Origin of the sequence: Streptomyces sp. NBC_00536 (assembly GCF_036346295.1) — a bacterium.
GTDB lineage: Bacteria > Actinomycetota > Actinomycetes > Streptomycetales > Streptomycetaceae > Streptomyces.
The window spans coordinates 4969001-5081186 of the sequence record NZ_CP107819.1 but is presented as its reverse complement, the minus strand read 5'-3'; the positions used below and the strand labels follow the sequence as shown (position 1 = coordinate 5081186).

Annotated in this window: 113 protein-coding genes, 1 pseudogene and 1 riboswitch (2 of these 115 cut by a window edge); of the genes and pseudogenes, 30 read left to right on the top strand and 84 right to left on the bottom strand. The window is 71.9% G+C overall.

Annotated elements, in window-relative coordinates; translation table 11 throughout:
• The 9 genes from OHS33_RS22585 to OHS33_RS22545 form a co-directional block, all read right to left on the bottom strand.
• Positions 1–480, bottom strand: partial view of a flavin reductase family protein gene (locus OHS33_RS22585; RefSeq protein ID WP_330332215.1) — the 5' portion only. The gene continues 42 nt to the left of window position 1, outside the view; only the first 480 of its 522 coding nucleotides appear in the window; the start codon lies at positions 478–480; its stop codon lies off the left edge, out of view.
• Between the two features lie 52 nt (positions 481–532).
• Positions 533–1204: a phenazine biosynthesis FMN-dependent oxidase PhzG gene (phzG, locus tag OHS33_RS22580; protein WP_330332214.1), complete on the bottom strand. Its 672-nt coding sequence runs from the start codon at positions 1202–1204 to the stop codon at positions 533–535.
• A 15-nt stretch (positions 1205–1219) separates the two neighbouring features.
• Positions 1220–2083, bottom strand: coding sequence for a PhzF family phenazine biosynthesis protein (locus OHS33_RS22575; RefSeq protein WP_330332213.1), 864 nt, complete (start codon positions 2081–2083; stop codon positions 1220–1222).
• Positions 2076–2444, bottom strand: coding sequence for a hypothetical protein (locus OHS33_RS22570; protein WP_330332212.1), 369 nt, complete (start codon positions 2442–2444; stop codon positions 2076–2078). The genes OHS33_RS22575 and OHS33_RS22570 overlap by 8 nt, the downstream gene beginning before the upstream one ends.
• Positions 2441–4330 (bottom strand): anthranilate synthase family protein, encoded by a 1890-nt coding sequence (locus OHS33_RS22565; RefSeq protein ID WP_330332211.1) that lies wholly within the window; start codon positions 4328–4330, stop codon positions 2441–2443. Before OHS33_RS22565 ends, OHS33_RS22570 begins: the two co-directional genes overlap by 4 nt.
• The gene (locus OHS33_RS22560; RefSeq protein ID WP_330332210.1) at positions 4327–4950 is read right to left on the bottom strand and encodes an isochorismatase family protein; all 624 of its coding nucleotides are present in this window, start codon (positions 4948–4950) and stop codon (positions 4327–4329) included. Before OHS33_RS22560 ends, OHS33_RS22565 begins: the two co-directional genes overlap by 4 nt.
• A gap of 14 nt (positions 4951–4964) precedes the next feature.
• Positions 4965–5441, bottom strand: coding sequence for a PhzA/PhzB family protein (locus OHS33_RS22555; protein ID WP_330332209.1), 477 nt, complete (start codon positions 5439–5441; stop codon positions 4965–4967).
• 105 nt (positions 5442–5546) lie between these two features.
• Positions 5547–6749 carry an acyl-CoA dehydrogenase family protein gene (locus tag OHS33_RS22550; protein WP_330332208.1) on the bottom strand — a complete coding sequence of 401 codons (1203 nt, stop codon included), beginning with the start codon at positions 6747–6749 and terminating at the stop codon, positions 5547–5549.
• Between the two features lie 58 nt (positions 6750–6807).
• Positions 6808–7620 carry an SDR family NAD(P)-dependent oxidoreductase gene (locus OHS33_RS22545; protein WP_330332207.1) on the bottom strand — a complete coding sequence of 271 codons (813 nt, stop codon included), beginning with the start codon at positions 7618–7620 and terminating at the stop codon, positions 6808–6810.
• Between the two features lie 246 nt (positions 7621–7866).
• Between OHS33_RS22545 and OHS33_RS22540 the strand changes: the two genes are divergently transcribed.
• Together OHS33_RS22540 and OHS33_RS22535 are read left to right on the top strand one after the other, a co-directional pair.
• A complete protein-coding gene (locus OHS33_RS22540) occupies positions 7867–8592 on the top strand; it encodes a class I SAM-dependent methyltransferase (RefSeq protein WP_330332206.1) in 726 nt (241 codons plus the stop codon).
• Entirely contained in the window at positions 8589–9008 is a 420-nt protein-coding gene (locus OHS33_RS22535; RefSeq protein ID WP_330332205.1) for a VOC family protein, read from the top strand. Before OHS33_RS22540 ends, OHS33_RS22535 begins: the two co-directional genes overlap by 4 nt.
• 81 nt (positions 9009–9089) lie before the next feature.
• On the opposite strand, the gene OHS33_RS22530 is transcribed toward OHS33_RS22535, so the two are convergent.
• The 8 genes from OHS33_RS22530 to OHS33_RS22495 all read right to left on the bottom strand — a co-directional run bounded on the left by OHS33_RS22530 (position 9090) and on the right by OHS33_RS22495 (position 17538).
• The gene (locus OHS33_RS22530) at positions 9090–10472 is read right to left on the bottom strand and encodes an FAD-binding oxidoreductase (RefSeq protein WP_330332204.1); all 1383 of its coding nucleotides are present in this window, start codon (positions 10470–10472) and stop codon (positions 9090–9092) included.
• 61 nt (positions 10473–10533) lie between these two features.
• Complete coding sequence (locus tag OHS33_RS22525) at positions 10534–12090, bottom strand: MFS transporter (protein WP_330332203.1); 1557 nt, start codon at positions 12088–12090, stop codon at positions 10534–10536.
• 30 nt (positions 12091–12120) lie between these two features.
• Positions 12121–13299 carry a ParB/RepB/Spo0J family partition protein gene (locus OHS33_RS22520; protein ID WP_330332202.1) on the bottom strand — a complete coding sequence of 393 codons (1179 nt, stop codon included), beginning with the start codon at positions 13297–13299 and terminating at the stop codon, positions 12121–12123.
• A 45-nt stretch (positions 13300–13344) separates the two neighbouring features.
• Positions 13345–14526, bottom strand: coding sequence for an IS701 family transposase (locus OHS33_RS22515; protein WP_330332201.1), 1182 nt, complete (start codon positions 14524–14526; stop codon positions 13345–13347).
• A 132-nt stretch (positions 14527–14658) separates the two neighbouring features.
• Positions 14659–15168, bottom strand: a complete 510-nt coding sequence (locus tag OHS33_RS22510; protein WP_330332200.1) for a GNAT family N-acetyltransferase — start codon at positions 15166–15168, stop codon at positions 14659–14661.
• Between the two features lie 113 nt (positions 15169–15281).
• Positions 15282–15920 carry an HAD family hydrolase gene (locus OHS33_RS22505; RefSeq protein WP_330335151.1) on the bottom strand — a complete coding sequence of 213 codons (639 nt, stop codon included), beginning with the start codon at positions 15918–15920 and terminating at the stop codon, positions 15282–15284.
• Between the two features lie 57 nt (positions 15921–15977).
• Positions 15978–16292, bottom strand: a complete 315-nt coding sequence (locus OHS33_RS22500) for a 4a-hydroxytetrahydrobiopterin dehydratase (protein ID WP_330332199.1) — start codon at positions 16290–16292, stop codon at positions 15978–15980.
• A gap of 1 nt (position 16293) precedes the next feature.
• A complete protein-coding gene (locus OHS33_RS22495) occupies positions 16294–17538 on the bottom strand; it encodes a Twin-arginine translocation pathway signal (RefSeq protein ID WP_330332198.1) in 1245 nt (414 codons plus the stop codon).
• Between the two features lie 112 nt (positions 17539–17650).
• On the opposite strand from OHS33_RS22495, the gene OHS33_RS22490 reads away from it, so the two are divergent.
• The 3 genes from OHS33_RS22490 (at position 17651) to OHS33_RS22480 (ending at position 19186) form a co-directional block, all read left to right on the top strand.
• A complete protein-coding gene (locus tag OHS33_RS22490; protein WP_330332197.1) occupies positions 17651–17923 on the top strand; it encodes a hypothetical protein in 273 nt (90 codons plus the stop codon).
• 163 nt (positions 17924–18086) lie between these two features.
• A complete protein-coding gene (locus OHS33_RS22485; RefSeq protein WP_330332196.1) occupies positions 18087–18422 on the top strand; it encodes a hypothetical protein in 336 nt (111 codons plus the stop codon).
• A 593-nt stretch (positions 18423–19015) separates the two neighbouring features.
• Positions 19016–19186 (top strand): hypothetical protein, encoded by a 171-nt coding sequence (locus tag OHS33_RS22480; protein WP_330332195.1) that lies wholly within the window; start codon positions 19016–19018, stop codon positions 19184–19186.
• 82 nt (positions 19187–19268) lie between these two features.
• Here OHS33_RS22480 and OHS33_RS22475 read toward each other — a convergent pair whose 3' ends face one another.
• The 18 genes from OHS33_RS22475 to OHS33_RS22390 form a co-directional block, all read right to left on the bottom strand.
• The gene (locus OHS33_RS22475; RefSeq protein ID WP_330332194.1) at positions 19269–20039 is read right to left on the bottom strand and encodes a 4'-phosphopantetheinyl transferase family protein; all 771 of its coding nucleotides are present in this window, start codon (positions 20037–20039) and stop codon (positions 19269–19271) included.
• Entirely contained in the window at positions 20036–20437 is a 402-nt protein-coding gene (locus OHS33_RS22470; protein WP_330332193.1) for an acyl carrier protein, read from the bottom strand. The genes OHS33_RS22475 and OHS33_RS22470 overlap by 4 nt, the downstream gene beginning before the upstream one ends.
• On the bottom strand, positions 20434–22791 hold the full coding sequence (locus OHS33_RS22465) for a xanthine dehydrogenase family protein molybdopterin-binding subunit (RefSeq protein ID WP_330332192.1): 2358 nt from the start codon (positions 22789–22791) through the stop codon (positions 20434–20436). Before OHS33_RS22465 ends, OHS33_RS22470 begins: the two co-directional genes overlap by 4 nt.
• Positions 22788–23297 carry a (2Fe-2S)-binding protein gene (locus tag OHS33_RS22460; protein ID WP_330332191.1) on the bottom strand — a complete coding sequence of 170 codons (510 nt, stop codon included), beginning with the start codon at positions 23295–23297 and terminating at the stop codon, positions 22788–22790. The genes OHS33_RS22465 and OHS33_RS22460 overlap by 4 nt, the downstream gene beginning before the upstream one ends.
• A 32-nt stretch (positions 23298–23329) precedes the next feature.
• Positions 23330–24229, bottom strand: a complete 900-nt coding sequence (locus OHS33_RS22455) for an FAD binding domain-containing protein (RefSeq protein ID WP_330332190.1) — start codon at positions 24227–24229, stop codon at positions 23330–23332.
• On the bottom strand, positions 24226–24672 hold the full coding sequence (locus OHS33_RS22450) for an ester cyclase (RefSeq protein WP_330332189.1): 447 nt from the start codon (positions 24670–24672) through the stop codon (positions 24226–24228). The genes OHS33_RS22455 and OHS33_RS22450 overlap by 4 nt, the downstream gene beginning before the upstream one ends.
• A gap of 1 nt (position 24673) precedes the next feature.
• Positions 24674–26167, bottom strand: a complete 1494-nt coding sequence (locus OHS33_RS22445; protein ID WP_330332188.1) for an MFS transporter — start codon at positions 26165–26167, stop codon at positions 24674–24676.
• Positions 26164–26907, bottom strand: a complete 744-nt coding sequence (locus tag OHS33_RS22440; RefSeq protein ID WP_330332187.1) for an AAA family ATPase — start codon at positions 26905–26907, stop codon at positions 26164–26166. The genes OHS33_RS22445 and OHS33_RS22440 overlap by 4 nt, the downstream gene beginning before the upstream one ends.
• Before the next feature lie 340 nt (positions 26908–27247).
• Positions 27248–28351, bottom strand: a complete 1104-nt coding sequence (locus tag OHS33_RS22435; protein ID WP_330332186.1) for an AvrD family protein — start codon at positions 28349–28351, stop codon at positions 27248–27250.
• A gap of 1 nt (position 28352) precedes the next feature.
• Positions 28353–28637, bottom strand: a complete 285-nt coding sequence (locus tag OHS33_RS22430; protein ID WP_330332185.1) for an acyl carrier protein — start codon at positions 28635–28637, stop codon at positions 28353–28355.
• On the bottom strand, positions 28631–29443 hold the full coding sequence (locus OHS33_RS22425; protein ID WP_330332184.1) for an SDR family NAD(P)-dependent oxidoreductase: 813 nt from the start codon (positions 29441–29443) through the stop codon (positions 28631–28633). The genes OHS33_RS22430 and OHS33_RS22425 overlap by 7 nt, the downstream gene beginning before the upstream one ends.
• A complete protein-coding gene (locus OHS33_RS22420) occupies positions 29440–30789 on the bottom strand; it encodes a class I adenylate-forming enzyme family protein (RefSeq protein ID WP_330332183.1) in 1350 nt (449 codons plus the stop codon). Before OHS33_RS22420 ends, OHS33_RS22425 begins: the two co-directional genes overlap by 4 nt.
• A complete protein-coding gene (locus OHS33_RS22415) occupies positions 30786–31538 on the bottom strand; it encodes an HAD family hydrolase (protein WP_330332182.1) in 753 nt (250 codons plus the stop codon). The genes OHS33_RS22420 and OHS33_RS22415 overlap by 4 nt, the downstream gene beginning before the upstream one ends.
• Positions 31539–31715: 177 nt before the next feature.
• Positions 31716–33203 carry an MFS transporter gene (locus tag OHS33_RS22410; protein WP_330332181.1) on the bottom strand — a complete coding sequence of 496 codons (1488 nt, stop codon included), beginning with the start codon at positions 33201–33203 and terminating at the stop codon, positions 31716–31718.
• A 37-nt stretch (positions 33204–33240) separates the two neighbouring features.
• A complete protein-coding gene (locus OHS33_RS22405) occupies positions 33241–34035 on the bottom strand; it encodes an ATP/GTP-binding protein (protein WP_330332180.1) in 795 nt (264 codons plus the stop codon).
• A gap of 69 nt (positions 34036–34104) precedes the next feature.
• Entirely contained in the window at positions 34105–34749 is a 645-nt protein-coding gene (locus tag OHS33_RS22400; protein ID WP_330332179.1) for an AAA family ATPase, read from the bottom strand.
• A 179-nt stretch (positions 34750–34928) separates the two neighbouring features.
• Positions 34929–35786: an MBL fold metallo-hydrolase gene (locus tag OHS33_RS22395; RefSeq protein ID WP_330332178.1), complete on the bottom strand. Its 858-nt coding sequence runs from the start codon at positions 35784–35786 to the stop codon at positions 34929–34931.
• Between the two features lie 26 nt (positions 35787–35812).
• The gene (locus OHS33_RS22390; protein ID WP_330332177.1) at positions 35813–36694 is read right to left on the bottom strand and encodes a helix-turn-helix domain-containing protein; all 882 of its coding nucleotides are present in this window, start codon (positions 36692–36694) and stop codon (positions 35813–35815) included.
• 163 nt (positions 36695–36857) lie between these two features.
• Between OHS33_RS22390 and OHS33_RS22385 the strand changes: the two genes are divergently transcribed.
• Positions 36858–37556 (top strand): TetR/AcrR family transcriptional regulator, encoded by a 699-nt coding sequence (locus tag OHS33_RS22385; protein ID WP_330332176.1) that lies wholly within the window; start codon positions 36858–36860, stop codon positions 37554–37556.
• A 76-nt stretch (positions 37557–37632) separates the two neighbouring features.
• Here the strand turns inward: OHS33_RS22385 and OHS33_RS22380 are convergent, their stop codons facing one another.
• Complete coding sequence (locus OHS33_RS22380; protein WP_330332175.1) at positions 37633–38274, bottom strand: ScbR family autoregulator-binding transcription factor; 642 nt, start codon at positions 38272–38274, stop codon at positions 37633–37635.
• Positions 38275–38632: 358 nt separating this feature from the next.
• Here OHS33_RS22380 and OHS33_RS22375 point away from each other — a divergent pair, with 358 nt between their 5' ends.
• The gene (locus tag OHS33_RS22375) at positions 38633–39676 is read left to right on the top strand and encodes a ScbA/BarX family gamma-butyrolactone biosynthesis protein (protein ID WP_330332174.1); all 1044 of its coding nucleotides are present in this window, start codon (positions 38633–38635) and stop codon (positions 39674–39676) included.
• 96 nt (positions 39677–39772) lie between these two features.
• Positions 39773–40750: a sigma-70 family RNA polymerase sigma factor gene (locus OHS33_RS22370; RefSeq protein ID WP_330332173.1), complete on the top strand. Its 978-nt coding sequence runs from the start codon at positions 39773–39775 to the stop codon at positions 40748–40750.
• Here the strand turns inward: OHS33_RS22370 and OHS33_RS22365 are convergent.
• The 12 genes and pseudogenes from OHS33_RS22365 to OHS33_RS22310 form a co-directional block, all read right to left on the bottom strand.
• Entirely contained in the window at positions 40664–41038 is a 375-nt protein-coding gene (locus OHS33_RS22365) for a hypothetical protein (protein ID WP_330332172.1), read from the bottom strand. The two genes, OHS33_RS22370 and OHS33_RS22365, sit on opposite strands and share 87 nt — an antisense overlap.
• Positions 41039–41100: 62 nt before the next feature.
• The gene (locus OHS33_RS22360) at positions 41101–42378 is read right to left on the bottom strand and encodes a thymidine phosphorylase (protein WP_330332171.1); all 1278 of its coding nucleotides are present in this window, start codon (positions 42376–42378) and stop codon (positions 41101–41103) included.
• Positions 42379–42472: 94 nt separating this feature from the next.
• Complete coding sequence (locus OHS33_RS22355) at positions 42473–42871, bottom strand: cytidine deaminase (protein WP_330332170.1); 399 nt, start codon at positions 42869–42871, stop codon at positions 42473–42475.
• Positions 42868–44133 (bottom strand): ABC transporter permease, encoded by a 1266-nt coding sequence (locus tag OHS33_RS22350; protein WP_330332169.1) that lies wholly within the window; start codon positions 44131–44133, stop codon positions 42868–42870. Before OHS33_RS22350 ends, OHS33_RS22355 begins: the two co-directional genes overlap by 4 nt.
• Positions 44130–45245: an ABC transporter permease gene (locus OHS33_RS22345; RefSeq protein WP_330332168.1), complete on the bottom strand. Its 1116-nt coding sequence runs from the start codon at positions 45243–45245 to the stop codon at positions 44130–44132. The genes OHS33_RS22350 and OHS33_RS22345 overlap by 4 nt, the downstream gene beginning before the upstream one ends.
• Positions 45242–46906 carry an ABC transporter ATP-binding protein gene (locus tag OHS33_RS22340; RefSeq protein WP_443065337.1) on the bottom strand — a complete coding sequence of 555 codons (1665 nt, stop codon included), beginning with the start codon at positions 46904–46906 and terminating at the stop codon, positions 45242–45244. The genes OHS33_RS22345 and OHS33_RS22340 overlap by 4 nt, the downstream gene beginning before the upstream one ends.
• Positions 46907–47128: 222 nt before the next feature.
• A complete protein-coding gene (locus OHS33_RS22335) occupies positions 47129–48184 on the bottom strand; it encodes a BMP family lipoprotein (protein WP_330332167.1) in 1056 nt (351 codons plus the stop codon).
• Positions 48185–48402: 218 nt separating this feature from the next.
• Complete coding sequence (locus OHS33_RS22330; RefSeq protein WP_330335149.1) at positions 48403–49647, bottom strand: amidohydrolase; 1245 nt, start codon at positions 49645–49647, stop codon at positions 48403–48405.
• 137 nt (positions 49648–49784) lie between these two features.
• On the bottom strand, positions 49785–50930 hold the full coding sequence (locus tag OHS33_RS22325; RefSeq protein WP_330332166.1) for a hypothetical protein: 1146 nt from the start codon (positions 50928–50930) through the stop codon (positions 49785–49787).
• Positions 50931–50988: 58 nt separating this feature from the next.
• Positions 50989–51900, bottom strand: coding sequence for an N-acetylneuraminate synthase family protein (locus OHS33_RS22320; RefSeq protein ID WP_330332165.1), 912 nt, complete (start codon positions 51898–51900; stop codon positions 50989–50991).
• 116 nt (positions 51901–52016) lie between these two features.
• Positions 52017–52706 (bottom strand): annotated as a pseudogene (locus tag OHS33_RS22315) (acylneuraminate cytidylyltransferase family protein); the annotation flags it as partial.
• 5 nt (positions 52707–52711) lie between these two features.
• Complete coding sequence (locus tag OHS33_RS22310) at positions 52712–54073, bottom strand: DUF6716 putative glycosyltransferase (protein WP_330332164.1); 1362 nt, start codon at positions 54071–54073, stop codon at positions 52712–52714.
• Between the two features lie 176 nt (positions 54074–54249).
• On the opposite strand from OHS33_RS22310, the gene OHS33_RS22305 reads away from it, so the two are divergent.
• Positions 54250–55224 (top strand): glycosyltransferase family 2 protein, encoded by a 975-nt coding sequence (locus tag OHS33_RS22305; protein WP_330332163.1) that lies wholly within the window; start codon positions 54250–54252, stop codon positions 55222–55224.
• On the top strand, positions 55221–56591 hold the full coding sequence (locus tag OHS33_RS22300) for a polysialyltransferase family glycosyltransferase (RefSeq protein WP_330332162.1): 1371 nt from the start codon (positions 55221–55223) through the stop codon (positions 56589–56591). The genes OHS33_RS22305 and OHS33_RS22300 overlap by 4 nt, the downstream gene beginning before the upstream one ends.
• On the opposite strand, the gene OHS33_RS22295 is transcribed toward OHS33_RS22300, so the two are convergent.
• The 4 genes from OHS33_RS22295 to OHS33_RS22280 all read right to left on the bottom strand — a co-directional run bounded on the left by OHS33_RS22295 (position 56524) and on the right by OHS33_RS22280 (position 59582).
• A complete protein-coding gene (locus OHS33_RS22295) occupies positions 56524–57132 on the bottom strand; it encodes an HAD domain-containing protein (RefSeq protein ID WP_330332161.1) in 609 nt (202 codons plus the stop codon). The two genes, OHS33_RS22300 and OHS33_RS22295, sit on opposite strands and share 68 nt — an antisense overlap.
• A gap of 14 nt (positions 57133–57146) precedes the next feature.
• Entirely contained in the window at positions 57147–57839 is a 693-nt protein-coding gene (locus OHS33_RS22290) for a class I SAM-dependent methyltransferase (protein ID WP_330332160.1), read from the bottom strand.
• A complete protein-coding gene (locus OHS33_RS22285) occupies positions 57840–58751 on the bottom strand; it encodes an aminoglycoside phosphotransferase family protein (RefSeq protein ID WP_330332159.1) in 912 nt (303 codons plus the stop codon). It lies immediately after the preceding gene.
• Positions 58752–58832: 81 nt separating this feature from the next.
• Entirely contained in the window at positions 58833–59582 is a 750-nt protein-coding gene (locus OHS33_RS22280; RefSeq protein ID WP_330332158.1) for a hypothetical protein, read from the bottom strand.
• Between the two features lie 192 nt (positions 59583–59774).
• On the opposite strand from OHS33_RS22280, the gene OHS33_RS22275 reads away from it, so the two are divergent.
• Both OHS33_RS22275 and OHS33_RS22270 read left to right on the top strand, forming a co-directional pair.
• Positions 59775–61130, top strand: coding sequence for a tetratricopeptide repeat protein (locus tag OHS33_RS22275; RefSeq protein ID WP_330332157.1), 1356 nt, complete (start codon positions 59775–59777; stop codon positions 61128–61130).
• The gene (locus OHS33_RS22270) at positions 61096–61656 is read left to right on the top strand and encodes an NUDIX domain-containing protein (RefSeq protein WP_443065460.1); all 561 of its coding nucleotides are present in this window, start codon (positions 61096–61098) and stop codon (positions 61654–61656) included. Before OHS33_RS22275 ends, OHS33_RS22270 begins: the two co-directional genes overlap by 35 nt.
• A gap of 81 nt (positions 61657–61737) precedes the next feature.
• On the opposite strand, the gene OHS33_RS22265 is transcribed toward OHS33_RS22270, so the two are convergent.
• The 4 genes from OHS33_RS22265 to OHS33_RS39850 form a co-directional block, all read right to left on the bottom strand.
• Entirely contained in the window at positions 61738–62676 is a 939-nt protein-coding gene (locus OHS33_RS22265; RefSeq protein ID WP_330332156.1) for a helix-turn-helix domain-containing protein, read from the bottom strand.
• A gap of 76 nt (positions 62677–62752) precedes the next feature.
• Entirely contained in the window at positions 62753–63406 is a 654-nt protein-coding gene (leuE, locus tag OHS33_RS22260) for a leucine efflux protein LeuE (RefSeq protein WP_330332155.1), read from the bottom strand.
• A 42-nt stretch (positions 63407–63448) separates the two neighbouring features.
• Entirely contained in the window at positions 63449–65071 is a 1623-nt protein-coding gene (locus OHS33_RS22255; RefSeq protein ID WP_330332154.1) for an acyl-CoA mutase large subunit family protein, read from the bottom strand.
• Positions 65072–65254: 183 nt separating this feature from the next.
• Positions 65255–65512, bottom strand: a complete 258-nt coding sequence (locus tag OHS33_RS39850; RefSeq protein WP_443065336.1) for a hypothetical protein — start codon at positions 65510–65512, stop codon at positions 65255–65257.
• Between OHS33_RS39850 and OHS33_RS22250 the strand changes: the two genes are divergently transcribed.
• The gene (locus OHS33_RS22250) at positions 65499–66116 is read left to right on the top strand and encodes a L,D-transpeptidase family protein (RefSeq protein WP_443065335.1); all 618 of its coding nucleotides are present in this window, start codon (positions 65499–65501) and stop codon (positions 66114–66116) included. The genes OHS33_RS39850 and OHS33_RS22250 overlap by 14 nt on opposite strands.
• Before the next feature lie 252 nt (positions 66117–66368).
• Here the strand turns inward: OHS33_RS22250 and OHS33_RS22245 are convergent, their stop codons facing one another.
• A complete protein-coding gene (locus tag OHS33_RS22245) occupies positions 66369–67403 on the bottom strand; it encodes a hypothetical protein (protein WP_330332152.1) in 1035 nt (344 codons plus the stop codon).
• Positions 67403–68251, bottom strand: a complete 849-nt coding sequence (locus OHS33_RS22240) for an RNA polymerase sigma factor (RefSeq protein ID WP_330335148.1) — start codon at positions 68249–68251, stop codon at positions 67403–67405. Before OHS33_RS22240 ends, OHS33_RS22245 begins: the two co-directional genes overlap by 1 nt.
• A gap of 358 nt (positions 68252–68609) precedes the next feature.
• Between OHS33_RS22240 and OHS33_RS22235 the strand changes: the two genes are divergently transcribed.
• The 6 genes from OHS33_RS22235 to OHS33_RS22210 all read left to right on the top strand — a co-directional run bounded on the left by OHS33_RS22235 (position 68610) and on the right by OHS33_RS22210 (position 73498).
• Positions 68610–69182, top strand: coding sequence for a 2-oxo-4-hydroxy-4-carboxy-5-ureidoimidazoline decarboxylase (locus OHS33_RS22235; protein WP_443065459.1), 573 nt, complete (start codon positions 68610–68612; stop codon positions 69180–69182).
• Positions 69183–69334: 152 nt separating this feature from the next.
• Positions 69335–69715, top strand: coding sequence for a succinate dehydrogenase, cytochrome b556 subunit (gene sdhC / locus OHS33_RS22230; protein ID WP_330332151.1), 381 nt, complete (start codon positions 69335–69337; stop codon positions 69713–69715).
• 5 nt (positions 69716–69720) lie between these two features.
• Positions 69721–70212, top strand: a complete 492-nt coding sequence (locus tag OHS33_RS22225; RefSeq protein ID WP_330332150.1) for a succinate dehydrogenase hydrophobic membrane anchor subunit — start codon at positions 69721–69723, stop codon at positions 70210–70212.
• Between the two features lie 11 nt (positions 70213–70223).
• On the top strand, positions 70224–71978 hold the full coding sequence (sdhA, locus tag OHS33_RS22220; RefSeq protein ID WP_330332149.1) for a succinate dehydrogenase flavoprotein subunit: 1755 nt from the start codon (positions 70224–70226) through the stop codon (positions 71976–71978).
• Positions 71978–72745, top strand: coding sequence for a succinate dehydrogenase iron-sulfur subunit (locus OHS33_RS22215; protein WP_330332148.1), 768 nt, complete (start codon positions 71978–71980; stop codon positions 72743–72745). The genes sdhA and OHS33_RS22215 overlap by 1 nt, the downstream gene beginning before the upstream one ends.
• A gap of 189 nt (positions 72746–72934) precedes the next feature.
• Positions 72935–73498 carry a hypothetical protein gene (locus OHS33_RS22210; RefSeq protein WP_330332147.1) on the top strand — a complete coding sequence of 188 codons (564 nt, stop codon included), beginning with the start codon at positions 72935–72937 and terminating at the stop codon, positions 73496–73498.
• Between the two features lie 27 nt (positions 73499–73525).
• Here OHS33_RS22210 and OHS33_RS22205 read toward each other — a convergent pair whose 3' ends face one another.
• Positions 73526–74803 (bottom strand): serine/threonine-protein kinase, encoded by a 1278-nt coding sequence (locus OHS33_RS22205; protein ID WP_330332146.1) that lies wholly within the window; start codon positions 74801–74803, stop codon positions 73526–73528.
• 144 nt (positions 74804–74947) lie between these two features.
• Between OHS33_RS22205 and OHS33_RS22200 the strand changes: the two genes are divergently transcribed.
• The 3 genes from OHS33_RS22200 to OHS33_RS22190 are packed head-to-tail and all read left to right on the top strand — an operon-like array spanning position 74948 to position 76565.
• Positions 74948–75352, top strand: a complete 405-nt coding sequence (locus OHS33_RS22200; protein ID WP_330332145.1) for a hypothetical protein — start codon at positions 74948–74950, stop codon at positions 75350–75352.
• 2 nt (positions 75353–75354) lie between these two features.
• Positions 75355–75786, top strand: a complete 432-nt coding sequence (locus OHS33_RS22195; protein ID WP_330332144.1) for a thiol-disulfide oxidoreductase DCC family protein — start codon at positions 75355–75357, stop codon at positions 75784–75786.
• Positions 75768–76565, top strand: a complete 798-nt coding sequence (locus OHS33_RS22190; RefSeq protein ID WP_443065334.1) for a TetR family transcriptional regulator — start codon at positions 75768–75770, stop codon at positions 76563–76565. The genes OHS33_RS22195 and OHS33_RS22190 overlap by 19 nt, the downstream gene beginning before the upstream one ends.
• Positions 76566–76608: 43 nt before the next feature.
• On the opposite strand, the gene OHS33_RS22185 is transcribed toward OHS33_RS22190, so the two are convergent.
• The 3 genes from OHS33_RS22185 to OHS33_RS22175 all read right to left on the bottom strand — a co-directional run bounded on the left by OHS33_RS22185 (position 76609) and on the right by OHS33_RS22175 (position 80179).
• Positions 76609–78165, bottom strand: a complete 1557-nt coding sequence (locus tag OHS33_RS22185; RefSeq protein ID WP_330335146.1) for an ABC transporter substrate-binding protein — start codon at positions 78163–78165, stop codon at positions 76609–76611.
• 134 nt (positions 78166–78299) lie between these two features.
• On the bottom strand, positions 78300–79907 hold the full coding sequence (locus OHS33_RS22180) for a metallophosphoesterase (protein ID WP_443065458.1): 1608 nt from the start codon (positions 79905–79907) through the stop codon (positions 78300–78302).
• A gap of 5 nt (positions 79908–79912) precedes the next feature.
• On the bottom strand, positions 79913–80179 hold the full coding sequence (locus OHS33_RS22175) for an SCO4848 family membrane protein (RefSeq protein WP_330332142.1): 267 nt from the start codon (positions 80177–80179) through the stop codon (positions 79913–79915).
• 121 nt (positions 80180–80300) lie between these two features.
• Here OHS33_RS22175 and OHS33_RS22170 point away from each other — a divergent pair, with 121 nt between their 5' ends.
• Entirely contained in the window at positions 80301–81581 is a 1281-nt protein-coding gene (locus OHS33_RS22170) for a D-alanyl-D-alanine carboxypeptidase family protein (RefSeq protein ID WP_330332141.1), read from the top strand.
• Here OHS33_RS22170 and OHS33_RS22165 read toward each other — a convergent pair.
• The 4 genes from OHS33_RS22165 to glyA form a co-directional block, all read right to left on the bottom strand.
• Positions 81520–82461 carry a YihY/virulence factor BrkB family protein gene (locus tag OHS33_RS22165; RefSeq protein WP_330332140.1) on the bottom strand — a complete coding sequence of 314 codons (942 nt, stop codon included), beginning with the start codon at positions 82459–82461 and terminating at the stop codon, positions 81520–81522. The two genes, OHS33_RS22170 and OHS33_RS22165, sit on opposite strands and share 62 nt — an antisense overlap.
• A gap of 217 nt (positions 82462–82678) precedes the next feature.
• Positions 82679–83266 carry a 2'-5' RNA ligase family protein gene (locus OHS33_RS22160; RefSeq protein WP_330332139.1) on the bottom strand — a complete coding sequence of 196 codons (588 nt, stop codon included), beginning with the start codon at positions 83264–83266 and terminating at the stop codon, positions 82679–82681.
• A 160-nt stretch (positions 83267–83426) separates the two neighbouring features.
• Positions 83427–84440, bottom strand: a complete 1014-nt coding sequence (gene trpS, locus OHS33_RS22155; protein ID WP_330332138.1) for a tryptophan--tRNA ligase — start codon at positions 84438–84440, stop codon at positions 83427–83429.
• Positions 84441–84815: 375 nt separating this feature from the next.
• Entirely contained in the window at positions 84816–86084 is a 1269-nt protein-coding gene (glyA, locus tag OHS33_RS22150) for a serine hydroxymethyltransferase (protein ID WP_330332137.1), read from the bottom strand.
• A 35-nt stretch (positions 86085–86119) separates the two neighbouring features.
• Positions 86120–86210, bottom strand: a riboswitch (ZMP/ZTP riboswitch).
• A 110-nt stretch (positions 86211–86320) separates the two neighbouring features.
• Here glyA and rocD point away from each other — a divergent pair.
• A complete protein-coding gene (rocD, locus tag OHS33_RS22145) occupies positions 86321–87565 on the top strand; it encodes an ornithine--oxo-acid transaminase (protein ID WP_330332136.1) in 1245 nt (414 codons plus the stop codon).
• A 6-nt stretch (positions 87566–87571) separates the two neighbouring features.
• Here rocD and OHS33_RS22140 read toward each other — a convergent pair whose 3' ends face one another.
• Positions 87572–88777, bottom strand: a complete 1206-nt coding sequence (locus OHS33_RS22140) for a glutathionylspermidine synthase family protein (protein WP_330332135.1) — start codon at positions 88775–88777, stop codon at positions 87572–87574.
• Between the two features lie 5 nt (positions 88778–88782).
• Positions 88783–89112, bottom strand: coding sequence for a hypothetical protein (locus OHS33_RS22135; protein WP_330332134.1), 330 nt, complete (start codon positions 89110–89112; stop codon positions 88783–88785).
• A gap of 139 nt (positions 89113–89251) precedes the next feature.
• On the opposite strand from OHS33_RS22135, the gene OHS33_RS22130 reads away from it, so the two are divergent.
• A complete protein-coding gene (locus OHS33_RS22130) occupies positions 89252–90094 on the top strand; it encodes a hypothetical protein (protein WP_330335144.1) in 843 nt (280 codons plus the stop codon).
• A gap of 362 nt (positions 90095–90456) precedes the next feature.
• Here OHS33_RS22130 and pdxR read toward each other — a convergent pair whose 3' ends face one another.
• A complete protein-coding gene (gene pdxR / locus OHS33_RS22125) occupies positions 90457–91854 on the bottom strand; it encodes a MocR-like pyridoxine biosynthesis transcription factor PdxR (protein ID WP_330332133.1) in 1398 nt (465 codons plus the stop codon).
• A gap of 47 nt (positions 91855–91901) precedes the next feature.
• On the opposite strand from pdxR, the gene OHS33_RS22120 reads away from it, so the two are divergent.
• Positions 91902–92414 (top strand): carboxymuconolactone decarboxylase family protein, encoded by a 513-nt coding sequence (locus tag OHS33_RS22120; RefSeq protein WP_330332132.1) that lies wholly within the window; start codon positions 91902–91904, stop codon positions 92412–92414.
• 7 nt (positions 92415–92421) lie between these two features.
• Here the strand turns inward: OHS33_RS22120 and OHS33_RS22115 are convergent, their stop codons facing one another.
• The 10 genes from OHS33_RS22115 to OHS33_RS22070 all read right to left on the bottom strand — a co-directional run bounded on the left by OHS33_RS22115 (position 92422) and on the right by OHS33_RS22070 (position 102169).
• Positions 92422–93459 carry a hypothetical protein gene (locus tag OHS33_RS22115; RefSeq protein WP_330332131.1) on the bottom strand — a complete coding sequence of 346 codons (1038 nt, stop codon included), beginning with the start codon at positions 93457–93459 and terminating at the stop codon, positions 92422–92424.
• Positions 93460–93462: 3 nt separating this feature from the next.
• A complete protein-coding gene (locus OHS33_RS22110; RefSeq protein WP_330332130.1) occupies positions 93463–93864 on the bottom strand; it encodes a hypothetical protein in 402 nt (133 codons plus the stop codon).
• Positions 93848–95662, bottom strand: a complete 1815-nt coding sequence (locus OHS33_RS22105) for a hypothetical protein (protein WP_330332129.1) — start codon at positions 95660–95662, stop codon at positions 93848–93850. The genes OHS33_RS22110 and OHS33_RS22105 overlap by 17 nt, the downstream gene beginning before the upstream one ends.
• 120 nt (positions 95663–95782) lie before the next feature.
• A complete protein-coding gene (locus OHS33_RS22100) occupies positions 95783–96772 on the bottom strand; it encodes a malate dehydrogenase (protein WP_330332128.1) in 990 nt (329 codons plus the stop codon).
• Positions 96773–96987: 215 nt separating this feature from the next.
• Entirely contained in the window at positions 96988–97443 is a 456-nt protein-coding gene (locus tag OHS33_RS22095; RefSeq protein WP_330332127.1) for a hypothetical protein, read from the bottom strand.
• A complete protein-coding gene (locus tag OHS33_RS22090) occupies positions 97440–98510 on the bottom strand; it encodes a fatty acid desaturase family protein (RefSeq protein WP_330332126.1) in 1071 nt (356 codons plus the stop codon). Before OHS33_RS22090 ends, OHS33_RS22095 begins: the two co-directional genes overlap by 4 nt.
• Before the next feature lie 63 nt (positions 98511–98573).
• The gene (locus tag OHS33_RS22085) at positions 98574–99431 is read right to left on the bottom strand and encodes an iron-containing redox enzyme family protein (protein WP_330332125.1); all 858 of its coding nucleotides are present in this window, start codon (positions 99429–99431) and stop codon (positions 98574–98576) included.
• Between the two features lie 211 nt (positions 99432–99642).
• Positions 99643–100632 (bottom strand): DMT family transporter, encoded by a 990-nt coding sequence (locus OHS33_RS22080; protein WP_330332124.1) that lies wholly within the window; start codon positions 100630–100632, stop codon positions 99643–99645.
• The gene (locus OHS33_RS22075; protein ID WP_330332123.1) at positions 100632–101384 is read right to left on the bottom strand and encodes an aspartate/glutamate racemase family protein; all 753 of its coding nucleotides are present in this window, start codon (positions 101382–101384) and stop codon (positions 100632–100634) included. Before OHS33_RS22075 ends, OHS33_RS22080 begins: the two co-directional genes overlap by 1 nt.
• Before the next feature lie 164 nt (positions 101385–101548).
• Positions 101549–102169: a short chain dehydrogenase gene (locus tag OHS33_RS22070; protein ID WP_330332122.1), complete on the bottom strand. Its 621-nt coding sequence runs from the start codon at positions 102167–102169 to the stop codon at positions 101549–101551.
• Positions 102170–102240: 71 nt separating this feature from the next.
• On the opposite strand from OHS33_RS22070, the gene OHS33_RS22065 reads away from it, so the two are divergent.
• Complete coding sequence (locus OHS33_RS22065) at positions 102241–103161, top strand: LysR family transcriptional regulator (protein WP_330332121.1); 921 nt, start codon at positions 102241–102243, stop codon at positions 103159–103161.
• On the opposite strand, the gene OHS33_RS22060 is transcribed toward OHS33_RS22065, so the two are convergent.
• Complete coding sequence (locus OHS33_RS22060) at positions 103148–103591, bottom strand: DUF3017 domain-containing protein (protein ID WP_330332120.1); 444 nt, start codon at positions 103589–103591, stop codon at positions 103148–103150. The two genes, OHS33_RS22065 and OHS33_RS22060, sit on opposite strands and share 14 nt — an antisense overlap.
• The gene (locus OHS33_RS22055; RefSeq protein WP_330332119.1) at positions 103588–104457 is read right to left on the bottom strand and encodes a bifunctional methylenetetrahydrofolate dehydrogenase/methenyltetrahydrofolate cyclohydrolase; all 870 of its coding nucleotides are present in this window, start codon (positions 104455–104457) and stop codon (positions 103588–103590) included. The genes OHS33_RS22060 and OHS33_RS22055 overlap by 4 nt, the downstream gene beginning before the upstream one ends.
• A 253-nt stretch (positions 104458–104710) precedes the next feature.
• Here OHS33_RS22055 and OHS33_RS22050 point away from each other — a divergent pair, with 253 nt between their 5' ends.
• Positions 104711–105337: a hypothetical protein gene (locus tag OHS33_RS22050; RefSeq protein WP_330332118.1), complete on the top strand. Its 627-nt coding sequence runs from the start codon at positions 104711–104713 to the stop codon at positions 105335–105337.
• Positions 105338–105425: 88 nt separating this feature from the next.
• Here OHS33_RS22050 and purH read toward each other — a convergent pair whose 3' ends face one another.
• Both purH and purN read right to left on the bottom strand, forming a co-directional pair.
• Entirely contained in the window at positions 105426–107018 is a 1593-nt protein-coding gene (purH, locus tag OHS33_RS22045; protein ID WP_330332117.1) for a bifunctional phosphoribosylaminoimidazolecarboxamide formyltransferase/IMP cyclohydrolase, read from the bottom strand.
• On the bottom strand, positions 107015–107614 hold the full coding sequence (purN, locus tag OHS33_RS22040; protein ID WP_330332116.1) for a phosphoribosylglycinamide formyltransferase: 600 nt from the start codon (positions 107612–107614) through the stop codon (positions 107015–107017). The genes purH and purN overlap by 4 nt, the downstream gene beginning before the upstream one ends.
• Positions 107615–107866: 252 nt before the next feature.
• On the opposite strand from purN, the gene OHS33_RS22035 reads away from it, so the two are divergent.
• A complete protein-coding gene (locus OHS33_RS22035) occupies positions 107867–108499 on the top strand; it encodes a hypothetical protein (protein ID WP_330332115.1) in 633 nt (210 codons plus the stop codon).
• A gap of 610 nt (positions 108500–109109) precedes the next feature.
• On the opposite strand, the gene OHS33_RS22030 is transcribed toward OHS33_RS22035, so the two are convergent.
• A complete protein-coding gene (locus tag OHS33_RS22030) occupies positions 109110–111071 on the bottom strand; it encodes a cell division protein PerM (protein WP_330332114.1) in 1962 nt (653 codons plus the stop codon).
• Positions 111072–111190: 119 nt separating this feature from the next.
• On the opposite strand from OHS33_RS22030, the gene OHS33_RS22025 reads away from it, so the two are divergent.
• A protein-coding gene (locus OHS33_RS22025) for a helix-turn-helix domain-containing protein (protein ID WP_330332113.1) crosses the window boundary here: on the top strand, positions 111191–112186 show its 5' portion. The gene runs 222 nt beyond the window's last position; 996 of the gene's 1218 nt are visible here — the first part of the coding sequence; the start codon lies at positions 111191–111193; its stop codon lies beyond the right edge, outside the window.

Here is a 112186-nt window from a genome sequence, read left to right as displayed (position 1 = left end):
CCGGGACGCGTTGGGCGTGGGCCGGGCGAAGGCGCGGTTGTAGTAGACGAGCGGGGTGCGGTCGCTCGTGTACGTCTCCTCGACGCAGCCGAGGAGGATGGTGTGGTCCCCCGCGTCGACGGCCGAGTGCATGGAGCAGGCGACCCGGACCCCGGCCGTCTGCAGGCCGGGCAGGCCCAGTTCGCAGGTCTCCATGTCGCCTGCGGCGAACCGGTCGATGCCGGAGGTCGCGAAGCGCCGGGCCACCGCGTGCTGTTCCTCGGTGAGGACGTTGATCAGGAAGTGCCGCGCGGTGGCGAACGCGGCGTGCGTACTGGCGCCCTTGTCCAGGCAGACCGAGACGAGCGGCGGGTCGAGGGAGACGGAGCTGAACGAGCTGGCGGTGAAGCCCCAGCGCGTGCCGTCGCCGTCGATCGTGGTCACCACCGTCACCGGGCCGGGTACGCGGGCCATCGTGCCGGTGAGCAGGGAGCGCTCCATCGCACCGTCCTTCCTTTCCGGTCGGGTCGCATCGAGTGGGACTGGGGGCGGTTCAGGGCTGGAGGCGGGCCGTGTGCCAGTCGCAGCCGAGGCGGGTGTAGGCGAGCCGGCGGTGCAGCCGGTCGGAGGCGGCGTTCCAGAACTCGACCTCGGCGGGCTCCAGCAGGTAGCCGGTGAACCGCTCGGGGCGGGGCAGCGGCCGCCCGTCCTCGGCGAGGCCCAGCGCCTCCTGGCGGAGCAGTTCCAGGTCACCGGCCGGGTCGCTCTGGTGGGACACGGTGGTCATCGAGTGCAGCGGGGTGGGGCGGGCGGCCCACAGCTCGTCGGATTCGGCCGCCGACAGGGCGGTGACCGGGCCGGACAGGATGAGCTGCTGGCCGGTCTCGCGCCAGTACAGGACGCCGGACGCCCAGCAGTTGTCGGCGAGTTCGCGGCCCTTGCGGCTGGTGCTGTGGGTGGTGAAGACGAAGCCGCGGTCGCTCTCGCGGGCGATGGTGACGATCCGGTTGGAGGCGTGGCCCATCCGGGTGGCGGTGGCCAGGGCCAGCGAGCGGGGCTCGCGGACCCCGCGCCGGACGGCTTCGGCGATCCACTGCCGGGCCAGGGCGAGGGGTTCGGCGGGCGGGGCGTCGTATTCGGGGAAGGGCAGGTCGGTGGCGCCGGTCAGGGACTCGTACTTGCTGGTGTCGAGCCCGGCGCGCGGGGTCGTGGTCGTGGTGGTCATGGCCGCTGCTGCTCCCTAGACGTAGATGGTTCCGCGGGCGATGACCGTGCCGTAGCCGCCCACCCGCACCCCGTTGACCCGGTCCGCCATGCCGTGCGCGGTGGCGCACATCCGTGACGGGCGGCCCATCTCAACCCCCTGGGTGATCTTGATGCGCTGTCCGTACGGGGCCAGCCCGTGCCGGGCCAGGTGGATGGCCAGGGGTCCCGCGGCCGATCCGGTCGCCGCGTCCTCCACCACCCCGTAGGCCGGGGAGAACATCCGGGTGCGCCACTCCTCCCCGGAGCCTGCGAAGCAGTTCGCCGCCATGTCGGGGAAGCGGGACAGCGCCCGGTGGTCGGGCTCCACGGCGGACAGCGCCTCGATGCTCTCCAGGCCGACGAACACGTGCCGCGGACCGTTGTGGTAGATCTCCACCGGGGCGATGGACTTGTCGATGCCGAGGGCTTCGAGCAGTTCCTCCGCGTGCTCGTACGGTTCCCAGCTCGGGTGCGGCTGGCGCATCTGGACGATGACCGAGCCGTCCCCGTTGTCCATCCCGACGTCGAAGGGGATCACTCCCATACCGGTCTCCAGCCGCAGCCGCTCTTCCTTCCGGCCGACGCCGAGCGCCTTGCGGGACAGTCCCAGGGCGACGGCGGTGCCGAGCATCGGGTGGCCCGCGAAGGGGAGTTCGTTGACCGGGGTGAAGATCCGGATCCGGGCGTCGGCCTCGTCCGCGTCGGGCGGCAGGACGAAGGTGACCTCGGACAGGTTCATCTCCCGCGCGATGGCCTGCATCCGGTCGGTGGTGAGGTCCTCGCTGCCGAAGAAGACGGCGACGGGGTTGCCTTCGAGCGGGTTGCGCGCGAAGGCATCCACGACCATGTAGTCATGCATGGGGAAGCGCTCCCTGACTGAGTGAGGTGGCGTCGGCGAAGGCGGCGCCGAGCCCGTGGAGGGTGACGAGAGGGTGTACACCCTCCACCGCGGCTTCGACCTCGAACCGGGACCGGTGCGTGGGCGGGCCGCCGATCAGCTCCGCGGCTCGGTTGGCGGGCAGGACACCGGCCGGGGGACGCTCGCTCCAGAGCATCACGGCCCCCCACCGGTTGCCGGGCCGGTCGGCGATCCACAGCTTGAGGACGAGTCCGGGTACGTCGACCCAGGCGTCCACGGCCTCCTCGCGCAGGTGCTCGCGCAGCGAGTCGATGCTCGCGCCGGTCCCGGTCAGCTCCCACCAGGCGATGTCCACCCTCATCGGGCCGCCACCTCCAGCGACCCCAGGGCCCGCAGCAGGGCCTGCCCGAGGATCCGGGGGCCGTCGACGGTGAGCACCGATTCGGCGTGGAACTGCATGGACGCGAAGTGCGCTCCGCGCAGGGCGTGCACCTCGCGGGTGTGCGGGTCGCGGCTGACCTCGACGATGCCGAGGTCCCCCGCGTCGATCTTGTCCTCGGTGCTCTGGGCGGCGTAGGTGTTGTAGAAGCCGACCCGCTCGGCCGTCCCGAAGAGGTCGATCTCGCGCTGCACGCCCTGGTTGGGGGTGGCGCGGCGGACCAGGTCGAGGCCGAGGCGCAGGCTGAGCACCTGGTGGCTGAGGCAGACCGCGATGAACGGCCGTCCCCGGTCCAGGAGTTCCCCGGCGAGCGCGTTCAGGTGGACGATCCGCGGGTCGGCGGCGTCGCGCGGGTCGCCGGGGCCGGGGCCCAGCACCACCAGGTCGTGGGCGCTCGCGTCGTACGGCTCGTCGAAGCGGCGGACGCTCACCTCCAGGCCGAGGGAGGCGAGCTGCTGGCCGATCATCGCGGTGAAGGTGTCCTCCGCGTCGACGACCAGCGCGCGCAGCCCCGCGAGCCGGGGCTCCCACGCGCCGCGGTCGCCGCGTTCGGCGCAGCCGCGCAGCCAGAACGAGGCGATCCCGGTGTTGCGGGCGGCCAGGGCGGCCCGTACCTCCGGGTGGGCGGCGAAGCGCACCGCGGTGTCGCACTCCAGGGCGCTGAGCAGCCCGGCGGCCTTGGCGCGGGTCTCGGCGACCTCGGACTCGGGGTCGGAGTGGCGCACCAGGGTGGCGCCGACGCCGATCCGCATCCGGCCGTCCGCAGCGACGTCGGCGGTGCGGATGAGGATCGCGGAGTCCAGGGTGCGGGCGCCGGCCGGGTCGCGGCCGATGAGGGCGGCGATCCCGCCGTAGTAGCCGCGGCCTTCGGGTTCGTGGCGCCGGATGACCCGGGCCGCGCTCTCCAGGGGGCTGCCGGTGACGGTCGGCGCGAACATCGTCTCGTGCAGGATCTCCCGCACGTCGCGGTCGGTGGTGCCCTCGATGAAGTACTCGGTGTGCGCGAGGCGGGCCATCTCCTTGAGGTGGGGCCCGGTGACGCGGCCGCCGGAGGCGCAGATCCGGGCCATCATCTTCAGTTCCTCGTCGACGACCATGTACAGCTCGTCGGCTTCCTTGCGGTCGGCGAGGAAGCGGGTGACCCCGTCGAGGGTGGGGCCGGTGGGCGGGTAGCGGTAGGTGCCGCTGATGGGGTTCATGACGGCGGTGCCGCCGGTGAGGGAGACGTGCCGTTCGGGGGTGGCGCCGACGAGGGTGCGGCCGCCGGTGTGGATCGCGAAGGTCCAGTAGGCGCCCTGTTCGCGTTCCAGCAGCCGCCGGAAGAGGGCGGGCGCGGTGCGCCGCGGGGTGTGGTCGTCGATGGCGGCGGTGTAGGTGCGCTTGATGACGAAGTTGGAGCCCGCGCCGGTGCCGATCTCGTCGGTGACGATGCGCCGTACGGTCGCCGCGTACTGCTCGTCGTCGACGTCGAAGCCGCCGCCGGTCAGCCGCACCGGCTGGTCGGCGATCCGGTCGGGCAGCGCGGCGAGCGGGACCGTCTCGCGTTCGGTGACGGTCATGGCGAGCAGCGGGGCCCCGTCGTCGGGCGCGGCGAACCCGCGCTCGGCGAGCTGCCGGTAGGGCACGACCACGAGCACCTGGTCGGCGTCGAGCGGTACGTCGGCCAGCGCGGCCGGGGTGTGCACGGCGCCGGCGAGCACCTCGACGTGGCCGGGGGCGAGTTCGGGCCGGTGCAGCAGGGCGAAGTCGGTGACGTCGCCGGCCAGGATCCGGGCGAGGAGGTCTCTGGCGAGGAGGTCTCTGTTCATGCGAAGACCTCCCCGGCGGGTATGACGCGGCCGCAGCGCTGGGCGACGTACTCCAGGGCCTGCGCGTGGTGGAAGGCGGAGAAGTCGCCGACGGCGTCGGCGACGAGGAAGGGCTGGATGTCGTTGGCGTAGGCGTCCAGCGCCGTGGCGAGCACCCCGATGTGGGCGTAGACCCCGCACAGGACGAGCTGGTCGCGGCCCTCGGCCCGCATCCGCTCCAGCAGACCGGAGCGGAAGAAGGCGCTGTAGCGCCACTTGGTGAAGACCCAGTCACCGGCGTCGGGCGCCAGTTCGGCGACCACCTCGCGGTCCGCGTCCCCGGTGCGCATGCCCGGGCCCCAGAAGTCCTTGAGCAGGCCGCGCTGTTCGTCGGACATCCGGCCGGGCTGCGCCGTGTAGGCGACGGGGACGTCGAGGGCGGCGGCGCGCTTGCGGAGCTGGGAGGCGTTGTGCACGAGGTCCGCGCGCAGCGGGTCGGGCAGGGCGGCCAGGAAGTAGCGCTGCATGTCGTGGACGAGCAGCACGGCCCGGCCGGGGTCAGGGGTCCAGGAAACGGTGTTGGCGGGCAGTTCCGCGGCGGTGGGCAGCGGATAGGACTCGACGGGGGGCAGGCCGGGCATCGGGCATCTCCTTATTACGTGGGGATTCCTTCGCGCCGTACCTGCGGGACGTCGATCCCGAGGGCGCGGAACTGCTGGCAGGGGTTCATGAACTCGCGCTGCTGCTTGATCTTTCCGTCCTCGAAGAGGAAGGAGTGGATGAAGTGATTGGTGTAGTGGCCGACGGGATATCCGGGATAGACGATCTTTCCCTCGCCCCGGCATTCGACCCAGAAGCGGTTGGGGTCCTGGGTGGCGAAGATCTCCACGTCCGTCCAGGCCCAGTCGGGGAAGCAGCGCAGGGACCACACCGCGTGCTCGCCGAGCCGGTCGCGGCCGGTGATGGTGATCGGCTCGCCGGTCTCATTGGTCCACAGGCCGCCGACGCCGTCCTCGGTGAAGAGGAGGTGGCGCTGGAGGCGGTCCTGGCCGCGGGTGTTCATGTACCGCTCCACGACGGACCGGTTGTGCTCGCGGACCGCCTGCTCGTCGGCCGACTGCTCGAAAGACATGGGATTCCTTTCCGGTGGGTTCTCGACGGGAGGGGACGCCGCAGCGGTGGACGCCAGTGGCGGACGTCAGCGGCGGACGTCAGCGGCGGACGTCAGCGGCGGACGTCAGACCAGCAGGCTGATCTCGCGGGGGTCCCGGCCGACCAGGGCCCGGCCGTAGAGCTGCTGCGGGATGCCCATGCCGAAGCCCGCGTGGCGGCTGCCGACGTTCACGTCGCGCCAGATCCGCTGGAGCGGGTTGGCCTCGTTGAAGGCGGAGGAGCCGTAGGCGGTCATCAGGATGTCCACGGCCTCCCGGCAGAGCTGGGCGACCTGGGTGGAGTACTGCCGGGCGGCGGCCCGGACCAGGACGTCCGCGAACTCCCCCGCGTACGCCGCCTCGTCGGCCGCGTCGGCGATCTTCCCGGCCAGCAGCTTCGCCGTCTCGATCTTCGTGGCGGCCTCGGCCAGGTCGAGCTGGAGGGAGGGCGACTCCGCCTGGTTCGCGTAACGGGACCCGGCGGCGGGCCGCTTGGGGGCCTGCTCGCGGACGAAGTCGAAGGCGGCGGTGGCGCCGCCGAGCAGCGAGCCCAGCAGGCCGATGGAGAAGAGCCCGACCAGGCTGTTGCGGTAGCGGTGGGCGGGGTCGACCACCCCGTCCGTCTCGCCGTTGAGCAGCGGCAGGTAGGGCAGCAGGCGGCGCTCGGGTACGAAGACCCCCGCGGCGACGACCGTGTTGCTGCCGGTGCCGCGCATCCCGGCGAAGTGCCAGGTGTCCTTGATCTGGACCTCGTCGGCCCGCATCAGGGCGAAGTGGACGACCGGGTCGGCGCCCGGTACCGGTACGGCGATCAGGACGCCCACCCAGTCGGCGTGCAGCGAGCCGGAGACGTAGGCCCACTCGCCGGTGACCAGCACCCCGCCGTCGGCGGTCTCGATCCCGCGGGCCGGCATGCCGAGCACCAGGGCGGTGCGGGCGTCCGGGTTCAGGCTCCACACCTCGTCCTGGACCTGGCGGGGGAAGAGGGAGGCGACGAAGTTGCCCGCGTTCAGCACGCCGGTGATCCAGGCGGTGGAGCTGCAGCCGCGGCCCACCTCGGTGGCGACCTCCAGCAGGGTGCGGATGTCGGATGCGTAGCCGCCCAGGCGCTGCGGGGTCATCAGCCGCATCAGGCCCGCGCCGGTGACCGCGTCGATGCTCCGCCCGGTCAGCCGCCGCGCGCCGTCGCTCTGCGGTGCGTCCTCCCACAGGCCCGCGCGCAGTGCGGCCGCCCGGGCCACCAGCTCCTCGCGGCCCGGGGCCACGCCGTTCACGGCTTCACTCTGCACGGTCTTGTTCCCTTCAGGGGTTTCAGCGGTGGGTCGGTTCTCGGGGAGGGGTACGGGCTCAGTTGCCCTGGGCGGCGCGGGCGAGGGTGTCCCACTGCTTCCATCCGGCCAGCCGCTCCTCGTAGGCGGTGGTGATGGTGTCCAGGACGGTCGCGCCCAGCAGCACGCGCAGCGGCGGGTCGGGGTGGTCGACCAGCTCCAGGACCGGGCCGGCCGTGGCGGCCGGATCGCCGGGGGCGGAGCCCGCCGAGGGGGCCTTCGCGAAGTCGGCGTAGGCCTCGGAGGGCTCGGCCCACACGGCCGAACTCCCGCGCCAGTCCGTCTTGTACGGGCCCGGCTCGACCAGGGTCACGTGGATGCCGAAACGGTTCACTTCCTGGGCGAGGGAGTCGGTCAGGCCCTCGATCGCCCACTTGGACGCGTGGTAGAGACCGAGCATCGGCCAGGACGCGAGCCCGGCGATGCTGGACACCTGGAGGATGTGGCCGCTGCCCTGGGCCCGCAGGACCGGCAGGACGGCCTGGGTCACCCACAGCGTGCCGAAGAGGTTGGTGTCGAGCTGCTCGCGGGCCTGCGCCTCGGTGACGTCCTCGACCGCGCCGAACAGGCCGTAGCCCGCGTTGTTCACGACGACGTCGATCCGGCCGAAGTGGGCGTCGGCGGCGGCGACGGCCGCGAAGGCCGCGTCCCGGTCCCGGATGTCGAGCCGGAGCGGCAGGACCGCGTCGCCGTACGCCTCGACGAGGGAGTCGAGGGAGGCGAGGTCGCGGGCGGTGGCGGCGACCCGGTCGCCCCGTTCGAGGGCGGCCTCGGCCCAGACCCGGCCGAAGCCCCGGGACGTGCCGGTGATGAACCAGACCTTTCCTGTCACTGCCGCTCCTTAACCCGTTGGTGAGGCTTGGACTCCATTCATCCCGACGCACCGCGGGCCTGTCCACGAAGGGAATTCGGACACCCCGTCCGAGTGCGGAATTTCCTCGGACGGACACGACCGGATACCCCACCGGACACCAACCACCGTTTCGGACACGGGAGTTGGCGGGTGATACTGCCGGGAATCCCGCACCCTACGGATCCCCGAGACCCAAGAGATCGAATTCACCACAAGGAGATTCGCGTGAGCGCCACGGAACAGACTTACGACTACGCCGCCGCCGACTTCAACGCCGTCTACACGGGCGGCGAGCTGCTCGAAGGGGCCGCCATCAAGGTCGTCCCGTGGGACATCGGCGAGGCCCAGCCCGACGTGGTGGAACTGGAGGGCCTCGGCCGCTTCGGCGGCGCGGTCCTCGACGTGGGCTGCGGCCCCGGCGACAACGCCGTCTTCCTGGCCGGCCGCGGCTACCAGGTCACCGCCGTCGACGCCGCCTCCGCCGCCATCGAGCAGGCCCGCGCCCGGGCCGGCGACCTCGACATCGAGTTCGCCGTGGCCGACGCGACCGCCCTGACCGGCTACGAGGGCCGCTTCGACTCCGTCCTGGACAGCGCCCTCTTCCACACCCTGCCCGCGGCCGCCCGGCCGCTGTACGCGGCGGCCCTGCGCCGGGTCACCCGCCCGGGGGCGCGCCTGAGCGTGCTGTGCTTCGCCGACGTGCCGGGCGGCATGCCCGCGCCGCTGTCGGTGTCCGAGGAGGAGCTGCGCTCCACGCTGACCGCGGCGGGCTGGACCATCACCTCGCTGGAGCTGTCGGAGTACGCGGGTGTCGCGGTCGGCATGGAGAAGTTCTTCGAGCGCACGGGCCGGCGCCCCGAGCTGGACGCCAAGGGCCGCACCCGGCTGCCGGTGTGGAAGCTGTTCGCCGACCGCACCGCCGACGGGAACACGGACGAGGCGGCGGTGTGAGCGCGGCGCACTCCTCCGTCCCCATCGCCCCCGCCCACCCCGCGCCGCCGGCCCCGGTGCGGCGCGCCTTCCCCGTGCTGCGCGCCCGCCGGGTGGGGGCCACGGCCGCGTTCTACGAGCGCCTCGGCTTCCGGGCCGGGCACCGCCACCCCGCGAAGGGCGAGCCGGACTTCGTCGCGCTGCGCCGCGACGACGCGGAGCTGGCGGTGAGCCGGGACGACAAGGCCGCCGACTGGCCGACGGGCGGTGTGGACCTCTTCGTGTTCGTGGAGGCCGTGGACGCCACCGTGGACGCCCTGCGGGCCGCGGGCGCCCCGGTGGTCCAGGAGCCGGAGAACACCCCGTGGGGCGAGCGGGTGGCGTACGTCCGCGACCCGGCGGGCAACCGGGTGGGCCTGGGCTCCCCGGCGGCCTGACCCCGCTGGGCGCCCGTACGGAAAGTGCCCCGGGACCGGTGATCCGGTCCCGGGGCACTGTCGTGCGTACGAGGCGTGCGCTTACGCGGCGGGCTCGATGTTGAGGTTCGTGCGGAAGAGGTTGGCCGGGTCGTAGACGCCCTTGAGCTTGGCCAGGCGGGCCCGGGTGGCCGGGTCGTACAGCTCGCCCGCGAAGGCGTCGGCGGTGCGCTCGCCGTAGACGAAGTTCAGCGAGCGGCCCAGGGTCCAGGGCTTGACGGCCTCGTCGAGGGCGGCGTGCGCGGCGCGGATCTCCGCCAGCGGCGCCTCGTCCGAGCCCGACAGGACGCGCAGGATGTAGGCGGCCTCGCGGAACGGCACCGAGTTGGGCACCTCCGGCTGCCGCGCCAGGGCCCCGCCCATGTGGCGCAGGTCGACGATGCAGTCCACCGGCGATCCGGGCCCGGCCAGCGTCCGTACGGCCTCCAGGACCTCGGGGGTCAGCTCGCTCAGCAGGACGCTGTTGCCGTCGTAGGCGTGCGAGAAGGTCGGCTCGGCGTAGATGGAGCCGACCTCGGGGTAGGCCAGTTCGCCCAGGTGCTCGTGGATGATCTCGGCACCGAACTCCCGCCAGGGCGCGACCAGTTCCGGGCCCGCGGCGAGCTCGGTGGTGGCGAAGCGGACGTGCACGACGTGGCGGCCGCGCAGCGGCTCGGGGAAGACCGGGATCGGCGGGTACTCGATCATGCCGAGGGAGGCGGTGACGCTCTCCGGGGCGGTCGCGGTCCAGCTCCGGAACTGGGCGAGGACCTGGTCGGCCTGCGCCGCGTCGAAGTACATGCCGCCGCCGTAGACGGTGGCGACGGGCAGCAGCGAGATCTCCAGGGCGGTGACGATGCCGAAGTTGTCGCGGCCGCCGCGCAGCGCCCAGAAGAGGTCGGGGTCGCTGTCGGCGGTGACCCGGCGGGCCTGTCCGTCGGCGGTGACCACCTCGACGGCCTCGACCAGGTCGGCGGCGTAACCGAACTCCCGCGCCAGCAGACCGAGTCCGCCCGCCAGGGTGTAACCGACCACGCCGACGTGCCCGGCGGAACCGCTGAGCGGGGCCAGCCCGTGCGGGGCGGTCCGCTCGACGACCTGCTCCCAGCGGGCGCCCGCCTCGATGCGGGCGGTGCGCGCCTGCGGGTCGACGGTGACCCCGGTCAGGCGGCGGGTGTTGATCACCAGGCCGCCGTCGTCGAGGACGGTGACGCCATGGCCGGTGGCCTGGACGGAGACGGGGATGCCGTGCCCGGCGGCGAAGGCGACCGCGAGGCGGACGTCCTCGGCGTTCGCGGCACCGAGGACGGCGGCGGGGGCGTGCCGGTATCCGGCCTGGAATCCGGTGAGTTCCTCCTCGTAGCCCTCCTGTCCGGGGGTGAATACCGGCCCGGTCACCGATTCCGTAAGGGGGGTGAAGTCAATCCGGGTGCTGTCATGGGACATCAGGACTATTCCTTTCGATGGCACGCAATGCGGTGGTTCACATGGTGGTTCGCATGGTGGTTCAGCCGACCTTTTGGAGGTCGGGATTCGGGGTGACCGGCGGCTGCGCGGCGGGCTTCTCCGTATCCGCGTGCGCGGATTTCCCGGACGGCATCAGCAGGCAGGCGAGCGCGCCCACGAGCAGGACGACCACGGGGAGCAGCAGGGTCATTCCGGAGGCCTGCGCCAACCCCTCGTGGAACGCGTGGCGTTCGGCGGTGCTGGCGTTCTCGGCGAGGGTCTCGGTGGCGAGCCGCGAGGACAGCTGCGCCTGCATCAGCACGCCCACGGCGGCGGCGCCGATGACACAGCCGACCTGGCGGATCGAGTTGTACATCCCGGCCCCCGCGCCGATGTCCGCGACGGGCAGCGAACCGGTGGCCACATTGGCCATGGGCGCGAAGGCCGCGCCCGTACCGATCCCGGCGAAGAACAGTGCGCCGGCGAGCTGCCAGACCCCGCCGTCGGGGCGCATCGCCAGGACGATCATGCCCAGGCCGGCCGCGAAGATCAGGAATCCGGCGAGGACCACCCATTTGCCGGGGACCCGGTCGGAGAGGGTGCCGGCCAGTGGTCCGGCCAGGCCGCTGGAGACGGCGACGGGCACCATGAGCAGCCCGGCCTGCTGCGGGGAGAGTTCCATGACCGCCTGCATGTAGAGGGTGAGCGGCAGGTAGAGGCCGGTGACGGCGAAGCCGATGGCGGCCGCGGCGAAGGCGGCGGTGGAGAAGTGGCGGCGCCGGAAGAGGGACAGCGGCATCAGCGGCTCGCGCGGGTTGAAGCGCTGCCAGAGCACGAAGACGACGAGCAGGACCACGCCCGCCCCGATGACCATCGGCACGGTGAGCGGCCCGGCGACGGTGCCCCAGTCGTAGTGCTGGCCGTTCTGCAGGCCGAACACCACGGCGAACAGGCCGAGTCCGGAGAGCAGGGTGCCGAGCAGGTCGAAGCGACGGTGGTTGCGGGGCTGGCCGCCGGGGACCAGCTCCACGGTCATGACGAGCCCGGCGAGGCCGATCGGCACGTTGACCAGGAAGATCCACTGCCAGCCCGCGGAGCCGACGAGGAAACCGCCGAGCAGCGGCCCGACGGTGGTGGCCAGGCCCGCGACGGCGCCCCAGATCCCGAGGGCCGCGCCGCGCCGGTTGGCGGGGAAGAGGGTGGTCACGAAGGCCATGGTCTGCGGGGCCATCAGCGCGGCCCCGACGCCCTGCACGCCGCGGGCGGTCATCAGCATCCCGGCGCTGCCGGAGAGCCCGCACCACAGGGAGGCGGCGGTGAAGACGGCCATGCCGGCGAGGAAGACGGGCTTGCGGCCGAAGCGGTCGCCGAGGCGTCCGGCGACCAGCAGGGGGACGGCGTAGGTGAGCAGGTAGACGCTGTGCACCCAGGTGATCTGGTTCAGGTCGGCGTCGAGGCCGCTCATGATGCCGGGGATCGCGACGGTCACGATCGTCGTGTCCATCATGATCAGGAAGAAGCCGACACAGAGTGCCGACAGCGCGGCCCACGGATTCTTCGCGCTCGGCGCGGCCGTCCCTGCGGTGGCGTTCGCGGTGCTGCTCGCGGTGGTCGTCATCGTGTCAACTCATCTTCCCTCAGCGGTTGTTCAGTTCTCGTCGGGGGCCGTCCGGGCACCGCGGTGTTCCAGTTCGGTGGCTATCTCGTCCCAGTGCGCGGCGCACGCGCGGGCCATGGCGGCGATCTTCGGGGCCTGGTGGTCGGGGGCGCGCAGCACCACTCCGCTCTCGCCCTCGCGGATCATCCGGGCCTCCAGCCAGCGGATCATCGCGCGGCCCTCGTCGCTGTACTTGAGGGTGGGGTCGCGCTTGAGCGAGTCCAGGACGAGCGGCAGGTCGACGGGGGTGCGGCCCGCGGTACGGCCCTCGGCGCGCCCCTCCGCGCGGCCCGGGCGGGCGGCCGCGCCGTCACCGTCCGGCGCGGGGGCCCGTACGCCCGTGCGCACGCCCGTACGGGCCCCCGCGCCGCTGCCCGGGAGCGGGCCCTCGCCGCGGCTGAGCCGGTCGCGCACGTCACGGGCGGTCTCCACCGATATCCCGGCGGAGCGGGCGATCTCGCGGAGCGAGGCCTCGGGGCGCACCGCGAGGTAGTCCATGGCCCGCAGCCGGCCCTCGGTGGCGTTGAGCGGGCGGGCCCGGCCGTCGCAGCCCACCCGGGCGGCGGGCAGTTCTCCGGGGGCGCCGCCCTCGCCGTTCTCGGCGGCGGCGCGGCGGAGCACCCCCACGGTCTTGCCGGACAGGCCGACCTTGGCGGCGACCGCCCGGTCCGACCAGTCGGGCCAGGCGCGCAGGATGCGGCGCGCGGACTCGCGGCGGTCGGAGAGGGTCAGCGGCAGCCCGTGCCGGTTGTTCGCCTCGACGGCCAGCAGGAAGGCCTCGGGGCGGGTGCCGTCGAACCAGCGGACGGCGATGGACTCGCGGCCGCGCAGCCGGGCCGCGTGCAGCCGGTGCATCCCGTCGATCACGCGCAGGGTGGAGCGGTGCACGACGATCGGCGGGAGTTCGGTCTCCAGGCCCGCCAGCAGCCGGACGTGGTCCTGGTCCACCCCGGCGAGGCGCGGGGATTCGGCGTCGAGCAGCGCGTCGACGGGCACGCAGCCGGTCGTCAGGGCCGAGGCGGGCGAGGCGGCCGAGGCGGACGCGGGCAGGGTGACCGGGCGCAGGGCGGTGATGGACGGCAGGGCGGTGATCGCGGGCAGCGCGGTGAAGGCGGGCAGCTTGATCGCGTTGATCGCGCGGACGGGGGCTGCCGCCGTGTCGACGGTCATCTCAACTCCTTGGTGCGCTGGGTGCGCTCGGTGCGCAGGGCGCGGTCAGCCGCTGAACGCATGGGCATGGGCGTGGGCATGGGCATGGGCACGGGCTCGGTCGGGGCGGGCGGCCGCCCGCTGCGGCCCGCCCAGCAGGCGGTGGGCGGCGGCGGCCGAGACGAGGGTCATGTGGCGGTGCCAGCCCGGGAAGGAACGCCCCTCGAAATCGAGCAGCCCGCAGCCCTCCAGTACCTCCATCGAGGTGGCCAGGGACATCGAGGCGGTGGCCGAGAGGGAGAACCGGACGGCGGCCAGGGTGCGGCCGTCGGGGTCGGCGACCCAGTGCCGCACGGGCCGGTCCGGGGCCGCCGGGTCCCACTCGGTGAGCAGGGCCAGCGGGCGGGCCACACCGGGGACCCGGATGAGCGCGGGCGCCCGGCGCAGCCGCCCGCCCGCGAGCGGGGAGGCCGCGGGGCCGAGGCGGGCCGCGAGCCGGGCCACGGTGGTGGTGTGCGGCGCCCGGTCGCCGGGCGGGCCGCAGAGCACGGGGGTGCCCGGAGGCACCGAGACGGCGAAGCCGAGGCTGCGCCCGGCCAGCCCCGCGATGAGCCGCACCGCGTCGGCGGGGGCCTCGGTGTCGGCCTCGGCGACCACGGGCACGCCCGCGGCGGCCGCGTGCGCGGCGGCGGCCTCGGCGGCCTGGTCGAGGCCGAGCCCGGGGTGGGTGGCGGGGGCGGTACGGGCGCCGGGGGCGGTGCGGGCGGCGGCCGGTATCCGGGCCCGCTCGCACAGCTCGTCGTCCTCGCTCCAGCGGCCCGGCAGGAACAGCCGCCAGTCGACCGGGACGCTGCCGTGGTCGGTGACGAGGAACAGCCCGAGCGCGAGCTGGCAGCTCAGGGTGCGCCCGCCCGCCGGATCGAAGCGGCGGTGCACCCCGGCGGAGCACTGCCCGCGCTTGGGGATGACCACGGGCACCATCCGCAGCGCCCGCACCCCGGCCTGCTCACCGCACCAGGCGGCCAGCTCCCGGCGGACCGGGTTCCAGTCCCAGGTACTCGCGTTGACGACCTGGTGCAGGGACTGCGAGGCGGCTCCCAGGGCGGCGGTGGACCGCGCCATGTTCCGCACGGACTTCTTTCCGGGCGTGCCCAGCAGCCCGGACAGATAGGCACCGGCCCAGCGGCGCTGATCGGTGCGGGGCAGGCAGTGGAAGAGACGCCGGGCGAGTAAGTCGGCGGTCGGCATGGCGGGCAGCTCCCTCCGGCGAACGGGTCGATCGGGTCGGTTGGCCAGCGAAATAAAGAATAGCGAGTGTTCTCTATGTTTTGCGACCCCAGTGCACGCCCGAAACGACTTTGTCACCTCGCCGAGGGGGCGTCAGGTCAGGTCGGCACCCGGATCGATGGACCACTGGTTGGTCCTGAACACCCGCCCCGCGAAGGTCACTTGAACCTCCGAGCGAAACCGGAAGCCGACCGAGCGGCAGATGGCGTTCGACGCCGCGTTGCCCGTCGCCGGGAAGGCGTGCACCACTCCCCAGCGGTTCTGATCCCGGGCCTGCTCCAGCACCGTACGGACGGCACGCTTGCCCAGTCCCCGCCCCTGGAACTCGGGCAGCACCATCCAGCCGATCTCGGAAACCGGCCCCTCACCAGCGTCATGGGACCAGAGGGTCACCGTCCCCGCCACCACCTCGGGGGTGCCCGGATCGGCAACGATCATCTTGATCCACGCCAGGTCGGCACCCGCCTGCTCGACGTCCCGCCGAACCTTGTCCGCCATCCCCTCACGCGGCAGGGGCCCGCCGAGGTCCGCCATCATGACGGGATCGCAGCGCATCCGGACGTAGGCATCGACATCGTCCAGCAAGACATCACGCAACAGCACCGGGTCCCCCTCGAGTCAAAGGAGGATCGTCGCACGATGTCGATCACGCGCGCCGATCCCGCGCGAGCCCCGACGGGAACGGGTGACCGTGAGCCGGAACTCCCCGCGCGTCCTTAAGGCTTGACGATCCCCACCAGCTCGGCGAGCGAGTCCACGGACCAGTCCGCGGCGGCCCGCACGGCCGGGGCGTCGGCCCACCAGAAGCCCCACGGACCCCGCCGGAGGTGCGCGGTGCGCAGGCCCGCCGCCTTGGCCGGGTGGATGTCGTTGGCCGGGTGGTCACCGACGTACAGCGTCCGGTCCGCCGGGGCCCGCGACACCTCCAGCACGCGCCGGAAGAACGCGGGCGAGGGCTTCGCCACGCCCCACTCCCCCGAGGTCGCCACCAGGTCGACGGGCAGGTCCAGCGCCCGCAGCAGCTCCCCTGCCCTGGCCGTCTGGTTCCCGGCGATCACGACCCGCAGCCCGAGCCGCCGCAGGGCGCTCAGGGCCGGCCGAACGTCGTCGTACAGGTCGGTCTCATCGAGCCGCTCGCCCCGGCCCGCGGCCTCGCGGGCGCGGTATTCGGCGCCGATGTCGATCCCCGGCCGCAGCAACCGCAGCGCGTCCGCGTTGTCCCGGCCGTCCACGACGACGGCCCCCACCAGCGCCGACAGCGTATGCCGGGGAACGTGCAGCCAGTCCGCCCAGGACGCCCAGTACCGGTCGTCACGGACCAGGGTCTCCCCCACATCCAGCACAACGGTCCGCATCACCCCGCCAGCCTAGGGTCCCGCGTCAGCGGCGGGGCAGCTCTTCGGCGTCGATGCTCAGTCCAGCGGGAGCGCCTGGTGCGCAGCGATGATCGCGTCGATGCGGTGTGCGAGGTCGAAGTCGGCTCGGGTGATCCGGTGCCCCGCGTCGTGCGTGGTGACCGACGCGCGCAGGTGATCGATGCGGAGGTCGAGATCGGCGTGGTGCTGAATCCGCCGGGAGCGGTCCGCGATCGTGACGATCGCGGCCACCGCCGCGTGGTAGCGGATCGGGTACGTGCGGGTGATCGCGTCGCCCTCCCGCGCCCAGCCTGGCAGCCCGGCCAGGTGCTCGGCGATCTCCTCGTCCGTCATCGGCTGCGGCAGGCCCATGTCAGCTCCCCTCGTTCACAGGCGCCAGGATCTCGGCGAGGTCCCGGCCCACCGGGGCATCGTGCCACGGCCGCATGGCCCGTTCCAGGGTGGACAGTTCGCGGATCATCCGCGCGGACCGGGTCTCTGCCGCGATCACTGCTGCCTCTCGGACGATCTCTACCGCCCTCTCCGGTTCCCGGGCCCCAGCGGCTGCTGTGGCATGCCGGGCGAGGTAGACGCCGCGGTCCCGGCGGGCTGTTGCGGGCACTGCGTCGAGGACTTGCGACCAGAGGGATTCTGCCTCGCGGCCGAGGCCGAGCCGGCCGTAGCAGGTGGCCCGCTGGACTTCGAGGTAGCCGGGCGTGCGGCGGCAGGCATTGCCCCAGGGGAGGTCGTCGTCGACGCGGGAGAGAAGGCCGTACGCAGTATCGATGAGCCGGTCAACGGCGGTCCGGTCGCCGGTAAGGCTGGCACCGTGGGCCTGCTGTTGCATGGCCATGATGCGGACCTTGGGGAACAGGCGGTCGTCGCCGAGAGCGGCCTCGCACAGGTCGATCACGCCGTGCCCGTCGCTGAGGTCCGTCCGGACCTGCGCCAAGTTCACGAGGGAGTACCCGACAAGGTGTGGGTCCCGGGACCGGGCCGCGATCTCCTGCGTGATCCCCCGCCAGAACGTCGAGGCGCCCAGGTCACCGGCGTCCTGGTAGAGCCAGCCGACGAGTGCTGCGTACGCGGCGCCAACGCGAAGCAGGCCGCGACGGGTTTCGCCCTTCGCGCTGCGCACCAGCTTGTCGATGAGCTGGTACTGAGCGCTGACCGTGCCGATGAGGTCGTGCGGACCGAGGAACATGTCGGCGCGGTAGTGGCCCTCCAGCTGCTGCTGGAAGTAATCGATGAGCGCGGGGTCGACGTGCTGGCTGCCGACGGGTCCGGGCATCAGCGCGGCTGCGGTAACGGATACGAAGGTGCGACGCTTCACGTCTTCCTCTGAGTGGGCCTCAGGCCGGATCCACCCGGCGGGCGTCGTGAATCCGAGGTCTTCGGGCCACCGGCCGAGCGCCTCGTGGAGCACGGTCCCGGTCTCCTCCGGCGGCCAGCCGGGCGCATTGCCCTCCCAGCGGCGCCAGGTACGGGCGCTCACGGTGAAGTGAGGGTCGTCGAGGAACCGTTGTCCGTAAGTCTGGAGTGCGGCAGCGGCTGCCTCCATGGTGCGCCAGCCCGCCTTGATGCGGGCGGCCCTGAGCGCGTCATTTCGGTGGCTCATGGCCCCAGTGTGAGGTGTCATCGCGTCTGTCCCCGGCCATGGCCGCTACGTGGCCACCGATGGCCACGCGATGGCCTGTCTGCCCCTCTGCGTGCGAGCCCATCCTCCTCCTGTGGCGACGACGAGCGCAGACGAACAGAGCGGGAGTGCCGGGATGGACGTACGTGAGGGCAGGTCGGGCGGGGCGTTCGAGTACCTGGACCATCCGCTGTTGCGCCAGCGGGTCCGGGATCCGAAGACTGACCGCGAGGGCGAGTTGATGGCCGTGATCCAAGAGCCTCTTGGCCCTGTCGCCGGGCGCCCGCAGTACACGCGGACCGCGTACATCCGGGGCGTCGACGGCCTGGAGTTCACCGCGGCCCCGGGAACCCTGGAGCAGCTGTGAACGCCGCGACGGTGGCCGCGGAGCGGATCTGTGCCGTCTGCGACCGTCCCATCCGGGCGGGTGGGCGGGAGTTCATCCGGCACTCGGCGTCCGGGGCCCGGCCGTCGGACTGGGTGCACAATCTCCGGGACCCGTCGTGCAAGCCGGTTCGGGCGGGTGTGCGGTGAGCCGGGAGTCGCGGCTCGCTCAGGAAGTGGCGTACGTACTCGCCCACGCGGAGCATCCGCCGGACAGCGCGGTCACCGCGCAGTGGCTGGCGTACCTGAGCGACGGCGGCAGCCTCGTCGCCCACGGCGTGCGGTGCTTCCACTTCCAGGCCGAGGGCCGTCGGACCATGGAGGCCGCGGCTGCCCTGGCCGCGTGGCACATCGCGGTCCGCCTCCCGGACGGCTGGCCGAAGGCCGTCGCCCTCGCGCGGGCGCTCCAGGACCTGCTCCACGAGGAGGAGCGGCACCAGGCCCGGCGTCGCGCCCGTGCACAGCAGGAGCAGGCGCGGTGAGCAAGTGGCCGCGCCAGCTGCTGTGTGATCGCCTGCGGATCGCTCGAGAGTCCGGTCCCGGACCTCGATCCCGGCCGGGCTCCCCACTTTCGTGTGATCCGCCGCCGCGCGGCGGGGTGGTTCGCGGGCGGCCGGGGGGTGGCGTGTGACGGTGAACTCCCCCTCCGACGAAGGAGCATGCGATGCGAGCGAAATGGCGGGCGCTGCCCGCGCGGCGCAGGAGATGGCTGGTCGGCGTCGCGGCGGTCGTTGGTGTGTCCGGGGTCATGGCCGGTGTGGCCGTGGCCAGCATTCCGGACGGTGACGGCGTCATTCACGGTTGCATCACCACAGGGACCGGGGGTGTGAGGGTCATCGACTCGGCCCAGCAGCAGTGCCGGGCGCGGCTGGAGACGCCGCTCAACTGGAACCAGTCCGGTCCGCCGGGTCCGCCCGGTCCGGCGGGCTCGGCAGGTCCGTCCGGTGCGCCCGGACCCGCCGGCCCGCCCGGCCCCCCGGGACACAGTCAGTTCCAGCTCGTGACGAACGAGAGGACCATCCCTCCCTTCGCGGGCTCTGCAGGTGTCACTGCCTCCTGTCCCGCGGGAAGCAGGGTGATCGGCGGCAACTACCTCGTGAGCGAGGCCTCCCTGCCCGCCGGATTCCAGGTACTCGGGAGCCTCCCCGACCCGGATCAGACCGAGTGGAGTGCCGTCGTGAACAACCAGTCCAGTTCCGCGGTCATCGTCGCCGCCTTCGCGACCTGTGTGGTGAACGGGTCCTGACTGTTGTTCCGCGAGAAGCCCCCGGCCGGGGTGGGTTCCCGGTCGGGGGCTTCTTTTGCGGGGGCCCGTGGGCGGGGCCGGGTCAGGCGGCCAGCTCCGCCAGGACCGAGTCGCGGTTCGCGAGGTTGGCGCGGGTGCCGGTGAACAGGCTCTCGATCGGGAGCCAGCGCAGGGTCACCGGGCCCGCCGGGGCGCCGTCGTAGCCGATCGCGGCCGCCGCCGTGTGGCGGGGGCCCGCCGGGACGTCGACCACGGACCAGCCCTTCGGGTGGCGTTCGCTCTCCCACCCCAGGTAGTCCAGGGACAGGTCCCGGCCGAGGCCGGTGCCCAGTCCCTTGAGGTAGGCCTCCTTGCGGGTCCACAGCCGTCCGAAGGCCGAGGTGCCGGCGCATTCGGGGACCTCCGCCAGTTCGGCGCGCTCGTCCGCGTGCAACGCGGCGGTGCACACCCGGGCGGTCTCGGCCGTCGGTACCTTCTCGACGTCGACGCCGATCGGTACCGATGCCACTCCGATCAGCACGATCCCGCTGCTGTGCGAGAGGGAGAAGTGCAGGTCGGAGGTGGGTTGCAGGAGGATGGGGCGGCCGTGCTGCTGGTCGCAGCACGGGCAGGGGCCGCGGCCGAACTCCAGCGACCCGGCCGGTTCCCCCACGTAGGTGGCGAGGACGCGGCGCAGCGCGATGTGCGCCGCCGCGTACAGGTAGCCGCCCGACTGGCGGCGGCAGGCGCGGGCCCGCTGGAGTTCGTTCTCGTCCAGTTCGGTCATCTCCAGCACGCCGGTGATGTCGTCCGGCTTCGGCTGCCGCAGCAGCCAGACATCAGCGCCGGCCGGCGGCGCCAGCTTCGCGGTCATCCGCCGGACCCGAGCAGCGCGACGACCATCGCGGCCAGCGCGTGCGTGTCCTTGGCCATGAGCAGCTCCGTCAGTTCGGGTGCGACGCCGAGGGCGGACCGCAGCCGGTACTGGAGTTCCAGCCCCAGCATCGAGCCGATGCCCACGCTGACCAGCGTCCGCTCGGTGTCCAGCGCGGCCGGGGTGACGCCCACGGAGCGGGCGACCTCCCGGCGCACGTAGTCGGTGACCAGTTCCATGCGTTCGGCGTCCGTCGCGGATGCGAGCGTGGCCGCCGAGGGTGCGGTCACGTCCGCGGAGACAGGGCCGTCGGAGACCGGGGCGGCCGGGGCCTGGCCCGGTGCGTCCCAGTCGGGTTCGGTATTGAGCCAGTCGAGAACCGCTTGGTTCACTGTCACAGCTCCTCCTTAGGGTTGTGGTGCGTCGTGTGGTGCAGGGACATCAGGGAGCGCACCCTCGCGGGGTGCAGCGGGAGGGCGCCGACGTCGCCGGGCAGTCCCAGGGCGTCCCGTACGGCGCCCGCGACGACGGCCCCGCTGCCCGCGGTGCCGCCCTCGCCGGCTCCGCGCAGGCCCAGTGGGTTGCCGGGGGCCGGGGCGTCCTCGTAGACCTCGACCTGGAATTCGGGGAGGTCCGCGGCGCGCGGCCACAGGTAGTCGTCGAGGGTCAGGGACAGCGGGCGGCCGCGCGCGTCGTAGCGGAACTCCTCGGACAGGGCGCCGCCGATGCCCTGGACGGCGCCGCCGATGAGCTGGCCGCGGACCGCCTCGGGGTGGACGGCGCGCCCGATCTCGTAGGTCATGGCGTACCGCAGCAGCCGCACCACGCCGGTGCCGGGGTCGACTTCCGCCTGCGCGAAGTGGGCGCCGTAGGGGTACGTCATCCCGTCCGCGGCGTACGTCGCCCGGCCCATCAGGCCGACCTCCTCGCCGGTGCGGATCCAGCGCGGGGTGAACGAGGCTGCCGCGATCGCCGCCCAACCCAACTCCCCCACAGCGGAGTTGGAACCCAGGCCGCCCGGGATCAGGTGCACGGATTCCGGCGGGACCTCCAGGAGCCCCGCGGCCACCCGCACCGCCTTCTCGCGGACCGCGACCGCGGCCCGGCGCACGGCTTCGCCGCCGACGACGGTGGAGCGGCTGCCGAAGGTGCCGCCGCCGTCGGGGAGGACGTCGGTGTCGGAGAGCACGACCCGCACCGAGGCGACGGGTACGGCGAGTTCGTCGGCGGCGATCTGGGCCATGACGGTCTCGATGCCCTGGCCGACGTTCGCGCCGCCCATCGCGACCCGGACCGCGCCGGTGACGCCGATGTCGACGACCGCGCTGTCGTAGCCGAGCCCGGCCTTCTCCAGGATCACCGCGCAGCCGGTGCCGACGAGCCGGCCGGCGGCGCGGGCGGCCCGCGCCTCCTCGCGCCAGCGTGCGTAGCCGACCGACGCGAGCGCCTTGTCGAAGTGCTCCAGGTGGTCCTTGCCGTCGAGGACCATGGGCGAGCCGAAGACCTGCATCGGCCGCCGGTGCGGGAGTTCGGTTCCGGTGAGCAGGTGGCGCCGCCGCAACTCAACGGGATCCAGGCCCAGTTGAGTGGCGGCGAGATCGAGGGCGTGCTCGCGCACGAAGTTGTGCTGGAAGCGGCCGGGCGCCCGGTAGGTGCCGATCGGGGTCTTGTTGGTGGTGACGATGTGCACGCGCGAGCTGCACGCGGGGATCCGGTAGGCCCCCGAGATCATCGACGCGGTGAGCGCCGCGACGACCGCCCCGTGCGTACGGATGTACGCGCCGTTGTCCAGCCAGGCCTCGTCCCGCAGCCCCAGCAGCAGCCCGTCCGCGTCGAAGGCCAGCTCGATCCGGTGTTCCTGCTCGCGGGCGTGGTTGGCGGCGCTCATGTGCTCGGCCCGGTCCTCGGACCACTTCACCGGGCGTCCGGTGCGCAGGCACAGGAAGGGGACGAGGAAGTCCTCGGGATAGAACTCGCCGCGGATGCCGAAGCTGCCGCCCGCGTCCGTCTCCCGCATGTGGATGCGGTGTTCGGGGATCGCGAGCAGGGAGGCGAGCACCCGCCGGTTGATGTGCGGGATCTTCGCCGCGCCCCAGATCGTGATCCGCCCGCCGGGACCGCCGGGGTCGTGCGGGTCCTCGATGTCGGCGGTCAGGCCGCGCGGCTCCAGCGGGGTGCCGCTGTGCCGGCCGGTGCGCAGGTCGGCGCTGACCACGTGGGCGGCCGCGGCGAAGGCCGCGTCCACGTCCCCGTAGGAGAAGTCGACGGTGCCCACGCGCGGCGCGGGCGCCCCGGGCAGGGATACGGTCCCGGGCCCGGCCGCGGCCGTACGGGCGTCCAGCGCCGGGGTCAGCTCTTCCAGGTCGAGCTCCACCAGCTCGGCGGCGTCCTCCGCGAGGTAGGGGTCCTCGGCGAGGACGACGGCCACCGGCTCCCCCGCGTACCGGACGTACCCGGTGGCCAGCGGGGGCTGGAGGTAGTCGGTGAAGTCGATCCCGGGGTGCGGCTGGCGGACCGGGATCCGCAGGCCCGGGGGCAGGTCGTCGGCGGTGAGGACGAGCGCCACCCCGGGCAGGGCGGCGGCCCGCGCGGTGTCCACGCCGAGGATCCGGGCGTGCGCGAGGGGGGAGCGTACGACGCGCAGCCACAGCTGGCCGGGGCGCGCCACGTCGTCGTGGAAGCGGCCGCGCCCGCGCAGCAGCCGGTCGTCCTCCAGCCGGGGTACGGACCGCCCGACGACCCCGGTGCTCACGCTTCCTCCTCGGCGCGAGCGGAAGCGCAGGCGGCCGCGGCGGCGCACACGGCGTCCACGACCGGCTGGTAGCCGGTGCAGCGGCACAGGTTCGCGGAGACGCAGGCCCGCACGGCGGTGCGGTCCGGGTCGGGCTCGCGGCGCAGCAGGGCGGTCGCGAGCATCAGGAAGCCGGGGGTGCAGAACCCGCACTGGAGGGCGAAGTGGTCCCGGAACACCGTTTGCAGCGGTCCGAGTTCACCGTCCGCCGGGGCCAGGGACTCGACGGTCTCGACGGAGCCGCCGTCGGCCTGCACGGCGAGCATCGCGCAGGCCCGTACCGGTTCGTCGTCCAGCAGCACCGTGCAGGAACCGCACACGCCGGTCTCGCAGCCGACCGTGGTGCCGGTGAGCCGCAGGTCGCGGCGCAGCACGTCGGCCAGGCTGCGCCGCGCCTCGACGTCCAGGGCGCGCCGCTCACCGTTGACGGTCAGCCGCACGGGGACGGCGGAGGTCGCGGGGGTCACGGAAGCAGAAGCGGGGGCGGACGCAGGGGCGGTCATACCGGCACCAGCTCCAGTCTGTCGCGGCGCAGCGGCGCCAGGACGGCGGCCCGGGCGGCGGACTCGGCGAGCGCCCGACGGGCCAGTACGGCCGCCAGGGTGCCCAGGTCACCGGTGGCCCCGGTGATCCGTACGGCCTTGGCGGCGGCCACCGCGAAGCTCTCCTGGCCGGGGCGGGCCCCGATCAGCAGGGCTTCGGCGGCCGGGATCCGCATCGGGCGTTCCAGCGGTCCCGCCAGCGCGAGGCGGGCGGAACCGATCCGCCCGTCGGCGTCCAGGACCAGCGCCGCGGCGGCGGCCACTTCCGGGATCCGGCCGGGCTGGACGGCGTACTCCACCAGCGCGGCGGCGGGCTCGGCCCGCGGGAAGCGCACCTCGACCAGGATCTCCCCCGGCCGCAGGGCCGTGCGGTGGCGCCCGCGCAGGAAGGCGTCGGCGCCCACCACCCGCGTGCCGCCCGGCCCCAGCAGGGTCAGTTCGGCGCCCAGCAGGACCGCGAGCAGGCACCACTCGGCGCCGGGGTCGGCGTGCGCGAGGCTCCCGCCGACCGTGCCGCGCACCCGCACCGGGAGCTGTCCGACCAGCGCGGCCGCCTCGGGGAGCACCGGCAGCCGCCGGTTCAGCCCGGGGTCGGTGCTGCGCTCGACGGTGGCGTGCGGGGTGAGGGCGCCGATCCGGACCCCGCGCGGGCCGGTCTGGATGCCGGTGAGCGCGGGGACCTTGCCTAGGTCGACGATCAGGTCGGGGCGCAGGGCGCGCCGGTTGAGCAGCGGGACCAGGGACTGGCCGCCCGCGAGGACCCGGGCGTCGCGCCCGGCCTCGTGCGCCGCGGCCAGGGCCCACACGGCCTCGGCCGCGCTGGCGGGACGGACGTAGTCGAACGGCGCCGGCTTCACGGCCGGTCCTGCGGGGGCACGTCCAGCTGGGTGTGTCCGTACTTGCGCATCAGGTCGGCGAGGTCGAAGTGCGCCGACCGCTCGATGATCTTGTCCCCGCGGAACCGGTCGATGCCCAGCGCCCCGAAGGTGGCCTTGCGGCCGCTGGGCGGCAGGCCGCGGAAGGCGCCGAGCTGGGTGGCGGTGCACTCCACCCGGGAGATGACCGTGTCCCCCTCCGCCCACTGCTCGACGACGGTGTCCACCATGTCGGGGAAGGAGGTCCGGAAGGCCCGCACCCAGGTGCGCACCCCCTCGGGGCCGTGCAGGCCGAACTGCGGCCAGCTGAAGTCCTCGTGGAAGAGGTCGTCGGCGAGGTGCAGCTCGCCGTGCGTGATGATCCGCTCGAAGAGCTGCGCGGCCTTCGCCTTGCGCTCCTCTGCCGTCAGGGCCGTCCCCGGCATGTCACACCTTCCCCAGAATCTTGTTCGGGTTCTTCTCTTGCGCGCCCTCGGCCTTGTCCTTGGCCTTGTCCTTGGCCTCGTCCTCCGGCCGGGGCAGCGCCCGGCTCGCGGCGGCCGCGACCAGCACCAGGACCAGTCCGATCCCGGCGACCCAGCGCAGTGCGATCGCGTACGCGCTGGGGCCCTCCCCGGAGCCGAGCACCGAGAAGAAGACGGAGCCGAGCAGGGCCACTCCGGCCGCGCTGGCGAACTGCTGGGCCGTGGTGAGCACTCCGGCGGCGGATCCGGCCTGGCCGGGGCCGACTCCGGTGAGCACCGCGCCGGTCAGGGCGGGTACCGCGAGCCCGTTGCCGAGGCCGATCAGGACCATCGGCAGCAGCAGCCGCAGGGCGCTGATCCGGTCGGCGGCCCAGGTGAGTTCACCGAGCAGGACGACCAGGCCCGCGGCGGCGACCAGCGTCCCGCTGAGGACCGTACGGGCGGCCCGCGCGGGCGGGATCCGGCGCGCCGCCATGGAGGCCCCGGCGAAGGCGAGGCCGAGCGGGGCGAAGGAGAACCCGGCGGCCAGCGGGCTCAGCCCGAGGCCGGACTGGAGGACCAGCGTCAGGGCGAACATGAAGCTGAAGAACGCCCCGAAGACCGCCCCGCTGACCACCAGACCGCGGTGGAAGGAGCGGATCCGGAAGAGCGAGAGGTCCAGCAGCGGCCGCCCGCCCCGGCGGGCCAGCCTGCGCTCCCACCCCAGGGTCCCGGCGAGCACGGGCACCGCGGCGGCCAGGCACAGCCAGGTCCACAGCGGCCAGCCCTTGGCCCCGCCGAGCATCATCGGTACGAGCGCCAGCGCGAGCCCGGCCGGGATGCCGATGGCCCCGACGGGGTCGAGCCCGCCGCGCGCCCCGGCTCCGGCGGCCCGCTTGGGCACCAGGCGGCGGGCCAGCAGGAAGGTCAGCAGCCCGGCGGGCACGTTGACCAGGAAGATCGCCCGCCAGCCGAGCCCGGAGGAACCGGCCTGGAGCAGCATCCCGCCGAGCACCTGCCCGGCGACCGCGCCGACCCCGACGGTGAAGCCGAACCAGGCCAGCGCGCGCGGCCGTTCGGCGGGGCTGAACACCCCGGTGATCAGGGCGAGCACCTGAGGCACCATGGCCGCGCCGGTCACGCCCTGGAGCAGCCGGGCGGTGACGAGCTGGCCGGGACTCTGGGCGATCCCGCAGAGCAGCGAGGCGAGGGTGAAGGCGAGCGCCCCGCCGAGGAACATCACGCGGGAGCCGAAGAGGTCACCGAGCCGGCCGCCGGTGATCAGACCGCTGGCGTAGGTGAAGGCGTAGCCCGCGACGATGAGTTCGAGGGCGACCGGGCCCGCGCCCAGCTGCCGCTGGAGGGTGGGGGCGGCGACGTTGACGACGTAGAGGTCGAACTGGGCCATGAAGAGCGCGGCCAGGACGACGGGCAGCATCAGCCAGCGGCGCGCGTAGGGGGTGGTCTCGGTGGTCATTTGGTGGTCCCTCCGGCGGCCGCGGCGACGAGGGAGGCGGCGCTCTGCGCGCGCTCGCCCTCCAGCCGCCAGTCGATGGACTCGTACGCGCGGGCCGCCAGTTCGATCGCCTCGTCGGCGGACCGTACGACGGGCAGCCCGAACAGGTCGGCGATCTTCTCCAGCCGCTCCGGGCGGGTGCCCTCGACGACGTGGTAGGTCACGTCGAGGTCCACCAGGGCCTGGAGCAGCATGTCGTCGCAGAACGCGCGGAACTCGGGGTGCATCCGGCGGTGCCCGCCGGGCTTGACCGCCCCGGCCGTGGCCCGCAGGTGCACGAAGCCCTCGTAGGTCTCCTTCACGTGCTGGCGCATCGCGTGGCCGAGCTGGTCGACGGCCTCGGCGAAGAACCCCATGGCCGCGGTGGCCGGCGCGGTGGCGGCGGGCGCGGCGGGATCCATCCCGAAGCGGACGCGGGCCGCCGCGTAGATCCACTCCTGGAGCGAGGAACCGTCGGACACGAATCCGGCGCCCCGCGCCCCGAGGCGCGCCTCGTTCTGCACCCGGCCGACGTGCCGGCGCACGGCGAGCTGGAGGTACTCGGCGGGCGTCACCTCGGCGAGCGCCTTGCCGGGCACGGCGTCGGGCAGTATCTCCCGGATGGGCCGGGCGGGGGCGAAGGCAAGACCGGTGTAGGAGGCGAGGGCGGTGGCCGTGGAGGTCTTCCCCGCGGAATAGGTACCGGACACGGACAGCCGCATCGGTGTCTCCTTAGTGGTGTTTCGGTTCATTGGCCCGCCGAGCGGGGCCGGATCTCCGGCGAGTTCCAGCCCCGCCGACGGGGTGAGGTGCGCCACCTCCAGCCCCGCCGGCGGGGGTGAGGGGCGCCAATCCCAGCCCCGCCGGCGTTTGAGGCGCCCCCGGAGGGTCCACCGGGCCGCAGGGCCCCACCGGACGGGCGGGCTACGGACTGGGGCCTTGGGGCCGAGTGCGGCCCTAGTGCCCTCCGGGGGCGCCTCAAACGCCGGCGAGGCTGAGTTGGGGCCCGGGGCCGGGGCGGCCGACCGGCCGAGGGGACCGGTCAGCAGGCCCGGAGCCCGGTCAGGTGGCCGAGGCCGCTGCCTCCGGCGGGAGTTCGTGTGCGAACGAGGCCCGCACGCCGACTCCGCCGAGGCCCGCCTCGATGTCCACGCTGCGCCAGACCCCGCCCCGCAGCGGCAGCACCCGCTTGGCGGTCAGCCGCGCGGACGCGGTCTGCGCCTCGTCCCCGCGGGTCGGCAACGGCAGGGCCGTGTCCGCCGCGGTGAGCACGGTCTGCATCATCCACAGGGTGTTGCTGGACGCCCGGTTGACCTGGTCCAGTTCGTACATCAGCACCTGGACCAGCTGGAGGTTGACCACGAAGGCGTCCACGAGCGACACCGACGGTTCGGTGGCCGCGTCGACGCCCAGCGCCCCGGGCCCGCCGGAGCCCTCGGCCGGGCCGGGGACGAAGTGCACCCCGGCCGTGGCCGACAGCTCCTCCATGTCGACGACCACGTCACGGATGACGTGGCGCCGGCGCTTGAAGCCGTCGCCGTAGAAGCGGCGCACGCCCTCGCCGAGGCCCTCGTCCAGGCTGTTGAAGACGCCCTCGTCCTCGGCCCGTACGCCCTCGTCGTGCTCGATCTCGCAGCGCACCCGCAACTCGCCGACCGCGCCGTCGTGGACGGACAGCCGCCGCCCCGGCACCCCGGGGACGTCGTCGGTGCGGACCAGACGGGAGGAGGCGGGGATCCGCAGGAGGTCCTCCTGCGGCGCTCCGCCCGCCCGCAGGACCACCTTGCGCAGCCGCATGGTGCCGCGGGCTTCGCCGGTCAGTCCGTAGGCGTGGACCAGGTGCAGCTCGGCGAGCTGGACGCCCAGGACCAGCGCGTCCACCGTGCTGAGGTGGGGGCGCAGGTCCGTACCGTTCTTCTTGCGGGACCAGTCGGCCGGGTAGCTGACGTCCACGGTGGCCCGGATGCCCGGCCGTTCGATGGTGACCGGGGTGGAGACGAGGTCGCGGACCAGGTACTCGGCCCGCTGGTAGCCGCGGGAGAAGAAGCGGCCCTCGCCGGGCCCGAGATAGTCGTCGACCGACTTCAGGAACAGCTTCTGCGGAGTTTCGACCGGGGTCTCGACCGGGGTTTCGACCGGGGTCTCGGTCTGTGTTGCGGCGGACACGTCACGCACCCGCCGTCGCACCGGCCGAGGCCGCACGCTCAAGGGCCGCCTCGTACGCGCCGACCAGCTCGCGCAGCGTCCGTATCTCCGTGATGGACAGGTCCGCGGCGAACGGGTCGACGCCCAGCTCGGTCTCCAGCTGGATCAGCAGCTGGGCGAGCATCAGCGAGTTCACCCCGGACTTGAGCAGCTCGTCGTCCAGCGATACCTCTTCCTCCTCCGAGCTGAGGACCACGGACTGGATCTCGCGCTCGATGATCTGCTGGATGTTCTGCTCGTTCAGCATGTGATTCCTCCGTCGATGACCAATGACTGACCGGTGATGAAACGTGCCTGTGAAGAGGCGAGGTAGAGGACCGCGTCGGCGATCTCCTCCGCGCTGCCGAGCCGGCCCAGCGGAGTCCGGTGCTGGATCTTTTCCCGGTTCCGCTCGGTGACGTCCGAGGTCAGCTCGCTGTCGAAGAACCCGGGGGTCACGGTGTTGACCCTGATGCCCACGGGCCCCAGTTCCCGGGCGAGTGCCCGGCCGAACCCCTCCAGGCCCGCCTTGGCCGCCGCGTAGACGGCGACTCCGCGGTAGCCGCGGATGGCGTTGATGGAGGAGATGTTCACGATGGATCCGCCGCCGCGCATCATCAGCCGGGCGCACGCCTGGGTCAGGTGCACGGGGGCGGTCAGGTTCGCGGCGAGCAGGTCCTCGATCCGCTGGGGGGCGATGGTGAGGAACAGCTCCTGGTGGAGCACCCCCGCGTTGTTGACGAGGAGGTCGACCCGGCCGAAGCGGTCGCGCACCGCCTTGGTGAACTGCCGGATCTCCGCGGCCTCGTGGAGGTCCACCGACTGCCAGAGGAAGGTCTCGGGCAGGGCCGCGGCCGTCTCCTCGGTGAACTCGTTGGGCTTGCGGCTGAAGGTGGCGACCCGCCATCCCGCGGCGAGCAGCCGCTCGGCGAGCACCCGGCCCAGGCCCCGGCTGCCGCCGCTGACGACGGCGACCCGCCCCTCCCCCGGCTCGTCGGCGCCGCCCCCGCGCGCGGCGTCGATGTGCTGCGCGGCCTCGGCAACCTGCGCGGCCTCCGCGTGCTCGGTGCTCACACGGCGCTCCGGATCTTCTTGAACCGGTCGGAGTGCGTGTCCGCCGTGGTCACCTCGACCACCACCGGCACCTTGAAGGCCTCCAGGCGCTGCGCGCAGTACTCGCGGATGCGCCGGGCGGTCGCCCGCTCGTCGTCGACCGGCGCGGTGAGCCGGACGACGGCCTTGACGACCTGGCCGGTGACGTGGCTGGGGCGGCCGGAGACGACGGCGTCGGCGACGTACTCCAGCTCCAGCAGCACGTTCTCGACCTCGCTGGGGTAGACCTTCTCCCCCGCGACGTTGATGAGTTCGGACTTGCGGCCCAGGATCCGGACGTAGTCGCCGTCCGTCTCCACCGCGTCCTGGGTGTTGAAGAAGCCGTCGTCGTCGAAGGGCGCCGGCGCGTTGAGGTAGCCGAGCATCGCCATGTCGGAGCGGATCCACAGGATCCCGTCCTCGATGCGGTACGAGAACCCCTCGCCGCCGAGCTTGACCCACAGGCTGCCGTCGTCGCGGGACTTGGTGGGCATGATGCCCAGCTCGGACAGGCCGTAGGTCTGCTTGAGCCGGGTCTGCGGCAGGGCCTGGCCGAGCCGGGTCAGGGTGCCTTCCGGCATCGGCTCGGTGCCGTAGCTGACCAGCTGGAGCGAGGAGAGGTCGTGCCGCTCGTACGCCCGGGAGATCAGCAGCATGTTGAGGAAGGTCGGGGTGGTCGGCAGGATCTGGATGGCATTGGATTCGATGGCCGCGCAGACCTTGTCGGGGGTCCGCTCGTCGATGGTGACGAGCGCGCCGCCCTGACTGAGGGTGTGCAGGAGGGTGTTGATGCCGCCGATGTGGTCCAGGTTGAGGAAACCGAGGGTCCGCCGGGGGCGGGTCGGGGGGCCGTACTTGGACAGGACCTTGGAGAAGTCGAGGACGCTGGCCTTGCTGCGGCCGGTGGTGCCGGAGCTGAAGAGGACCAGTCCGGGGACCCCGTCCGTGCGGAGCTGGTCGTACAGCTCGTGCTCGGAGTTGCGCCCGGTGATCTCGATGCTGCGGCGCCACTGCTGGGAGTCGATCGAGATGACCGTCTCCACCTCGGCGACCTCGTGGAACTCGGCGCGCTTGGCGGGCGGCAGCGGGGTCATCGGGACGATGATCGCGCCGCGCTCGATCAGGGCGAGCAGGCCCGCACAGGCCTCGACGCTGCTGACTCCTTCGAGGGCGACGACCTGGCCGGCGTGGACGCCGCCCCGGTCGAGGAATCTCTCCCACTCGCCGGTCAGCCTGGCCAGCTGCGCGTAGCTGTAACTCACACCGTTGAAGACGATGGCATCGGCCTCACCGAAGCTCCGCATCCGGTCGAAGAACCATGACGTCATACGCTTTCCACCTCTTTCACCTCGTCGTGAGCGGCCGTGTGCTGGGCCGTGTGCCACATCGGCAGGTCGAGCGCCGGGGGGACCGGCGCGGCGGGCAGCAGGGACCACCCGTGGATACGTGCGTGGGTGCGCAGGACCTTGTCGCCTCCGACGACCACCGCGGACCCGGCGGCCCTGAGCATCGGCAGGTCGGACACGTGGTCTCCGTACGCGATGCACTCGGCCGGTGTCGTGCGGTGGCGGGCGGCGACGGCCCGGACCACCTCGGCCTTGGCCTCGGCGAGCATCGGGGGCCGGGTGAGCCGGCCCGTGTACCGGCCCCAGGCGATGTCGGGCTCGGTGCACCAGACCTCGTCGGCGCCGAGGTGCTCGGCTATCGGGTCGAGGACGGCGGGGAAGGAGCCGGAGACGAGGACGATCCGGGTGCCGTCGTCCTGGTGGCGGCGCAGGGCGGCGACACCGTGTTCGTGGAAGAAGGAGCCGGAGCGCAGTTCGTCGCGGAACCAGTCCTCGGCGTGGAAGGAGACCTCGGTGGCGAAGGCGCCTTCGAGGTTGGCGAAGTAGGCGCGGTTGGTGACCGTACGGGGGCAGCCGACCTGGTTCATCGCCTTGAGTTCGCGGCGGCGGCTGGTGTACTCGTGGGGCGGGTTGCCCAGCGCGGCGAGGTAGTGGCGCAGGAAGCGGAACATGCTCGGGGCGGTCGTGAGAGTGCCGTCCACGTCGAAGAATGCGGTGCGGTAGCCGTTCACTGCGTCTCTCCACTTCCGGCCGGGATGGTGCGGTGCGTGGGGCCTCGGTGCCTGTCCTTCGGTGCGGTGCGGGTGCCTGTGGTGCGGGTGGTGCTTGCGAGCGGCCCCCTCCCCCACGGGGGAAGTTGGGAGGAAGGGGCCGCGCGCGGGGCGCCGGACGCAGCGGGGGTGGGTGCGTCAGACGCGCTCGGTGACGGGGGCCGTCACCGTGATCGGGTCGGCCGCGGCGGCCGGTTCGGCCGGTGCGGCTGCTGCCTCGGCCACCTGGGTGGCGGAGGGCTTCTTGAGGGCGAGCGTGGCCAGGAAGGTCAGCGCGATGCCCGCGGCGGTGGCCCAGGTCGCGGTGAGGATCCCGTCGGTGAGCTTCGCCGGGTCGGTGGCCCCGTCGCCGCCCGCGGCGGAGGCCGCGATGGCGATGAGGACCGCGAGGCCGACGGCGCCGCCGATCTGCTGGCCGGTGGTGGCGATGCCCGAGCCGATGCCCTGGTCCTCGTTCGCGACGCCGGTGGTGGAGGCGGCGAACATGGCGGTGAAGATGACGCCCTGGCCGAGGGAGAGGACGACCAGCGGTGCGGCGATGACCGCGTACGAGCTGTCCTGGGTCAGCGTCAGGGCGAGGGCGACGGTACCCACGAGGCCGACCGTGAGGGCGATCAGCAGGGTCTTGCGGGCGCCGTAGGAGTTCATCAGCTTCCCGGCGGCCACGGTTCCGATCAGGACGCAGCCGGAGGGGAGCAGGAAGGCGAAGCCGGTGGCCCAGGCGCTGTAGCCCTGGACGACCTGCCAGTACTGGGTGAGGAAGTAGGCGTAGGCACCGAAGGTCGCCATGAAGAGGAAGGTGATCGTGGTGCCGACGGACACGTTGCGGTTGGAGAAGAGCCGCAGCGGCATCATCGGGGCGCGGGTCTTGGACTCGATGGTGAGGAAGATGGCGAACATGACCACCGCGGCGATCAGGCTGCCGACGGTGGTGGCCGAACCCCAGCCCGCCTCGGGGCCGTTGACCAGGGTGAACACCAGCAGCGTGGAGGCCACGGTGCCGGTGACGGCGCCGGGGAGGTCGAAGCCGGTGGCGTTGGCCTTCGCGGTGGTGGGCAGGGCGGTGAGGCCGTAGGCCATGGCCGCGCCGGCGCACAGCACGTTGACCCACATGACGGCCTGCCAGCCGAGGGCGTCGGTCAGGATGCCGCCGAGGATGGCGCCGAGCACCATGCCGAAGCCGCCGGCGCCGCCCCAGACCGCGAGGGCCCGGTTGCGCTCGGTGCCCTCGGCGAAGAGGGTCGTGACCAGGGAGAGGGTGGCGGGTGCGAGGAACGCGCCGCCGAGCCCCTGGACCACACGGGCCGCGACCAGCAGCCACGAGTCGGTGGCGAGGCCACCGGCGATCGAGGAGGCCGCGTAGAGGAAGAGGCCGAAGAGGAACATGTTCTTGCGGCCGAACAGGTCGGTGGCGCGTCCGCCGAGGAGCAGGAAGCCGCCGAAGGCGACCGAGTAGGCAGAGATCACCCACTGCAGGTTCTGGGCGGAGAATCCGAGGTCGCTGCCGATGTCGGGCAGGGCCACGAACATGATGTTGTAGTCGATCGCGATGATCATCTGGGCGAAGGCCAACAGGCCGAGGATCGCTCCGAGACGACGCGGCTTGGCCTGCACGCTGGTGGGCACGCCATTTCCTTCCGGTCGGACGGTCAGGACGGGTGGATCAGTAACGGAAGGCGTACGCGAGCCTCTTGCCGAAGGACTTCTTCCGCATGGCTTCCATGTACGCGAGGTTGCTCTGGAGGTCCGAGATGTCGGCCGCCACGCGGCGCTCCGCCTCCTCGATCGCCTCCTTGATCGGGACCACGATCGGCAGCTCGAAGATCTCGACGATCTTCTCGATGCGCTGCGGGATCGGGCCGCCGACGATGCGGTACGGGATCTTGATCTCGTCCAGCGCGCCGATGAGCAGGTCATCGGAGAGCCGGCGGAACTCCTCGGAGACCGGACGGTGTCCGTCGCGGTCCATGTCGAACTCGACGGGCAGGTGGACATAGGCGTCGTAGGACCGCTTGGCGCGGTCCTTCTGTATGTCCCCGAGGGTGTCCGTGTACTTCTGGTAGAAGCCCTTCGACACCACGCCGAGCGACTTCTTGACGGCCTGGAACCACCACGGCATGCCGGGGTTGATGCCGACCCGCATGCGGGCCTCGAAGTACACCCACTCGTGGAAGACGCCACCGTCGGAGATGAACGCGCCGTCGCCGGCCTCGTTGACGAGGCGCTCCTCGTAACGGCGCAGGCCCAGCTTGACCAGCTCCATGGCGTTGAGCTCCATCACCGTCTTGCCGGGGACGAGGTCGACGAGCAGCTCACGGGAGGTCTTGGCGTGCGTCCGCGGGATGCCGGTCGCGATGGCGAGGGCTTCCGTGGTGGTCGACTTTCCGGACGAGTAGGTGCCGGATATCGCCAGTTTGAGATCGGGCTTGTCGCCCCATTTGGGAACCTCGAGCTGCATTTTCGGTGACCTTTCTCTGGTGGCGCCTGGGGTGAGGGGAACTACTTTCCGGGGGGGGGAGTTTCTTGACTACTTCTGGACGGCCGCGAGCGCCTTGTCGATGTCGACGACGGTCGGCAGACCGCTGAGGTCGATGATCTGCTGCAGCCGCTCGGCGGGGGTTCCGGTGATCGTGTGGACGGGAATTCCGGTGTCCGCGAGGGCGGGCAGCAAGACCTCGTCCGACAAGGTGCGGAAGATGTCGTTGATGGGCCGGTTGTTCTCGTCCAGCGGGAATTCGATCGGCAGGTGGTAGAACACGTCGTACGCGCTCTTCGCGTGCCGTACCGCGAGCTTGCCGATGTTGTCCGCGACGTCCTCGTAAGCCGCCGTGACCTCGCTGCGGTAGCGGCTGTCGACCGACTGCTCGGTGCCCGGGTTCGGGCCCAGGACCAGGCGGAGCTTGGCGAACACCCACTCGTGGATGATCGATCCGTCGCTGATGAAGCCGGCCGGGTGGGCCGCCTCGTTCAGGGTGCGCTCGGCGTAGCGCTTCACGGTGAGCTGGAGCAGCTCACCCTCGGTCCAGTTCCAGATGTGCTTTCCCTCCCCACCGATCGGCTCCCGCATCGCGGTGCCCTGGGTGTAGGGAAGTCCGGTCACTTCGGAGAGGGCCTCGGAAAGGAGGGTCTTTCCAGATCCGTAGGCGCCGACAATGGCGATTCTCTGGCTCATGCAGAAATCATTTCAGCAGCCCGGGCGGTTTCCCAGCCTCTCTTGCTGCTATGAGCACGACACCTGTTGCCAGCACCAATAGGCGGGGCAAGCGGAAGAGCCGGCTGGCACGCACAGAAAGCCCCGGCTCCATGAATTCTGAAGCCGGGACGGAAGATCTGCAAGTGCCGCGACGTTTTTCAGGAAAATTCTGCCAAAGGTTCCCAGCAGGGCGTGCCGGAATTCTCGCCGAGCCGCCCGAAGACGACGTCGGAGAAGTGGTTGGCGAAGGCGGTGGTGCCCGGGACGGCCAGCTCGGCGAGCAGCGCGTGGCGGGAGGCGACCCCTTCCGCGGGCAGCGAGTCCATCGCGACCCGCCAGTCGGGGCGGGCGAACTGGGCGGGGGTGTGGAAGACGTCGCCGAAGGCGATGAGCCGCTGCTCGCCCGAGGTGAGCACGTAGGAGGTGTGCCCGGCGGTGTGGCCGGGGGTGAGCCGGGCGGTGACCCCGGGGAAGATCTCCTCCCCGTCCTGGACGGTCCGCACCCGGGGTGAACCGGCCGTGGGCTGCGCCCAGTTGGCCCATTCGGCGGCGGAGGCCGCGAAGGCCGCGTTGCCGAAGGGGGAGGCGAGGCCCTGGCCGGGGCGGAAGGCCCAGCCGAAGTGGTCGTCGTGCAGGTGGCTGAAGGCGATCAGCTCGATGGCGGCGGGGTCCACGCCGACGGCTTCGAGGGCCGCGGGGAGCTGCCCGCCGACCAGGCGGCCGAGGGTGGGGTGGGTGTGCGCGGCGGGGATGTCGTGGGGGCCGAAGCCCGCGTCGACGAGCATCGCGCGGTCGCCGCGGCGAATGAGGAGGGCGCCGATGGAGGCGGCCAGGAAGCCCTGGGCGTCGAGGAGTTCGGCGTTCTCGCCGGTCCAGTCGGCGGCCGTGGTCTCGGGGAGCCAGCGCCGGGGGTCGAGCTGCACGTACCCGTCGGGCAGCCAGGTGACGGTGTGCTCACCGAAGCGCAGGGTGCGCGGCGCGGTGGCCGGCGTGTTCCACCGGGTGGCGGTCGTCATGGCGGATCGGTCCTCTTCTCGGATTCTCAGACGATGACGCCGCGCCCGCCCAGGGGGCGGGTCAGGGCGTCGGACCGCCCGGAGGCGGCCCATTGCTCGGTTAACTCGGCGGTTCCGTACTGCGGGCTGAGCAGGATCAGCTGGAGCCCGGCCCGGCCGTTGACGCACAGCGAGACCTTGGTGAACTCCAGCTCGCCCAGGTCGGGATGGCGCAGCCGCTGGGCTCCCTCGGCCCGGTCGGCGACCCGGTGGCGCGCCCAGAGGGCGGCGAACACCGGGCTGTGTTCGGTGAGTTCGCGCACCAGCGCGCCGAGTCTCGCGTCGGCGAGCAGCTCGCCGCCTTGGGCGCGGAAGGCGGCGACGGCCGCGGCGGCTTCCTGGTCCCACTGCGGGAAGCGTTCGCGGGCGGCGGGGTCGAGGAAGAGGGTGCGCAGGTAGTTGGAGTGGTCGCCGCCGAGACCGAGCAGGCGGGTGGCGGTGGCGTTGGCCGCGGTGACGTCCCAGCAGTGGTCCAGGACGTAGGCGGGGCTGGGGAGGAAACCGTCGACGACCTGGAGCAGCAGCGGCAGGTCGTCGTCGGCGCAGCGCTGGGGGCGGCCGACGGCCGCGTATCCGGCCAGCCGCATGGCGTAGAGGCGCTGGGCCTCGTCGAGCCGGAGCACCCGTGCGATGGCGCCGAGGATCTCCGGGGAGACGTTCTTGGCGCGGCCCTGTTCGATCCAGGCGTACCAGGAGGCTCCGATGCCGGCGAGCATCGCGACCTCCTCGCGGCGCAGTCCTGGTACCCGGCGGGCCGATCCGCCGGGGAGTCCGACCTGCTGGGGGGTGACCTCGGCCCGGCGCTCGGCCAGGAAGTTCCCCAGTTCGGCGAGTTTCGGGTCCACGAGCCGCGGTGCGTTACGAGTCATCGTGCGTCTCCTCCTCGTCCTCACTCCCCGGTAAGCGTAGAGAACGCTCGCTCTTTTTTCTACACCATAGAGAGTACTCGCTTTGTTTTTCTGGGATGCTACCTACGCAGGCACGGCCGGGGGGCCGGAACGACGCCGACCACCGACCACCAAGGGGCGAGCCATGACGACACACCACGAACGTGCGGGCACGAAGCAGGAGAGGGCGGGCCGGACCCGCAACCTCCTCATCGAGGCGGCAGGGGAGGAATTCGCCCGCAGGGGGTACGCGGGCACCTCGCTCACCCGGATCAGCAGGTCGGCGATGGCCACCATCGGCGCCCTGACCTTCCACTTCCCGGCGAAGAACGACCTGGCGGAGGCGGTGTGCGAACGCGGTCACGATCTGACCGCCGACGCGGTCGACGAGGCCGCGGGGTCCACCGGACCGGGCGGCTCCGCCCTGGAGGCGCTCACCGAGGTGACACAGACGCTGGCGCGGCTGCTGGAGAAGCAGCCGGTCGTCCGCGCCGCGGCCCGGCTCTCGCGCGAGCTGCCGGTGACCGCCGACTGGTACGACGCGTGGACCCCGGCCGTGCGCTCCCTGCTGACCCGGGCCTACCGCGGCGGCGAGCTGGAACAGCGGGCGGGCGCGGACCCCGAAATCGTCGGGGTGCTCGTCGCCTGCCTCGTCTCCAACCTGGAGGTGTCCGTACAGCGGCAGTACGAGTCCGCCTCGGGCAGCGGCTGGAGCGTGCGGGGCCGGCTGGCCGAAGTGTGGGAGGTCCTGTGGTCCGGAATCTCCCGCACTTCCGTTTCCTCCGGATCTGACAGCAGGGCCGCGGGCCCCCCGTCACCCGGCAAGGACCCCTCGGTGGCCTGAAAACACCCCTCACTGAACGGGTCCCGTACCGGTCCCGGCCGCGTGAAGCGGCCGGCCCCGTGGAGCGCGGGCGCGCTCAGACCTTGGCCACGCCCTGCCCGCCCGCACGCGCGGCACCCGTCAGGTCGAGCCCGGCGATCACCGCGGGCGCCGCGATGGACGGGAGCAGGTAGCTCCAGAGGGCGCTGATGCGCCCTATGAGGTTCTCCCTGCCGGTGGTGATGTTGGACATCAGCTGGGTGCCGGTGTAGGCGCCGACGAGGATCTCGGCGAAGTCCTCGACGTCCACCCCGGGCAGCAACTCGCCGCGCTCGCGGGCCGCTTCGAGCTGCGCGCGGAAGAGATCGATCCACAGCCGGTACGGGGCGGCGTCCCGCATCCCGAACTCGCCCTGCTCCACCGCGAGCCGCACACCGGCCCGGAACAGCACATTGGTGCGCATCTGGTGGGCCACTTCGAGGTTGATGTAGATCAGCCGCTGCAGGCCGTCCTCACCATCCGTGAAGGACAGGTCGGTCGCCTGCTCGGCCATCACCGCCTTCGCGATCTCCTCCTTGGAGGCGAAGTGGAAGTACATCGCGCCCATGGTGGTGTCCGCCGTGCGCACGATCTTGTTCATGCTCGCGCCGGAGAAACCGTGTTCGTCGAACACTTCGGCGGCAGCCCGGAGGATCTTCTCTCGGGTCCGGATGGCTCGGGCTTGCCTGGCCTGCGACACGATCACTCCACTTGCGCCTGGGTCGGATGATGCGAGCACCCCTTGCAAAAAAACGAACGCCCTCTATGTTATGCCAGCGGGCCGGGGGGCCGGGTGGGACCTTGCTCTCGATGAACGCATCCTCCGGCAGCCAGTTCAAGCCACTCTCGACTTTCCACCCGTTCCCGCTCGACAAACAAAACGAGCACTCTCTAGTTTAATTCGAGCTGGCCACCCCGGGACATCGTCCGAAGGGGGACCAGGCCAGCCTGCTCCGGTACCGCCACGCACTTGCCCCGCACCTGCCCCGCATCCGCGACGCATCGGCACCACGCCTGCTCCACACCGGTTCCTGCACGGCCATCTCAGGGGGATACACATGGAGTTCGAGTACGCCCGCTACCAGTCCGGCGCCATCCCGCAGCTCCCCTTCGGCGGACCGGCCGAACCGCCGGCCACCGTCACCACCACCGTCCCCCGCGAGTACGTCCACAAGGCGGCCCTGGCCGAGGTCCTGCTGACCGGCTGGCACAGAGACGACCAGGACTCCTTCACCATCACCGCCCAATGGCCGCGCGCCCACAGCTTCTACCGGTCCCAGAACGGCCTGCACGACCCGCTCCTGTTCGCCGAGACCGTCCGGCAGATCTTCCCGCTGCTCTCCCACGCCGCGTACACCGTCCCCTTCGGGCACCACCTGATCTGGGAGTACTTCCGCTACGCGATAGCCCCCGGCGCCGCCGCCCTGCAGGCCCGGCTGCGGCCCGCCGAGGTCACCCTGTACGTCAACTGCCACGACGTCGTCCAGCGCCGCGGCAAGCTCGGCGCGCTCTCCCTGCACGTGGAGGCCCGCCGCGACGGCGTCTGGCTCGGCAGCGCCCAGACCCGCTTCAGCAGCCACGCGCCCGCCATCTACCGCAGGCTGCGCGCCGGTTACGCCGACGTGGACACCGCGCTGGCCGGGTCCGTCCCGGTGCCGCTGCCCGTCTCGCCGAAGCTGGTGGGCCACGAACTGCGCGAGAACGTCGTCCTCGCCGCCACCACCTCCCCGCACCGCTGGCAGCTGCGCGTGGACACCGATCACCCCGTGCTCTTCGACCACCCCGTCGACCACGTCCCCGGCGCGCTCATGCTGGAGGCCGCCCGCCAGGCCGCCCACATCGTCGCCGGGCCCGCCCGGGCCATGGCCGCGGCGATGGACACCCGCTTCACGCGGTTCGCCGAACTCGACGCCCCGTGCTGGGTCGAAGCGGAACCGGAACAGGGCACCGGGCGGGTCCGGGTCACCATCCACCAGGAGGGCGAGGAGCTGTTCACGGCGCGTGTCAGCACCACCCCGCTGCCCGCCCGCAACCCCCTCGCGGGCCCCGCGGTGACCCACTCCCCGCTCCACCCCGCCATCCGGCCCGCGGTCTCGGCATAACCCCGTGACCGGGACTCCGTCAGGTCCCGGGCTGCCGTTGTCGGACCCCTCGGGTAGCTTCCCAAGTATCGGGATCTACCAGGGGGTTCGACGATCATGAGTGACCTCGCCACCAAGCCGGATCTGGACTCGGCGATGGACCGCCACCGCACCGAGCTGACCGGCTACTGCTACCGGATGCTCGGCTCGGCCTTCGACGCCGAGGACGCGGTGCAGGACACGTACATCCGCGCCTGGCGCAGCTACGACCGGTTCGAGGGCCGCTCCTCGCTGCGGTCGTGGCTGTACCGCATCGCCACCAACGTCTGCCTGGACCTGCTCGCCGCGGGCAAGAAGCGGGCCCGCCCGATGGACCTCACGGCCCCGCAGCACCAGGCCTCCGCCGTCCTGAGCGAGCGCCCCGAGGTGACCTGGCTGGAGCCGGTGCCGGACGGGCGGGTGATCCCGCAGACCGCCGACCCGGCCGAGCTGGCCCTGGCCAAGGAGTCCGTCCGGCTCGCCTTCGTCGCGGCCCTCCAGCACCTGCCCGCCAAGCAGCGCGCGGTGCTGATCCTGCGCGAGGTGCTGGCCTGGAAGGCGGACGAGGTCGCCACCCTGCTGGACACCACCGTGGCCTCGGTCAACAGCGCCCTGCAGCGGGCCCGGGCCACCCTCGCCGGCACCCGGATCCGCCCGAGCGACCCGGCCGACCCGCTGGACGCCGGCCAGGCCGAGCTGCTGGAGCGCTACCTCGCCGCCTTCGAGGCGTACGACATCGCCCGGCTGACCACCCTGCTGCACGAGGACGCGGTCCTGTCGATGCCGCCGTTCGACCTGTGGCTCCAGGGCCACGAGGACATCGCCGCCTGGCACCTGAACCAGGGCATCGGCTGCCGCGGCTCGCGGCTGATCCCCACGACGGCCAACGGCATGCCCGCCTTCGGCCAGTACCGCCCCGCGGAGTCGGGTCCGGGTCACACCCCGTGGGCCCTTCAGGTCCTGGAGATCTCAGAGGGCCGGATCGTCGGTCTCAACGCCTTCCTCGACACCGAGCGCTGGTTCCCCCTCTTCGGACTCCCCGAGCGGCTCGGCTAGCCCGGGCGGCCCGACCGCCCCCGCCAGCCCGACCGCCTCCGTCAGCCCGGTCAGCCGGAGCAGGCCCAGCAGGCCCGCTCCGGCCCCCGTGACGGTCAGGGCGGCCCCGCCCTGCCCCGCCGCCAGCGCGAGCCGTGCGAGGGCCTCCACGGCCGCCAGGCCGGGCGCGGTGACGGCGCTGACGTCCCACACCACCCCCGCCCCGGCGCGCAGCCGTACGAGGGCCTCCTCCGTCTCCCCGGCCGTCATCCCGGGCCCGGCCACCACAAACCGTTTCGTCTCCACCACTGAATGACCCCCGCCCCCGCCGGAACTCATCGGCGGGGGCGGGGGTCACGGTGCGGGGCGCGTTACGCGATGCGGTCCAGCACGATCGGGGTCGCCGTGAAGGACGTACCGGCCGGGGCGATGTCGAAGGAGCCGTCGAGCGCCGCGATCGCGTACTCGAACTTCTCCGGGGTGTCCGTGTGCAGCGTCATCAGGGGCTGGCCCGCCACGACGGCGTCCCCCGGCTTCGCGTGCAGCTCGATGCCCGCGCCCGCCTGCACCGGGTCCTCCTTGCGGGCGCGGCCCGCGCCCAGGCGCCAGGCGCCCACGCCGACCGCGTAGGCGTCCATGCGGGTCAGCACGCCCGAGGCCGGGGCGTTGATCACGTGGTGCTCGCGGGCGACCGGGAGGGCCGCGTCCGGGTCGCCGCCCTGCGCGGCGATCATCCGGCGCCAGACGTCCATGGCCGAACCGTCGGCCAGCGCCTTCGCCGGGTCCGCGTCGCGGATGCCCGCGGCGGCCAGCATCTCGCGGGCCAGTGCCAGGGTCAGCTCGACCACGTCGGCCGGGCCGCCGCCGGCGAGCACCTCCACCGACTCGCGGATCTCCAGCGCGTTGCCCGCGGTCAGGCCGAGCGGGGTGGACATGTCGGTGAGCAGCGCGACGGTCTTGACGCCGTGGTCGGTGCCGAGGCCGACCATCGTCGAGGCCAGCTCGCGCGCGTCCTCGATGTTCTTCATGAAGGCGCCGGAGCCGACCTTCACGTCGAGCACGAGCGAGCCCGTGCCCTCGGCGATCTTCTTGGACATGATCGAGGACGCGATCAGCGGGATGGCCTCGACGGTGCCCGTGACGTCGCGCAGCGCGTACAGCTTCTTGTCCGCCGGGGCCAGCCCGTCGCCCGCCGCGCAGATGACCGCGCCGGTGGTGTCCAGTACGTGCAGCATCTCCTCGTTGGAGAGCAGCGCGCGCCAGCCGGGGATGGACTCCAGCTTGTCCAGGGTGCCGCCGGTGTGGCCGAGGCCCCGCCCGGAGAGCTGCGGCACGGCCGCGCCGCAGGCGGCGACGAGCGGGGCCAGCGGCAGGGTGATCTTGTCGCCGACGCCGCCGGTGGAGTGCTTGTCGGCGGTCGGGCGGGAGAGCGAGTCGAAGTTCATGCGCTCGCCGCTCGCGATCATCGCGGCGGTCCAGCGGGCGATCTCGGCCCGGTTCATGCCGTTGAGCAGGATGGCCATCGCCAGGGCCGACATCTGCTCGTCGGCGACGACACCGCGCGTGTACGCGTCGATGACCCAGTCGATCTGCTCGGGGCTCAGCTCGCCGCGGTCACGCTTGGTCCGGATGACGGAGATGACGTCCATGGATGACTTCCTTCTACGCGCATAGAGAGTGGGGAGAAAAAGACGGGAAGTACGACGGCCCTCCGCCCCCAGGGGCGAAGGGCCGTCCGCACGGCTATCTCAGGTGGTCGGGCCCGAAGGCCTGCGGCAGCATGGCCGCCAGCGGCAGGACGCCCTCCGGCGTCTCCACCTGGAGTTCGGGCCCGCCGAACTCGTAGAGGAGCTGCCGGCAGCGCCCGCACGGGACGAGGATCTCGCCCTTGCCGTCGACGCAGGTGAAGTGCGTCAGGCGGCCGCCGCCGGTGGCCTGGAGCGCGGAGACGAGCCCGCACTCGGCGCACAGGCCGAGCCCGTAGCTGGCGTTCTCGACGTTGCACCCGGTGATGGTGCGGCCGTCGTCGACCAGCGCGGCGACTCCGACGGGGAAGCCCGAGTAGGGGGCGTACGCCCGGGACATGGCGTCCCGGGCGGCCTCCCGCAGGGCCTCCCAGTCGGGGACGGTCGCGGTCGTCACTTGCCCTGGCCCTTGCGGTACGGCATGCCGTCCGCCTTGGGCATCCGCAGGCGCTGCGCGGAGAGGGCGAGCACCAGCAGGGTGGTCAGGTACGGGGCGGCGTCCACGAACTGGCTCGGCACCGCGTCCGTGGTCACGTACCAGAGGAACAGGCCCACGGCGCAGACCGCGGAGACGACAGCCGCGATGTACTTCCGCTTGTACAGCTGCCAGGCGACGGCCAGGACGAGCAGGATCGCGATCAGCAGCAGCATCGCGTGCACGTTCTCGGCGCCACCGCGCAGCTTGAGGCTGTCGGTGAAGCCGAAGAGGCCCGCGCCCAGTGCCATGCCGCCCGGCATCCAGTTACCGAAGATCATCGCGGCGAGACCGATGTAACCGCGGCCGCCGGTCTGGCCCTCCTGGTAGATCGGGCTGGCGACGATCGACAGGAACACGCCGCCGAGGCCCGCGAGGGCGCCCGAGACGACCACGGCGATGTACTTGTACTTGTAGACGTTGACGCCGAGGGATTCGGCGGCGACGGGGTTCTCACCGCAGGACCGCAGGCGCAGGCCGAAGGTGGTGCGCCACAGCACCCACCAGGTGCCGGGGATCAGCAGCAGGGCCACGACGGTCAGCAGCGACAGGTTGGTGACCAGGCCGCCGAGGACGCCGGCGAGGTCCGAGATGAAGAACCAGTGCTTGCCCTGGAGCGTGGTCAGCCAGTCGGACAGCCCCGGCACGGTGATCTGGTAGATCTCCTCGACGCGCGGCGACTGCTTGGAGGAGCCGCCGGGGGCGTCCGCGAACGTGAAGTTCGACAGGTACTGGGTGAAGCCGAGGGCCAGGATGTTGATGGCCACACCGGAGACGATGTGGTTCACGTTGAAGGTGACCGTGATGATCGCGTGCAGCAGGCCGCCGACGGCGCCGCCCGCGATGCCGACGAGCACGCCGGTCCACGGACCCCACTGGTAGCCCGCCCAGGCGCCGAACCAGGTGCCCAGGATCATCATGCCTTCGAGGCCGATGTTGACGACGCCCGCGCGCTCGGCCCACAGACCGCCGAGACCGGCGAGGCCGATCGGCACGGCGAGGGAGAGGGCGCCGGAGACCTGGCCGACGGAGGTCAGGTCCTGGGCGCCGCTGATCACGCGGACCAGCGAGACCAGCGCGAGGCCGCCCGCGATGATCAGCATGATCCACGGCAGGGTGAGCTTCTTGCGGCCGGCCTGCTTCTTGGGGGCCGCGCTCGTCGCGGAAACGGTGCTGGTGCTCACGCCGCGACCTCCTTCTCGGTCTTGATGGCGTGACCCGCGGCCAGCTCCTCGCCGACCTTCTGCTGCTGGCGGCGGATGCCGTAGCGGCGGACGAGTTCGTAGGAGACGACGACGGCGATCACGATCAGGCCCTTCATGATCGTGCCGATCTCCTTCGCGTACCCGGCCGTGTCGAGACCGGCCGAGGCCTTGTCGATGAAGGCCATCAGGAAGGACGCGAAGAGGATGCCGACCGGGCTGTTGCGGCCCAGCAGCGCGATGGTGATGCCGGTGAATCCGACGCCCACCGGGAAGGACAGGTTGTACGTGTGGGTCTCGCCCAGCAGCTGCGGCATGCCGGAGAGGCCGGCGACCGCGCCCGAGATCAGCATCGAGGTGATGATCATCTTCTTGGCGTCCACACCGGAGGCCTGCGCGGCGGACTCGCTGGCGCCGGTGGCGCGCAGGTCGAAGCCGAAGCGGGTGCGGTTGAGCGCGAACCAGTAGACGATGCCCAGCGCGAAGGCCACGAAGGTGAACCCGTAGATCTCCAGGCCGTCGCCGATGGTCACCGACGGGAACCAGCCCGACTCGGCGATGTCACCGGTCGTCAGGTCGTTGGAGCCCGCGGGCTGCACGCCGAGGTTCTTCGGCAGGATCAGCCACGCGATGAGGCTGGTCGCGATGGCGTTCAGCATGATCGTGGAGACGACCTCGCTCACCCCGCGCTTGGCCTTCAGGACACCCGCGATACCGGCCCAGAAGGCACCGGTCAGCATGGCGACGACCACGATGAGCAGGATGTGCAGCGGCCCTGGCAGGGTCACCGCGGTGCCCACCACGGCCGAGATCATCGCGGCGAGACGGTACTGGCCGTCGACGCCGATGTTGAAGAGGTTCATCCGGAAGCCGACGGCCACCGCCAGTGCCGCCAGGTAGAACGTGCCCGCCTGGTTGAGGATGAGGATCTGTACGTCCTCGTAACCGGCGTTCTCCACCATGATGCGCAGCGGGTCGATCGGGTCCACGCCCGTCGCCGCCAGCACCACCACGGTCAGCACGAAAGCCGCGACCAGCGCGAGCACGGGCCCGGCGAAGGCGAGGAGCAGCCGGTCCTTGTCGAATTTCTTCATCGGGCCTCGTCCTCCGGGGATGCGGTACCAGCGTCGGTACCGGCGTCGGAGTGGTTGTCGGTTGCTTCCAGGTGCCCGGTGGCGGCGCCCGTCATGGCGGTGCCGAGTTCCTCCGGGGTGACGGTCGCCGGGTTGGCGTCCGCGACCAGGCGGCCGCGGTAGATCACGCGCAGCGTGTCGGACAGGCCGATCAGCTCGTCCAGGTCGGCCGAGATCAGCAGCACGGCGAGGCCCTCGCGACGGGCCTCGCGGATCGTGTCCCAGATCTGGGCCTGCGCGCCGACGTCCACACCACGGGTGGGGTGGGCGGCGATCAGGAACTTCGGGTTGTGGCTCATCTCGCGGCCGACGATCAGCTTCTGCTGGTTGCCGCCGGAGAGCGAGGACGCGGTGACGTCGATGCCGGGCGTGCGGACGTCGTACTCGCGCACGATCCGCTCGGTGTCCTTGCGGACGGCCTTCGGGTCGAGGACGCCGCGCTTGGAGTTGGGCGCCTCGGTGACGTGGCCCAGGATGCGGTTCTCCCACAGGGGGGACTCCAGCAGCAGGCCGTGCCGGTGGCGGTCCTCGGGGATGTAGCCGATGCCGCCTTCGCGGCGCTTGCGCGTCGGGACGGTGGAGATGTCCTTGCCGTCCAGCGTGATGGTGCCGCCGTCGGGGATGCTCATGCCCATCAGGGCTTCGATGAGTTCCGTCTGACCGTTGCCCTCGACGCCCGCGATGCCGAGCACCTCGCCCTTGTGGATGGTGAGGTCGATGCCGGCGAGCACCTCGCGGACGATGCCGTCCGGGTCGGTGGCGGCCAGGCTCAGGTCCTTGACCTGCAGCATCGGCGTCGTCGTCACCGTGGACTCGCGGGTCTCGGGCGACGGGAGTTCGGAGCCGACCATCAGCTCGGCGAGGAGCTTGGTGGTGGTCTTGGGGTCGTGCGGGTCCGCGGTGCCGACCGTCGTGCCGCGCCGGATGACGGTGATGTCGTCGGCGACCTTCAGCACCTCGCCCAGCTTGTGCGAGATGAAGATGACGGTCAGGCCCTCGGCCTTGAGTTCGCGCAGGTTGTCGAAGAGCGCGTCCACTTCCTGCGGCACGAGCACGGCGGTCGGCTCGTCGAGGATGAGGATCTTGGCGCCCCGGTAGAGGACCTTGAGGATCTCCACGCGCTGCCGGTCGGCGACCCCGAGGTCTTCGACGAGGGCGTCCGGGCGCACGCCCAGGCCGTACGCGTCGGAGATCTCCTTGATCTTCTTGCGGGCCTTGGCGCCGATGCCGTAGAGCTTCTCGCCGCCGAGAACCACGTTCTCCAGCACGGTGAGGTTGTCGGCGAGCATGAAGTGCTGGTGCACCATGCCGATGCCGCGGGCGATGGCGTCGCCGGGGCTGGAGAAGTGGACCTGCTCGCCGTCGATGGCGATGGTGCCCTCGTCCGGCTTCTGCATGCCGTAGAGGATCTTCATCAGCGTCGACTTGCCGGCGCCGTTCTCACCGATCAGGGCGTGGACCGTGCCCTTGCGGACGGTGATCGCGATGTCCTTGTTGGCGACGACGCCGGGGAAGCGCTTGGTAATGCCGTTCAGTTCTACGGCGAGCGGGGGGCTGGACGCGTTGATGACGCACTCTCCTTGGCGCGGAAGGAGCTGGAAAGCCGAGTCGGCGGGGGGCAAGGGGCGGAGATCGGCCGGGCGGGTGGGAGGGAGAAGGACGGTATCGCGTCCACGATGCCTCTACGCGCGTAGCTCTGTCGAAAGTGAAAACTTGCGGCCAAGTGGCCAGAAATAGCGATCAAGAACCGCGATCAAGAACCGGAAGAGACGACCTCGGGGCCCGGGAGCGGTAGAGACCGCTGCCCGGACCCCGGAAACCATGTCGAACCGTCAGTCAAGTACCTACGGAGTGGTCTTGACCGTGATCTTCTTCGCGATGATGTCGGCCTTCGCCTGGTTCACGGCGGCGATGACGTCGGTCATCTTCTTGTACTCGGGGTTGGAGTCGGCCAGGCCGACGCCGTCCTTGTCCAGGCCGTAGCGGACCTCACCGGTCTGCGGCTTGCCGTCCTCGACCGACTTGATCAGGTTGAAGACGGAGAGCTGGACCTGCTTGGTGACCGAGGTCAGGATGTGGTCCTTGTACTTGACCAGACCCGCCTGGTTGTACTGGTCGGAGTCGACACCGATGGCCCACTTGCCCTTGGCGGCGGTGGCCTCGATGGCGCCCGAACCGGCCAGACCGGCGGCCGCGTAGACCACGTCGGCGCCCGCGTCGAGCTGACCCTGCGCCGTGGCCTTGCCGAGGTCGGGCTTGGAGAAGCCGTCGAAGTTCGGGGGCTGGGTCAGGTAGTGCGAGAGCACCTTGGCGTTCGGGTTGGTGTCCTTGACGCCCTGGGTGAAGCCCGCCTCGAACTTCTTGATCAGCGGAACCTCGACACCGCCGATGAAGCCGACCGTGCCGGTCTTGGAGACCTTGGCGGCGGCGACGCCGGCCAGGTAGGAGCCCTGCTCCTCGTTGAACACCAGGTTGGCGATGTTCGGGCCGGTCACCGAGGTGTCGTCGATGATGCCGAAGGTGGTCTTCGGGAACTTCGGCGCGACCTTCTTGATGGCCGGGGCGTAGGAGAAGCCGACGCCGATGACCGGGTTGTTGCCCTTGCGGGCCAGCTCGGTGAGGCGCTGGACCTTGTCGGCCTCGCCCTCGCCGTCGGTGGGCTCCGCCTCGGCGCCCTTGACCTTCAGGTCCTTCTCGGCCTGCTGGAGGCCCGCGTAGGCGGCGTCGTTGAACGACTGGTCGCCGCGGCCACCGATGTCGTACGCGATGGCGACGGAAGCTTCCTTCTTGTCGGAGGAAGATCCGGTGTCCGAGGACTTCTTACCGCCACAGGCGGTGGCCGAGAGGGCGAGCGCCGCGGAGGCGATGCCCACGGTGGCGATCCTGGTGATCCGGCGCAAGGGGAGGCTCCTTCAAAACCTGACCGAAGCGCCGGGACCGGCGCTGGTTTCGCCGCGATCGTAACGCGCGTAGATGTCAGTTAAAGACCCGTACATGAGTCGTTATCGGATCGTCGCGAACCGGACAGTGACCGATTGGTAACCGGTCACGCGTCCAGCCCTTGTGTATCAAGGGCTGGACACGTCCACCCGCGGGTCCAACGGTGTTGTACGGAGCTTTACCTGATCGGCCTGGCGCGCCGCCCGTCGAGGAGTGCCGCGGCGGTGAAGAACTCGACTCCGACGGCGATCGCGGACTCGTCCACATCGAAGTCGCCGCGGTGCAGGTCGCGCTTGGCGGTGTCGCCCGGCGCGCGCACCCCGAGCCGGGCCATCGCCCCCGGGACGTGCTCCAGGTACCAGGAGAAGTCCTCCCCGCCCAGGCTCTGCTCGGTGTCCTCGACCGAGTCCACGCCGCGGCGCGCCGCCATCGCCTCGCGCAGCAGCTCGGTGACCGCCGGGTCGTTGACGACCGGCGGCACCCCCCGGACGTAGTTGATCGTCGACTTGGCCCGGTGCATCGCCGCGATCTCGTCGATCGCCGCGTGCACCTGCTCCGGCGCCTCGTGCCAGGCCGCCAGGTCCAGGCAGCGCACGGTCCCGGACAGCTCGGCGTGCATCGGGATGACGTTGCAGGCGTGCCCGGCCTCGATCCGGCCCCAGGTGACGGACATGCCGCTACGGGCGTCCATCCGGCGGGTCAGCAGCGCGGGCACGTCGAGCGCGATCCGGGCCGCCGCCGTCACCAGGTCGGTGGTCAGGTGCGGCCGCGCGGTGTGCCCGCCCGCCCCGTCGAGGGTGACCTCCAGCCGGTCGCAGGCGGAGGTGATCGGGCCGGCCCGCAGGCCGATCCGGCCCGCGTCCACGCGCGGGTCGCAGTGCACCGCGATCATCTTGCCCACGCCGTCCAGTGCGCCGGAGTCGATGGCCTCGGTGGCGCCGCCCGGCAGCACCTCCTCGGCGGGCTGGAAGAGCAGCCGCACGGGCCGGGGCAGCAGCCCCTGCCGGTCCAGGTCGGCCAGGACCAGTCCGGTGCCGAGCACGACGGCGGTGTGCACGTCGTGGCCGCAGGCGTGGGCGCGGTCCGGGACGGTGGAGCGGTAGGACACGTGGGTCTTGGCGTCGGGAATGGGCAGGGCGTCGATGTCCGCGCGGATGGCGAGCATGGGCGCCACTCCGTCCCAGGTCCCGACGTCACAGATCAGGCCGGTGCCGGAGGAGAGTACCCGTGGTCGCAGCCCCGCTTTCTCCAGCCGCGCCTTGATCGCGGCGGTGGTACGGAACTCCTGGTGGCCGAGTTCGGGATGCATGTGCAAGTCCCGGCGGAACGCGATCAGTTCGGCGCGCAGGTGGTCCGGGAGCGTACCGGGCAGCTCGGGCTGGGCGGGCTTGCCGGGCAGGGCGGTCTGTGACTCGCGGGACATCAACTGGTTCACCTGTTGAAGGGTAGGCGTACCAATGGGTCAACTGGCTGGAGATCAGGAAAAGTTCAACCCGTTAGGGGAAGAAAATTGGGCCTCCGGGCGCATGGGCACCTACCCCTGGGGGTAAACTCCGCCGCTCATCGAGCGCTCTGAGCGGCCTGCGCGGGGAGTCTGCGCACATCACGGGCGGTGTCGGCCACCCCGGCGAGGAAAACGCGGGCCCGCGGGGAGGCATTCCCGGTGAGCCAGGCCGGATCGATCTCCCGGACCGCCACCGTGACCCCGGTGCCCGCGAGCGCGTACGGCAGGGTGTGCACGACCGTCGAGGGGAAGCTGACCACGGTCCGCCCGACCGGACCCCGGCGGGCGATCAGCTCCAGCGGCAGGTCCGGACGTACGATCTCCAGCCCGGTCGCCTCGCTCAGCGCCCGCAGCTTGTCCGGGGACTCCCGGCGGTGCGCGAAGTAGCGGGTGGCGCCGTGCTCGCGGGCCAGCGCCCGGACGGCCGCCAGATAGCGGGCCGGGTCCACCACCCCCGTCTCCACCAGCGAGGTGCCCACCAGGTCGGTGCCCTTGGTCAGCCGGGGCGGGCCGAACCGCGAGCGGGTCCAGCCGAAGTCGTTCAGCCGCAGCTCCATGCCCGGCGGGGCCGTGACGGGCATGGAAGTGAAGACCTCGACCCGGCGCCCCTTGCGCGCCGCCGCCGTGAACCGGCGGCGCGCGGCCCCGGAGACCGGCGCGTACGCCAGCTCGCGGATCCGCCCGGGCAGGCCGCCGCCGCCCGCCCGGTGCCAGCGCACCAGGCGTTCGCCGCGCGCGGTCCGGTCGATGAACTCCATGGTGGCGGTGCCGTCGTCGACGACGACCAGCTCGTCCGCGCGGACCAGGGTGAGCAGCAGCTGGACGTAGCGGGAGAAGGGGTCGCCGACGATGACGCGGCGGGCGGAGCGCACCTCGCGCAGCAGCGCGGCGAGCGCCTTGAGCGGGGCGAGCCGGCCGCCCCGGGCCTCCTGCCAGCGCACCTCGTGGCCCTCGTCGCGCGCCAGTCCGGCCATCCGGCGCAGCTGGCCCCGGGACATGGGGTCGGTGGGCGGCAGGACGACGATCCGCAGCGGCGCCACGGGGCCCGGAGCCCGGCGGGCGGCGGGGGCGGACGGCTGGGGCGGGACGGCGCCGAGCAGCGGGCCGCGGGCGGCGCCGTCGTTCGCGTGGGCCCACTCCAGCACGTTCAGGAGCTGGACCGGGCTCTCGATGAGGGCCAGGGTGGCGGCGGAACGGGTCATCACGTGCTCCTTCGTCGGAGGCGTCGGAGGCGTTGGCGGTTTTGGTGGCGCGGGATCGTCAGACCCCGGCCAGGGCGCCCTGGACCCGGCGGAGCTTCTTCATCGGGGCGAGTTCGGACGCGTAGACCCGCTTGACCCCGTCACCGAGCGCGGCCTCGATCGTGCGGATGTCGCGCACCAGGCGGTGCAGGCCGCCGGGCTCGACGGAGGCCGCCTGGTCCGATCCCCACATCGCGCGGTCGAGGGTGATGTGCCGCTCGACGAAGGCCGCGCCGAGGGCGACCGCGGCAAGCGTGGTCTGCAGGCCCGTCTCGTGGCCGGAGTAGCCGATCGGGACGTTCGGGTACTCCTCCTGGAGGGTGTTGATCACCCGCAGGTTCAGCTCCTCGGACTTCGCCGGGTAGGTCGAAGTGGCGTGGCAGAGAAGGATGTTGTCGCTGCCGAGCACCTCCACCGCGTGCCGGATCTGGCGCGGTGTGGACATGCCCGTGGACAGCACGACCGTCTTGCCGGTGGCGCGTACGGCGCGCAGCAGTTCGTCGTCGGTGAGCGAGGCGGAGGCCACCTTGTGGGCGGGCACGCCGAAGCCCTCCAGGAAGGCGACGGCCTCGGTGTCCCACGGGGAGGCGAACCAGTCGATGCCGCGCTCGGCGCAGTGCTCGTCTATGGCCCGGTACTCCGACTCGCCGAACTCCACCCGGTGGCGGTAGTCGATGTAGCTCATCCGGCCCCAGGGGGTGTCGCGTTCGACGTCCCACTGGTCGCGCGGGGTGCAGATCTCGGGGGTCCGCTTCTGGAACTTCACGGCGTCGCAGCCCGCGTCGGCGGCCGCGTCGACGAGCGCGAGGGCGGTGTCCAGGTCGCCGTTGTGGTTGATGCCGATCTCGCCGACGACGTAGACGGGGCGGCCGGGACCGGCGGTGCGCGATCCGAGCTGCCGCAGGCGGGGGTTCGGGGTGACGACGGTCATGTCAGGTGACGCCCTTCGGTGCTGGGGGTGGGGTCGGATTCAGTGCCGGGATCAGGAGCGGGGCCGGAGCGGATCCGCGTACGGACGCGGGTGCGCGTCCGGCTTCGGGTGCGGGGCCCCGGTACGTCGTCGAGCAGCGGGGCCAGCGCGCGGGCCCGCGCCAGGTCGTGGGGATCGTCGATCTCCAGCACCCGGGCCGGGTCGGTGGGCACCGGCAGCACCCGCCCGAAGAAGCGGTGCCGGGCGGTGCGGAACCCGGCCGCGTCCATCGCGTACGCCGCCCCGGTCTCCAGCAGGTCCTGGGGCCGGTCCTGGCGGCGCGGGCGGACGGCGGGGTCGTGGTTGACCCCCGTGCCCGCGCCGGAGTCCGCGGCGCGCCACAGGAAGCCGTGGAAGGGGGCCACCGTGAGCGCGGAATCGGCGGCCCCGCCCGCCACGGCGGCGGCGACCCCCTCGATGTCGGCGGCGGTCAGGAAGGGGCTCGTGCACTGGACGAGGAGGACCACGTCCACGGTGAGCGAGTGCAGTTCCTCGAAGGAGTCCAGGGCGTGCAGCACGGCGCTCTCGCTGCTCGCGGTGTCCCCGGAGATCGCGGCCGGGCGGCGCAGTACGTCGGCCCCCGCGGCCCGCGCGGCGGCGGTGACCTCGTCGGAGTCGGTGGAGACCACCACGTCGGTGACGGTGGGCGCGCCCAGCGCGGCCCGCACCGCGCGGCCGACCAGCGGCACCCCGGCGACCTCGGCGACGTTCTTGCCGGGCACCCCCTTGGACCCGCCCCGGGCCGGGATCACGGCGAGCACCCTCAGCGCCCTCACAGCTCGCCCAGCCTGCGGATCGCCGGGGCCACCCGCTGCACCCCGTGCCGGTAGGCGCCCCGCGCGGCCTCGCGCATGCGGCCGCGCATCCAGCCGCGCAGCCGGGACTCCCCGGCGGCGGGCCGGACGGCGCCGGGCAGCGGAGTGCCGTCGGGGGCGAGGTGGTGGCGGGCCAGCAGCCCGGGCAGGTAACCGGGGGCGGTGGTCAGCGTGTAGTACGGGTCCGGGGGCGCCAGCAGCGGCAGCGCGGCCAGTTCCGCGACCCGGGCGCGGGCCGCGTCGTAGGCGCCGGGCCCGGCCAGCACCCCCTGGGCGGCGAGCCAGCGGGGGTCCCCGGCGGGCAGCAGCCCAGCGTCGAGCTGGTCCCAGGAGGCGAGGCAGCCGGAGCCGGTGAAGTGGTGGTTGCCGAGGCTCTCGCGGATGCCGAGGTCGGTGAGGACGGCGGTCGGGATGCCCCGGTGCAGGGATTCCAGCGCGGCGGTGGAGGACACGGTCACGAGCAGGTCGGTGCGGTCCAGGACCTCCCCCATGTTCCCGTACACGAGGCGGCAGTTGGCGGGGAGCCCGGCGGGCAGCCGGTCCGCGAGCCGCTGGTACGGGAGTTCCTCCAGGTGCGTGGTGTGCTCGCCGGGGCGGCTGCGCAGCTTGATCAGGACCTCCCGGCCGGGGTGGGCGCGGGCGTGCCCGGCGGCCCGCTCCAGCAGGTACGTACGCTCCGCGCGGCTCTCCGGCACGGAGGGCTGGGCGGCGAAGACCACGGTGCGGGCGCGGCCGCCGCCGACGGGTTCGTACGGCGCGCCGCCGAGGAAGGGCAGGGCGGTCTCGGTGACGGCGGAGGCGTCGGCGCCGACCCCCTCGTACACGGCGCGGAAACGCTCCGCGTCGTGGCGGGAGTTGGCGAGGACCAGGTCGGCGCCGTGGCGCAGCAGCAGGCCGTCGGCGAGCTTCTCGTAGACGACGCCGACGTAACCGGTGACGAACACGGGGCGGGCCGCCGGGTCGGGCCACAGGGCGCGCACCCCGTGCAGGACGGCCTGGACGGCGCCGCCGACGAGGGCGAGGACGACCACGTCGTAGCGCTCGCGCCGCAGTTCGTCGAGGAAGGCGGCGCAGGTCACCTCGGTCAGCCGGTCGGCCCGGGCGCCGACTTCGCCGAGCTGGCGGGCGGTGGGCGTGGCCCGGCCGCGCAGCAGGTATCCGGTGAGGTGGCCGCCGTCCTCTGGCCCGCTGTCCCCCGGGGCGCCGTCCCCCGAGGGGCCTGGGACGAGCCGGCGGGCGGTGAGCGCGCCCCATTTCCATCGCGTATCGGAATCGGCGAGAACGGCGACCCGCTGGCTGACTGGCTGACTTTCTGGCACGACCGAGAAGCTATGCCGCAATTCCGCTGAACGGCCCAACGAGCCCACAACAGCGGGTTAACAACCCGTCGGCGAATTGCGAAGCCGCGCGGGTTAACGCGGCTGCCGTGCGCCGTTCACATGGAATCCCCGTCCGGTCCATGATGAATGCCGGACGCCGCCATAGCGTCTCCCGGGTGCTGAAGCTCTCTGTTGTCGTGCCGTTCTACAACGTGCGGACCTACGCGCCCGACGCCCTGAAAAGTCTCGAACTCAACGCGCGGGACGACATCGAGTTCCTCCTCGTCGACGACTGCTCGACGGACGGGACGGGCGAGCTGCTGGAGCGGGCGGCCCGCGAGCTGCCCGGGGCGGTCCACCTGCGCCGCGACCGCAACGGGGGGCTGGCCACGGCCCGCAACACCGGCCTGGACGCGGCGCGCGGCGAATACCTGGCCTTCCTGGACGGCGACGACTGGCTGGCGCCCGGCCACCTGGCCCGCGTCCTGGCCGCCATACAGGCCCTGAACTGCGACTTCGTCCGCACCGACCACGTCCAGGTGACCGGCCGGGAGCGGCTCGTGCAGGGCGTCCCGTACGGCCCGCACGGCGTGGTGGCCGACCCGCGCACCGCGATCCTGCCCGCCGGGCGGTCCACCTCGGTGGACTACCCGTACGCCTGGGCGGGGATGTACCACCGGCGGCTGCTCGACCAGGGACTGCTGCACTTCACGGACGGGCTGCGCACGGCGGAGGACCGGCCGTGGATCTGGCGGCTGCACCGCGGGGCGCGGTCGTTCGCGGCGGTCGGGCTGCCGGGGGTCTTCTACCGGCGCGGGATCGCCACTTCGCTGACCCAGATCGGCGACGAACGGCAGCTCGATTTCATTCGCGCATTCGATCAAGTCCTGTCGGATACCGCCGAAGATCATGAATCCGCGGCCCTTCTCCCCAAAGCCGTGCGCACGTATTGCGCAATTATCGCCCACCACCTGGGTTCCATCGAAAGGTTCGAACCGGCCGTGGCCAGAAAACTCCGCTCGATGAGCGCCGGGGCACTCGGGCGAATGCCACGGGAACTGCTGGACGCGGCGCTGAATTCGATGGACACCGAACGGTCTTCCCTGCTCCGCAAGCTGCGCCGCCGCGCCGGAGCGGGGGCATCCGCGTGACGACCACTGCGCCTGATGGCCTCACCCAGATCTTCCTGGCGTCCACCCTCTACGGAACGGCCACCCTCGCCGCGGCCCTGGACGCAGGCGCCTGCGACCCGGCGGAGGGCGGATCGGTCCACCGCATCCTCCTCACCAGCAACAACGCCCCGATCCCCGAGGTCGCACCCGCCCTCTCCTCAATGCCGGGCTTCGACGCCCTGCGCACGCGCTTCGACGAGGTCATCGACTGGAACGAGACGATCGCCCCCTTCCACCCCGGCGCCTGGACCCCGCGCCCCGAGGACGCACCGCTGTGGGAGCGGCAGTTGCGCGCGCTGTGGGGCCTGGGCGACGACCGGATCGAGCTGTACGTCGAATCCATACAGGTCGCCCCGGCCCAGGCGCTGTGCCGGCTCTTCCCCGGCGCGGCCATCGAGGTCTACGCCGACGGGCTGATGAGCTACGGCCCGACCCGCTTCCGGCTCGACCCCCAACTCGGCATGCGCGTACGGCGCGTACTGCACCTCGACCTGGTCCCCGGCCTGGAACCGCTCCTGCTCACCGAGTTCGGCGTACCGGCGCAGACCATCCCCACGGCCGCCTTCCTGAAGGTCCTGGCGGAACTCCCGCCCCCGGACGCGGTCCAGCACGCAGAACCCCCGGCCCTCCTCCTGGGCCAGTACCTCTCCGCCCTGGACCTGCTCACGGCCACCGAAGAGGAGGAACTGCACGCGGCGATGGTCCGGGGCGCGTACGACCGGGGCCACCGCCGACTCCTCTTCAAACCCCACCCGGGCGCCCCGGCGGGCTACTCCCGGCGCGCCGAGGAAGAAGCCGCCCGCCTGGGCGTCCCCCTCCACGTCCTCCCCCCAACCCTCCTGGCGGAGACCCTCTACACGCACCTGCGCCCCGCCCTGGTGGTGGGCTGCTTCTCCACGGCCCTCCTCACAGCCGCAACCTTCCACCACCTCCCCGTCGCCCGCACCGGCACGGAACAGCTCCTGGCCCGCCTCACCCCGTACCAGAACAGCAACCGCATCCCCCTGACCCTGGTCGACGCCCTGATCCCGGACCTGGCGCCCCGGTCAACCCCGGCACCGCCGTCCCCCGCCTCCCCCCTCACGGCGGTGGCAGACCTGCCGACCCTCCCGGCCCTCGTCACAGCGGTCGGCTTCACCATGCAGCCGAAGGTCCTGGCGGCCCGACGCCCCGAGGCCGAGGCGTACCTCGCGTCCCACCTGACCCCTTACACCTGGCGCTACTTCACCCGCCGCCGCCTGACCTCCCTGGCCCTCCCCGGCGGCATCCCGGCCCGCCTCACCTTCCTGGCCGCCAACCCCCACCTCCGCCGCCTCCGCCGAGCCCTGATCCGCTACACGCGCTGACGCCTTGGGCCATGTTCGGGAGGCCTGCCCACTCCCACACCTCGGCAAGGTGGCTCGGCTGGAGACCGGTGTAGGCGTCCGGCTGGACGAGGAGGGTTCGGTAGCCAAGGGCGGTACGTTCGGCGGCCCAGGTGTGGTCGGCGGCGGTGAAGTCGTCGTCGATCCAGACGGCGGGGGCTCTGCCGAGCCAGGGGTCGACGTGGTCGCGTTTCCAGAGGTAGCCGTTGGGGTGGCTGGTGGTGATCTGTGGCCGGGGGAGGTCGAGGTAGGGGAAGTCAGGCAGGCCGAGGAGCGGCCCGATGATCGTGGTGGCGTCTTTGCGCCAGCTCGTGCACCACACCGGGGTAAAGAGGCCGCTGGCCAGGAGGCCGGTGAGCAGTGGGCCATGGCTGGGGTCGAGCCAGATGGGGACGGGATCGTCGGGGCGTCGGCCGGTGGGCAGGACGGTGTGGCGGACGTGGGTGGGTGGGGTGCCGCCGTCTGCCGCCGGGAACGGGATCAGGACTCCGTCGATGTCCAGGAGCAAGTAGGGCAAGGTCATCGGTGCCTCCGGGGTCAGCGTTTGCGGGCGGTGATCAGGAGGGTGGTCGGCCACGGGTCGCGTCGAGGATGACGCAGCTCCAACGCCGAGGTGATGCGCAGGCCGTTACGCGCGAGGTGTGAGCCCCAACGTCGGGCATCGAACTCCCATCGGGCGATGGGCAGTCGGGTGCGGTCGGGCATGGTGACGCAGTCCTCGCGCGGACGGTCGTCCGTGGATGGATGTCTTCCGGCCCGTGCCGGATGCGGGACGGAGAAGGCCAGGACACCGCCGGGCACCAGGCGCCGGGAAATGGCAGCGAGCAGCAGCTCCGGGGCGACGAGGCCGACGGCACCGAAGACGGAGTAGACCACGTCGAAGGTCTGGCCGGTGGCCTGCAGGTGGTGCAGCGCATGCCCGGCGGCGAAGGTGGCGCCGTCGAGGTGGCCGTAGTGAGACCGGGCGCGGCGAATCTGGAGTCCGACGAGGTCCACACCGGTGACGCGGGCCTGGTGGTGCTTGGCGAGGTGGGCCACGTTGTGGCCGGGGCCGCAGCCCAGCTCCAGGATGCGCTTGCCGCGCAGGTCCCGACCGAGGAGTTCCGCGCCGGGGCCGAGGCCCGGATGGGTGCTCCATTCCATCCGGGCCGGTGCGGTGAGGGCGTGGGCGGGGGCAGCGGCCATGCGCTGGGCTGCGTGGGCGTACCAGGGGGAGACCCGGGCGAGCACCTAGACCTCCAGGAGTTGGACCACGTCGTTCAGGTGGCGGCGGACGACGGGGATGTACGCGGGGTCCTTGGCCGGGTCGTTGATCCAGCGGATGGCCTGCTCCATGAACCACTCCACCGCCCACATGCGGTGCCAGCCCAGAGCCCACGCCTCGGCGGCCAGGCCGCCCCGGGCGGCGACGGCGTCCTCGTGGCCCCCGGCGATGACGTACTGCTCCAGGAACACCCGCAGCCGCCCGGGACTTGGGGTGTCCGTGGTGCCGTGGTAGGAGGCGAGGTCGATCAGGCCGGGGCCGGTGAAGGCGCGGGCGAAGTCGAGGAGGTGCCAGCCGTTCTCCCCGATGTGGACGCTCGTGGGGTGGAACTCGGAGTGGACCCAGCCGAAGGGGTCGAGCGTCGCCCCCTGAACGCGGGCCTCAGCCGATGCGGAGATCCTCCCCAGCGCCGCCTCGATGTCGTCGCAGTCCGTCCACCGGTCAGCCTTCCGCAGCCGCTGGAGGTGATCGAGGGCGCGTCCGGGCAGAGCAGCCAGTCCGGCGCCATCGAGGAGAGGCAGGCCTCCTGCCGGGCGGGCGGCGTGGAGCATCACGGCGGCGGCGACGCCGTCCAGGTCGTCGGCATCGCGTACAGGGGTGCCGAGGTCGTCCATGAGCATCCCGAGCCACTTGTCCCGCTTGGCGGTGGCGTGGAGCTCGGGGACCGGCAGCCCGCGCTGGCGGGCCACCCGCAGGGCCTGGGCCTCGCGGTCGAAGGGCTCCTTGGCGTACTTGAAGACGGCGGTCTCACCGTCGGGGAAGGTGACGCGTTCGACGCCGGACATGTCCCAGACGCGGATCTCGGAACGTTCGGGGAGGGGTTTGCCGACGAGGGCACACAGGTCGTCGAGCAGGGCTGCGGTCAGGCTCTGTTCCATGGGGGGTGACTCCAAGAAGCTGGTGGGCTCCGGGGCGGGCGAGCGGATCAGCCCGCCCCGGAGCCGTACGGGGGGGTGGGGTTACTCGGCCGCGGTCACGCGGTGGGCGTAGACCTGCTCGATCCACCCCGCCTTGAACTCGGCCAGGTCGTCACGGAAGTTCGCCATCGAGGCACCGTAGGGCGCGACGACCCCGCCGGTCTGGTCCGGCACGGACTGGCAGCCGTGCACGAGCCTGCCGCCGAGCGCGGCATGGGCCTTGATGGACTCGATCCGACGGTGCTCGTTGAACCAGCCGCCGTGGTAGACCTCGTCCAGCATTCCGCCCATCTCGTCGTCCAGGTCGAAGACGACGGAAGTGGCGGCCGGGAAGAACCAGCACGGGCCGACGTTGGAGATGTGCCCGTCCAGCTCGACCTTGTTGAGCGCCATCAGCGTGGCCGCCTCGCGCAGCATGCGCAGGTGGTCGGCTGTGATCTGCGGCAGGCCGAGGCTGGCCAAGTGCTCCTCGCGGAAGAGGTACGAGTAGACCCCGTACGCCGTCGCCAGCACGCGGGCGGCATCCGTAGTGGATTCGCCGTGGTTCTTGATGAAGTCGAGCGCGAGCTGCTCGACCGCGCTCTCGGTCGTCTCGTCCACGTCGAGGAGCTGGGACTTGACCAGCTCCCAGTCGGCGACGAGCCAGGTGTTGGACTCGAAGCGGAAGAAGTACTCGACCGGGTCGATGGTGATGCGTCGGCCGTCCACCTGGATGCCGGGCAGTCGGCTCCAGCGCGGGTCGAAGGCGTCGGGCAGCTCGACCGTGATGGTCGCGGTGTCGATGGTGGTCACCGTGTCTCCGTCTCTGATCGTCCGGGCCGGGGCATGGGAATGCCCGAGCCCGTTGGGGCGTACGGAACTTGGGGGCCGCCCGGCCCGAGAGTGGGGCAGCTATCGATAAGTGAACCGTCCGCTACGGAGAGTGGGTACGGTGTGACCGAGACCAAGCGGTATACGCGGTTTACAGCTCGGGGACGGAGGAACGTGCCAGCGTCGAACGACCCCAACTCCCGCCTGTGCGACACCATTCACGCTGCCGGATGTACGTACGAGGCACTGGCCAAGGACGTACGCCGGATCGCGGCTGAGAACGGTGAACTTCTCCAGACCAACAAGTCGGCCATCTCCCACTGGGCAAACGGCACGCGCGCCCCGTCAGGCCGGGCAGGCCAATACCTCGCCGAAGCCCTCTCGCGTCGGCTGGGACGCGTCGTCACCCGGACCGAGATCGGCCTTCAGCCACCCGACGAGGAGCCCGCCATGTCCGGTGACCCGGTCGAGACGGTCACAGGCCTGGGCCGCGCGGACGTCGAACGCCGCCGCTTCCTCGCCATCGCGGCCTTCACCACAGCCGGCGTCGCCATGCCGCTCCTCCACGACCACGAGGCCACCGCCCGTGTGCTCCGCGCTCGCACCGGCCGCTCCCTCGTCGGAGCCGAGGACATCGACGTCGTACGGCACATCACCACAGCATTCAGCGCCGCCGACGAGCGCCTCGGCGGCGGCCACGGCCTGACCTCGGTCACCGCCTTCCTTGCCGACACAGCGGCCCCGATGCTCCGCGGACGTTTTCCTTCGGAGTCGTTACGCCAGGCCGCCTTCGGAGCCGTCGCCGAACTCGCGTACCTGGCCGGGTGGAAACACCACGACCTGGGTCAGCAGGGCGCTGCCCAGAGCTATTACCACGTGGGCTACCAGCTCGCCTGCGAGGCTGATCCGCACGGTCATGCTGCCTGGATGATGCGTTCTTTGGCCCACCAGGCCCTCAAACTCAGGCAGCCTCACCACTGCGTCGATCTTGTTGAAGGTGCCCTTGCGCGTGGACTCGGACACGTCGACGGACAGACCGAGGCGCTGCTCCACATCACGCATGCCCGCGCCTGCGCGGCCGTCGACGAGAAGGCTTCGGCCAGCCGCGCCCTGCTCGCCGCAGAGGACGCGCTCCTCCGCGAGGACGGCCCACAGGTCAGTTACTCCCTCCTGAGCGGTCCAGCTGCGGGCACCGTCGCCAGCCATACAGCCAAGGCGCTGACCGAGATGAGGGACTTCATCGGCACGGAACAGCAGCACCGCGACGCCCTCACCCGTTGGGACCCGGTCAAGTTCAAACGCGTGCACGTCCTCACGTACGCCGACCTCGGTGACAGCCTTGCCGCCCAGGCCCGTGCTGACGAAGCGGTGGCTGCCTGGGGCCAAGCGCTCAGCCTCATGGACGGCATGACGTCCAACCGCGCCCATAAAGCGATCACCTCGATCCGCCCCACCCTGGCGGTCTACCAGCGCCGCCGCGTCCCCGGCGCCGCCGATCTCGCCCGCCGCGCCCGCGAGGCCCTCGCCTGAGGCGCCCGAACCCGCGTGGGTAAGGGGCACCGAGGCCAAGCAGCCCGATTTCCCCTGGCGTCCTCACTCACGCTCGAATGATCAGCTGGTCGCGGGCGTCATCGCCCACGACCAGGCCGCCAACCGCGTCGTGCTCCTCCAGCGCGGCGAGAACGCCAAGTTCGCCCAGGGCAAATGGGACCTGCCGGTCGGCAAGAGCGAACCGGGCGAGCCCATCACCGAGACCGCGGTCCGTGAGCTTTACGAGGAAACGGGCCTCACGGTGAAGCCGGAGTCCCTCAAGGTCGCCCACATCATCCACGGCGCCTGGGGCGTCGAAGCCCCGAACGGCTTCCTCACGGTCGTCTTCGCCACCCACGAATGGACCGGCGAACCGGAAACCCGCGAACCCCGCAAGCACTCCCAGGTCCGTTGGGTCGACGCCACCGCCATCCCCGATGCCTTCGTCGACTCTACGGCCGCTGCCCTCCACCACTACCTCAACAACGGGGCGCAGGTCTCCCTGGACGGCTGGCCAGCAGTCTGACCTGCCGTCCCGAGCGTGCTGCCGCAGCAGTGGGCAGCATCGGGATGCTCCTGGTGGAAGGGCCCGCGGCCGGGTGGCGGGCTAGCGGCTCAGCTGGGTGCGCAGGGCGGTGATGAACCAGCTGAAGACCGGTGCGAGAGTGGGCGGCACCGGCCAGCCGTTGATGGTCGACAGGAGCTGCCAGTAGCGTTCCGCTCTGGGGTCCGCGCCGGTCTCCAACCGGGTGACGAGCCACTGCCGCAGGTCGGGATCGTCGGCGCGGCCGAAGGTCTCGGCATAGAGACTGGCGAGGGAATCGACGATGGGCGCCGCCTGCTCGGACGTCGGCTGGATTCGTGCCGCGAGAGCTTCCCCGACCTGCTCGCGCACCGCAGTGGTCAGATCGTGGTGCAGGCCGGTCGTGTCGCCCTGCGCCCGCTCCGATGCCTGGTGTTCGGCCATCTTCCGGACGGCGGCCCGGAAGTCCGTGTCCTGGCAGAGTTCTCCGAGTTCGACCCATGCCTCGACCTGCTCGGGCTCCGGATCGTCGGGGAGTTGGGGCATGGCCGACCGCATCATGGCGACGAACTCCGGGTTGGCGTCGAGGCCACCGAAGGTGTCATCGATGAAGTCGGTCACCAGCCGCTGCCGTTCGCTGTCGGAGAGCTTGGCGAGTTTGTGCATGAGATCCAACTCCTCGGGTGTAGGGACACGCTTGGCCACCGCTCTCAGCACGGATCGACGCAGACGGAGCGTACGAATCTGCACGTCCAGGGCATCGGCGTGCGCCGAAGCCATCTCGGGGACGGAGACTTCCCGGTCGAGGACCTTCCTGATGGCGGAAAGATCCAGCCCGAGGTCGCGCAGGGTGCGCACGAGATCGAGACGTGCGACGGCGTCGATGTCGTAGAGCCGGTAGCCGGCCGGGCTTCGGTCGGTCGGCGGCACGATCCCCGCGTCGGAGTAGAACCGAATGGTCTTCACCGTCAGCCCGGTTCGCCGGGCAAGGTCACCAATCGCGTAGAGCGCGTCACCGTTCATGTGCTCCACCTTGCTGTCTCCCCCTACTGGAGACACAAGCGGATAAGCCCTCCGGCTGAACGAACCGCTGCCGCCGTCAGCTCGTGGCGAGTTTCGCGGCGAACCCGAGGAAGAGGACTCCGGCCATGGAGGTGGCGCCGGCCGAGAGCCGGCGGCGTCGGGTGAAGGCCGCCGCGAGGCGGGTCCCGCCGAAGATCAGCGCCGTGAGGTACAGGAAGCTGCCCAGCTGGAGGAGCGAGCCGAGGAGCAGGAACGACAGGCCGCGGTAGGGGTACGCCGGGTCCACGAACTGCACGAAGAAGGACATCAGGAAAAGGATGGCCTTCGGGTTGAGCAGGCTGATCAGCAGCGCACGGCGGTACGGGCGTTCCGGACCCGAGGGATCGGACGGCGCGGGGGACGATTCCGCCTCCGGCTCCGCGCCCCGCGCCCGCCACAGCGCCCAGGCCCCCCGCAGCATCCCCACGGCCAGCCACGACAGGTACCCGGCCCCCAGCAGCTTCACCACGCCGAAGACCACCGGGCTGGTCTGGAGGAGCGAGGCCGCCCCCAGCGCCGCCAGCGTCATCAGCACGGTGTCCCCGGTCCACACCCCGGCGGCGGCCTTGTACCCGGTCCGTACGCCGCGCCGGGCGGCCACGGACAGGACGTACAGGGAGTTCGGGCCGGGCAGCAGGATGATCAGTGCGAGGCCGGCGAGGTAGGTCGGGAGGTCTATGACGCCATACATGTCCGGAGTGTCTCAGACTGGTGTGGCTCAGAGTCGACTGTCTCAAAACCCGGTGGCCGGAACATGGCGCCCCCAGACCTCCCGCAGCTCGTCGCACACCTCCCCCACCGTGGCCCGGGCCCGCAGCGCCTCCTTCATCGGGTACAGGACGTTCGCCCGGCCCGCCGCCGCCTCCCGCAGCCGGGCCAGCGCCGTGTCCACCGCCTCCTGGTCCCGCCCGGCCCGCAGCCGGGCGAGGCGCTCGCACTGGGCGGCTTCGAGCGCCGGGTCCACCCGCAGCGGCTCGTACGGTTCCTCCTCGTCCAGCGCGTAGCGATTGAGGCCCACCACCACCCGTTCGGCGCTGTCGGTCTCGCGCGCGATGCGGTAGGCGTTGTGTTCGATCTCGCCCTTCTGGAAGCCCCGCTCGATGGCGGCGACCGCCCCGCCCAGGTCTTCGATCCGCCCGAGCAGGGCCGCGGCCGCCGCCTCCAGGTCGTCCGTCATCCGCTCGACGACGTACGACCCGGCGAAGGGGTCGACGGTGTGCGCGATGTCCGTCTCGTACGCGAGGACCTGCTGGGTACGCAGTGCGAGCCGGGCCGATTTCGCCGTCGGCAGCGCGATCGCCTCGTCGTAGGCGTTCGTGTGGAGCGACTGCGTGCCGCCGAGGACCGCCGCCAGCCCCTGGACGGCGACCCGCACCAGGTTCACCTCCGGCTGCTGCGCGGTCAGCTGCACCCCGGCGGTCTGGGTGTGGAAGCGCAGCATCAGCGATTTCGGGTCCCGGGCGCCGAACTCCTCGCGCATGATCCGCGCCCACATCCGCCGGGCGGCCCGGAATTTGGCCACCTCCTCCAGCAGGGTGGTGCGGGCGACGAAGAAGAACGACAGCCGGGGCGCGAAGGCGTCGACGTCCATCCCGGCCCCGATGGCCGTACGGACGTACGCGATGCCGTCGGCGAGGGTGAAGGCGATCTCCTGCGCGGGCGAGGCCCCCGCTTCGGCCATGTGGTAGCCGGAGATGGAGATGGTGTTCCAGCGGGGGACCTCGTCCGCGCAGTAGCGGAAGGTGTCGGCGGTCAGCCGCAGCGAGGGCCCGGGCGGGAAGATGTAGGTCCCCCGCGCGATGTACTCCTTGAGCACGTCGTTCTGTACGGTCCCGGTCAGCCGGTCGGCCGCGATGCCCTGCTCCTCGGCGACCAGCTGGTACATCAGCAGCAGGAGCGCGGCGGGCGCGTTGATGGTCATCGAGGTGGAAACCCGGTCGAGCGGGATCCCGTCGAAGAGCACCCGCATGTCCTCGACGGAGTCGACGGCGACCCCGACCTTGCCGACTTCGCCGCGCGCGAGCGGCGCGTCGGAGTCGAGCCCCATCTGGGTGGGCAGGTCGAAGGCGACGGAGAGGCCGGTGGTGCCGTCGGCGATCAGCTGCCGGTAGCGGGCGTTCGACTCGGCGGCGGTGCCGAATCCGGCGTACTGGCGCATCGTCCAGGGCCTGCCGGTGTACATCGTGGGGTATACCCCCCGGGTGAACGGGTAGGCGCCGGGTTCACCGAGGCGCTCCGCCGGATCCCACCCCGCCAGGGCCTCGGGCCCGTACACGGGCTCGATCGGCAGCCCGCTCTCGGTGTGGGGCCGTTCGGTGTGGGGCGGTTCGGTATGGGGTCGTTCGGTGTGCGCCATGGCCCGGACTCCTTCGTGGAAGGGACGGGGGCGCGCCTGGTAAAACGTCACCGCAGCGGCCTCCGGTCACAAGTGCGCAACATCCCGGGAGCGTCCGCAACTATCCACGCCCGCGCGGCATCGTGTAGTTACACGTCGTAAGAACCGGGGGACTGCCATGCACCGTCTGAACCGTCTGAAGCCTCAGAGAGCCGCGATCCGCACGCTCGGAGTGGCCGCCGCGGTGGCCCTCGCCGCCACCGCCACCGCCTGCGGGCCGCAGAAGTCGACGGGGGCCGGCTCCCCGTCCCCCGCGGCCTCGGCCTCGTCGTCGGCCCAGGACAACAAGCCGGGCGACGCCTCGCCCTCGGGCTCGCCGTCCGCTTCCGCTTCGGCGTCCGCTTCCTCCTCGGCTTCCGCGTCCCCGGCCTCGCAGGCGAAGTACCTGATGGCGGAGGGCACGGAGGACGATCAGGTGCGCGAGCTGCAGGCGCGGCTCAAGCAGCTCGGCATGTTCAGTGCGACGCCCACCGGTTTCTACGGTTCCAAGACGATCGCCGCGGTCAAGGCCTTCCAGTCGAAGTACCAGCTGACCGCGTCCGGCTCGGTGGACGACGCCACCTGGAAGAAGGTCCAGAGCGTCAGCAAGAAGCCCACCACCGAGGAGCTGTCGCCGACGACGAACCAGGTCGACACTCCGGACCCGCGCTGCATGACGGGCCGGGTGATGTGCATCAGCAAGGAGAGCCGCACCCTGGCCTGGATGATCGACGGCAAGATCGTGTCCACCATGGACGTGCGCTTCGGCTCGGAGAACACCCCGACCCGTGAGGGCGAGTTCTCGGTGGGCTGGAAGTCGAAGGACTGGGTCTCGACGATCTACCACACGCCGATGCCGTACTCGATGTTCTTCAGCGAGGGCCAGGCCGTGCACTACTCGTCGGACTTCGCCGCCCGGGGCTACGCGGGGGCCTCGCACGGCTGCGTGAACGTACGCGACAAGGCGAAGCTGTCGGCGCTCTACGACCAGGTGAAGGTCGGCGACAAGGTCGTCGTCTACTGGTGAGCAGTGGACGGCCAGCGAGAAGGTCGGCTTAAGAGGCGCGGGCAGGGCCGGGGGAACGAACCCCGCCCGCGCCAGGTTGCGCAGAGCCCAGGGGTACGGGGGGAACCCCGGCTCATGCGCGGCCGATGACCAGTCGGCTCACTTGTTACTGCGCCGACGGATCGAAAAGTGTTACAGCCAGGTCAGAGGCTGTTTCGGCGAGCGCGTTCCGGCATGTTTCCGCACGCTTCCGCGAGCGCGTTCCGCCGTGTTTCAGCGGCGCAGGCGCAGGCCCAGCGAGCCCGTCACGCCGGAGGGGCTCCCGGCGCCCGGACCGGGGACGGGCGCCGAGTCCGTCGGGCCGGTGCTCTTCGGCGGGGGGGCCGGCGTGCCGTCGAGCAGGTCCTCGCAGTAGCCCTTGACCTTCTGGCGGCCCTTGGCCAGCAGGTTGAGCCGGTTCTCCCGGTCCCCGGTCAGCCGGCCGGAGCGGTAGTCGCGGCACAGGTCCGCCGCACCGCGCAGCGTGTCGTGGATCTCGCCCTCGGCACCGCCCTCGGTCGTGCCGAAGTGCTCGCGGTTGTCCGAGCCGGTACCGGTGCCGGTGCCCGCGGCGGCGCCCGTACCGCCCGCCCCGCCGTTGTTCGCGCCGCCCGCCGCCGCGCCGGTGGCGCCCGGGGTGGTCCGGCCGTCCGGGCCCGGGGTGCGCGCGCCGCCGGTGCCGAAGAGGTCGCCGCCGCTCGGCGGCAGCGGCCGCCGGGACGCCCCGGTGCTCGGCTCGGCGGTGCCGCCGACCGGCTCCGGGGTGACGTCGGAGGTGATCTCGGCGGTGGGCAGCGGGCTCGCGTTCAGGTGCAGGGCGCGGTCGAACAGGCCGGTGCCCGCGGCGGTGGCGACACCGCCGATGGCCACGCCGGCCACGGCGGCCGCGAGGCCGAGGCGCCATGCGGCGGCCCGGCGCGGGGCGCGCCCGCGCGCGGCCCCGTGCGCGGCCCCGTGCGCGGCAATGGTGGGTACGGGGACGATGGCGACCAGCGGCTCCTCGGCGGCGGCCGCAGCCGCGGCGCCAACCCCCACGGCAGCGGTGGCCCGAGCCGGGTGCGCCGCGCGGAAGGCTGCCAGGGCGGCGGCCTCCCCGGGCAGTTCCGTCGCGGCGGCCGCGCGGAGGTCGGGCGTCAGGGCGTCGAGGGCGTCGCGCAGCCGGGCGGCGTCCGCCTGTGCGCGGAGGTCACCCCGCGGATCCAACGGTTCGCCGCGCAGCAGTCTGTCCGCCGCGGCTTTGTCCAGCCACCTGGTGCGATCGTCGGCCATCACATGTCCTTCTGCGTCCGCCAACGTGAATGCGTCACACCGGTTCGCTCCGCCAGTCCCCCGAACCGGCCGCGCTGGGCGGGTACGGCGTCCAGATCCCGCACGTCACCGGCGCCCCCGGAGCCCCCGGAGCCACCGCGGCCGCCGGTCTGGCCTGGACCATTATTCCCGAGCCGGGTGCCGCGCCGGGCGCCCGCCCCCGCTTCGGCTTCCGCTTCGGCCTCCGCTTCCGCACCCGAACCCGACCCGGACCCCGAACCCGATCCCGATCCCGCCGCGGTGTCCGTTTCGTTTTCGTTTTCGTTCACGATGAGTTCCGCGAGCCGCTTGAGCCCCCGGTGCGCCGCCGTCCGTACCGCGCCGGGCCGCTTGCCCAGAGTTTCGGCGGCGGTCTTGGCGTCGAGGCCGACGACCACGCGCAGCACCACGGCCTCCGCCTGGTCCTGCGGGAGCTGGGCGATCAGCGCCATGGTGCGGCCGGTGGAGAGGGCTTCCATGGCCTGGCCCGCGGTGTCGTAGTCGGCGGCGTGGCCGCTGAGTTCGCTCTCGTCGCCGCCGATGGCGGGGCGGCGGCCGCGCATCCGGATGTGGTCGAGGGCGCGGTTGCGCGCGATGCGGGCGGCCCAGCCGCGGAAGCGGTCGGCGTCGCCCGTGAAGGAGTCCAGGTCGCGGGATATCTGCAGCCAGGCCTCGGAGGTCACGTCCTCGGCGTCGCCGTCTCCGACGAGCGTGCGGACATACCCCAGCAGGCGCGGGTGCACAGCGCGGTACACAGTCCGGAACGCGCTCTCATCGCCGTCCTGTGCCGCGAGCACCGCGGCGGTCAGCTCCGCGTCGTCCCCCAGCAAAGTCCCCAACCCGTTCACTGTCCTGTACGTCTGGCGCAAATCAGCACGTTACGGCGTGTCGGGGCTCTCGTCCACGCGTTGTACAACCTGCAACCAATCGTGCGCGAAGCGAGGTGTGACACAAAACGCACCGGAGGCGCTGACAGGGGTACGGGCTTGTCGCACGAGCCCGTAACGGATGGCGGCCGGGGCCTCTCCTGTGGGGGGTGGCGGTCTCGGCCGCCTTCCCCGTCTCGACCCGTCCCACTCTCCTCCTTTCGGCTCTCTTCCGGGTGAAATCCGCGGTTGGGTACGTGCATCACGGCGCCGCGTCGATAGCGTGGCGTGACACCCCCACCGCACACCGAGGAGCCCCACGCTGTCCAGCCCCCTTCCGGCGCAGGTCCGCGGCAGCGCGCTGGCGCGCTTCAACGCGGCGCCGGCCGAGTCCGCCCGGGAGGCCCTGCTGCGCTGCTGCGGCAGCGACCGCTGGGCGCACCGGGTGGCCGAGCACCGCCCGTACCCGGATCTGGACGCGCTGCTGGCCGCCGCCGACGAGGCGGCGTACGACCTGCGGCAGCGGGACCTGGCCGAGGCGCTCGCCCTGGAGTCCTCCGCGGAGCTCGACCGCGACGCGCCGTACGCCGCCCACCTCGCGCTCGGCGCGGCGCACGCGGAGTACGAGCGGAAGTTCGGGCACGCCTTCGTCATCTGCCTCGACGGGCACCCGGCCGACGAGCACGCGCATCAGGTGCTGGCCGCGATCCGGCGGCGGATGGCGCACGAGGTGGACGAGGAACGGGCCACCGCGGCCGACGAACTGCGCCGGGTGGCGCGCTCGCGACTCGCCCGGCTCGTGGGATTCCTCCACATGCCGGACGGAAGGGGCACCGCGGTCGGCGGAACCAGCGATGACGCGCCTGAATTGGGGCGTTTCGCTCCTGTGGGATAGTCCGTCCGTGCCTGTTTGATCACACCGATGGCCCCCGCGCAAGGGAACCGACAAAGCGTCGCTACGATGTCCGGGGCCGGAGGACCGTACCCGGCCGGGCCCGACCGACAAAGAAGCCGGCTGGCCCCCGCCCCGCTTCCGGAGGGTTTTCCGTGCCGGCTGGAACGTTGTACCGCGGCCGGGAAGGAATGTGGTCCTGGGTGGCTCATCGAGTCACCGGCGTCCTCATTTTCTTCTTCCTGTTCGTACACGTCCTCGACACCGCTCTCGTCCGCGTCTCTCCCGAGGCGTACGACGATGTCGTGGCTACCTACAAGACTCCGATCGTCGCGCTGATGGAGTACGGCCTCGTCGCCGCAATCCTGTTCCACGCGCTCAACGGTCTCCGTGTCATCGCCGTGGACTTCTGGTCCAAGGGCCCCCGCTACCAGAAGCAGATGCTCTGGTCCGTGGTGGGCGTTTGGGTCGTGCTGATGGCCGGGGCCGTGTACCCCGTGCTGCACCACGCCTACCTCGAACTGTTCGGGAAGTGACGGGCATGTCTTCTGACACTTCTGCCGCCCAGGGCATCAGCGACGTGGAGAGCGTGAGCCTCTACGACGTCGACAACCCGGCGCCGTACATCGAGGCCCCGCGCAAGCGGACCGGCAAGACGCCCCGCTCGACCCGCGGCAACTTCGAGATGGTCGCGTGGCTCTTCATGCGCCTCTCGGGCATCGTCCTGGTCGTGCTGGTCATCGGCCACCTGCTCATCCAGCTGGTGCTGGACGGCGGCGTCTCCAAGATCGGCTTCGCCTTCGTGGCGGGCCGCTGGGCCTCGCCGTTCTGGCAGGGCTGGGACCTGCTGATGCTGTGGCTGGCGATGCTGCACGGCTCCAACGGTCTGCGTACCGTCATCAACGACTACGCGGAGCGCGCCAACACGCGGCTGTGGCTGAAGGGCCTGCTCTACACCGCCACGGTGTTCACCATCCTTCTGGGCACGCTGGTGATCTTCACCTTCGACCCGAACATCCGCGGCATGGGCTGAGGCGAATCCTGATGAAGATCCACAAGTACGACACCGTCATCGTCGGCGCCGGCGGCGCGGGCATGCGCGCGGCCATCGAGTCGACGAAGCGCAGCCGCACCGCGGTGCTCACGAAGCTGTACCCGACCCGCTCCCACACGGGCGCCGCGCAGGGCGGCATGGCCGCCGCGCTGGCCAACGTGGAGGACGACAACTGGGAGTGGCACACCTTCGACACGGTCAAGGGCGGTGACTACCTGGTCGACCAGGACGCCGCCGAGATCCTGGCGAAGGAGGCCATCGACGCGGTCCTCGACCTGGAGAAGATGGGCCTGCCGTTCAACCGCACCCCGGACGGCACCATCGACCAGCGCCGCTTCGGCGGTCACTCCCGCAACCACGGCGAGGCGCCGGTCCGCCGGTCCTGCTACGCCGCGGACCGCACCGGTCACATGATCCTCCAGACGCTGTACCAGAACTGCGTCAAGGAGGGCGTGGAGTTCTTCAACGAGTTCTACGTCCTGGACCAGCTCCTGGTCGAGGAGGACGGCGTCCAGAAGTCGGCCGGCGTCGTCGCGTACGAGCTGGCCACGGGCGAGATCCACGTCTTCCAGGCGAAGTCCGTCATCTACGCCTCCGGCGGCACGGGCAAGTTCTTCAAGGTGACCTCCAACGCGCACACCCTCACCGGTGACGGCCAGGCGGCCTGCTACCGGCGCGGTCTGCCGCTGGAGGACATGGAGTTCTTCCAGTTCCACCCGACGGGCATCTGGCGCATGGGCATCCTGCTGACGGAGGGCGCCCGTGGTGAGGGCGGCATCCTCCGCAACAAGGACGGCGAGCGCTTCATGGAGAAGTACGCGCCGGTCATGAAGGACCTCGCGTCCCGTGACGTCGTCTCGCGCTCCATCTACACCGAGATCCGTGAGGGCCGCGGCTGCGGTCCGGCCGGTGACCACGTGTACCTGGACCTGACGCACCTCCCGCCGGAGCAGCTGGACGCCAAGCTGCCCGACATCACGGAGTTCGCGCGTACGTACCTGGGCATCGAGCCCTACACGGACCCGATCCCGATCCAGCCCACCGCGCACTACGCCATGGGCGGCATCCCGACCAACGTCGAGGGTGAGGTCCTGTCGGACAACACCACCGTCGTCCCGGGTCTGTACGCGGCCGGCGAGGTCGCCTGCGTCTCCGTGCACGGCGCCAACCGCCTGGGCACCAACTCGCTGCTGGACATCAACGTCTTCGGCAAGCGCTCGGGCATCGCGGCGGCCAAGTACGCGGCCGAGAACGACTACGCCGAGCTGCCGGAGAACCCGGCCCAGCAGGTGATCGACCAGGTCGAGCGGCTGCGCAACTCCACGGGCAAGGAGCGGGTCGCCGACCTGCGCCTGGAGCTCCAGGAGACGATGGACGCCTGCGTGATGGTGTTCCGCACCGAGCAGACGATCAAGACCGCGGTCGAGAAGATCGCGGAGCTGCGCGAGCGCTACCTGAACGTGTCCGTCCAGGACAAGGGCAAGCGGTTCAACACGGACCTGCTGGAGGCCATCGAGCTGGGCAACCTGCTCGACCTGGCCGAGGTCATGGCCGTCTCGGCCCTGGCGCGCAAGGAGTCCCGCGGCGGTCACTACCGCGAGGACTACCCGAACCGCGACGACGTCAACTTCATGCGCCACACCATGGCGTACCGCGAGGTCGGCGATGACGGCAAGGACTCCGTCCGGCTGGACTACAAGCCCGTCGTCGTCACCCGCTACCAGCCGATGGAGCGTAAGTACTGATGGCCACCCCGACCATGTCCAAGACGGACGAGATGGAAGCGGCGGCCGCGGCCTCCCCGTTCATCACGGTCACGTTCCGGATCCGGCGCTTCAACCCCGAGATCTCGGACGAGTCGACCTGGCAGGACTACCAGATCGAGATCGACCCGAAGGAGCGCGTGCTCGACGGTCTCCACAAGATCAAGTGGGACCTCGACGGCACGCTGACCTTCCGGCGGTCCTGCGCGCACGGCATCTGCGGCTCCGACGCGATGCGGATCAACGGCAAGAACAGGCTCGCCTGCAAGACGCTGATCAAGGACATCAACCCGGAGAAGCCCATCACCGTCGAGGCCATCAAGGGCCTCACGGTGATGAAGGACCTCATCGTCGACATGGAGCCCTTCTTCCAGGCGTACCGGGACGTCATGCCGTTCCTGGTCACCAAGGGCAACGAGCCGACGCGCGAGCGCCTGCAGTCCGCCGAGGACCGCGAGCGCTTCGACGACACCACCAAGTGCATCCTGTGCGCCGCGTGCACGTCCTCGTGCCCGGTGTTCTGGAACGACGGCCAGTACTTCGGCCCGGCGGCGATCGTCAACGCGCACCGCTTCATCTTCGACTCGCGTGACGAGGCCGGGGAGCAGCGCCTGGAGATCCTGAACGACAAGGACGGCGTGTGGCGCTGCCGCACGACCTTCAACTGCACCGACGCGTGCCCCCGCGGCATCGAGGTCACGAAGGCCATCCAGGAAGTCAAGCGGGCGCTCATCACCCGTCGCTTCTAGCCTTCTTGACGCGCCTCTCGCACGGCTCGGCCCTGGCGGGCCTCCCCGGCTTCGAGGCACAGCGCCGGACTCCGTCCGCCGGTCTCTCCTGAGGCCGGCGGGCCGCGAAGGCCCCGCCCCCGGATTCGTTCCGGGAGCGGGGCCTTCGTCTTGGGACCGGCGGGCGGGGACTGTGGAAAGATCGGCCGTATGAGTGAGCAGCAGCCGAACCCGTACGCAGGCGAGCCCGGGCAGGGTGGACAGGGCGAGCCCAAGTGGGGGCCCGGCAATCCCGGGTACGGATACCCCGCGCCCGGCAGTCCCGGGTACGGGTACCCCCCGCCTTCCGACGTCCCGCCCCCGCCGTACCAGCAGCCCACCATCGGCGGCGCGGGCATGCCGTACACGGCGCCCGCCATGGGGGCTCCGGGGATGGCGTCCTTCGGCATCGGGGACATCACCATCGCCGGGGACCAGATCATCACCCCGAGCGGTCCCATGCCGCTCAAGGGCGCGATGTGGAACGCCACGGACTTCTCCCGCACCGAGGAGAAGATCCCCACCTCGTCCGTCGTGCTCGCGATCGTCTTCGCCGTCTTCTGCCTGCTCGGTCTGCTCTTCCTCCTGATGAAGGAGAAGGTCACCACGGGCTACATCCAGGTGACGGTCACCAGCGGCGGCCGCCACCACGCCACGATGATCCCGGCGACCGACATGAACACCTTCCCCTGGGTGATGAACCAGCTCAACTACGCCCGCTCGCTCAGCATCTGACGGCTGTCGCCACGGCTACGGCCACGACTACGGCTTGGCCAGCAGGTAGATCCCGCTGATCAGCACGGCCACGACGTGGAACAGCCAGGCGACGGCCGTGAGGAGTTCGTAGAGCAGGGTGATCGGGCCGGTGATGCGTCGGCGGCGGTTCGCGCCGCCGAACCAGACGCAGGCGATGCCCGCCAGCCCCAGGGCCAGGTTCACCCGCACCGGTGGATGGCCGCCGCTGAACGTCAGGCTGACGATCAGCCAGCCGAGCAGGTACGAGAGCACCAGCAGCAGGAACTTGACCGTCTTGCGCGACGGGCGGGGCCGGGTGCCCAGGGTGCGCAGGGCGCCCCTCAGGGCGCCCTGCAGGCTTCCCTCCGGGGGCGGGGCCGCCCGGACCGGCCGCGTCGGCTCCACGGCCAGGGCGGAGATCCGTACGACATCGGTCGGCGGATGTGAGCGGGCCGCCGCCAGGGCCGCCGCGCGCATGGTCGCCGCGTCCGGGAAACGGTCCTCGGGGCGCTTGGCCAGCGCCGTGGTCAGCAGCCCCTGGACGGGCGCCGGTACGCCGATGCCGGCCGAGGCCAGCGTCGGCGGCTCGGCGTGGACGTGCAGGTAGCCGATGGCGTATCCGGAGTCGGCTTCGAACGGGACCCGTCCGGCCAGCATCTGGAAGAGCACGATCCCCAGCGAGTAGAGGTCGGAGCGACCGTCGACGCCCCGCTGTCCCTCGACCTGCTCCGGGGACATGTAGGGCGGGGTGCCGATGGCCGTGCCGGTCCGGGTGAGGGCGGTCGCACCGGTCTCGGCGGTCGCGGCGATGCCGAAGTCGGCGACCTTGGCCGTGCCGTCCCCGGTCAGCAGGACGTTGGCCGGCTTGATGTCCCGGTGCACCAGCCCGCGCGCGTGGGCGGCGGCCAGCGCGGCGAGCATCTGGGCGGCCAGGTCGAGGGCTTCGGCGACCGGGAGGGGTCCGCGCTCGCGCAGGTGGTCGGCGAGGCTGCGGCCGGGGATCAGTTCCATGACGATGAAGGGGACGGGCGCTCCCCCGCCGGGTCCGGGTTCCTCGCCGGTGTCGTGGACGGCCACGACGTTCGGGTGGCTCAGCGCGGCCATCGCCTGCGCCTCGCGCCGGAACCGGGCCGTCCAGCCGGGGTCGTGCGGGAGGTCGGCGCGCATCGCCTTGAGCGCGACGGTGCGCGCGAGCCGTTCGTCGTGGGCGCGGTAGACCTGGGCCATCCCGCCGCCCCCGAGTAACCCCTCTATGCGGTACCGGCCCTGGGCCACGGTCGCGCCGGTCTCGAACAAGTCCCCCATGTGCGGATGGTAAGTCAGCCCACCTCGCGCCGCACCGCTCTTGAACTCGCACGGCTCTTGAACTCGCACAGTGCTTGAACATGTTCAAAATCGGGTCTAGAGTCATCCACGTCAGCAATTGAACGTGTTCAAGGAGTCGGGGCCATGGATCTCACCGTCGTCACCTATGTCATCTACCTGCTGGTCAGCGTCGGTCTGACCGTCTGGGTGGCCCGCACCCTCACCCGCAACGGCCGCATCTTCATCGCCGACGTCCTCCAGGGCAACGAGAAGCTGGCCGACGCCGTCAACCACCTGCTGGTCGTCGGGTTCTACCTGGTCAACCTCGGCTTCGTGGCCCTCTACCTGCAAGCCGACCAAGCCGTCACCGAGGCCCGCGGCATCTTCGAGGCCCTCTCGGTCAAGCTCGGCGTCGTCCTGCTCGTCCTCGGCGTCATGCACCTCGGCAACGTGTGGGTGCTCAACAAGATCCGCCGCCGGAGCATCATGGAGCGCCAGCAGACCCCGCCGGTCGCGCCCCAGGCGTGGACCGCCCCGGCCGGAGTCTGACCGTGACGACCGCCGGCGGCCCGGGTGGGCCCGTACACAAGCTCGTCGTGCTCTACGACGCCCAGTGCGCGCTGTGCGTGCACATCAGGACCTGGCTGCTGAGCCAGCCCTGCCTGGTCCCCATCGCACTGATCCCCGCCGGGTCGGAGGGCGCCCGGTACCGCTTCCCCCGCCTCGACCACGCCGCGACGCTCCGCGAGATCACCGTGATCGGCGACCGCGGTCAGGTGTGGACCGGAACCGACGCCTTCATCGTGGCCCTGTGGGCCCTCGCCGAGCACCGGCCGAAGGCCAACTGGCTGGCCACGGCGGCCGGACGGCCCTTCGCCCGGGCCACGATGCTCGCGGCGGCGGCGTGGCGCGGGGCCGTCTCGCCCTCCCGGGGCCGCGGCTCCGAGGTGGTCTGTGACGACCAATGCGCCGTACCCCGATAAGGTCGGACACCGTGACTGATCAGAAGGCTCCCAAGAGCGAACAGACCCGCACGCTGATCCTCGAAACCGCGCTCAAGCTGTTCCAGGAGCGCGGTTACGACAAGACGACCATGCGGGGCATCGCCAAGGAGGCCGGAGTCTCGGTGGGCAACGCCTACTACTACTTCGAGTCCAAGGAACACCTGGTCCAGGGCTTCTACGACCGGATCGGCCACTCCCACCAGAGCGCCGTCCGGCCGATCCTGGACCACGAGACCGACCTCCAGACGCGGCTCGCGGGGGTCTTCACGAGCTGGCTCGACATCGCCGAGCCCTTCCACGAGTTCGCCGCCCAGTTCTTCAAGAACGCGGCGGACCCCGAAAGTCCGCTCAGCCCGTTCTCGGCCGAATCGGAGCCCGCCCGGCGGCAGGCGATCGAGATGCACCGGGAAGTCCTGGCCGGGGCGAAGACCAAGGTGCCCGAGGAACTGGCCGACGTACTCCCGGAGCTGATGTGGCTCTCGCAGATGGGACTCGTCCTCTACTGGGTCTTCGACCGCTCGGAGAACAGCGAGAAGACCCGGCGGCTGGCCGAGCGCGGCGCGCAGCTGACCACCCGTGGGATCGTGCTGGCCCGCTTCCGGGTGCTGCGGCCGCTCGTGCGCGAACTCCACGGACTCTTCTCGGACTTCCTCCCCGGCATGGCCCAGGCGGCCGCCACGAAGAAGACGTCCCGGTTCGCCAAGTCGGACAAGAAAACGGACAAGAAGACGGAAACGCGGGAGGCGTCGGACGGCTGAGCCGTCCGACGCCTCCCGCGCCGACCCGTGAAACCCGGGGCGCTTACAGCCAGTTCAGCTCCCACAGGCGCCACACGCCCGTGCCGTCGGAGAGGTACTGCGCCCCGGTGACGGCCTCACGGGAGAGGACGTAGTCCTTCTTCTGCCAGATCGGCAGCATCGGGATCTGCTGGGCGACGACCCGCTGGAGCTCGCGGAAGTCGTTCGCCGCCTCACCGCGGTTCGAGAAGGACTGGGTACGGGTGATCAGGTCGCCCACCGTCTTGTCGGCGAAGCCGTTGTTCATGCTGGAGTCGGCGCCGACGAGCGGGGCGGTGAAGTTGTCCGCGTCGGGGAAGTCGGGGATCCAGCCGATCGTGTAGGCGTCGAACTTGCCCGCCGCGTAGTCCTGCTGGAAGTCCTCCCACACCGGCACGGCCTCGGTCTGCACCTGGAAGAGGCCCGAGGACTCCAGCTGCTTCTTGATCTCGGCGGCCTCGGGGACGTTCGCACCGCGCACGTTGAACCCGAGCTTGAAGGTGACGGGCGTGCTGATGTCGGCGTCCTTGAGGATCTTCTTCGCGGTCGCGGCGTTCGGCGACGGGTAGGCGTCGAAGAACGGCGTGCTGTGCCCCGCGATGCCCGACGGGACGATGGAGTACAGCGGGGTGACCGTCCCCTTGTACGTGTCCCCCGCGATCTTGGACCGGTCCAGCAGCGCGGCGATCGCCTGCCGGACGGGCTGCTTCGCCGTCTGCGAGCCCTGGCGGACGTTGAAGACCATGCTGCGGGTCTCGGTGCCGCCGGACTCCTGGTAGCGGGTGTCCTGGAGGCTCGGGTTCAGGGCCGCCAGCATCTCCGGGGGCATGTCCCGGTGGGCGACCTGGATCCCGTGGTCCTTCCAGGCCGCGTTCAGCGTCTCGGAGTCCTTGAAGTACTTCACCGTGACGGCCGACTTGGCCGGCTTGACCGCGCCCGTGTAGGCCGGGTTCGGCTTCAGCTCGGCGCTCGCGCCCTCCTTGTAGGCGCCCAGCACGTACGGCCCGGAGCCGTCCACCTTGCCGTCCTCGCGCAGCGCCTTCGCCGGGTACTTGTCCTTGTCCACGATCGCGGCGGCGCCCGTCGCGACCTTGAAGGGGAAGGTGGCGTCGCGGGCGGAGAGATTGAAGGTGACCGTCCTCCCCTCGGCCTTGACCGACTCCAGCGTGTTGAACAGCGGGGCCGGGCCCTGCTTCGACTTGATCGCCCTGATCCGGTCGAAGGAGAACTTCACGTCCTCGGCCGTGATCGCGCGCCCGTTGGAGAACTTCACGTCGGTGCGCAGCTCGCACTGGTACGTGGTGAGCTTCGCCCCGATGAACTTGCAGGCCGTGGCCGCGTCCGGGACGGGCACGTCCGAGCCCGGCTTGATGGTCAGCAGCGACTGGTAGACGTTGCTGTACAGGGCCCAGGAACCGGCGTCGTACGCCCCGGCCGGGTCCAGCGAGGACACCGCGTCGGTGGTACCCACCGTGATCGCGCCATGTCCGGCGGCGTCCGAGGGCATCAGCACCCAGGCCCCCGCGCCGACGACACCCAGGACCAGCCCGGCCGCGATGATCTTAGAGCGGACAGACCGCAGCATCCCTGAACTCCTCATTGCCCACCCCGCGCCGGGCCGCGTGTCCGCCACTGGCGCATGTTTATCCGATTACCGGTCACCCAATCACGGAAAATTCGGGGGTGGAAGGGCGTTTCAATGCCGGTTCCGACGAATTATGTCTGGTATGAGGCGAGTTGCACGACGGTGATGTCAGAGGGTGCACCGACCCTCACGGGCGGTCCCCATGCACCTGCCCCCCGGGACACATAAAGCTGAGTGTCGCCGTATCTTTCCAGCCCCGCAACGGTCGGGTTGGCGAGTTCCGCGAGGTAGTTTCCCGGCCACAGCTGACCGCCGTGCGTGTGGCCCGAGAGCTGGAGGTCCACCCCGTGGCGGACCGCGTCGTGGATCACGATCGGCTGGTGGGCGAGGAGCACGGCCGTACGGTGGGCGCGGTCGCGGCCGCCCAGCGCCTTGTCGAAGTCCGGGCCCTGCCCCTCGCTCTCGCCCGCGACGTCGTTGACGCCCGCGAGGTCGAAGTACGGCAGCTCCTGGCGGGCGTTCTCCAGCGGGTGCAGCCCCAGCTCACGGACGTGGTCCACCCACTGCCGGGCGCCCGAGAAGTACTCGTGGTTGCCGGTGACGAAGAAGCTGCCGTGCCGGGCGGTGAGCCGGGACAGTGGCTCGGCGGCCGTTCCGAGGTCGTGGACCGAGCCGTCCACGAGGTCGCCGACGACCGCGATCAGGTCGGGCTGGGTGGCGTTGACGGCGTCGACGATGCGGGTGGTGTGGGCGCGGCCGAGGATGGGGCCGAGGTGGATGTCACTGACGACGGCGATCCGGAAGCCGTGGGCTGCGCGGGGCAGTTTGGCGAGGGGGACGGTCACGCGCTTGACCTTCGGGCCGCGCAGGACGCCGTACGTGCCGTAGCCGACCGTGCCCCCGGCCGCGGCCACCGCCGCCCCGGCCAGCGCCCGCGCGACGAACACCCGCCGCGAGGTCCCCTCCGCCTCCGCCTCCGCCTCCGGCAGGGCTGAATGCGCCGACGCAGCCATATCCGCGCGTGCGACTCGCGGAGCCTCCGGCGGCGCCTCAATCGCCGGCGGGGCTGGATTTGCGGCCCCGGCCACATCCACGCGTGCCGCTCGCCGGGCCTCCGGCGGCGCCTCAAACGCCGGCGAGGCTGGATTTGGCCGGCCCTGGGTCGGCGAACCCGCGGGATGCCGCGCAGCGGCATTTTCAGGCCCGCCGGCACGTTCAGCCCCGCCCGCACGTGCAGCCCTGGCGACATTTTCAGCCTCGCCGGCGTTTGAGGCGCCGCCGGAGGCCGGAGCGGCCGCGCCCGAAAAGGCTGTCCCGCCGCCTCCGGCCCCGTCGGCGGTTGAGGCCCGGGCGGGCGCGCCGGAAGAGGGCGCCTCGGCATCCCCAGCCCCGCCGGCGATTGAGGCGCCGCCGGAGGCGGGAGCGCTCCCGCTCTTACCGCGGAGCAGGAGTAGGCGGGCCGGTTCGGCCAGGAGCATGGCCAGGGTGAGGTACAGCAGGACGGCCAGCCACATGAAGCCCGGCCACGCCACCACCCGCTGCGCCCAGAACGGCGCCCCCGCCCGCCCCGCGACCAGGGCCGCCACCGACAGCAGCGGCAGCGCGAACGCGCACGTGGTGAGCAGCCGGCGCGGCCACCCGCCCGGGGCGGTCGTGTCGCGGACGAGGCGGACCCACAGCCAGCGGTGCACGAGGACGAGGAGGGCGAGGACCGCGAGGACGGCCAGGGCGACGACCAGGATGGTCACGCCGCGTCCGCAGGATCCTGGCGTGATGCGCGCCGCAGCGCCCGCACGCCACGCAACCCGATGATCCCTACACCCGTCCCCAGGAGAAAGGACGTGATGGCGAGCAGCAGGTGCACCCAGAAGTACGCGGTGGGTTCACCGGCGGCGTCGAAGGCCAGTCCACTGCCGTCCTTCCATAGGTTCCGGACGAAAGACACCCAGATGAACCAGCTCCACACCCCGAAGGCGAGCAGGAACCAGGATGCGGCGCGGCTGAGTCTCATGGGCCCAGTATCGGTTCCGTCCCCGGGACGGACGCGTCGGGGTGGGCTGTCCCGGCGGTGGTTGCGGCGGGTTGGCCGTACCGCGGCCGCGGATACGGCAATGCGATGTACGTTCTCGTCCGTGTCTGCCAAAAAGACCGCGCTGACGGTCCTCTCCGCCGTGCTGCTGCTGCCCGCCCTGGCCGTGGCCCCCGCGTACGCCGTCACTCCCCCGCCCACTCCCCCGCCCTCGCCCACTCCGTCCCCGGACGGAAAGGGCGGCAAGGCTCCCGTGAAGGCGCCCGCGCCGCCCGCGGGGATGTCCCAGGTCGGCGGCAGTCTGCTGGGCCTGCCGGGGCCGCAGGTCAATCTGCTGCCGGGCGCGCCCGCGCTGCCCACGAACCTGACGGGGCGTTCGTGGATCGTGGCCGACGCGGAGACCGGCGAGGTGCTGGCGGCGCAGAACGCGCACTGGCGGCTGCCCCCGGCCTCCACCCTGAAGATGCTGTTCGCGGACACCGTGCTGCCCTCGCTGCCCAAGGAGCAGGTGCACAAGGTCAGTCAGCAGGAGCTGTCCGGGATGGGCGCGGGCAGCAGCCTGGTCGGGGTGAAGGAGGACCTGGAGTACACCGTGCACGACCTGTGGCTCGGGGTGTTCCTGAAGTCCGGCAACGACGCCGTGCACGTGCTGTCGTCGATGAACGGCGGCGTGGAGAAGACCGTCAAGGACATGCAGGCGCACGCCGAGGAGCTGCAGGCCCTCGACACGCACGTGATCTCCCCCGACGGCTACGACGCCCCGGAGCAGGTGTCCAGTGCGTACGACCTGACGCTCTTCGCCCGCTCCGGACTGCAGAAGAAGGACTTCCGGGAGTACGCGGCCACGGCGAGCGCGAAGTTCCCGGGCGAGCAGAAGCCGGGCCAGCCGCGCGACAGCTTCGAGATCCAGAACACCAACCGGCTGATGACGGGCGCCGGGGGCGTCAGCCCGTACAAGGGCATCGCGGGGGTGAAGAACGGCAACACGACCATGGCCGGGTCCACCTTCACGGGGGTCGCCCAGCGCGGTGACAAGAAGCTGCTGGTGACCGTGATGAACCCGAGCGCGGGCGGCCTCAACGGGGTCTACGAGGAGACCGCGACCCTCTTCGACTGGGGTTTCGCGGCGGCCGGGAAGGTGAAGCCGGTCGGTGAGCTGGTGCCGCCGAAGAGCGCGGACACCTCCGGGGTCGGCTCCCCCGCCCAGTCGCACGAGAACAATCCGGCGGCGGCGGGCAAGGAGAGCGGCAGCGGCGGGCTCGGTATCGCGCTCGGCATCGCGGGCGGTGTGGTGGCGGCCCTGGCGGCCGGGGCGTTCGTGATCAACCGGCGCTGGCCGCGGGGCCAGCGGGCGCGCCGCGGGGAGGGCGGGGAGCCGAGCTGACCTCCGCGCCGTCCGCGCCGTCCACGTCGAGATCGTCGCGGGTCGCCGTCCAGGCGGCGCAGAAGAGCAGCAGCTTCGCGGTGAAGTTGATCCAGAGCAGCAGGGCGATGGGCACGCCGAAGGCCCCGTACATGCTCTTGGCGGCGACCTCCCGCATGTAGCCGCTGAGCAGCAGTTTCAGCAGTTCGAAGCCGGCCGCGCCGAGGAGGGCCGCCTGGAGCAGGCGGCGGCGCGGCGGCTGGACCCCCGGCAGCAGGGTCAGCACGTACAGCAGGAGCAGGAAGGCGGCGAGGACGCCGACGGCGAAGGCGCCGCCGCGCAGTACGGCGCCGCCGCCGCCGTGCTCGGGGATGCCCAGCCACTTCCCGAAGCGGCCGACCGCGCTGGAGCCGATGATGGAGGCGGCGGCCGAGCCGAGGGCCGCGCCGCCGAGGCCGATCAGGACGAGGGCGTCCTTGCCCTTGCGGACGAACGGGTTCCCGTCGTCCTCGTCGTCCTTGTCCCAGACCGCGCGCAGACAGCCGCGCATGGAGCCGACCCATCCGATGCCGGTGAAGAGCAGGATCCCGGCGGCGACGAGGCCGACCGTGCCCGCGTTGGCGACCAGCGCGTCGATGTCGAGCTGGTCGGAGATCCCGGGCACCTGCTTGGCCAGGTTGGCCTCCAGCCGGCTCAGCTGGTCCTGGGTGAGCAGCGCCGCGCCGACGGCGGCGGCGACCGTGATGAGCGGGAAGAGCGCGAGGAAGCTGATGAAGGTGATGGCGGCGGCGAGTCTGCTCCAGCGCACCCGGTCCAGGCGCTCGTACGAACGCCAGGCATGGGTCCGCATGAGGCGGCTCACCAGGGGCCCGATCAGGGGGAGTTTCGTCAGCCAGTCCATGGGGTCACCGTAATTCAGCGTCCCGAAATAGCCGGGATTGCCGCTTTTGGGCGCTACGGTCGTCGATTGTGACTTTTCGCACCGCGGCCACGAACCGCCCGTTCCGCTACCTGCTCCTGCGCACGCTCCGATTCCGTACGCTGCTCGCCCTGCGCCCGCTGCGCCCGGTCGGCCGGGAGCGGGGACGGGGACAGAGCCACGGGCAGGGCCGGGCGGGTCAGGCGCGGTGTGCGGTCGGCTCGTCGACCGGGGAACCGGCCTGCGCCGGAACCCCCGTCGGGCCCGTCCCGAACGGGTACTCGCGCAGCTTGCGCCAGACCCCGTCGGAGCCCTGCTCGTAGAGCGCGAAGCCCGCGCAGACCCACTCCGCGTCATAGTCGGCGAGGGACTCGAAGGCCAGGTCCATCGCCTCCTCGGAGATCCCGTGGGCGACCGTGACGTGCGGGTGGTACGGGAAGGCCAGCTCGCGGCTGACCGGGCCGCCGGAGTCGCGCACCTGGCCCTGGAGCCGGGTGCAGCCCGCGGCGCCCTCGACGACCTTCACGAAGACCACGGGCGAGAGCGGCCGGAAGGTCCCGGTGCCCGCGAGCCGCATCACGAAGGGGCGGAAGGCCGCCGCGACCTCGGCCAGGTGGGCCCGGATCGCCGGCAGCCGGTCCCCGTCCACCTCGGTCGGCGGCACGAGCGTGACGTGCGTGGGGATGCCGTGCGCGGCAGCGTCCCCGAAGCCGGCGCGCCGCTGCTGGAGCTGGCTGCCGTACGGCTCCGGGACCGCGATCGAAACGCCGAGCGTTACGGTCCCCACGTATGTCTCCTCGGTGGTCTGAAGGTGGTCGTCCGGATGCGTCTGTGCGCCGCCTGGGCATCGCCTGGGCGTGGTCTGTGCGAGATGTCCCGCCCCCAGTGTGAGGGCAGGTCATCCAAACGGCCAGAGTCGCAGGTCCCGGCGCTCCGGGGGCCCGTCGTCAGGGCTTCGCGGGCAGGAAACCGAGCCGGTCGTAGGCGTTCGCCAGGGTCTCGGAGGCGACCGCGCGGGCCTTGTGCGCACCCTTGGCGAGGATGGCGTCCAGCGTCGCCGGATCGTCCAGGTACTCCTGGGTGCGCTGCTTGAACGGCGTGACGAAATCGACCATGACCTCGGCCAGGTCGGTCTTCAGCGCGCCGTAGCCCTTGCCCTCGTACTTCTCCTCCAGGACGGGGATCGCCGTACCCGTGAGGGTGGAGTAGATCGTGAGCAGGTTGCTGACGCCGGGCTTCTTCTCGGCGTCGAAGCGGATCTCGGCCTCGGTGTCGGTGACCGCGCTCTTGATCTTCTTCTCGGTGGCCTTGGGCTCGTCGAGGAGGTTGATCAGACCCTTGGGGGTGGACGCGGACTTCGACATCTTGATCGCCGGGTCCTGGAGGTCGTAGATCTTCGCGACCTCCTTGACGATGTGGGCGGCCGGGACGGTGAAGGTCTGCCCGAAGCGCTGGTTGAAGCGCTCGGCCAGGTCGCGGGTCAGCTCGATGTGCTGGCGCTGGTCCTCGCCGACCGGGACGGAATTCGCCTGGTACAGCAGGATGTCGGCGACCTGCAGGATCGGGTACGTGAACAGGCCGACCGTGGCGTTGTTCGCGCCCGACTTCGCGGACTTGTCCTTGAACTGGGTCATCCGGCTGGCCTCGCCGAAGCCGGTGATGCAGTTCATGACCCAGCCGAGCTGCGCGTGCTCGGGCACGTGGCTCTGGACGAAGAGGGTGCAGCGCTCGGGGTCGAGCCCGGCGGCGAGCAGCTGGGCGGCGGAGAGCCGCGTATTGGCGCGCAGTTCCTTCGGATCCTGCGGCATGGTGATCGCGTGCAGGTCGACGACCATGTAGAAGGCGTCGTGGGATTCCTGCAGGGCGACGTACTGCCGGATCGCTCCGAGGTAGTTCCCGAGGTGGAACGAACCGGAGGTCGGCTGGATACCGGAGAGCGCGCGGGGACGATCAGAGGCCATGGCCCCATTCTCTCAGGTGCGGGGGTGGTCTTCGGCCCCCGCTGGCCGGATCCGGGCTGCCGGCCGCTGTGCGCGGAGCTGGGCGGCGGTCCGGTGCCGGTGCGGGGGCGGGCGTCACCTTCCGTACCCGCTCGTATCCGGTCGGCTTGATCTTGCGCGAATCAAGCGACCGCTTTCCGGCCGTGCGGGCCACTCCCCGACTCCGGCCGCGGCCGCTCGTCCCCTCCGGGGGCGCCTCAAACGCCGGCGGGGCTGAATTCGCTGCCCATGCAGCTCACGTGCCGCTGGTTGTGGCGCCCCACAGGCCCGCCATCCCAGCCTCGCCGGCGTTTGAGGCGCCCCCGGAGGGCCCCCGGAGGGCCCACCGGGCGGTGGTCAGGAGACCGGGAGGCCCGGGGCCGGGAAGGCGGACGTCAGGGAGGTCACCTCGGCGCGGATCGCGGAAAGCGCGGCCTCGTCACCGGCGGCCCCGGCCGTGACCCCGCGCGCGATCCAGTCCGCGACCACCGGCATGTGCTCCGGCCGCAGCCCCCGCGAGGTCAGCGACGGCGTCCCGATCCGCACCCCCGAGGGATCGAACGGCTTGCGCGCGTCGAACGGCACCGTGTTGTAGTTCACGACGATCCCCGCCCGGTCCAGCGCCTTGGCCGCCACCTTCCCCGGCACGCCCCGCGAGGTCAGGTCCATCAGGATCAGGTGGTTGTCGGTACCGCCCGACACCAGGTCGAAGCCCCGCTCCAGCAGCGCCGCCGCGAGCGCCTTCGCATTGGCGACCACCCCGTGCGCGTACGACACGAACCCCGGCTGCGCCGCCTCGTGCAGGGCGACCGCGATGCCCGCCGTGGTCTGGTTGTGCGGCCCGCCCTGGAGCCCGGGGAAGACCGCCTTGTCGATGGCCTTCGCGTGCTCCTCGCGGCACATCAGCATCGCCCCGCGCGGCCCGCGCAGGGTCTTGTGCGTGGTGGTGGAGACGACGTCCACGTGCTCGGCCGGGCTGGGGTGCGCGCCGCCCGCGATCAGGCCCGCGATGTGCGCGACGTCGGCCACCAGCACCGACCCGGCCTCCTTCGCGATCTCGGCGAAGGCGGCGAAGTCGATGGTCCGGGGCAGCGCGGTGCCACCGCAGAAGATGACCTTCGGCCGCTCCTTGAGGGCCAGGTCACGGACCTCGTCGAAGTCGATCAAGCCGGTGTCCCGGCGGACGCCGTAGCGCACGCCCCGGAACCACGTCCCGGTCGCGGAGACGCCCCACCCGTGGGTCAGGTGCCCGCCCATCGGCAGGGCCATGCCCATAACGGTGTCGCCGGGCTTGGCGAAGGCCAGGTAGACGGCCAGGTTGGCCGGGGATCCGGAGTACGGCTGGACGTTGGCGTGGTCCACGCCGAACAGGCCCTTGGCCCGCTCGATCGCGAGGGCCTCGATGCGGTCGATGTTCTGCTGGCCCTCGTAGTAGCGGCGGCCCGGGTACCCCTCGCTGTACTTGTTCTGCAGCACGGTGCCCGACGCTTCGAGCACCGCCGCGGACACGTAGTTCTCGCTGGGGATCAGGCGCAGGGTGTCGGCCTGGAGCTGTTCCTCCGCCGTGACGAACGAGGCGAGTTCGGGGTCGGTCGCGAAAAGGGCGGGGTGGCGGCTCGCGGACATGGCGGCTCCTCCGGGGTCGATGTCAGATCTCGTCCCCGCGAGGCCCAGGCGAGCGGCCTTTGATGCGGTCGTGCGCGCACGACTCCCCCGGAGTTGGTTCTCCGTACGCCAGTCGCCGTGCGTGCCGCCAGCTTAGCGGCCGCGCCACGTTCGAGGTTTCCCCGTCCGGATCGCGAGCGAGATAGACAATGACGCCACCCTCGTCACTTGTCCCGCACGGACGAAACGGAGACCCCGTGTCGACTCAGATCGATGCCAAGAGCGATGCCCAGAGCCATGCCGCCACTTCGGCCGCGATCAGCGCCGCCGACGCGCACAGCGCGCACAACTACCATCCGCTCCCCGTCGTCGTCGCCTCGGCGGAGGGCGCCTGGATGACCGACGTGGAGGGCAAGCGCTACCTCGACATGCTCGCGGGCTATTCGGCCCTCAACTTCGGCCACGGCAACCGGCGGCTGATCGACGCCGCGAAAGAGCAGCTGGAGCGGGTCACCCTCACCTCGCGCGCCTTCCACCACGACCGCTTCGCCGACTTCTGCCGCGAGCTGGCCGAGCTGTGCGGCAAGGAGATGGTGCTGCCGATGAACACGGGCGCGGAGGCGGTGGAGACCGCCGTGAAGACCGCCCGCAAGTGGGGTTACGAGGTCAAGGGCGTCCCCGACGGCCAGGCCAGGATCATCGTCGCGTCCAACAACTTCCACGGCCGTACGACGACCATCGTGTCCTTCTCCACCGACCCCGAGGCCCGCGACCACTACGGGCCCTACACGCCCGGCTTCGACATCGTCCCCTACGGCGACCTCGACGCCCTCGCGGCGGCCCTCACCGACACCACCGTCGCCGTGCTGCTGGAGCCGATCCAGGGGGAGGCGGGCGTACTGGTGCCGCCGCCGGGCTACCTGAAGGCCGTACGGGAGCTGACGCGCGAGCGGAACGTGCTGTTCATGGCCGACGAGATCCAGTCGGGCCTCGGCCGGACCGGGAAGACCTTCGCCCTGGACCACGAGGGCGTCGTACCGGACCTCTACATCCTGGGGAAGGCGCTCGGCGGCGGCGTCGTGCCGGTGTCGGCGGTGGTCGCCGACCGGGACGTGCTCGGCGTGTTCCACCCCGGCGAGCACGGCTCCACCTTCGGCGGCAACCCGCTGGCCTGCGCGGTCGCCCTGGAGGTGATCGCGATGCTGCGCACCGGCGAGTACCAGCAGCGCGCCACCGAACTCGGCGACCACCTGCACCGGGAGCTGGGGCTGCTGGTGGGCGGCGGCGCGGTGACCGCCGTGCGCGGGCGCGGGCTGTGGGCCGGGGTCGACATCGACCCGTCGCTCGGCACGGGCCGGGAGATCTCCGAGAAGCTGATGGCGCGGGGGGTCCTGGTCAAGGACACCCACGGGTCGACGATCCGGATCGCACCGCCGCTGGTCATCAGCAAGGAGGACCTGGACTGGGGCCTCGACCAACTGCGCGCGGTCCTGTCCGCGTAACGGGCCCTAGAGGATCACGTGGGGCAGGAAGCGGGCGTACTCGTCCGTGACCGGCCCCGCGGATTCGCGGATGCCGAGCCCCGCCGCCTCGTCCTCGACGACCCACGCGCCGAGCACCACCCGGTTGCCGTCGAAGTCGGGCAGCGGGGCGAGGCCCTGGAAGCACACCGGCCCGTCGTCCTCGTCCGGCTCGGCGGGGGGCTCGTACGGGGGTGCGCCCGCGGGGTGCAGGGTGACCCCGGCGCCCTCGCGGCCCAGCAGCGGTTTCACGGCGTACCCCGTAGTGTGCGCCAGCTCGCGCGGGCCGTCGAGGTAGGCGGGGAGCAGGTTCGGGTGGTCCGGGTACAGCTCCCACAGGATCGCCAGCAGCGCCTTGTTGGACAGCAGCATCTTCCAGAGCGGCTCGATCCACAGGGTGGAACCGGAGGCTCCGCCGAGGTCGATGGTGTCGAGCACCTGCGGGCCGAACTCGTCCTCGGCCAGCCACTCCCACGGGTAGAGCTTGAAGCAGCTGCGGATGAAGCGGAGCTTCTCGTCGACGAACCGGCCGGAGAGCCGGTCCCAGCCGATCCGCTCGACGGAGAGGGCCTCGGTCGCCAGCCCGGCCTGCTCGGCGGTCTCCTGGAGGTAGGCGACCGTCATCAGGTCCTCGCCCAGCTCGTCCGCCTCGGAGTGCGCGAAGTGCACGGGCCCGGGCGGCAGCAGGCGGGCCTGGCGGCGCCAGGCCGCGACGAGCCGCTCGTGCAGCGAGTTCCACTGGTCGGCGCCGGGGAAGCGCTCCTCCATCCAGAACCACTGCGGACTCGCCGCCTCCACCAGGGAGGTCGGGGTGTCCGCGTTGTACTCCAGCATCTTGGCGGGGCCGCCCGCACCGTCGTAGCGCAGGTCGAACCGGCCGTAGAGGGACGGCTGTTCGGCGCGCCGCCGCCAGGACCCGGCGATCAGCGCGGCGAGCCGCGGATCGCTGATCCCGAGGTCGGCGAACCGGTCGTGCTCCACGATGTGCGCGGCCGCGGCCAGGCACATCCTGTGCAGCTCCTCGACGACGTCTTCGAGCGCCTCGACCTCGGGGAGCGTGAAGGAGTAGTACGCGCTCTCGTCCCAGTAGGGGCGCAGGGAGTCGTCGGGATAGCGGGTCAGCGGATAGACCAGCCCCTGCTCCTCGACGGTCCGCTGCCAGTCGGGGCGCGGCTCGATCGTGTGACGGCGCACGCCGCTCAGCCGCCGCTGGACTTGTGGCCGCCGCCGATGCCGCCGCGGCTGACCGCCGACTTGTCGAAGCTGCCGCCGGTGGCCTTGCCGTTGCTGGTGGTGCCGCCGTAGTAGTAGGTGCCGCGGCCGCCGCTGCGGCACTCCTTGCTGTCCAGCTTGTCCATCGAGGTCTTCGACACGCACCGCTTGTCGGGCTCACCGCTGGAGCCGCAGGCCACGAGGGAAGCGGCGAGCAGCCCCACCCCGCCGAGGGCGACGGCGCCGGACCGCATCCGCCGCCGCGTCGGCGTCGGCGTCGGCGTCGGCGTCGTACCGCTGGTGTTGTCGTTGTCCATGGACGGGGGCTCCCCTGGCCGGCGCGTGTGTCGGGCCCCACCCTAGAGCGGGGCGCCCCACCGGTGGAATCCGGCCGCTGCGTCCACGTCTCCGTCCAGGTCTCCGTCTGGGTCTACAGTTCGTCGCGTGCTGATCGGGATGGTGTGCGCGCTGGCTTCGGCGGTCTGTTTCGGTACGGCCTCCGTGCTCCAGGCGGTGGCCGCGCGGGCGGCCGAGCCGGGTACGGGGTCCGGAGTGGACCCCGCGCTGCTGCTGCGGGCGCTGCGGCAGTGGCGGTATCTGGCCGGTCTGAGCCTCGACGGGATCGGCTTCGTCTTCCAGATCATCGCCCTGCGCTCGATCCCCATCTACGCCGTCGGCGCGGCACTGGCCGCCAGCCTCGCGGTGACCGCCGTGGTCGCGGCGCGGCTGCTGAAGGTCCGGCTCAGCGGTACGGAGTGGGGGGCGGTCGGCGTCGTCTGCCTCGGCCTCGCCCTGCTGGGCCTCGCCTCCGGGGCCGAGGGCTCCCGGCCGGGGAGTACGGCGCTCAAGTGGTCGATGCTGGCGGCCGCGGCGGCGGTCCTGCTGGTGGGGGCGGCGGCCGGGCGGCTGCCGGACCGCTCGCGGGCGCTCGTGCTGGGGCTGGGCGCGGGAACGGGCTTCGGGGTGGTGGAGGTCGCGGTCCGGCTGATCGACGGCTTCGCGCCGGGGGCGCTGGTGGCGAACCCGGCGCTCTACGCGCTGCTGCTGGGGGGTGGGGCGGCCTTCCTGCTCCTGACCTCGGCCCTGCAACGCGGGTCGGTGACGGCGGCCACGGCCGGGCTGGTCCTGGGCGAGACGATCGGCCCGGCCGTGGTCGGGGTCCTGTGCCTCGGGGATCGCACCCGTGACGGTCTGACCTGGCTGGCGGCCCTCGGCTTCGCCGTAGCCGTCGCCGGCGCCCTGACCCTGGCCCGCTTCGGCGACCCCCCAACCCCTGCCGCCACCGACCCCGCCCCGTAGCTCCTCGCCTCCGGCGGGCCCTCAATCGCCGGGCAGGCTGGGGGTTGCGGGGTGCGCCGGGCCCGCTCCAGCCCCGCCGGCGTTTGAGGCGCCGCCGGAGGCGACATCAGCCCGCCCGACGCTTGAGGGCTCCCGACCACCCGACGGCCCCGCGTGGCCGGGGTGCCTCCGGCGGCGCCTCAAACACCGGCGAGGCTGAGTTTGGCTCCGGCCCCGGCGGGGCTGAGATGGGCGCTGCCTGCTGCTGGGGTGGCCTCCCGCGGCGCCTCAAACGCCGGCGAGGCTGAGTTTGGCTCCGGTCCAGCGAGGCCGGGTTTGGCCAGGTCCCGGCGGGGCTGGGATGGGGCCTGGGCGGCTCCCGGTTAGGGGAGGGCTGCGCGGAGGGCGGTGAGGGTGGGGGTCCAGGCGCTGTCGGAGGGGGTGCCGTAGCCGACGATGAGGGCGTCGCGGGGCGGCATGTCGGCCTCCGGGTGGCGGAAGCGGGCCAGGCCCTCCAGGGCCAGTTCCTGCCAGGTGGCGGCCTGGAGGACCGAGCGCTCGGTCCCCGCCGGGAGGTCCAGCACCGCGTGCAGCCCCGCCGCGATGCCGGACACGGCCACCCGCTCCCCCACCGCCGCCACGAGTTCGTCGCGCCGCCGCCGGTACCGCAGCCGCATCCCCCGTACGTGCCGGTCGTACGCCCCGGAGGTGATGAACTGCGCCAGCGTCAGCTGGTCCAGCGCGCTGGAGGTCCAGTCGGTGCGCCCCTTGACGGCGAGGAGTTCCTCGACGAGCCCGGGCGGCGCGACGATCCAGCCCATCCGGAGCCCCGGCGCCAGGGACTTGCTGGCGGTGCCGAGGTAGACGACCCGGTCCGGGTCGAGGCCCTGGAGCGCGCCGACGGGCTGGCGGTCGTAGCGGAACTCGCCGTCGTAGTCGTCCTCCAGGATCAGGCCCCCGGCGGTCCGCGCCCAGTCGACGGCGGCCGCCCGCCGCCCGGGCGTCAGCGCGACCCCGGTGGGGAACTGGTGCGCGGGGGTGAGGAGGACGGCGCCCGCCCCCGACCCGGCGAGTTCAGCGGTCCGCGCGCCGGAGGCGTCCAGCGCCAGCGGCCGGGTCCGCAGCCCGCCGCGCGTGAGGAGGTCGCGGTGCACGTCGAGGCTGTACGCCTCCACCGCGACCTCCCGGACCCGGCGCGCCCGCAGCAGCCGGGTCATCAGCAGCAGTCCGTGGGCGAAGCCGGAGCACAGCACGATGCGTTCGGGGTCGGCGTACACCCCGCGCGCCCGGGCCAGGTATCCGGCGAGCGCCTCGCGCAGTTCGGGCCGGCCGCGCGGGTCCCCGCCGTAGCCGAAGGCCTCGTTGGGGGCGTCGGTGAGCGCGCGCCGGGCCGCGCTCAGCCAGGCGGCGCGGGGGAAGCCGCCGAGGTCCGGGGAGCCGGGCATCAGGCTGTACGAGGGCCCCCGGCGCGCGGGGTGGCGTACCGGCGCGGCCGCGGCGGCCCGGCGCGGGCGGGCCCGCTCGGCGACCCGGGTCCCGGAGCCCTGGCGGGCGGTGAGCCAGCCTTCGGCGACGAGTTCGGCGTAGGCCTCGGCGACCGTGTTGCGGGCGATCCCGAGGTCGGCGGCGAGGGTGCGCGAGGAGGGCAGCCGGGTGCCGGGGGCGAGCCGTCCGCCGCGCGCGGCCTCGCGCAGCGATTCGGTGAGCCCGGCCCGCAGGCCGCGGCCCAAGGTCAGCTCCAGATGCAGGTCAGCGCCGAAAGTGGCCCACGAATCGGTCATGAATATGGACCATACCGGCGGGCCGCCCGCTGCGTACGGTGGACCCCATGACCACGAACGAACAGCACGGCACGCACGACCACCACGCACCCGAGCACACCCCGCGGATGCAGATCGGCAAGCTCGCCCCGGAGGTCTACAAGGCGGTCCTCGCCCTGGAGATCGCTTCGAAGAAGGGCCTGGACCCGGCCCTCGTCGAGCTGGTGAAGATCCGCGCCTCGCAGCTGAACCACTGCGCCTTCTGCCTGGACATGCACACGAAGGACGCGATCGCGGCGGGCGAGAGCGTCGACCGGATCGTCCTGCTCGGCGCGTGGGAGGAGTCGCGGCACTTCTACACCGAGAAGGAGCTGGCCGCGATCGAGCTGACCGAGGCCGTGACCGTCCTGACCGACGGTTTCGTTCCCGACGAGGTGTACGAGAAGGCGGCGAAGCACTTCGGTGAGGCCGAACTGGCCCAGCTGATCGCCGTGATCGCGACGATCAACGTGTGGAACCGGTTCGGCGTCACCACCCGCATGGTGCCCGGGCACTACACCCCGGGCATGTACAAGAGCTGATCCCGATCTAGGGGTGGAAGGACGCCACCGCGGCCGCGAGGTGTTCCTGGGTGGCGTCCCACTCCCCGGCCGGGCCGGCCGTCAGCAGGGCCCACTTGTTGCCGTCCTGGGCGTAGAAGACCCGTTCGACGCCCCGGCGGCGGCCGTGCGACTCCGCGCTGTCGTACTCGTAGACCAGCTCACAGGCGCCCGAACCGCCGGGCACCGCGCCTACCTTGATCTCCGTGTAGCCGCTGGTGCGGTTGCGGAGGTCGGCCGAGGCCCCCTTGACGGCGTCGAGGGGGCTCAGCTCCGGTTCCACCACCTGGAAGATCTGGAGCAGCGAGGAGCGGTCGGCGGTGCGGTAGAAGATGCCGTTGCCGGGGTCGTCCCGGTACCAGCCCTTGGGCACGGCGACCGTGAAGCCCTTCGGGTCGGTCACGGTCACATGGCCTGCGGCCGCCGACGGGCTCGTACTGGCGCTCGTACTCGCGCTGGGCGAGGCGGAGGACGACGGCGAGGCCGACGCGGACGCGGACGGGCCGCCCGTCGGGTCCGGGGAGAGCGACGCGGTGGCGCTGGGCGTCGCGGTGCCGCGCGCCTGGTCCGGGGCGGAGCCGCCGGAGTCGCGCAGCACGAACCACACGACGGCCGCGCCGATCGCGACGGCGGCCACCGCGATGCCCGCCGTGGCCGGGGTCAGCCAGCGGCGCTGCGGCCCGTATCCGTCCCCGCCCGGGTATCCGTCCGCGCCCGGGTACGCCGGCGGGATCGGGTAACCGGGCGGCGGGAACGGCGGTTGCGCATGGGCCGGCTGCGTCTGCGTCTGCGGCGGCGTTTGCTGGTCGGCGCCGCCCGGCAGCCAGATCCCCGGGTCCGGGGGCCCGTACACCGGGTGCGCGGGCGGCGGTCCGTACGGGGGCTGCTCGGGCGGGGCCGTCGGCTGCGCGGGCACCGTCGGCGGGGCCGCGGTCGGCGCCGACGAGGGCGCGGCGGGCGCCGCGTCCCAGACCCAGCGCTGGGCCTGGGAGTCCCAGCGGGGCGTCCCGGAGGAAGCGGGGGGCACGGTTCAGCCTCCCAGCGACACGAGCAGGGCGCCGAGCGCGGTCGCCGCGTTCAGCGGCTCGACGAGGGGGGCCCAGCGGGTGAGGGCCGCGCGCAGCCGCTCCGCCAGCCCGGGCCGGATCGCGTCCGTGTCTTCCAAGTCGCCTGCGACCGCGTCCAGTTCGGCGTCGAGCGCGGTGCGGTCGGCGCCGCGCGGCACCCGGACGAGCGCGGCGCGCAGGTCCAGGACCGCTTCCAGGAGTTCCCCGGGACCGGGCACGGCCCCGGCGCCGTAGGTGTTGACCGTGTTGGTGTTGTTGCTGCCGCCGATGCTGAAGCTGCTCCCGTTGATGTCGCCGAAGTGGACGGACCCTCCGCCGTCCCGGCCGCGCTCCCGGCCGCGCTCCTGCTCACCGCTGATGGCCACCGCTGCTCCTCCTCCTGCCCGAGTGGTTGGTGGTGTTGGTGTGTCCGCTGCCACCGACGCTGAAGGCGCTGTTGTTCACCGACTGGATGTACGTACCGCCCTCCGCGACCGTGATCGCACGCTGGGCGAACTCCTCGGTGTGCCAGCCCGCTTCGTGCAGTGCAAGTGTCACACCGCTGACCACCCGGTCCTGGATGGTTTTCAGGTACCGGTCGAGGTCCATGAGATGGAAGAGCGATCCGTTGTCCTGGGAGGCGAGTTCGCGCACCGACAGGCCGGGGCCCTCGGGGAGGGCGCCGCCGTGGCCGCCGGTGAGGATCCGCCACCAGCTGGCGATGCCGCGGCCGAGGATGGCGACGGAGGAGACGAAGGAGGCGGGGGTGTGGCGCAGCGCCCAGGCGGCCTTGCCCAGCCAGTTGTTGTGGAGGTAGCGGTGGGCGTCGGCGTCGGCGTTCTGGAAGACGGTGCGCAGCGGCAGCAGGACGTGCGGCGCGACCTCCAGCATCATCATGCCGCCCTGGGTGTGGACGCGGACGAAGACGGTGACGACGAGGTTCTCGTCCCAGCCGCCGACCCGGATGCGCAGGAAGTGGCGGCGGCGTTCGCCGCCCTCTTCGAGGGCGCCGCCGAGGTGCTCGGCCCAGGCGTCCGGGGTGAGCGGGACGGCGTTGCGGTGCGGCAGCCCGCCGCCGGGCAGGAACACGCATTCGTCGACGACGAGTTCGCGCATCCGGTCCAGTACGGCGGCCTCGGCGGCCGGTGAGCCGTGCGGCGAGGGCACCCGCAGGGCCTGGACCAGCGGGACGATCCGGCGCACGATGTCGCTGTTGGTGACCGGGACGGCCTTGCGGTCGGGGCCGAGGTCCTCGCGCGGGCGCAGTTCGACGGACAGGTGCCACGGGCGGTACGGATCACCCGCGCCGCAGAACGGGTCGTTGACGTTGTACATGATCAGCGGGTTGTGCTGCTCGGCCCGGACCCGGCCGCGGATCCGGGCGAAGCGGACGCCCTGGGCGGCCTCGGCGGGGTCGCCCGCGAGGTCGGCGTACCGGCGCGGGGAGAGTTCCCCGGCGATGGCCCGGGCGGCCTGGCCGCGCTGGAACCAGACGAGCGCGACCATCGCGAGGAAGACGGCGAGGACCCACCACAGGGCCGCGGCGGCGCCGAGTCCGGAGGAACCGGAGGACGCGGAGGACGCGTAGCTGTCGTAGCCGGAGGAGTACGGGTCCCCCGAACCGGTGACGGAACCGGAGAAGCCGCTCAGGAAGGTGTCGGCGCCGAAGACGCCGAGCGGCCCGAAGGCGTTCCCCGCGGCCAGCCCCACCCCGATGAGCCCGATGACCAGCAGGAGCAGCAACAGCCAGGTGTAGATGCGCAGCACCACGCCCAGGAAGCGCACCAGGCGGTTGTCGTGGGCGCGCAGCCAGCCGGACAGGCTCAGCAGCACGAAGGGCACCAGCAGGCCGAGGAGCGCGCCGCCGGTGAGGATCATGCCGACGAACCAGGCGCCGAGTATCCCGGCGGCCCAGCCGAGTTCGGCGCGGCGGGCGCGCAGCGCGTGGGCGAGGACGCGGGCGGCGTCGAAGCCGTACGAGGGGGCGACGATGCGCTCCTCGTGCACGTACAGCTCGTCGATCACCTTGTCGCGGTAGGCGGCGTCGAGGTAGGTGCCCGCGCACAGCATCCGGCCCGCTTCGCTGAGCGCCGGGTGGACCGGGGGGCGGCCGTTGCGGACGTCGTCTCCGCCGCCGCCACGGTCGGACGGTGTGGGCTGGTGGGGAAGAGGGAGGTCGGTCACCGGGCGACCTTAGGTTTCTTTTATCTCCCCGGACAGTCGAATACCAGCCAAAGCGCCCCGGTCCAAGCCAAAGCGCCCCGGCCAGGTTTGGCCGGGGCGCAAGGGGCGTACGGGGTGCGACTAGATGAGGCCCAGCTCGCGGACCGCGTCGCGCTCCTCGACCAGCTCGGCCACGGAGGCGTCGATGCGGGCGCGGGAGAACTCGTTGATGTCCAGGCCCTGGACGATCTCGTACGCGCCGTCCTTGGTGGTGACCGGGAAGGACGAGATGATGCCGGTCGGCACGCCGTAGGAGCCGTCCGACGGGATGCCCATGGAGGTCCAGTCGCCCTCGGCGGTGCCGTTGACCCACGTGTACACGTGGTCGATGGCGGCGTTGGCGGCGGAGGCGGCCGAGGACGCGCCACGGGCCTCGATGATCGCCGCGCCGCGCTTGGCGACGGTCGGGATGAAGTCGTCGGCGAGCCAGGCCTGGTCGGCGATCAGCTCGGCGGCGTTCTTGCCCGCGATCTCCGCGTGGAAGATGTCCGGGTACTGGGTGGCCGAGTGGTTGCCCCAGATCGTCAGACGCTTGATGTCGGAGAGGGCGGCGCCGGTCTTGGCGGCCAGCTGCGAGAGCGCGCGGTTGTGGTCCAGGCGGGTCATCGCGGTGAAGCGCTCGGCCGGTACGTCCGGGGCCGCGGCCTGCGCGATGAGCGCGTTGGTGTTGGCCGGGTTGCCGACGACGAGGACCTTGATGTCGTCCGCGGCGTTGTCGTTGATGGCCTTGCCCTGGGGCTTGAAGATGCCACCGTTGGCCGCGAGCAGATCGCCGCGCTCCATGCCCTTGGTACGCGGGCGGGCGCCGACCAGGAGGGCGACGTTCGCGCCGTTGAAGGCCACGTTGGCGTCGTCGGTGACCTCGATGCCGCGCAGCAGCGGGAAGGCACAGTCGTCGAGCTCCATGGCGGTGCCCTCGGCGCCCTTGAGGCCCTGCGGGATCTCCAGGAGGCGCAGGTTGACCGGCACGTCCGGGCCGAGCAGGTGACCGGACGCGATGCGGAAGAGCAGCGCGTAGCCGATCTGGCCGGCGGCGCCGGTGATGGTGACATTCACGGGAGTGCGGGTCATGGCCTTCTCCGTTAGACAGCTGGCGGTGGGGCGTCCCTGCCCCATGTGCTGGAGGACGCCGCTCCATATCCGCAGTGAATCTTGACGTGAAGAGACATCCGCCGTCAGGCTATCCGACCCGGGAGCGGCCCATGCGCCGGGTCCGTGTGGTCCGTGGCACACGAACGGGTGCGCCGGCCGGGATTCCCCCGGCCGGCGCATCCGTTCGCACCCGTTCAGGCCGCGGCCCGTCCCTGTTCCCTGGCTTCCGCCAGCAGGTCCGCGAACCTGCGGCGGGCCACGGCGATCTCCCCGGACAGGGCCCGCGCCGTCCGCTCGGCCGGTACGCACCTCCGCTCCCGGGGGCGGTCCGCGGCGGCGGCGTCCGGTTCCGGGAACTCCGCTTCCGGGAACTCCGCGGCGGGCGTCCCCACCGTGAGGTCCCAGGTGTTCCACCAGGTGCCGCCCGCCCGGCGGTCCTGGCCCAGCTCCCGGAACACCGCTTCGATCCGCAGCACCAGCCCGTCCGGCCCGCACGCGCCGACCCAGATGCTGAACTCGGCCTCGGGGACCTCCAGCCGGATCTGGCTGCCGATGAAGGAAGCACTGATCAGACCGGGGATGCGCTGAGCGGAGATCGCGGCGGCCAGATGGATCGCCGGCCCCTGCACCTGGACGGGCCGCCGGTTCATTCCGACCCCTCCCGGGAGCGGCGCGGCCCGCTCACGGCCCCGACGGACACCGACTCCCGGGCGGATTCCCGGGTCGATTCCCTGGTCGATTCCCCGGTCGTTGCCCGGGCCGCCTCGGCCTGCTCGGCCACGGGTTCCGGCGAGCGCCGCGCGTTGCGCATCGCCTCCCGCGCCACCGAGAGGAAGAACGCCGGATAGCTCCGGTCGACGTACTTCGCCAGGGTGGTGACCTCGTCGTGGCGGGCCCGCAGCCGGTTGATCGACACGGTCATCGCCGCGTGGTGCTCGACGTGCAGGTTGTTGCCGTTGGTGTACCAGGTGCTGAACCAGCTCCCGGTGATGGAGCGGGTGTTGCGCAGCACGTCCGTGGTCTCCGTGTCGCACAGGATGTGCTCCGGCAGCTCCAGGAAGAAGTGCATCGGCGCCGCGACGAGCAGCGGCAGCACCCACAGTTCCAGCACCGGCCCGCCGTACCCGGCCAGCGCCAGGGCCACCGCGGCGACGGGCAGTACGGCCATCCACCGGTACTCGGACATGATCTCGCCGCGCCTGCGGTCGGAGATGTCCCCGGCGTCGTACTCCCAGGTGCCCCGCCAGCTGCGGACGATCTCGCGGCCGATCACCCACAGCCGCGAGTAGTCGAAGGCGCCGCGCGCCAGCATCCCCCAGGTGAGGGGGGCCCTGGTGTCGAAGCCGAAGAACTCCGAGTCCTGCGGGGTCCCGAGGGCCTTGTGGTGCTGGAGGTGGCGCACCCGGTAGTGGGTGTACGACACGAGCAGCGGCAGCCCGAGCGGGATCCCGACGATCCGGTGGGGCTTGGCGGAGGTGAAGGCGGTGTGGTGCAGCGCCTGGTGCTGGAGTTCCACCATGTGCGTGTAGACGGCGGCGAGGAGCACCACTCCCGCCGCGGAGGGCAGCAGTCCGTCCTGCGCCGTGAGCAGGACGCCCGCGGCGATGAGCGCCGCGGCGACGAACAGCTTGATGATGTAGACGGTCTGGTCGTGCCCGGTCACGCGGGCTCGTGCGTACAGGAGCTGCGGCTTCCGGGGTATTTCTGCGATCGGCATCGATTCCACCCGTTCTCGACGTTCCCTGTCCCGGCTGTCCCGGCCCTCATGGGCCTCCGGCTGCTAGCGGAGTGCCTTCATGGCGTCCCAGATGCGCGAGTAGTAGCCATTGGCCACGCGCACCCGGGTGAGCACCCCGAGGGAGATCTCCCGGAGCAGGCCGGGCGAGCGGTCCACGAGCGGTACGAAGACCCCCTCGAACCACTCGGCGCCGTGATCGGCGTCCACGTGGACGTGGATCCGCTGGTAGTCGATGACGTCCTCCGGGACGCCGAGGCGGCGGCAGCCGTCGACCATCGCCTGGAAGCGCGGCGAGGCGCTCTGCTCCAGGACGCCCATCGCGCCCAGGGCACGGGGGTTGAGGTGGCGGTGGATGCCGTACTGGAGGAGCAGCGAGGCGTTCTCGTACGCCTCGGGGAACTGGAGGTTGGAGTAGTCGATGGACGACTTCGCCAAGTGGGTGCGCATGTACTGGGCGGAGTGCTCGAACATCCGGGTGTGGATGTGCTCGATGTTCCCCTCGCCCATCTCGTCCCAGTAGTTCTCGGCGATGGTGAGCTTGGTGGGGCCCTGGGTGCCGATCTGCACCATGGCCATCAGGTCGTCGAACTTGCTGTCGACCAGCTCCTCGCCCATGAAGAAGAGGGCGATCTCGTTGAGGTCGGCCTCGTCGGCGAGGTAGGCACAGAACTCGGGCTGGGTGTGCTGGTCCGCGGTGGTCAGGAACCAGCTGCGGAACTCCGCGCCCGTCTTCGGCAGCGCGGCGAGGTCCACCTGGCCGTCCTCCCAGGACAGCCAGGCGTCCTCGATGGCCGTGATGCCCGGGTCGCCGTTGAGCCGGGGGATCGAGGAGAAGTCCTCGGGACCCGCCATGTAGGCGACGTAGTGGGCGTGGAGCCGTTTGAAGAGCTTCAGCCGCACTTCACGGTCGTGTGGCCCGGACTGCGGAAAAGCCTTTGCCAGGTCGTTCGCGAGTTCCTGGTCAAAGGAATTCACCGAAGCCGAACCAGATGCGGAGGAAATGAGAGGGGCAGCAAGGGCAGTTGCCATTGGTACCGTTCCCTTCTTGAGAGTCTCGTCCTGACTGAGACTCTGCCGTGCCGGGGGCACGGCGCAGAAGGCCTCTCAAGGTTCAGACAACCGCATTGCCGGAATACGCAGGATGGACCTCCGCGGATTCCTGCGGCTCCTTCACCTCTTTCACCGCACTCACCGCTTTCACGGCGGGCTTTTCCTTCGCCACGACGAAGACCCCGCCGACCACCAGGGCCATGCCGACCAGGTGGTAGACGCGCAGCTGTTCGCCGAGCAGCAATACGGACAGCACGGCGCCACTGACCGGGGTGAGCGCCGTGAAGGCCGCCACCACCGTGGTGTCCACGCTGTCGAGGCTGTCGTACATGAGCACGACCGCGATGCCGTTGATGGCCACCCCGGTGTACGCCATCAGCGCCCAGGTCTGCCAGCTCACCCCGGCCAGGGCCGCCCCCCAGTGCGACTCGACGCCCGCCGGCACCAGGAACATCAGCGCCCCGGCCACCGACAGGATCAGCGAGAGCCGGGCGGGCGCGATGGGCGTCTTCAGCAGCTTGCCGAAGGTGACGAACACCGCCTCGCACAGCACGGAGCACACGAGCAGCAGCACGCCGAGCGCCGCGTGCGCGCCGGCCGTGCGCCCGCCGCCGCTCATCACATTGATGCTGACGGCGCCGAGCACGGCCAGCGCGATGCCCAGCCCGCGCCGCCCGGTCAGCCGCTCCCCTAGGAAGACGATGGCGACCAGGCTGATCGAGATGGGCACCATGCCGAGGAGCACGCCGGCCTCGATGGCCCCGGTCATCTTCACGCCGTACATGGCGAACACGCTGAACAGGAACACCCCGAGCAGGGTCTGCGCGAAGAGCACCAGCGCGTCGCGCCGCCCCGGCCGGGCGGGCCGCGCGCCCCCGCCGCGCTCGGGGGGCCGCAGCCGCAGGTACACGGCGAGCACCACGACCGCGGCGACCAGGCGCACGAACGTGGCGGTGAAGACCGGCACCTCGCGCAGGATCAGCTTGCTCGCGACGAGGTACGAGCCGAGGAGGACCGTCGCGACCGTCATCTTGACGTGGACGGCGCGCATCACGACCGCCCGGCGCCCGCGGTGGCCGCCTCGGCGGCGGGGACCGGCTCCGCCGCCCCGGCGTGGGCGAGGGCGTACTCCACGATGGCCTCGGTGTGGACGTGGACGGTGTCGATGACCGGGGCGTCGAAGTCCTCGGGACGGACCACCAGCGGCACCTCGGTGCAGGCCAGTACGAGCGCCTGCGCGCCCTGCGCGAGGACGTCGTTCGAGATCCGCAGGAAGCGGTCCCGGGTGGCCTGCGAGATGGTGCCGGTGCACAGCTCGCGCTCGATGGAGTACTGCATGAAGGCCCGGTCGTCCGCCTCCGGGACGACGACCTCGATGCCGCGGGCGGTGAACTCGTCGCGGTAGAAGGACTCCTCCATGGAGAAGGCGGAGCCCAGCAGGCCGATCTTGGTGAAGCCGCGGCGTTCGGTCTCCGCCGCGGTCACCTTGCAGATGTTGATGAGCGGGAGGTCGGTCTGCGCGGTGACCAGGTCGGCGTACTCGTGGACGGTGTTGCAGCAGATCGCGAAGAACTCCGCGCCGCCCGCCTGCAGGCGGCGCGCCGCTCCCGCGATCTGCCCGGCCACCGAGTCGCCGTCCCGGGCCGCGATCGCTTCCACCATCGGCTGGAAGTCCAGGCTTTCCAGGGCGATGCGCGGGGAATGCGCGAGACCGAGCCGGCTGTTGATCTCGCGGTTTATGCGGTAGTAGTAGGTGATCGTCGACGGGAAGCTGAGGCCCCCGACGAGTCCGATCTTGAGCACTCGGGGAGACGTCCCTGTTCCTATTCCCGAGCCTTCGTCCGTTGCGTTCATCACTGTCCCTCCGTAATCCGGAAAATTCCAGAGATACCTACCGACTGTGCATTCCAGAGGCGGGTGTTGGAAGGTGTGGCGATGGTTCGGCTTTACGCAGTGCGGCTATTCACCTACCCGACGCGGAAGACCTGCCCGGTCTGGTGGCCCTCGATCGACTTCACGTAGGCGGCCGCGGCCCGGCTCACCGGTACGGGGTCGAATCCGGCGAAGGCGTCGCCGTAGAGGTCAAGGGACTCCTCGAAGACGGTCGGGCTGACCGCGTTGATCCGCTGGCGGCCCGGGAGTTCGATGGCGGCCGCGCGGACGAAGGCCTCGACGGCGCCGTTGGCGAGGGAGGAGACCGCGCCGGTGAGCAGGAACTCGCGGGCCAGGATGCCGGTGATGAGCGTGTACGAGCCGTGCTCGGGCAGCCGCTCCAGGCCCTGGAGGACCAGCTCGATCTGGCTGACGGCCTTGCCTTCGAGGCCGGCCCGGATGTCCTGGGTGGTCAGTTCGCCCACGGGCTTCCACGGGACGCTGCCCGCCGCGCTCGCGACCGCGTCGACCGGGCCCGCCTGGTCGTACAGGGCGCGGATCGAGGCGGGATCGGTGATGTCGACGGAGAAGTCCGAGTCCTTGCGGGACGCGGTGAGGACCTCGTGGCCGCGCTCCCGCAGAGCCGTGTGAACCGCTCGCCCGAGGGTGCCGTTCGCACCGATCAGCAGAATCTTCTGAGTCTTCGGAGTCGTCATGGTCCGAGGATGGCGCGGGAAAGACAGTGAAGTCCAGCTACTCAGGCTTCAACCATCATTAAGATGAACTCATGCTTGATGTGAAGCGCATGGTGATCCTTCGTGACCTGGCACAACACGGAAAGGTGACCGCGGTCGCCGATCTCCACGGCGTGACCCCCTCCGCCGTGTCCCAGCAACTGCGGGCCCTGGAGACCGAGGCGGGCGCCTCCCTCATGCGGCGCGAGGGGCGCGGACTGCGGCTCACGGCGGCCGGGGCGGCCCTCGCGGCCGAGTGCGAGCACGTCCTGGCCGCGCTGGAGCGGGCCGAGGGGGCGGTACGGGCGCTCGACGACGACCTCAGCGGGGAGCTGAGCATCGGCTGCGCGCCGAGCGCGCTGGGGCCTGTCGCGGCCCCGCTCGTCGCGGAACTGGCCCGCCGTCACCCGCTGCTGCGGCCCCGGATCGTCCAGGCCGAACCGGAGGACGCGGTGCCGCGGCTGCGCCGGCGCGAGCTGGACCTGGCCGTCACCTACCACTACCACCTGCTCGGCGAGCCGCCCGCGATCGGCACCACCTCGGTGCCCCTGTTCGACGACCCGCTCTGCCTGGCGTTCCCGGAGGCGCTGCGTCCGGCCGTGGAGCGGGACGGGCTCGCGGCCCTGCGCGACCGGGCGTGGATCGCCGCGCCGCCGCCCAGCAGCTGCCGCGAGATGCTGCTGCACGCCTGCCGCAACGCCGGGTTCACCCCCAGGATCGAGCACGACTGCGGGGACCTGCGCGGGGCGCTGTGGCTGGTGGCCACCGGGCACGCGGTGACGATCCTGCCGAAGCTGCTGTGCGGCAGCCCGCCGCCCGGCACCGCGGTGCTCACGCTGCCGGGGCGCGGCCGGACCATCGAGGCGCTGGTCCGTACGGGCGCCAAGGCCCAGCCCGCCATCGCGGCGACCCTGGCCACCCTGGCGGCGCTCGGCGCACCCGCGCCCGGCGGACCGGCGCTCAGCGGACCGTGAACCGCACCGCGTCCGTCAGGAACGGGATCTCCAGCCACGGCTTCGGCTCCGTCACCAGCGTGAGCAGGATGATCGCGACGCCGAGGAGGCCGTAGGTGACCATGTCCGTGAAGCGGGACCGGACCGCGAGCATCCCCACGGACGGCAGCACCCGCCGCAGCACCGCGGCGGCGACCAGCGCCACCCCGATGAGCAGGCAGCCGACCCGGGAGTACCCGAGCGCGGTGATGAGCAGCCCGGCGGCGGTGGCCCCGAGCACGCTGAGCATCGGCCACTGACGCGCGGGCGCGGGCGCGCCTCCGGGCGCCGCGCGGCCACCGCCCTCGGGCCGGGCGGTGTCGAGCGTGACGGCGGGCGGGCGGCGCGACGGCCGCGTACCGCCCGGCTCCTGGCCGGACCCCTTGTGGGCGGACGGCTCCGGCGTGCTCACGCGGTCTCCGCCGCCGGAACCAGCCGCTCCGCCGCCTCCACCACATTCACCAGCAGCTGCGCCCGCGTCATCGGACCGACGCCGCCCGGGTTCGGGGACAGCCACGCGGCCACCTCCGCGACCCCCGGGTGCACGTCCCCGACGATCTTCCCGTGCTCGTCCCGGCTCACGCCGACGTCGAGGACCGCCGCCCCCGGCTTCACGTCCTCGGGCTTGACCAGGTGCGGGACGCCCGCCGCCGCCACCACGATGTCCGCCTGCCGCAGCAGGGCGGGCAGGTCACGCGTACCGGTGTGGCACAGCGTCACGGTCGCGTTCTCCGACTTGCGGGTCAGCAGCAGCCCGATGGACCGGCCGACGGTGATCCCGCGGCCGAGCACCACCACGTGCGCGCCGTTGATCTCCACCCCGTGGTGCCGGAGCAGCTCCACGATCCCGTACGGAGTGCACGGCAGCGGACCCGGCTCGTTCAGCACCAGCCGCCCGAGCGACATCGGGTGCAGGCCGTCGGCGTCCTTCGCCGGGTCCATCAGTTCGAGCACGCGGTTGGTGTCGATGCCCTTGGGGAGCGGCAGTTGGACGATGTACCCCGTGCACTCGGGGTTCGCGTTGAGTTCACGGACGACCGCTTCGATGTCCTCCTGGGAGGCCGTCGCGGGCAGTTCGCGCTGGATCGAGGCGATGCCGACCTCGGCGCAGTCCTTGTGCTTGCCGTTGACGTACCAGCGGCTCCCCGGGTCGTCGCCGACCAGCAGGGTGCCCAGGCCGGGGGTGATGCCCCGGGCCGTGAGGGCCGCCACGCGGGCCGTCAGTTCGGACTTGATCGCGGACGCGGTGGCCTTGCCATCGAGAATCTGGGCGGTCATGGCCCCATCCTCCCGGATGGACCGCCCCCGGTTCCACTCAGGATCCGTCAAGCCGCTCACCTGGCCGCCCGGTTCATTGCACTTGCACAACAAGTTACGGGGCTCGCGGGAACCAACTGGACAAGTCCAGGCCAGTCCGACGACGATGCAGGGCAAAGAGTGCCGCGGGCAGTGCCGGGGGGCGTACCGCAAGTTGCAGAGTTCCTCCGTGCGTGCCGTGCGTCCCCGCACTTCCACGGAGGAACACCTCAAGATGAGTTTCGGCGACCCGAACAACCCGTACGGACAGCAGCCCCAGGCACCGCAGGGCCAGCCCGGTTACGGCTACCCGCAGCAGGCCCCGCAGGGCATCCCGCCGCAGGGCCAGCCCGGATACGGCTACCCGCAGCAGGGTGCCCCCGCCGGTTACCCGGGCGGATACCCGGGTGCGCCCATGCAGATGCCGGGCCTTCTGAAGACCTCGCGCGTCCTGCTCTTCATCATCGGCGGCCTCCAGATCATCGGCGGCATCGGCATGGCCATCGGCGGCGCCGCGGTGACGAGCGTCAGCTCTTCGAGCAGCAGCAGCTCGACCAGCACCGCGGGCGGCATGGTGGGCGGCGTGCTCGTCTTCATCGGTGTCCTGTTCCTCGCGATGGCCGCCCTGTCCATCTTCCTGGGCGTTAAGTTCGCCAAGGGTGGCAACGGCATCCGGGTCACGACGATCGTCTACGCCTCGATCTCCCTGCTGGGCAGCCTCGCCAACTTCGCCAACATCGGATCCAACGGTGCCGCGCCCGGCGCCTTCGGCGGGATCGTCGGCCTGGCCCTCGGCGGCATCATCCTCGCCTCGGTGGTCGGCAGCTCCGGCGCCGCCTGGTTCAAGCGCCCGCGTTTCTGAGCCGCGTAGGCACACAGCAGACGGCGAAGGCCGCGACCCGCAGCGCATGCGGGTCGCGGCCTTCGCCGTGTGAGGAACCGGTCCGGGATCAGTGGAAGAAGTGGCGCGTCCCGGTGAAGTACATCGTGACGCCCGCCTTCTGCGCCGCCTCGATGACCTGCTCGTCACGGACCGAACCGCCCGGCTGCACCACGGCCTTGATGCCCGCGGCGGTCAGGATCTCCAGCCCGTCCGGGAACGGGAAGAAGGCGTCCGAAGCGGCGTACGCGCCCTGCGCGCGCTCGGCGCCCGCCCGCTCGACGGCGAGTTTCGCGGAGTCGACGCGGTTGACCTGGCCCATGCCGACGCCGACCGAGGCACCGTCCTTGGCCAGCAGGATCGCGTTGGACTTGACGGCGCGGCAGGCCTTCCAGGCGAAGGCCAGCTCGGCGAGTTCGGTCGCCGAGAGGGCGTCACCGGTGGCGAGCGTCCAGTTCGCCGGGTCGTCGCCCTCGGCCTGGAAGAGGTCCGAGTGCTGGAGCAGCGCACCGCCGCTGATCGGCTTGAGGTCGCCCGGCTGGTGCGGGTCGCCGTCCACCTTCAGGACGCGGATGTTCTTCTTCTTGGCGAGGACCTCCAGGGCGCCGTCCTCGTACGCCGGGGCGGCGATGACCTCGGTGAAGATCTCCGCGACCTGCTCGGCGAGCGCGACGGTCACCGGACGGTTGACGGCGATGACGCCGCCGAAGGCCGACAGCGGGTCGCAGGCGTGCGCCTTGCGGTGCGCCTCGGCGACGTCCGCACCGACCGCGATGCCGCACGGGTTGGCGTGCTTGATGATCGCGACACAGGGCTCGTCGTGGTCGTGGGCGGCCCGGCGGGCGGCCTCCGTGTCGACGTAGTTGTTGAAGGACATCTCCTTGCCGTGCAGCTGCTCGGCGTTGGCGAGCCCGCCCGGCTGGCCGTCCGTGTACAGCGCGGCGGCCTGGTGCGGGTTCTCGCCGTAGCGCAGGCTCGCCTTGCGGTCCCAGGCGCCGGCCAGGAACTCGGGGAGCACGGCGCCCTCTTCGGGAGCGTACGCATTCGTGAACCAGGAGGCCACGGCGACGTCGTAGGCGGCGGTGTGCTGGAAGGCCTCGGCCGCCAGCCGCTTGCGCGCGGTCAGGTCGAACCCGCCGCCCTGCGCCGCGGTGAGGACGTCGGCGTAGCGCTCGGGGCTGGTCACCACGGCCACCGACGGGTGGTTCTTGGCGGCCGCGCGGACCATCGAGGGGCCGCCGATGTCGATCTGCTCGACGCACTCGTCGGGGCTCGCGCCGGAGGCGACGGTCTCGCGGAAGGGGTAGAGGTTGACGATCACCAGGTCGAAGGGCTCGACCTCCAGCTCGGCGAGCTGGCGGCGGTGGTCCTCCAGGCGCAGGTCCGCGAGGATGCCCGCGTGCACGCGGGGGTGCAGGGTCTTGACCCGGCCGTCCAGGCACTCGGGGAAGCCGGTCAGCTCCTCGACCTTGGTGACGGGCACCCCGGCGGCGGCGATCTTCGAGGCGGTGGAGCCGGTGGAGACGAGGGTGACGCCCGCCTCGTGCAGGCCGCGGGCCAGCTCTTCCAGTCCCGTCTTGTCGTAGACGCTGACGAGCGCGCGCCGGATCGGCCGCTGGGTCGTCACGGGGTCGTTGCTCTCTGCGGTCTCTACGGCGGTCACTGGATTGTTACCTTTCGTCCCTCAATGCGGTAGCCGTGCCGGGCCAGGCGCCCCACGACATCGACGAGCAGCGTGCGCTCGACTTCCTTGATGCGCTCATGGAGAGCGGCTTCGTCGTCCTCGTCCCGGATCCCGACCACACCCTGAGCGATGATCGGACCGGTGTCCACGCCGGTGTCCACGAAGTGGACCGTGCACCCGGTGACCTTCGCGCCGTACGCGAGGGCGTCCCGTACGCCGTGCGCGCCGGGGAAGGCGGGCAGCAGGGCGGGGTGCGTGTTGATGAACCGGCCGCCGAAGCGGTCGATGAACCGCTCGCCCACGATCTTCATGAACCCGGCGGAGACCACCAGGTCCGGCTCGTACGCGGCGGTGGCCTCGGTGAGCGCCGCGTCCCACTCCGCGCGACTGGCGTACCCCTTGACGGGACACACGAAGGTGGGGATGCCGGCCTTCTCGGCCCGCTCCAGACCCACGATGTTCTCGCGGTCGGCCCCCACGGCGACGACTTCGGCACCGAGATCGACGGCATCGAGCAGGGCCTGGAGATTGGTGCCGGAGCCGGAAACCAGCACGACCAGGCGGGAGGCGGCCATGGGAGGCCCTTTCTTGCGGAATGCGGGTTTCGTCTTTGTGCGGTCGTACGAAACTCGGGCACCCCGATATACGGGGGACCATACGAAGCCACCGACCGCCTGCAACGATACCGGCACACGGGACGGCCCCCGAGGGACGGGGGGACGACCGGCAGGTAGCGTCAGGCATACAAGCCGTTCACGGTCATTTACCCGCGCCCAGCAGCCACCCATCACGGGACACACCACCACACAGGGGAAGAAACGCACCCGATGCCGGACCGCCGTCAGCCCTCCTCTCCCACCCCCCCGTCCGGACCCCAGCAGGACAACCCCTTCGCGGCACCTCCGGAGGGCCGGCCCGACCAGCCCTGGCAGCCGAGGCACGGTGCGGACGACCAGGAACACCGGAACCGGGACCGGGACGGCGGTGACGGACCCGGCGGCCCCGGGGGTGGCCCGGCCCGCTGGGACCCCTCCGACCCCATGCAGCGGCGCGCCCGGTACGCGCTGCTCGCCGGCATGTGGGGCTTCTTCCTCGGCGTCTTCGGCATCCCGTCGGTGGGCCTGCTGCTGGGTGCGCTGGCCCTGTACTGGGGCGTGAGCGCCCTCCGCTTCAAGCGCCCGACCCCGTCCGCGCCCCCCGCGCCCGCCACGTCCCCCGCACCCGAGAGCGGCCTGGCCTCCCTGGGCCCGGCGGCCCGCCCCCAGCGCGCGGCGGCGATCAGCGGCCTGGTCACGGCATCCCTGGCCGTGATCCTGGCCCTGGGCTCGTACGCCCTGCAGATCGCGTACAAGGACTTCTACATCTGCCGCGACGACGCCCTCACCCGCACCGCGGAACTCCAGTGCAACACCCAACTCCCGGACAACTTCCTGGGCGACCTGCTGAAGGTCCCGGAGTAGCAGCCGGACACTGGCCGCGGGGCGGGGCGGTGGGGGCCGGGGGCTGGAGGCCGGGGGCTGGGGCGAAGCCCCACCGTCCCGCTGGGTGCGGGCCCGGGTCGGGGCCCAGACGGCATGGGCCGGGCCTGGGGCCTGGGGCCTGGGGCGAAGCCCCGCCGCCCCGCTGGGCGCGGGCCGGGGAACAGGGGCGGAGCCCCGTCGCCCCGCCGGGCGCGGGCAGGGCCCGGGGCGCTGGGGTCCTGGGGTCCTGGGGTGAAGCCCCGCCGTTCCGCCGGGCACGGGCCCGGGCCGGGGCCCAGACGGCATGGGCCGGGCCTGGGGCCTGGGGCCTGGGGCGAAGCCCCGCCGCCCCGCTGGGCGCGGGCCGGGGAACAGGGGCGGAGCCCCGTCGGCCGCCCGGCGCGGGGCCGGGCCAAGGGCCCGGGGCGAAGCCCCGGCGGACCTGGCGTAGGGCCCGGGGCGGCTGGGGCCGCATGCCCCGCACGGGTGGTGCGCGTACGTCCGGCACGGCCGGGGTCTGGGGGCGGAGCCCCCAGTTTCGGGAAGGGGCGGGACTGGGGAACTTCGCCCCGCAGGGCCCACCCCACCCCCACCCCCACCCCCACCCCCGCTACCCCTCGCCCCCCGGCTCCCGCTTCGTCATGACCCGAGCCCCCGCCACTCCAGGCGACAGGGCCCCCGGCCCCGGACCGGAGGCGGGCACGACCGCCGCCCCCCGCAGGCCCGACACAGCACCGTCGTCGCCGAGCGACCCACCCCCCTGGCCCGACCCGGGCACCGGCGCCACCGGAACCGGATCCGTCCCGGAGGACGCGCCCGGCCCAGACCCCGAGGCCGGACCACCCCCGGAAGCCGGGCCCACGGGCAGCGGAACCACCCCGGGCACCGGGGCAGACGGCGCCGGACCCGGCCCGGAAGCCGAGGCCACCCCGGACACCGAGGCCCCAGGCAGCGGGGCCACCCAGGGCACCGGACCAGCCCCAGGCACCGGGGCCGACGGCACCAGGACCGCCCCGGGAGCCGCAGCCACCCCGGGCACCGGACCAGCCCCGGACACCAGTGCCCCAGGCACCGGGGCCGACGCCACCGGGCCCGGCCCGGGAGCCGGGACCACCACGGGAGCCGGAGCCACCGGCACCGGCGCCGGGGCCGGCGGAACCACCCCCGGCGCCCGGTCCGCCCCGCCCGCCCAGGGCGGCGGGAAGTCCGGGACGAGGGTGCCGGCGGCCTTGCGGAGGGCCGCCCAGCGGAGTTCCCGTACGCCGCTGTCGTGCCAGCCGCCCGCATCCTTCCGCGCCGCCCGCGCAGCGACCCGCACGGGCCGCTCCCGCCACCCGTGCACCCCCAACGCCACCGGTACCGCCAGCCCCAGCGTCCACCCGGCCGCCGCCGCTCCGGTCGCCCACCACACCGGCCCGAAGTCGGCCAGTTCCCGCGAGCCCATCGGCCCTCCGGCCATCGCCGCGAGCCCGCCGAGCAGCAGCCCGCACACCACCCCGCCCAGCGCCGCGGTCAGCGCGGTCTCCCCGTAGGAGACCTCCCGCGCCCGCCGCACCGCGAACCATCCGACCAGCAGCCCCGCCGCCACCGGCACCGCACCGACCGCCCAGGTCAGCGGCGAGCCGGGCCCTTCGGGCGGGAGCCCCGCGAGCAGCGGGAACCCGGGCATCGCCGGGGATCCCGCGAAGCCGAGCGGGGTCGCGGTCGCGCCGGTGCCCACGGCGAAGCCGGGGCCGAGCGCGTAGGCCGCGCCCCACACCGCCGCGTTCGGCACCAGCGCCAGCGCCACCAGCAGCACCGCGAACCGGCCCGACCACACCCCGGTCAGCGACAGGAACGACGTCTGCACCTCCGCGCCGTGCCAGGCGAGGGAGGCCGCGAGCAGCAGTGCGCCCCCGCCGACGAGAACGAGCGCCCCCGCGCTCCCGGCCCGCAGCGCCAGCGCGTACCGGGGGCGCGCGAAGCCCCTCCGTACGCCCCTCGGCACCCAGGACGGCCAGCGCACGCCGGGGCGGCCCCGGGCGGCCCAGACTCCGGCGGCGGCCGAGACCACCGCGACCAGCGGTACGTGCCAGGCCGCGCTGAGCGGATCGGCCGGCACCGGCCCGCGGGCGGCGTACACGGTCGCGCCCGCCCCGACGGCCAGATAGCCGCAGAGCACCGCGGCGAAGACGGTCCCGGCGGAGAGCACCTCGCCCCCGGCCGCTCCGTCACCGTCGTCGGTCGCGAGCCGGGCCGCCCGCCGCATGAGGAGGATGGGCAGGCCGAGCAGCAGCAGGGGGGTGATCCCCACCGGTGCGGGCACCCCCGACAGCGTGTCGTACCTGATCAGGTCGGTTCCGTGGGCGAGCAGCCACAGCCCGGCCGCCACGTGCAGCGCCCCGGCGGGCCCGCTGTCGGGGTAGGGCGAGCTGATCCACAGCACGATGACGAGGACGGCGACGCAGCCGAGCCCCAGTCCGGCGGCCACGGCTCCGCCCAGCACACACGCGGCGGCCGCCGGAGAACGGCGCCGTCCGCCGGACCGCGGCGCCGTCGGCAAGGACGTCCCGCGTTCGGTCACTTGGGTCACCCCGCCATGGTGCCAACGACACGCGCTATGGCCGGGTAACAGGCGATTGCCCGTGGTGTCGCTCAATATACGTTTATGTACTTTTTCGCCCAGGACTGCCGGGTCGCGGGGAGTGTGGCATGACACAAAGCATCGAGACGACCTCGGAGCTGGGCCTTCCCTCCCCGAAGGAGCGCCGCAGACTGCGCGAGGCGGCCGAGCTGACCCATGACGAGATCGCCACCGCCCTCGGGGTGACCCCCTCCACGGTCCGTTCCTGGGAAACCGGCCGCACAGCCCCCCGGGGCCGCAAGCGCGAGGCCTACGTCAAGCTGCTGACCGGCGCGGACGACCGTACGGACACCCCCGAGCCCGCACCCGAGCCCGAGCCCGCTTCCACACCCGAGCCCGCGCCCGCGACCGGCGCCGCGGTCGACCCGGTGCCCGATTCCGCGCCCGCCGCCACCGCGCCCGCCGCCGAGGCCGCACCGCCCGACCCGGTCACCGAGGCCGCCCCCGAGGACCGCCCGGCCCCCGCGCCCCTCGCCCCCGCCGAAGCCTTCGACGCGCTCTACGCCTACGCCGCACCCGCCCTCGTACGGCAGACGTACCTGCTCACCGGCCGCCGCGCCCTCGCCCGCACCTCCGTCGAGCGCGCCTTCCACCAGGCCTGGCGGCTCTGGCCCGAGGTCGCCACCGACCCGGACCCGGTCGGGTGGGTGCGCGCGGCGGCGTACGAGTACGCGCTCTCCCCCTGGCACCGGTTCAGCCGGGCGCACAAGCACCCCGACAAGCCCCCGGCCGAGCCCGCCGACCTCATCCTCATGGACGCGATGCTCGCGCTGCCCCCCGCCCACCGGCGCACCGTGCTGCTCTACGACGGCATCGGCCTCGACCTCCCGGACACCGCCGCCGAGACCGAGGCCAGCACGCCGACCGCCGGGAACCGGCTGGTCAACGCCCATGCCGAGCTGGCCCACCGGCTGCCCGAGCTGGTCGACACAGCGCCCGGGAAGCAGTCGGCGCTGCTGCGCGAGCGGCTCGGCTCGCTCACACCCGCCGTGTCGCTCGTACCGCGCCCGGCGGCGGACGTCCGCCGCAGCTGTGAGCACCGCAACCGCTTCTGGACCCGCGCG

Coding starts and splice junctions, on each gene's coding strand:
- OHS33_RS22070 (WP_330332122.1), bottom strand. CDS start 102,169: ATGACGACTCCGAAGACTCAGAAGATTCTGCTGATCGGTGCGAACGGC.
- OHS33_RS22250 (WP_443065335.1), top strand. CDS start 65,499: ATGGCGGAGGGCACGGAGGACGATCAGGTGCGCGAGCTGCAGGCGCGG.
- OHS33_RS22100 (WP_330332128.1), bottom strand. CDS start 96,772: ATGACCCGCACTCCCGTGAATGTCACCATCACCGGCGCCGCCGGCCAG.
- OHS33_RS22420 (WP_330332183.1), bottom strand. CDS start 30,789: ATGACGTCATGGTTCTTCGACCGGATGCGGAGCTTCGGTGAGGCCGAT.
- OHS33_RS22080 (WP_330332124.1), bottom strand. CDS start 100,632: ATGCGCGCCGTCCACGTCAAGATGACGGTCGCGACGGTCCTCCTCGGC.
- OHS33_RS22190 (WP_443065334.1), top strand. CDS start 75,768: ATGCGCCGTACCCCGATAAGGTCGGACACCGTGACTGATCAGAAGGCT.
- OHS33_RS22370 (WP_330332173.1), top strand. CDS start 39,773: ATGAGTGACCTCGCCACCAAGCCGGATCTGGACTCGGCGATGGACCGC.
- OHS33_RS22515 (WP_330332201.1), bottom strand. CDS start 14,526: ATGCCGACCGCCGACTTACTCGCCCGGCGTCTCTTCCACTGCCTGCCC.
- OHS33_RS22265 (WP_330332156.1), bottom strand. CDS start 62,676: ATGAACGGTGACGCGCTCTACGCGATTGGTGACCTTGCCCGGCGAACC.
- OHS33_RS22405 (WP_330332180.1), bottom strand. CDS start 34,035: ATGCAGCTCGAGGTTCCCAAATGGGGCGACAAGCCCGATCTCAAACTG.
- OHS33_RS22570 (WP_330332212.1), bottom strand. CDS start 2,444: ATGAGGGTGGACATCGCCTGGTGGGAGCTGACCGGGACCGGCGCGAGC.
- OHS33_RS22325 (WP_330332166.1), bottom strand. CDS start 50,930: ATGACCCGTTCCGCCGCCACCCTGGCCCTCATCGAGAGCCCGGTCCAG.
- OHS33_RS22385 (WP_330332176.1), top strand. CDS start 36,858: ATGACGACACACCACGAACGTGCGGGCACGAAGCAGGAGAGGGCGGGC.
- OHS33_RS22520 (WP_330332202.1), bottom strand. CDS start 13,299: ATGACCGTCGACACGGCGGCAGCCCCCGTCCGCGCGATCAACGCGATC.
- OHS33_RS22175 (WP_330332142.1), bottom strand. CDS start 80,179: ATGAGACTCAGCCGCGCCGCATCCTGGTTCCTGCTCGCCTTCGGGGTG.
- OHS33_RS22135 (WP_330332134.1), bottom strand. CDS start 89,112: ATGGACAACGACAACACCAGCGGTACGACGCCGACGCCGACGCCGACG.
- OHS33_RS22130 (WP_330335144.1), top strand. CDS start 89,252: ATGGTGTGCGCGCTGGCTTCGGCGGTCTGTTTCGGTACGGCCTCCGTG.
- OHS33_RS22255 (WP_330332154.1), bottom strand. CDS start 65,071: ATGGCGCACACCGAACGACCCCATACCGAACCGCCCCACACCGAACGG.
- purN (WP_330332116.1), bottom strand. CDS start 107,614: ATGGCCGCCTCCCGCCTGGTCGTGCTGGTTTCCGGCTCCGGCACCAAT.
- OHS33_RS22525 (WP_330332203.1), bottom strand. CDS start 12,090: ATGACGACCACCGCGAGCAGCACCGCGAACGCCACCGCAGGGACGGCC.
- trpS (WP_330332138.1), bottom strand. CDS start 84,440: ATGGCCTCTGATCGTCCCCGCGCGCTCTCCGGTATCCAGCCGACCTCC.
- leuE (WP_330332155.1), bottom strand. CDS start 63,406: ATGTATGGCGTCATAGACCTCCCGACCTACCTCGCCGGCCTCGCACTG.
- OHS33_RS22345 (WP_330332168.1), bottom strand. CDS start 45,245: ATGAAGAAATTCGACAAGGACCGGCTGCTCCTCGCCTTCGCCGGGCCC.
- OHS33_RS22360 (WP_330332171.1), bottom strand. CDS start 42,378: ATGGACGTCATCTCCGTCATCCGGACCAAGCGTGACCGCGGCGAGCTG.
- phzG (WP_330332214.1), bottom strand. CDS start 1,204: ATGACCACCACGACCACGACCCCGCGCGCCGGGCTCGACACCAGCAAG.
- OHS33_RS22440 (WP_330332187.1), bottom strand. CDS start 26,907: ATGCGGCTGTCCGTGTCCGGTACCTATTCCGCGGGGAAGACCTCCACG.
- OHS33_RS22390 (WP_330332177.1), bottom strand. CDS start 36,694: ATGACTCGTAACGCACCGCGGCTCGTGGACCCGAAACTCGCCGAACTG.
- OHS33_RS22200 (WP_330332145.1), top strand. CDS start 74,948: ATGGATCTCACCGTCGTCACCTATGTCATCTACCTGCTGGTCAGCGTC.
- OHS33_RS22095 (WP_330332127.1), bottom strand. CDS start 97,443: ATGAACCGGCGGCCCGTCCAGGTGCAGGGGCCGGCGATCCATCTGGCC.
- OHS33_RS22430 (WP_330332185.1), bottom strand. CDS start 28,637: ATGCTGAACGAGCAGAACATCCAGCAGATCATCGAGCGCGAGATCCAG.
- OHS33_RS22500 (WP_330332199.1), bottom strand. CDS start 16,292: ATGGGCCTGCCGCAGCCGATGACGGACGAGGAGATCGCCGAGCACCTG.
- OHS33_RS22475 (WP_330332194.1), bottom strand. CDS start 20,039: ATGACCGCGAAGCTGGCGCCGCCGGCCGGCGCTGATGTCTGGCTGCTG.
- OHS33_RS22050 (WP_330332118.1), top strand. CDS start 104,711: ATGAGTTTCGGCGACCCGAACAACCCGTACGGACAGCAGCCCCAGGCA.
- OHS33_RS22225 (WP_330332150.1), top strand. CDS start 69,721: ATGTCTTCTGACACTTCTGCCGCCCAGGGCATCAGCGACGTGGAGAGC.
- OHS33_RS22285 (WP_330332159.1), bottom strand. CDS start 58,751: ATGGAACAGAGCCTGACCGCAGCCCTGCTCGACGACCTGTGTGCCCTC.
- OHS33_RS22245 (WP_330332152.1), bottom strand. CDS start 67,403: ATGGCCGACGATCGCACCAGGTGGCTGGACAAAGCCGCGGCGGACAGA.
- OHS33_RS22205 (WP_330332146.1), bottom strand. CDS start 74,803: ATGGGGGACTTGTTCGAGACCGGCGCGACCGTGGCCCAGGGCCGGTAC.
- OHS33_RS22120 (WP_330332132.1), top strand. CDS start 91,902: ATGACCACGAACGAACAGCACGGCACGCACGACCACCACGCACCCGAG.
- OHS33_RS22215 (WP_330332148.1), top strand. CDS start 71,978: ATGGCCACCCCGACCATGTCCAAGACGGACGAGATGGAAGCGGCGGCC.
- OHS33_RS22530 (WP_330332204.1), bottom strand. CDS start 10,472: ATGTCCCATGACAGCACCCGGATTGACTTCACCCCCCTTACGGAATCG.
- OHS33_RS22450 (WP_330332189.1), bottom strand. CDS start 24,672: ATGCCGGGGACGGCCCTGACGGCAGAGGAGCGCAAGGCGAAGGCCGCG.
- sdhA (WP_330332149.1), top strand. CDS start 70,224: ATGAAGATCCACAAGTACGACACCGTCATCGTCGGCGCCGGCGGCGCG.
- OHS33_RS22065 (WP_330332121.1), top strand. CDS start 102,241: ATGCTTGATGTGAAGCGCATGGTGATCCTTCGTGACCTGGCACAACAC.
- OHS33_RS22395 (WP_330332178.1), bottom strand. CDS start 35,786: ATGACGACCGCCACCCGGTGGAACACGCCGGCCACCGCGCCGCGCACC.
- OHS33_RS22295 (WP_330332161.1), bottom strand. CDS start 57,132: ATGACCTTGCCCTACTTGCTCCTGGACATCGACGGAGTCCTGATCCCG.
- OHS33_RS22400 (WP_330332179.1), bottom strand. CDS start 34,749: ATGAGCCAGAGAATCGCCATTGTCGGCGCCTACGGATCTGGAAAGACC.
- OHS33_RS22035 (WP_330332115.1), top strand. CDS start 107,867: ATGCCGGACCGCCGTCAGCCCTCCTCTCCCACCCCCCCGTCCGGACCC.
- OHS33_RS22495 (WP_330332198.1), bottom strand. CDS start 17,538: ATGAGCCACCGAAATGACGCGCTCAGGGCCGCCCGCATCAAGGCGGGC.
- OHS33_RS22210 (WP_330332147.1), top strand. CDS start 72,935: ATGAGTGAGCAGCAGCCGAACCCGTACGCAGGCGAGCCCGGGCAGGGT.
- OHS33_RS22055 (WP_330332119.1), bottom strand. CDS start 104,457: ATGACCGCCCAGATTCTCGATGGCAAGGCCACCGCGTCCGCGATCAAG.
- OHS33_RS22375 (WP_330332174.1), top strand. CDS start 38,633: ATGGAGTTCGAGTACGCCCGCTACCAGTCCGGCGCCATCCCGCAGCTC.
- OHS33_RS22165 (WP_330332140.1), bottom strand. CDS start 82,461: ATGGACTGGCTGACGAAACTCCCCCTGATCGGGCCCCTGGTGAGCCGC.
- OHS33_RS22575 (WP_330332213.1), bottom strand. CDS start 2,083: ATGCATGACTACATGGTCGTGGATGCCTTCGCGCGCAACCCGCTCGAA.
- glyA (WP_330332137.1), bottom strand. CDS start 86,084: ATGTCCGCGAGCCGCCACCCCGCCCTTTTCGCGACCGACCCCGAACTC.
- OHS33_RS22330 (WP_330335149.1), bottom strand. CDS start 49,647: ATGTCCCGCGAGTCACAGACCGCCCTGCCCGGCAAGCCCGCCCAGCCC.
- OHS33_RS22090 (WP_330332126.1), bottom strand. CDS start 98,510: ATGCCGATCGCAGAAATACCCCGGAAGCCGCAGCTCCTGTACGCACGA.
- OHS33_RS22560 (WP_330332210.1), bottom strand. CDS start 4,950: ATGCCCGGCCTGCCCCCCGTCGAGTCCTATCCGCTGCCCACCGCCGCG.
- OHS33_RS22505 (WP_330335151.1), bottom strand. CDS start 15,920: ATGCGGACCGTTGTGCTGGATGTGGGGGAGACCCTGGTCCGTGACGAC.
- OHS33_RS22555 (WP_330332209.1), bottom strand. CDS start 5,441: ATGTCTTTCGAGCAGTCGGCCGACGAGCAGGCGGTCCGCGAGCACAAC.
- OHS33_RS22445 (WP_330332188.1), bottom strand. CDS start 26,167: ATGACCACCGAGACCACCCCCTACGCGCGCCGCTGGCTGATGCTGCCC.
- OHS33_RS22565 (WP_330332211.1), bottom strand. CDS start 4,330: ATGAACAGAGACCTCCTCGCCAGAGACCTCCTCGCCCGGATCCTGGCC.
- pdxR (WP_330332133.1), bottom strand. CDS start 91,854: ATGACCGATTCGTGGGCCACTTTCGGCGCTGACCTGCATCTGGAGCTG.
- OHS33_RS22320 (WP_330332165.1), bottom strand. CDS start 51,900: ATGACCGTCGTCACCCCGAACCCCCGCCTGCGGCAGCTCGGATCGCGC.